This is a genomic window from Sedimentitalea xiamensis, from assembly GCF_030164465.1.
GTDB lineage: Bacteria > Pseudomonadota > Alphaproteobacteria > Rhodobacterales > Rhodobacteraceae > Sedimentitalea > Sedimentitalea xiamensis.
In genome coordinates, this window is sequence record NZ_JASNJE010000018.1 from 1 (window position 1) to 84,125 (window position 84,125).

At 62.2% G+C, this 84,125-nt stretch carries 76 protein-coding genes, 10 pseudogenes and 1 riboswitch; of the genes and pseudogenes, 44 read left to right on the top strand and 42 right to left on the bottom strand.

The genetic code is table 11. The features are described from left to right. From QO034_RS14280 to QO034_RS14295, 4 genes and pseudogenes are all read left to right on the top strand, one after another. Positions 1-183, top strand: a pseudogene (locus QO034_RS14280) (IS630 family transposase); the annotation flags it as partial. Further along, positions 141-1,139 carry a calcium-binding protein gene (locus QO034_RS14285; protein ID WP_284486214.1) on the top strand — a complete coding sequence of 333 codons (999 nt, stop codon included), beginning with the start codon at positions 141-143 and terminating at the stop codon, positions 1,137-1,139. The pseudogene QO034_RS14280 and the gene QO034_RS14285, both read left to right, overlap by 43 nt. Before the next feature lie 86 nt (positions 1,140-1,225). Beyond that, complete coding sequence (locus QO034_RS14290) at positions 1,226-2,623, top strand: amidase (RefSeq protein ID WP_284486215.1); 1,398 nt, start codon at positions 1,226-1,228, stop codon at positions 2,621-2,623. Between the two features lie 24 nt (positions 2,624-2,647). After that, positions 2,648-3,427 carry a DUF2189 domain-containing protein gene (locus tag QO034_RS14295; protein ID WP_284486216.1) on the top strand — a complete coding sequence of 260 codons (780 nt, stop codon included), beginning with the start codon at positions 2,648-2,650 and terminating at the stop codon, positions 3,425-3,427. On the opposite strand, the gene QO034_RS14300 is transcribed toward QO034_RS14295, so the two are convergent. From QO034_RS14300 to QO034_RS14310, 3 genes are all read right to left on the bottom strand, one after another. Further along, positions 3,424-3,642: a hypothetical protein gene (locus tag QO034_RS14300; RefSeq protein ID WP_284486217.1), complete on the bottom strand. Its 219-nt coding sequence runs from the start codon at positions 3,640-3,642 to the stop codon at positions 3,424-3,426. The two genes, QO034_RS14295 and QO034_RS14300, sit on opposite strands and share 4 nt — an antisense overlap. Beyond that, positions 3,639-4,799 (bottom strand): aromatic ring-hydroxylating oxygenase subunit alpha, encoded by a 1,161-nt coding sequence (locus QO034_RS14305; protein ID WP_284486218.1) that lies wholly within the window; start codon positions 4,797-4,799, stop codon positions 3,639-3,641. Before QO034_RS14305 ends, QO034_RS14300 begins: the two co-directional genes overlap by 4 nt. Positions 4,800-4,909: 110 nt before the next feature. After that, entirely contained in the window at positions 4,910-5,668 is a 759-nt protein-coding gene (locus QO034_RS14310; protein WP_284486219.1) for a helix-turn-helix domain-containing protein, read from the bottom strand. 97 nt (positions 5,669-5,765) lie between these two features. On the opposite strand from QO034_RS14310, the gene QO034_RS14315 reads away from it, so the two are divergent. Further along, positions 5,766-6,314, top strand: a complete 549-nt coding sequence (locus QO034_RS14315; protein ID WP_284486220.1) for a hypothetical protein — start codon at positions 5,766-5,768, stop codon at positions 6,312-6,314. A gap of 3 nt (positions 6,315-6,317) precedes the next feature. Here the strand turns inward: QO034_RS14315 and ilvN are convergent, their stop codons facing one another. From ilvN to QO034_RS14340, 5 genes are all read right to left on the bottom strand, one after another. Next, the gene (gene ilvN, locus QO034_RS14320; RefSeq protein ID WP_284486221.1) at positions 6,318-6,878 is read right to left on the bottom strand and encodes an acetolactate synthase small subunit; all 561 of its coding nucleotides are present in this window, start codon (positions 6,876-6,878) and stop codon (positions 6,318-6,320) included. Between the two features lie 71 nt (positions 6,879-6,949). Next, positions 6,950-8,701: an acetolactate synthase 3 large subunit gene (locus tag QO034_RS14325; protein ID WP_284486222.1), complete on the bottom strand. Its 1,752-nt coding sequence runs from the start codon at positions 8,699-8,701 to the stop codon at positions 6,950-6,952. 309 nt (positions 8,702-9,010) lie between these two features. Continuing rightward, positions 9,011-9,832 carry an arginyltransferase gene (locus QO034_RS14330; protein WP_284486223.1) on the bottom strand — a complete coding sequence of 274 codons (822 nt, stop codon included), beginning with the start codon at positions 9,830-9,832 and terminating at the stop codon, positions 9,011-9,013. 63 nt (positions 9,833-9,895) lie between these two features. Beyond that, positions 9,896-10,339, bottom strand: a complete 444-nt coding sequence (locus tag QO034_RS14335; RefSeq protein WP_284486224.1) for an RDD family protein — start codon at positions 10,337-10,339, stop codon at positions 9,896-9,898. Positions 10,340-10,415: 76 nt separating this feature from the next. Then, positions 10,416-10,847, bottom strand: coding sequence for a DUF2852 domain-containing protein (locus QO034_RS14340; RefSeq protein ID WP_284486225.1), 432 nt, complete (start codon positions 10,845-10,847; stop codon positions 10,416-10,418). 41 nt (positions 10,848-10,888) lie between these two features. Between QO034_RS14340 and QO034_RS14345 the strand changes: the two genes are divergently transcribed. Further along, entirely contained in the window at positions 10,889-11,113 is a 225-nt protein-coding gene (locus QO034_RS14345) for a hypothetical protein (RefSeq protein ID WP_284486226.1), read from the top strand. 213 nt (positions 11,114-11,326) lie between these two features. On the opposite strand, the gene QO034_RS14350 is transcribed toward QO034_RS14345, so the two are convergent. The 8 genes from QO034_RS14350 to QO034_RS14385 form a co-directional block, all read right to left on the bottom strand. Then, positions 11,327-11,641, bottom strand: a complete 315-nt coding sequence (locus tag QO034_RS14350) for a hypothetical protein (protein WP_284486227.1) — start codon at positions 11,639-11,641, stop codon at positions 11,327-11,329. 15 nt (positions 11,642-11,656) lie between these two features. Then, positions 11,657-11,920 carry a hypothetical protein gene (locus QO034_RS14355; protein WP_284486228.1) on the bottom strand — a complete coding sequence of 88 codons (264 nt, stop codon included), beginning with the start codon at positions 11,918-11,920 and terminating at the stop codon, positions 11,657-11,659. A 10-nt stretch (positions 11,921-11,930) separates the two neighbouring features. Next, entirely contained in the window at positions 11,931-12,227 is a 297-nt protein-coding gene (locus tag QO034_RS14360; protein ID WP_284486229.1) for a hypothetical protein, read from the bottom strand. Positions 12,228-12,371: 144 nt separating this feature from the next. Beyond that, positions 12,372-12,698, bottom strand: a complete 327-nt coding sequence (locus QO034_RS14365) for a hypothetical protein (RefSeq protein ID WP_284486230.1) — start codon at positions 12,696-12,698, stop codon at positions 12,372-12,374. Positions 12,699-12,791: 93 nt separating this feature from the next. Beyond that, positions 12,792-13,091, bottom strand: coding sequence for a hypothetical protein (locus tag QO034_RS14370; protein WP_284486231.1), 300 nt, complete (start codon positions 13,089-13,091; stop codon positions 12,792-12,794). Positions 13,092-13,138: 47 nt separating this feature from the next. Further along, the gene (locus tag QO034_RS14375; RefSeq protein ID WP_284486232.1) at positions 13,139-13,483 is read right to left on the bottom strand and encodes a hypothetical protein; all 345 of its coding nucleotides are present in this window, start codon (positions 13,481-13,483) and stop codon (positions 13,139-13,141) included. Positions 13,484-13,579: 96 nt separating this feature from the next. Next, positions 13,580-14,515 (bottom strand): Hint domain-containing protein, encoded by a 936-nt coding sequence (locus QO034_RS14380; protein ID WP_284486233.1) that lies wholly within the window; start codon positions 14,513-14,515, stop codon positions 13,580-13,582. Positions 14,516-14,584: 69 nt separating this feature from the next. Continuing rightward, a complete protein-coding gene (locus tag QO034_RS14385) occupies positions 14,585-14,995 on the bottom strand; it encodes a hypothetical protein (protein WP_284486234.1) in 411 nt (136 codons plus the stop codon). Between the two features lie 316 nt (positions 14,996-15,311). Here QO034_RS14385 and QO034_RS14390 point away from each other — a divergent pair, with 316 nt between their 5' ends. From QO034_RS14390 to QO034_RS14425, 8 genes and pseudogenes are all read left to right on the top strand, one after another. Then, the gene (locus tag QO034_RS14390; RefSeq protein ID WP_284486235.1) at positions 15,312-16,307 is read left to right on the top strand and encodes a helix-turn-helix transcriptional regulator; all 996 of its coding nucleotides are present in this window, start codon (positions 15,312-15,314) and stop codon (positions 16,305-16,307) included. Positions 16,308-16,620: 313 nt separating this feature from the next. Then, the gene (locus QO034_RS14395) at positions 16,621-18,111 is read left to right on the top strand and encodes an arylsulfatase (RefSeq protein WP_284486236.1); all 1,491 of its coding nucleotides are present in this window, start codon (positions 16,621-16,623) and stop codon (positions 18,109-18,111) included. Between the two features lie 73 nt (positions 18,112-18,184). Continuing rightward, a pseudogene (locus QO034_RS14400) lies at positions 18,185-18,490 on the top strand (IS6 family transposase); the annotation flags it as partial. A gap of 69 nt (positions 18,491-18,559) precedes the next feature. Continuing rightward, positions 18,560-18,772 (top strand): annotated as a pseudogene (locus tag QO034_RS14405) (transposase); the annotation flags it as partial. Between the two features lie 765 nt (positions 18,773-19,537). Beyond that, entirely contained in the window at positions 19,538-20,479 is a 942-nt protein-coding gene (locus QO034_RS14410; RefSeq protein WP_284486238.1) for a Hint domain-containing protein, read from the top strand. A 29-nt stretch (positions 20,480-20,508) separates the two neighbouring features. After that, entirely contained in the window at positions 20,509-20,811 is a 303-nt protein-coding gene (locus QO034_RS14415; protein ID WP_284486239.1) for a hypothetical protein, read from the top strand. 106 nt (positions 20,812-20,917) lie between these two features. Beyond that, positions 20,918-23,692 (top strand): tetratricopeptide repeat protein, encoded by a 2,775-nt coding sequence (locus QO034_RS14420; RefSeq protein ID WP_284486240.1) that lies wholly within the window; start codon positions 20,918-20,920, stop codon positions 23,690-23,692. Between the two features lie 75 nt (positions 23,693-23,767). Beyond that, a pseudogene (locus QO034_RS14425) lies at positions 23,768-23,860 on the top strand (IS6 family transposase); the annotation flags it as partial. Between the two features lie 54 nt (positions 23,861-23,914). On the opposite strand, the pseudogene QO034_RS23360 reads toward QO034_RS14425, so the two are convergent. Next, positions 23,915-24,040: pseudogene (locus tag QO034_RS23360) on the bottom strand (IS3 family transposase); the annotation flags it as partial. Positions 24,041-24,059: 19 nt separating this feature from the next. Between QO034_RS23360 and QO034_RS14430 the strand changes: the two are divergent. Then, positions 24,060-24,347, top strand: a pseudogene (locus tag QO034_RS14430) (DDE-type integrase/transposase/recombinase); the annotation flags it as partial. 110 nt (positions 24,348-24,457) lie between these two features. Here the strand turns inward: QO034_RS14430 and QO034_RS14435 are convergent. The 4 genes from QO034_RS14435 to QO034_RS14450 are packed head-to-tail and all read right to left on the bottom strand — an operon-like array spanning position 24,458 to position 28,671. Continuing rightward, positions 24,458-25,240 (bottom strand): arginine deiminase family protein, encoded by a 783-nt coding sequence (locus QO034_RS14435; RefSeq protein ID WP_284486241.1) that lies wholly within the window; start codon positions 25,238-25,240, stop codon positions 24,458-24,460. Continuing rightward, the gene (locus QO034_RS14440) at positions 25,221-26,843 is read right to left on the bottom strand and encodes a 5-guanidino-2-oxopentanoate decarboxylase (RefSeq protein ID WP_284486242.1); all 1,623 of its coding nucleotides are present in this window, start codon (positions 26,841-26,843) and stop codon (positions 25,221-25,223) included. Before QO034_RS14440 ends, QO034_RS14435 begins: the two co-directional genes overlap by 20 nt. Next, complete coding sequence (locus QO034_RS14445; protein ID WP_284486243.1) at positions 26,840-28,027, bottom strand: pyridoxal phosphate-dependent aminotransferase; 1,188 nt, start codon at positions 28,025-28,027, stop codon at positions 26,840-26,842. The genes QO034_RS14440 and QO034_RS14445 overlap by 4 nt, the downstream gene beginning before the upstream one ends. Then, the gene (locus QO034_RS14450) at positions 28,024-28,671 is read right to left on the bottom strand and encodes a TetR/AcrR family transcriptional regulator (RefSeq protein WP_284486286.1); all 648 of its coding nucleotides are present in this window, start codon (positions 28,669-28,671) and stop codon (positions 28,024-28,026) included. Before QO034_RS14450 ends, QO034_RS14445 begins: the two co-directional genes overlap by 4 nt. 90 nt (positions 28,672-28,761) lie before the next feature. On the opposite strand from QO034_RS14450, the pseudogene QO034_RS14455 reads away from it, so the two are divergent. The 17 genes and pseudogenes from QO034_RS14455 (at position 28,762) to QO034_RS14530 (ending at position 55,291) form a co-directional block, all read left to right on the top strand. Then, positions 28,762-29,555 (top strand): annotated as a pseudogene (locus tag QO034_RS14455) (ABC transporter ATP-binding protein). 54 nt (positions 29,556-29,609) lie between these two features. Continuing rightward, the gene (locus QO034_RS14460) at positions 29,610-30,362 is read left to right on the top strand and encodes a transporter substrate-binding domain-containing protein (protein WP_407696769.1); all 753 of its coding nucleotides are present in this window, start codon (positions 29,610-29,612) and stop codon (positions 30,360-30,362) included. Between the two features lie 9 nt (positions 30,363-30,371). Continuing rightward, positions 30,372-31,124 (top strand): ABC transporter permease, encoded by a 753-nt coding sequence (locus tag QO034_RS14465; RefSeq protein WP_284486287.1) that lies wholly within the window; start codon positions 30,372-30,374, stop codon positions 31,122-31,124. After that, positions 31,121-31,891 (top strand): ABC transporter permease, encoded by a 771-nt coding sequence (locus QO034_RS14470; RefSeq protein ID WP_284486245.1) that lies wholly within the window; start codon positions 31,121-31,123, stop codon positions 31,889-31,891. Before QO034_RS14465 ends, QO034_RS14470 begins: the two co-directional genes overlap by 4 nt. 58 nt (positions 31,892-31,949) lie before the next feature. Further along, positions 31,950-32,653 (top strand): annotated as a pseudogene (locus QO034_RS14475) (IS6 family transposase); the annotation flags it as partial. Positions 32,654-32,854: 201 nt separating this feature from the next. Further along, a complete protein-coding gene (locus QO034_RS14480) occupies positions 32,855-40,366 on the top strand; it encodes a DUF6603 domain-containing protein (protein WP_284486246.1) in 7,512 nt (2,503 codons plus the stop codon). 10 nt (positions 40,367-40,376) lie between these two features. After that, the gene (locus tag QO034_RS14485) at positions 40,377-44,132 is read left to right on the top strand and encodes a hypothetical protein (protein WP_284486247.1); all 3,756 of its coding nucleotides are present in this window, start codon (positions 40,377-40,379) and stop codon (positions 44,130-44,132) included. 5 nt (positions 44,133-44,137) lie between these two features. Continuing rightward, positions 44,138-47,230, top strand: a complete 3,093-nt coding sequence (locus tag QO034_RS14490) for a phospholipase D-like domain-containing protein (RefSeq protein WP_284486248.1) — start codon at positions 44,138-44,140, stop codon at positions 47,228-47,230. Between the two features lie 367 nt (positions 47,231-47,597). Further along, positions 47,598-47,978 carry a hypothetical protein gene (locus QO034_RS14495; RefSeq protein WP_284486249.1) on the top strand — a complete coding sequence of 127 codons (381 nt, stop codon included), beginning with the start codon at positions 47,598-47,600 and terminating at the stop codon, positions 47,976-47,978. 84 nt (positions 47,979-48,062) lie between these two features. Continuing rightward, positions 48,063-48,287, top strand: coding sequence for a hypothetical protein (locus QO034_RS14500; RefSeq protein WP_284486250.1), 225 nt, complete (start codon positions 48,063-48,065; stop codon positions 48,285-48,287). Next, complete coding sequence (locus tag QO034_RS14505) at positions 48,287-49,747, top strand: TolC family protein (protein ID WP_284486251.1); 1,461 nt, start codon at positions 48,287-48,289, stop codon at positions 49,745-49,747. Before QO034_RS14500 ends, QO034_RS14505 begins: the two co-directional genes overlap by 1 nt. Positions 49,748-49,760: 13 nt before the next feature. After that, the gene (locus tag QO034_RS14510) at positions 49,761-51,119 is read left to right on the top strand and encodes a multicopper oxidase family protein (RefSeq protein ID WP_284486252.1); all 1,359 of its coding nucleotides are present in this window, start codon (positions 49,761-49,763) and stop codon (positions 51,117-51,119) included. A gap of 53 nt (positions 51,120-51,172) precedes the next feature. Beyond that, entirely contained in the window at positions 51,173-51,658 is a 486-nt protein-coding gene (locus QO034_RS23285; protein ID WP_321170012.1) for a cupredoxin domain-containing protein, read from the top strand. Positions 51,659-51,667: 9 nt separating this feature from the next. Then, positions 51,668-51,949 carry a copper-binding protein gene (locus QO034_RS23290; protein WP_321170013.1) on the top strand — a complete coding sequence of 94 codons (282 nt, stop codon included), beginning with the start codon at positions 51,668-51,670 and terminating at the stop codon, positions 51,947-51,949. 68 nt (positions 51,950-52,017) lie between these two features. Continuing rightward, positions 52,018-52,422 carry a c-type cytochrome gene (locus tag QO034_RS14520; protein WP_284486253.1) on the top strand — a complete coding sequence of 135 codons (405 nt, stop codon included), beginning with the start codon at positions 52,018-52,020 and terminating at the stop codon, positions 52,420-52,422. 545 nt (positions 52,423-52,967) lie between these two features. Continuing rightward, positions 52,968-53,477: a FecR family protein gene (locus QO034_RS14525; protein ID WP_284486254.1), complete on the top strand. Its 510-nt coding sequence runs from the start codon at positions 52,968-52,970 to the stop codon at positions 53,475-53,477. Between the two features lie 77 nt (positions 53,478-53,554). Further along, positions 53,555-55,291, top strand: a complete 1,737-nt coding sequence (locus tag QO034_RS14530; protein ID WP_284486255.1) for a CHASE2 domain-containing protein — start codon at positions 53,555-53,557, stop codon at positions 55,289-55,291. 405 nt (positions 55,292-55,696) lie between these two features. Here QO034_RS14530 and QO034_RS14535 read toward each other — a convergent pair whose 3' ends face one another. From QO034_RS14535 to QO034_RS14595, 13 genes are all read right to left on the bottom strand, one after another. Continuing rightward, positions 55,697-56,452, bottom strand: coding sequence for an ABC transporter permease (locus QO034_RS14535; RefSeq protein WP_284486256.1), 756 nt, complete (start codon positions 56,450-56,452; stop codon positions 55,697-55,699). Next, positions 56,452-57,135, bottom strand: coding sequence for an ABC transporter ATP-binding protein (locus QO034_RS14540; protein ID WP_284486257.1), 684 nt, complete (start codon positions 57,133-57,135; stop codon positions 56,452-56,454). The genes QO034_RS14535 and QO034_RS14540 overlap by 1 nt, the downstream gene beginning before the upstream one ends. Positions 57,136-57,185: 50 nt before the next feature. Beyond that, complete coding sequence (locus QO034_RS14545) at positions 57,186-57,869, bottom strand: TenA family protein (RefSeq protein WP_284486258.1); 684 nt, start codon at positions 57,867-57,869, stop codon at positions 57,186-57,188. Beyond that, complete coding sequence (locus QO034_RS14550) at positions 57,866-58,813, bottom strand: ABC transporter substrate-binding protein (RefSeq protein ID WP_284486259.1); 948 nt, start codon at positions 58,811-58,813, stop codon at positions 57,866-57,868. The genes QO034_RS14545 and QO034_RS14550 overlap by 4 nt, the downstream gene beginning before the upstream one ends. A gap of 25 nt (positions 58,814-58,838) precedes the next feature. Continuing rightward, the gene (locus tag QO034_RS14555; RefSeq protein WP_284486260.1) at positions 58,839-59,801 is read right to left on the bottom strand and encodes a HesA/MoeB/ThiF family protein; all 963 of its coding nucleotides are present in this window, start codon (positions 59,799-59,801) and stop codon (positions 58,839-58,841) included. Next, complete coding sequence (locus QO034_RS14560; RefSeq protein WP_284486261.1) at positions 59,798-60,394, bottom strand: thiamine phosphate synthase; 597 nt, start codon at positions 60,392-60,394, stop codon at positions 59,798-59,800. Before QO034_RS14560 ends, QO034_RS14555 begins: the two co-directional genes overlap by 4 nt. Then, on the bottom strand, positions 60,391-61,152 hold the full coding sequence (locus QO034_RS14565; RefSeq protein ID WP_284486262.1) for a thiazole synthase: 762 nt from the start codon (positions 61,150-61,152) through the stop codon (positions 60,391-60,393). Before QO034_RS14565 ends, QO034_RS14560 begins: the two co-directional genes overlap by 4 nt. 3 nt (positions 61,153-61,155) lie before the next feature. Next, on the bottom strand, positions 61,156-61,353 hold the full coding sequence (thiS, locus tag QO034_RS14570) for a sulfur carrier protein ThiS (protein WP_284486263.1): 198 nt from the start codon (positions 61,351-61,353) through the stop codon (positions 61,156-61,158). After that, entirely contained in the window at positions 61,343-62,323 is a 981-nt protein-coding gene (locus QO034_RS14575; RefSeq protein WP_284486264.1) for an FAD-dependent oxidoreductase, read from the bottom strand. Before QO034_RS14575 ends, thiS begins: the two co-directional genes overlap by 11 nt. Beyond that, positions 62,316-63,119 (bottom strand): bifunctional hydroxymethylpyrimidine kinase/phosphomethylpyrimidine kinase, encoded by an 804-nt coding sequence (gene thiD, locus QO034_RS14580; protein ID WP_284486265.1) that lies wholly within the window; start codon positions 63,117-63,119, stop codon positions 62,316-62,318. The genes QO034_RS14575 and thiD overlap by 8 nt, the downstream gene beginning before the upstream one ends. A gap of 65 nt (positions 63,120-63,184) precedes the next feature. Next, positions 63,185-63,282, bottom strand: a riboswitch (TPP riboswitch). Positions 63,283-63,478: 196 nt separating this feature from the next. Next, the gene (locus QO034_RS14585; protein ID WP_284486266.1) at positions 63,479-63,895 is read right to left on the bottom strand and encodes a hypothetical protein; all 417 of its coding nucleotides are present in this window, start codon (positions 63,893-63,895) and stop codon (positions 63,479-63,481) included. A gap of 83 nt (positions 63,896-63,978) precedes the next feature. Then, positions 63,979-64,113 carry a type I restriction-modification system subunit M N-terminal domain-containing protein gene (locus tag QO034_RS14590; protein ID WP_284486267.1) on the bottom strand — a complete coding sequence of 45 codons (135 nt, stop codon included), beginning with the start codon at positions 64,111-64,113 and terminating at the stop codon, positions 63,979-63,981. A gap of 513 nt (positions 64,114-64,626) precedes the next feature. Next, positions 64,627-64,773: a hypothetical protein gene (locus QO034_RS14595; RefSeq protein WP_284486268.1), complete on the bottom strand. Its 147-nt coding sequence runs from the start codon at positions 64,771-64,773 to the stop codon at positions 64,627-64,629. 155 nt (positions 64,774-64,928) lie between these two features. On the opposite strand from QO034_RS14595, the gene QO034_RS14600 reads away from it, so the two are divergent. After that, on the top strand, positions 64,929-66,638 hold the full coding sequence (locus tag QO034_RS14600; RefSeq protein WP_284486269.1) for a thiamine pyrophosphate-binding protein: 1,710 nt from the start codon (positions 64,929-64,931) through the stop codon (positions 66,636-66,638). Positions 66,639-66,665: 27 nt separating this feature from the next. Here QO034_RS14600 and QO034_RS14605 read toward each other — a convergent pair whose 3' ends face one another. From QO034_RS14605 to QO034_RS14615, 3 genes are all read right to left on the bottom strand, one after another. After that, on the bottom strand, positions 66,666-67,406 hold the full coding sequence (locus tag QO034_RS14605; protein WP_284486270.1) for an SDR family NAD(P)-dependent oxidoreductase: 741 nt from the start codon (positions 67,404-67,406) through the stop codon (positions 66,666-66,668). Between the two features lie 48 nt (positions 67,407-67,454). Further along, entirely contained in the window at positions 67,455-68,150 is a 696-nt protein-coding gene (locus tag QO034_RS14610) for a GntR family transcriptional regulator (RefSeq protein WP_284486271.1), read from the bottom strand. Between the two features lie 78 nt (positions 68,151-68,228). Beyond that, a complete protein-coding gene (locus tag QO034_RS14615; protein WP_284486272.1) occupies positions 68,229-69,614 on the bottom strand; it encodes an MmgE/PrpD family protein in 1,386 nt (461 codons plus the stop codon). 103 nt (positions 69,615-69,717) lie between these two features. Here QO034_RS14615 and QO034_RS14620 point away from each other — a divergent pair, with 103 nt between their 5' ends. From QO034_RS14620 to QO034_RS14635, 4 genes are read left to right on the top strand one after another with little or no spacing between them, the layout of a single operon-like run. Next, positions 69,718-70,536 carry an aspartate dehydrogenase domain-containing protein gene (locus QO034_RS14620; protein ID WP_284486273.1) on the top strand — a complete coding sequence of 273 codons (819 nt, stop codon included), beginning with the start codon at positions 69,718-69,720 and terminating at the stop codon, positions 70,534-70,536. A gap of 3 nt (positions 70,537-70,539) precedes the next feature. Next, positions 70,540-71,805, top strand: a complete 1,266-nt coding sequence (locus QO034_RS14625; protein WP_284486274.1) for an aconitase X catalytic domain-containing protein — start codon at positions 70,540-70,542, stop codon at positions 71,803-71,805. Next, positions 71,798-72,217, top strand: a complete 420-nt coding sequence (locus QO034_RS14630) for an aconitase X swivel domain-containing protein (RefSeq protein WP_284486275.1) — start codon at positions 71,798-71,800, stop codon at positions 72,215-72,217. Before QO034_RS14625 ends, QO034_RS14630 begins: the two co-directional genes overlap by 8 nt. Continuing rightward, positions 72,214-73,476, top strand: coding sequence for an NAD(P)/FAD-dependent oxidoreductase (locus QO034_RS14635; RefSeq protein WP_284486276.1), 1,263 nt, complete (start codon positions 72,214-72,216; stop codon positions 73,474-73,476). The genes QO034_RS14630 and QO034_RS14635 overlap by 4 nt, the downstream gene beginning before the upstream one ends. Positions 73,477-73,498: 22 nt before the next feature. Here the strand turns inward: QO034_RS14635 and QO034_RS14640 are convergent, their stop codons facing one another. Beyond that, complete coding sequence (locus QO034_RS14640) at positions 73,499-74,491, bottom strand: VOC family protein (RefSeq protein WP_284486277.1); 993 nt, start codon at positions 74,489-74,491, stop codon at positions 73,499-73,501. Between the two features lie 57 nt (positions 74,492-74,548). Here QO034_RS14640 and QO034_RS14645 point away from each other — a divergent pair, with 57 nt between their 5' ends. The 4 genes and pseudogenes from QO034_RS14645 to QO034_RS14660 form a co-directional block, all read left to right on the top strand. Continuing rightward, a complete protein-coding gene (locus QO034_RS14645) occupies positions 74,549-75,532 on the top strand; it encodes a Bug family tripartite tricarboxylate transporter substrate binding protein (RefSeq protein WP_284486278.1) in 984 nt (327 codons plus the stop codon). 93 nt (positions 75,533-75,625) lie between these two features. Beyond that, positions 75,626-76,093 (top strand): tripartite tricarboxylate transporter TctB family protein, encoded by a 468-nt coding sequence (locus QO034_RS14650; protein WP_284486279.1) that lies wholly within the window; start codon positions 75,626-75,628, stop codon positions 76,091-76,093. After that, positions 76,093-77,580 (top strand): tripartite tricarboxylate transporter permease, encoded by a 1,488-nt coding sequence (locus tag QO034_RS14655; RefSeq protein WP_284486280.1) that lies wholly within the window; start codon positions 76,093-76,095, stop codon positions 77,578-77,580. The genes QO034_RS14650 and QO034_RS14655 overlap by 1 nt, the downstream gene beginning before the upstream one ends. A 58-nt stretch (positions 77,581-77,638) precedes the next feature. Next, positions 77,639-77,875, top strand: a pseudogene (locus tag QO034_RS14660) (IS6 family transposase); the annotation flags it as partial. A 433-nt stretch (positions 77,876-78,308) separates the two neighbouring features. Here QO034_RS14660 and kduD read toward each other — a convergent pair. From kduD to QO034_RS14675, 3 genes are read right to left on the bottom strand one after another with little or no spacing between them, the layout of a single operon-like run. Continuing rightward, a complete protein-coding gene (gene kduD, locus QO034_RS14665) occupies positions 78,309-79,052 on the bottom strand; it encodes a 2-dehydro-3-deoxy-D-gluconate 5-dehydrogenase KduD (protein ID WP_407696770.1) in 744 nt (247 codons plus the stop codon). Then, a complete protein-coding gene (gene kduI, locus QO034_RS14670) occupies positions 79,049-79,873 on the bottom strand; it encodes a 5-dehydro-4-deoxy-D-glucuronate isomerase (protein WP_284486281.1) in 825 nt (274 codons plus the stop codon). The genes kduD and kduI overlap by 4 nt, the downstream gene beginning before the upstream one ends. Positions 79,874-79,889: 16 nt before the next feature. After that, positions 79,890-80,699, bottom strand: a complete 810-nt coding sequence (locus QO034_RS14675; protein WP_284486282.1) for a GntR family transcriptional regulator — start codon at positions 80,697-80,699, stop codon at positions 79,890-79,892. 209 nt (positions 80,700-80,908) lie between these two features. On the opposite strand from QO034_RS14675, the gene QO034_RS14680 reads away from it, so the two are divergent. From QO034_RS14680 to QO034_RS14690, 3 genes are read left to right on the top strand one after another with little or no spacing between them, the layout of a single operon-like run. Beyond that, the gene (locus QO034_RS14680) at positions 80,909-81,883 is read left to right on the top strand and encodes a sialic acid TRAP transporter substrate-binding protein SiaP (protein ID WP_284486283.1); all 975 of its coding nucleotides are present in this window, start codon (positions 80,909-80,911) and stop codon (positions 81,881-81,883) included. Between the two features lie 12 nt (positions 81,884-81,895). Next, entirely contained in the window at positions 81,896-82,501 is a 606-nt protein-coding gene (locus tag QO034_RS14685) for a TRAP transporter small permease (RefSeq protein WP_284486284.1), read from the top strand. Next, positions 82,498-83,775, top strand: a complete 1,278-nt coding sequence (locus tag QO034_RS14690; RefSeq protein ID WP_284486285.1) for a TRAP transporter large permease — start codon at positions 82,498-82,500, stop codon at positions 83,773-83,775. Before QO034_RS14685 ends, QO034_RS14690 begins: the two co-directional genes overlap by 4 nt. Positions 83,776-84,000: 225 nt before the next feature. On the opposite strand, the pseudogene QO034_RS14695 reads toward QO034_RS14690, so the two are convergent. Continuing rightward, positions 84,001-84,125, bottom strand: a pseudogene (locus tag QO034_RS14695) (IS5-like element IS711 family transposase); the annotation flags it as partial.

An 84,125-nucleotide genomic window follows, 5' to 3' on the forward strand; every position in this document is an offset into this window, starting at 1 on the left:
CCGCCATATTCTCCCGATCTGACCCCCATCGAACAGGCCTTCTCCAAGCTCAAGGCGCATCTTCGCAAGGCCGGCGCACGGACGTTTACGGAGTTGTTCAGCGCGCTCGGAAGGATATGCGACCTGTTCACTCCCGACGAATGCATGAACTACTTTCGCGCTGCAGGATATGCGCCAGGTTAATCCCGAAATGCTTTAGTATCAGGTTGACTTCGGAAACGGCGCAAACCCACAAGATTACCGGGTCGGCAGACGGTTACATCGGATCTATCGATACCACGGACAGCGGCGGCAACGCCAATGACGATCAGTCGGCTACGATCAAGTTGGCCTATTTCGCGGGCGCTGTTCGCACCGGCAACGGGAATGACAAGATCACGACCGGAAATGGCCAGACCGGATATGTCGATTTGGTCAGCACCGCGGGGGGCAACGACACAATCATCCTGGGTTCGGGCGGGGCAGGGGCCGTTCATGCCAGCCGCGGGAACGATGTGATCCAGGTCAGGGATCTGTTTTACAATTCCGAAGAGCAAGCCGTCGTCGTACGCGGCGGTGTCGGTACCGACCAGCTGAGCTTCGCGGCCTTCTCCAAAGGCGTCACGTTTTCTCTTGAAGGTACAGGGACCTTACAGGAGGCAGCGAAGGATTCCGGGTATTTCAGCGAGTTCGGGATCGAGAATCTGGTTGGATCCGCCAAGGCTGACAAGCTGACCGGCGATACGGGTGTGAACGTGCTGACCGGCAAGGGCGGCGCCGACAGGATCTGGGGCGGCGACCGGAGCGACACGCTGCGCGGGGATGGTGGCAACGATTTCCTCTATGGTCAGAACGGCGCCGACACTCTGATTGGCGGCAAGGGCGCGGATGTGCTGAACGGCGGCAAGGGCAAGGACGACATGCGAGGCAATCAGGGCGCGGATGTCTTTGTCTTCGGCAAGCAGAGCGGCACCGACACGGTTATGGATTTTCAGGATGGCACGGATACGCTGCGGCTGGTCGGGCACACGGGCGGCTTTGCCGACCTGACCTTTGCCAATCAGAACGGCGATCTGAAGATCACTCATGACAACGGCGTGATCCTGCTGGACGGTCTTGCCGGGACGGTTCTGACGACGGCGGATTTCGATTTCGCCTGAGGCCGGGCGTCGGGAACATTCAAGGGCTTGCATGGAAACGGGCAGGGGTTAGGCTGACCTGACACAGCCCGAGGATCTGACCGCCCATGACATTGACCCGACGCTCCGCAACCGACCTTCTGCGCGACCTGAACAGCGGCGCCCTTGGCGCGGCCGAACTGATGCAGGCGACGCTGGATCGCATCGATGCGGTCAATCCGCACGTCAACGCGATCGTGGCGCTTCGGAACCGGGACGCGCTGCTGGCCGAGGCGCGTGCCTGCGACAGCGGCCCCAGGCGAGGACCGCTGCATGGGCTGCCGATCGCGGTCAAGGATCTGGTCAACGTCGCGGGCGTGGTTTCGGCGCATGGTTCCCCCGCCCTGGCGGGCAACGTTCCGGAAAAGGACGACCTGATAGCCGCGCGGATGCGGGCCGCGGGGGCGATCCTGATCGGCAAGACCAATGTTCCCGAATTCGGTTTGGGCAGCCACACGTTCAACCCGGTCTATGGCGCGACGCGAAACCCGTATGACAACGGACGCACCGCGGGTGGTTCCTCCGGCGGCGCCGCAGTCGTGCTCGCGACGGGAATGACCGCTCTGGCGGACGGATCGGACATGATGGGCAGCCTTCGCAATCCGGCGGCCTGGAACAACGTCTATGGCTTCCGGCCGAGTTGGGGGCGGGTTCCGTCGGAACCGCAGGGCGATACCTTCCTGCATCAGTTGGCGACGCTGGGGCCGATGGCCAGAAGCCCGCAGGACATCGCGCTTCTGCTGGATGCGATCTCTGGTCCGGACCCGCGCCAACCGCATGGCATGGCCGTCGATCAGGTGGCGCCGCTGACAGCCTGTGATCCGAAAGGACTCCGGATCGGCTGGCTGGGCGATTGGGGCGGAGCCTTCCCGATGGAGGACGGCATCATCGACATTTCAGAGGCCGCGCTGAAAGTCCTGGACTCCCTGGGCTGCATCGTCGAACCCGTCGCGCCGCCATTTTCCGCCGCTGCGATCTGGCAAAGCTGGATCGACCTGCGTTCCTGGCAGGTGGCGGGCGGCCTAGCGCCGATGCTGGCCGCGGGCGACCCGTTGAAGGACAGCGCGGTCTGGGAAACCGAACGTGGTCTGGCCCTGTCGGCGATGGATGTCCACGCCGCCAGCGTGATCCGGTCGGACTGGTTCAGGGCCGCGGTCCGGCTGTTTGAAACCTACGATGCGCTGGTGTTGCCGTCGGCGCAGATCTGGCCGTTTGAGGTGGACCTGCCGTATCCGACCGACATCGCGGGTCGTTCGATGGACACCTATCACCGCTGGATGGAAGTGGTCGTTCCCGTCAGCCTGATCGGATTGCCGGCCCTGGCTGTTCCGGCCGGGTTCGGGGCGCAGGGTTTGCCGACGGGGGTTCAGATGTTCGGGCCGCGTGGCAGTGATGCGAAACTGCTGGCGTTGGGCGCGGCCTATCACGCCGCAACCGAATGGCCGCAGAAAAGGCCGGCGGGCTGAACCGGCGTCAGGGGGGAGCGACGGATGGGCAGGGAACTTGAGCATGGTGTGCCGGAACTGGGTCCGGTCACTCCGGATATTTTGCGCACCGCGCTGTCGCGCGGCTGGCAGGATTTTCGCCGGGCACCCGGCTTTGGCCTGATCTTCGCCGGGTTCTACGTCCTTGGCGGCTGGCTGATGGCCTATGTCACGGCACAGACGCAGACGACGTTCTGGCTGGTGCTGGCTGCGATCGGGTTTCCACTGATCGGGCCGTTTGCCGCCGTCGGTCTCTATGAAGTGTCTCGGCGTCTCGAAAACGGCGAACCTCTTGACCGGGAGGCGGTTTTCGGCGTCGTGCTGCACCAGGGACGGCGGCAGTTGCCGTCGATGTGCGCGATCATCATCGTGGTGTTCCTGTGGTGGTTCTTTATCGGTCACATGATCTTTGCCCTGTTTCTGGGCTTGTCGACGATGACCAATATCTCGTCGTCTTTCGAAGTCTTCCTGACGATCAACGGGCTGACCATGCTTGCCGTGGGCACGCTGGTCGGGGCTCTGTTCGCGCTGTTGCTCTACATGATAACCGTGCTCGCCCTGCCGTTGCTTCTGGACCGCGAGATCGATTTCGTGACCGCCATGATCACGAGTTTCAAATACGTGATGGCCTATCCGGTGCAGATGCTTTCCTGGGCTTTCGTCATCGCGATCCTGACGTTTGCCGCGATGGTCCCGTGGTTCCTTGGCCTGCTGCCGGTGCTTCCGCTGCTGGGGCATGCGACCTGGCACATCTATGACCAGATCAAGGTGACACAGGCAGCCTAGTCGTCGCGTTCGCGTCCCGCCGCAACCAGCCGCGTTTTCAGGATGGGGGCGTCGGGATGGCCCTGTTCCAGCGCAAAGACGTAGGCATGGGTCAGGTAGAATCCGGCCGCGTTCTCGGATGGCGCGTGTTCCGCCGCTTCGGCATAGAGCGCGACCAGCGCCGCATGATCGCTTGCGGCATGCGCGGCCAGCAGACGATTGTCGAGCGTCATCATTCGGCGGCCTCGACCCGGGTCCTGTGGTGTTCGATCCGGCCGGCGACCCAATCGTGAAACAGATGCGTCGGCCCGTCCATGGCGGGCGAGAACCGCCCGCCGTCGAACCCCGGCGCGAGACGCCCGCGCTGCATGCCTTCGACGACAAAGATGTCTTCTTCGAACACGGTCTTCCATTGCTGGGCATTGCGGGCGCGCAGGCCTTCGTCCGTTGCCGGTTCGGGATAATAGAGATGGACGTTTTCCGTCGTCCGCCCGGTGCCCTCCGGCAGCAGAATGATGGCGAAGGCATGATCGCGGTGCACGCCGAGCAGCACATTGGGATAGGCCGCGACATATTCCGCGGCGGTATTCCACTTGCGGCCCAGGCCGGGAAAATCGGGAAACACCTCTCCGTTCTCGTTGGTGATCTGGCGATAGACCAGCGTGCCCTGACCGGAATACTCCCCCTTCTTCTCGATATGGTAATGATCTTCCAGGCGGGAATAGCTGTTCAGTCCCGGATGCACCCAGGGCAGATGATAGCTTTCGCAATAGTTTTCGACGGCCAGTTTCCAGTTGCAATTCACCTTCAGCTGGAAACGGCTTTCCGGCCCGCCGTGATAGAGCGGTTTCTCGAACTCGGTCCACCGGGCCAGCAGGCCCGACATCGCATCTTTGAAAGATGGCGCATCTCCGGACAGGTTTATCCAGACAATATCGCGCCAGACGTGGCTTCGGACCTCGATCAGGCCGAGAAGCGCACGGTTGATTCCGACATGGGTGTTCCGGCCGGGGCCACCGACATGAGGGGTGCTGACAAGCCGGCCCTCGGTGGAATAGCACCAGCTGTGATAGGGGCAGCGGATCGCCCCTTCGATCTTTCGTGGTTCTTCGACAAGGATCATCCCCCGGTGGCGGCAGGTGTTCTGGAACACGCGGACCACCCCCTGTTTGTCGCGGATCAGCAGGAGCGGCATCCCGAGGAACGATATCGGAACCGCATCGCCCGGCTCCGGGACATCGGAGGCGACGGCGAGTCCCGCCCACTGGCGCGCGAGCAGCGCCTGTTTCTCTTCCTCGAAGACCGCCGCGTCGGTGTAATGCGCGTTGGGCAGGCCGTGGGCGCATTCGATGGGCTGCCGCACGGCGGACAGTTCTGAGACGATCTTGGACATGAGCCTCTCCTCCGCTGACATGCCGTAATAGTGGCCAGAGCCTGCCGGTCCATCCTGACTGCGACGAAACTTGGCTCACTGCGACACGGCTTGGCCCGGCGACGGCGGCGTCAGCGGAAAGGGTCGTCGATCTGTAGCAACCTGCGATGAAAGGGCGTGAGATCCTCGGCCGTCTTGAACCCCGTGCCCCTGGCCGCATCGAGGATCGTCTTGCAATCGGACTTCAGGTGTTCATAGACCATCCGCGTCGCGCGGGCGGAGTTGGCGTTTTCCCGCACGGTGCGGGCGACGTAGCCGACCCAGAAATTGTTCTCGAAGGATGCCACCCGCGCGAGATAGTTGAAAGAACTGGACATGGCCTTGCGCCGCGAAATCACCAGCGAGACTCCGTCGTCCTGCCGTGAAACATAGCCCCGGAATTCCCGCGACCGCGGGTCCGTCGGCTGGCCTTGTTCGCGCATCGCTTCCCTGGCTTCGAACCCGCGCACGTAGGTGTGCCCGGCCCGACGGAAGACGCGGACGAGTCCGACGACGAAACGGCCGGCATCGGTGAAACTGCGGCGCGAGAAAAGATAGAACCCGTCCGGAAATGTTTCCTGCGGAATGTCGTTGACGCCCGGTCCGCAGAATTCCGACAGGGTCGGGCCGTTCAAGATCGTTCCGGATGTCACGAGACTGTCAACCGGTTCCAGGAGAATCCGGGCATCGACGTTGAAGAACTCGCAAATGCGGTCAAGGACATCCGGCCGTGGAAAACTTTCTCCGGACAGGTATCGGTTGAACTGCGTGCGGTTGATCGACAATTGCCGCGACAGTTCCGAGACCGAGGGATACTGCCTGGCCAATGTTCGCAGATTGGCGCCGAACATGTTTCTCAATTCAGACGGAGATCGAGCCGATCTGGACATGGTTCTTCCGGTAATGTTACGCTCTTGCACATAGGATGGGACGAAGCCGATATCGCACATGAATATCGGGTTTCGTTGTGAACTTCATGATTTGACGCTTTTTAGCATCACGGTTGATGCTCTTGTGAGGCATGAGGGTATCGAATCGGACACAAAATGCAAGTCTGCGACGCTGAGTTTACCATGTCTGATCGGAAAGAATTATCTCAATCTTAAGCCATTGGGACATACGGGAAAAAATATGTTTGGCGTAGTTCTTTGGAGCGATCAGCAAGACCAAAAGGCAGTGATCTGGTGTGAGGATCACGGAGATCTGGCCTTCTACCGAAGGGCCGATCAATCCGGTTTCGTGTCATTCGATGCGGGCGACTGGGTGGAGTTCGATCTGACGATGGAACGGCACCTGCGCTTCGCCCACAACCCGAAACTCGTGGAAGAGTGCATCTTTCCGGATCTGACCGAGGCCATGGAAACATCGATGGCCACCGAAATCCGATCCCCCGTGCACGACAATCCAAGCCCGGAAACGGCCCGGATCATCCCCTTTTCCCTGGGCCAGACAAAGCGCGGGGCCCAGCCGTTTCAGGCCGCCAAGAACAGCGCCTGACGGTCATTCGCCCCGCAACAGGGCCGCGACACCCGTTCTGGCGATTTCCGCCAGCCCCAGCGGTCGCATGAGATCGGCAAAAGCGTCTATTTTCTCCGGCGCGCCGGTGATCTCGAAGACGAAACTGCCCAGGGTGCTGTCGACGACATTGGCCCGGAAGATATCGGCAAGGCGCAGGGCTTCGACCCGCTTGTCGCCGTCCCCCACGACTTTCAGCATTGCAAGTTCGCGTTCCACCGACGGGCCTTCGACCGTCAGGTCATGCACTTCGTGAACCGGTACGATCCTGCCAAGTTGGGCCTTGATCTGTTCGATCACCTGCGGCGTGCCGGTGGTGACGATGGTGATGCGGCTGAGGTGACCGGTGTGATCGACCTCGGCCACCGTCAGGCTTTCGATGTTGTAGCCGCGCCCGGAGAACAGGCCGATGACGCGGGCCAGCACGCCGGGCTCGTTCTCGACCAGCACGGCGATGGTGTGACGTTCCTGCAGGTCCGAGAAGGTCGGGCGCAGGTTGTAGGCGGAGTGCTTGGAAGCACCTTTCTTGATATGTAGGGCTGACATGTTGTCCCTTCCTTTGTTCCTCGCGCCAAGAAAATTGGAATTTTCTTGGCAAAATTCTTGCAAGAATTTTGTTACACCAGGACCGCGCCGCCGGCCTGGATGACCCCCTGGGTTTCCGCGTCGCCCAGCAGCATCTCGTTATGCGCCTTGCCCGAGGGGATCATCGGGAAACAGTTTTCGTGTTTCTCGACCAGGCAATCGAAGATCACCGGCCCGTCGTAATTGACCATCTCCATGATCGCGTCATCGAGATCGGCCGGATCCTTGCAGATGATGCCCTTGGCCCCGAAGGCTTCGGCCAGCTTGACGAAATCGGGCAGGGCTTCGGACCAGCTGTGCGAATAGCGCTCGCCATGCAGCAGTTCCTGCCACTGGCGCACCATGCCGAGGCGTTCGTTGTTCAGGATGAACTGTTTGACCGGCAGGCGGTACTGCACGGCGGTGCCCATCTCCTGCATGTTCATCAGCCAGCTGGCCTCGCCGGCGACGTTGATCACGAGGCTCTCGGGATGCGCCATCTGCACGCCGATCGAGGCGGGGAATCCATAGCCCATGGTGCCCAGGCCGCCCGATGTCATCCAGCGGTTCGGATCCTCGAACGTCAGGTATTGCGCCGCCCACATCTGGTGCTGGCCGACCTCGGTTGTGATGTAGCGGTCGCGGTCCCTGGTCAGGGCCTCGAGCCGGGCCAGCGCCTGCTGCGGCTTGATCGTCTTGTCGCTGGCGGTGAAGGCCAGGCAGTCGACCTTGCGCCATTCGTCGATCTTCATGTGCCACTTGGCGACCGCCTCGGCGTTGGTCTTGCGTCCGCGCGATTTCCAGACCTTGAGCAGGTCTTCGAGAACATGCGCCACATCGCCGACGATCGGGATGTCCGTCTTGATCACTTTATTGATGGAACTGGGGTCGATGTCGATATGCGCCTTGATCGATTTCGGGCTGAACGCATCTATGCGCCCGGTGATGCGGTCATCGAACCGCGCCCCGATGTTGATGAGAAGATCGCAGTCATGCATCGCCAGGTTGGCTTCGTAGAGTCCATGCATCCCCAGCATCCCGAGCCAGTTCTTGCCGGACGCCGGATAGCAGCCCAGACCCATCAGGGTCGAGGTGATCGGGAAGCCGGTGGCCTCCACCAGTTCCCGAAGCAACTGGCTCGCCGCCGGGCCGGAATTGATGACGCCGCCGCCGGTATAGAAGACCGGGCGCTTGGCCTTTTCCATCGCCGCCACGAGTTCGGTGATCTCTTCCAGATCGCCTTTCAGCCGCGGCTGGTAACGCGACGCGGTCGGCGACGGTTTCGTATAAGTGCCGGTGGCGAACTGCACGTCCTTTGGAATGTCGACAAGCACCGGACCGGGGCGGCCGGAGGTTGCGACATGAAAGGCTTCGTGGATGATGCCGGACAGCCTGTCGGTGTCCTTGACCAGCCAGTTGTGTTTGGTGCAGGGGCGGGTGATCCCGATCGTGTCCGCTTCCTGGAACGCGTCAGAACCGATCATGAATGTCGGAACCTGCCCGGTGAAGACGACGATCGGAATGCTGTCCATCAGCGCATCCGTGAGCCCGGTCACGGCGTTCGTCGCCCCCGGACCTGATGTCACAAGAACGACACCCGGTTTTCCGGTGGATCGGGCATATCCCTCGGCAGCATGGACCGCGCCCTGTTCGTGCCGCACAAGAACGTGCCGGATGTCGTTCTGCTGGAACACCTCGTCATAGATTGGCAGCACGGCGCCTCCGGGATATCCGAACACGGTGTCCACTCCCTGATCCTTCAGGGCCTGCACCAACATCTTTGCTCCGGTCATTTCACGTGTCATCTGGTTTGCTCCATCCGCGACGGCATTCTGCGCAAAAAAAAGCCCCCGGTCTTGGCGGGGGCGCATGGGTCGAATTATGGTCTACCGTTACCGGCCCATGCGCATGGTTCCTGCGATTACGACTAGGGTTGTCATACCCAAGGCTCCTTTTTGCTGCGCGGACATTAGGAGCGGGACGCAGGGGCGTCAACCGTCAATATGTCAGAAAAGTGTCCCGGTGGGTGCTGAATTCGACATTATATTTCGCCAGGCAGTGGCGTATCGAAAGAACACTCAATCCCGCGGCTTTCCGCGGCGACTCGTTGCCGATCAGAGCCGTGTCGGGCGGCGATCGGGCAGATTGATGTTGGCAACCTGTTCGGCGATGGGGTCGGTGGACAGTGGATGCGTATCGGCGTCAAAGGACTCCGGGTTCGACATGGGCTTCCATTCGCCGCCGATATAGACTTCAAGGCCCGAAAACTTGGCCTTGTATCCCATCTTCTGGCTGCCCGGCACCCAGTAGCCGAGATAGACATAGGGCAGGTTGGCGTTGCGGGCGATCTTGATGTGATCCAGGATCATGTAGGTTCCGAGGCTCAGCTGCGGGCGATCCGGCATGTAGAAAGAATACACCATGCTCAACCCGTCATCGAGCACGTCCGTCAGGCTGACCGCGACAAGTTCCTTGTCGGACTTGCCGGAATATTCGATGACTCGGCTGCGGATCGGCGTTTCCTCGATCATCGCGGCGAATTCAAACACATCCATATCCGCCATCCCGCCATCTCGGTGGCGTTTGTCCAGATACCGGCGGAACAGGTCGTATTGATCGTCGGTCGCCCAGGGCGAGGTGGCGCGCCTGCCAAGTCCGGCGTTTCGCCGGGCCGTGCGTTTCTGGCTCTTGGAGGGTTGGAATTTCGACACGTCGATCCGGGCGGACAGACAGGCCGAACACTCCGCACAGGACGGGCGATACAGAACATTCTGGGATCGTCTGAAGCCCTGCTGACTCAGGCTGTTGTTCAGGCGGTCCGCGTTCTCGCCCTGCAAGGAAGTGAACAGTTTCCGTTCCATGCGCCCATCAAGATAGGGGCATGGCTGGGGGGCGGTCACATAGAACTGTGGCGCGATGGGAAGGGTATGGCGCATTGACGGTCCGCGATTGATGTCAAAAAATGATAACAAGCGGCGCGGTATCCGCCAAGTGCGGATTCACGCGTTGGATACCGACCTTCGATTGATGGCGACCGTACCGAGAAATGCATCGGTCAGTCCCTGGCCGCGGGCTCCGGTAAGCATCATGACAATGGAAATTACCTGCAAGACCGGTAGCGCGATGCTGATAGTGTAGCCCGTCGTGTGGGCCAGTGCCATCGGCAGATCCAGGCGCGAACCGTCGGCCTGTCGCAGTTCCACGCCGGCAAAGTGCATTCCCCAAGTGGCGGAGCCGTTCGAAATCGTCACCACGCGGTAGGCAAATCCGATGATGAGCACCAGCAGTGGCCAGACGAACGCGCCGACGAAGGCGGTCAGAAGGACCGCCAGGAGGCTGAGCAGAAGAATGACCACCATGTCGACAATCCAGGCCAGCAGGCGCTTGATCGGGACCGAGGCATAGAATTCAGGCTGGCGGTCGGGGTCAGGCAGATGAAACATGGCGGGATGTCCTGATCAGACGTTGGCGGTGACTCGGAAAGCGCCCCCGCCGTTGGGCGGAGGCCATGTCTTTGTATCAGGCGGCGTTGCTGTCGTCACTGGCGTCGCGTTCCGCCTTTTTTGCGCGCTCGTTCATGAACTGGTCGAACTCGGCCTTGTCCTTGGCGTCGCGAAGACGTTCGAGAAAGGCTTCGAAGTTGGTCTGTTCTTCTTCCAGACGGCGCAACGTGTCGGCCTTGTAGGCGTCGAAGGCGCTGTTCCCGGTCGAGGCCGACATCGCCATGCGATGCGATTTCCAGGAAGAACGGCGGCTGCAGGATGTGTTGAACATGCGTTTGCTCCAGATCATGTATCCAAGAAGGGCGAGGCCGATGGGCCAGAAGAAGACGAAGCCAAGGACCATGGCGGCGATCCAGGCGCCTTTGCCCTTGCTGTCAAGCCAGGCTTCGCTGCGGGAAAACCAGCCCGGATGGGACGTGGCGTGGACGGGGTCGGTCATCATGGTCATGGTCATCTCTCTCCAGTTAAGGTGGTCAAGGCGCGATGTGAATGTCTTTCACATCACCAAGATTGGAAGTCCGGCGCCGCTTTGCAAGGGTCCATGTGAATGTTTTTTACATTATCGTTCGTGTGGTGGGCATGGTTTTCTCAAACTTTGGCAGAGGTAATTGCAGCAAAAGGATTTTTGGAGCCGGAGCGGGCAGGGACATGATGACAGGTGACACCCAGGCGATCCGTATCCGGCCAGAAAACGGCGCTGGCGCGATCACCTGAAGATGTCGTGAAGCTCCTTTAGAAGCTCCTTGAATGCTCGAATTGCCCCGCCTCCGGCATCAGGTGCTTTTCCGTCGTCGGAATTTCCCGGACTCCCTGGGCCGTTTCGCAGCGGAGGCTCTGGTTCAGTTTCCGTTCGAGTTCAGCCGGCAACGGATTGTAGTCCAGCCAGGTCCATCTCCTCGAACATCAGACCTTTCAGGTTTGCCGTCGTTACTCTGTCGCGGCGGCCATCAACCTGGCCAGGACTTCGCTGCATTCCGCGGCGCTGCCGACGATCGCTGCGGGGGTCCCGGTGCCGGACATGGCGGCCAGATCGGCTGCTGCCCGGTTCAGAACCTGATCGACCTGCTCCGGGGTCATGATCCCCTCGTCCTGTGCGGCCTGGACGGTCGAGCAGACGCCCGCTCCGAGGCCGGTGGCAATGCCGATCCCGGCGGCGCTGCCGCCGATCAGCGCGCCGCCGAACATGGTTCCGATGAAAAGGCCGACGACAAGGCAGATGAGTGCCAGAACTATTTTACCCATGAGTTTTCCCTTTTTTCAGGATCGTGAGAAATACCGGGCGAGCCGGCCCACGATCACGATGTTCAGCACTGGCGAGAGCGCGGCCAGCCAAGGCAGGGCCGCCGCTGGAGCGGCGTCGATGAACCTGATCCACGGCAGGCCCAGCGTGACAAGAAACACGGCCGAAAGGGGGTCGCGCTCTTGTCCGAACCAGCCGAAGGTGCCCACGGCCCATAGAAAGAGAGCAATCACGTAGAGCCCGATCAGGCCCCAGAAGACGATGTGGAGCAGGCGCGCCATACCGCCGGCCCTAGATGCCCTCGTCGGTCAGGGACATCGGGCGCGAGGTGGTTCCATCGCTATAGGCGATGCATTGCCAGCGCGCGCGCTGCTCGCCGACGCCGACGATGACTTCGGTTCCCGCTTCGGAGAAGGACGATCCCAGAAGCGCATAGTCCGGATTGCCCGTTTCAATTCCGACCGCGCGCAGACAGGCCTGCTCTTCCGGGGTGGGTATTCGCCCGGACGTGCTGCCAGTGTCTTCGACACATCCGGCAAGTGCGGTGAGCGCCACGAGGCCTGTGACGGTTATCTTGGTAAATGCCATATATATTTTCCCTTTCGGCAAGATGTCTTGGTTGCGATCCGGATGTCCCAGCTACGATCCGGATACTTGCAGGGTAATGGACGGCGGGAGAGCCGCCTTCATGGGTTGATTTTTGACGTCAATCACAACGACCACCACGTCATTTCAATCCATGTAGGGACTGTTGCCGCCCCTGGCGAATTCGGGCCATCGCTTTCCATCGGCAAAGAAATCCACCATCGTTGTCCCGGCCGCATCGTAGCAGCATTGGATGTCGTCACCGCGGTTTTCCAGATGGATCGTGCCGTTCATTGCATGCGTGCCATCGGTGCGCTGGCCTTCATACTTCATGTCGGCTTCCGCCTTGAACTCCTGGAAAAAGGACTGGGCGGCAACGGCGCAATCTTCCGCCATCCATTCGGGGCTCTGCGCGAGAGCCGGAAGCACCGAAGACAGGGTCCATGCGGTGATGATGAAATACCGGCATATCATTTGCTGGTGTTCCCGGCTCGAAAACGTTCAAACGTCGGGAGGGCCGAACATCGATGCGACGCCCGGCCCCCCCTCCGAGGGAAAGAATAGCTGTCAACAATCTCCGGCGGGCAGCATGGTGACGTCGGAATAGCGTCCTTCCGAGGTCGTGATGCGGGCACAGGCATCGGTGTCGGCGTTGAACCACCAGGTGGTCAATCCCTGCGTTCTGACCGCCGAATATCCGAGTGCCTGGATGCCCATCTCGGCCTGCCCGGCCCTGGCCCCTTCAAAGGAACTCAGATCCGAAGAACTGCCCACGGCCGGCATTCCTGCCGTGCCCGTGTCCTCGACGCATCCGGCGAGTGCTGTAAGTGTAACGAGACCTGCGACGGTCAGTTTGGGAAATGCCATGTATATTCTCCTTCTTGGCATGAAGTCTCGGTTGCGATCCGGATATCTCAGTCACAATCCGGATACTTGTAACGGTCGGCCTGCGACACATCGGCTGGACAGCCGGTCGGCGCCTGGTGATACCAGCTCACCACCCTGGTGCCCGCCGCGTTGAACGAGCACTGGAAGGGCTGTCCGGACGAGGTTTCGCCGTTCACCGCATGCGTGCCATCGGTGCGCTGGCCCTCATAGCTCAGGCTCGCGATGTCGCTGGTCGATAGGTGCAGATGATGCGCCGCATAGCTGTTGCACATGGTCATCATTTCGGCTTCGTCGGCTGCCAGTGCGCCCGAACCAGTCGCGAGACCCAGGGAAAGCGTTGCGGCCGCGATGATCGTAAGATGCAATTTCATGGTCAGGTTTCTTCTCCAATCTTGGATTTTCGGTCGCGCCAGCAGTCTGGTGGCGCGCCCGTTTGATGCGGACCTCAAATGCGGGCCGTCACCTCATCATGCCGCGTTTTGGCGATCAAGCCGCGCCCGGATCGCCGGGGGCACCAGCCTTGCGGCAGAGACGCGGGGCAGGGACATTTCGGTGATCGCGCGTTCCTCGCCGTAAAGGTCTAGGTACTCCGCGTGGTTGTCGAATACGCGCCGCCCGATGTAGTCGACATAGGTCTCTGCCGCCGCACCATTGGCGAGGATGACGGAATGATCCTCGGTCTCGATATGGTAGTAAGTCACCCGGTCGGGCAGGCTGTCGAGCGGGTCGAACGTGATGGTCGTGCCATTGACCAGCGCGCCTGCATTGATCGCCAACCCGTCGAGGATCAACGCGTGCTCGGCGGTGAGCACGAGATCGGTGTGGGGCAGGCCATCGCGGAGCGCGCCCCTGGCGACCCGGACCGGCGTGAACCGCTCGGCGGGGGTGAAGATCTTGTGCAGGGTCTGTCGCCCGATCCACTTGACCGGGACTGTGTGGCCATCGGCAGTCAGGATCAGGTCGCCGATCTTCAGATCCTCGACCGCACGTTCGCCCTTGGGTGTGGCGATCAGGGTGCCGATGGCGAAACAAGTCGTGAAACCGGTTGCGTTCGAGAGGGGCAAATCGTTGATGCTGTTGGAGTTTCCGGCAAAAGCGCGAAAGCCATCGGCAATCTCGCTTGACGTCGTGCCTGGATTGACTGTCGCATAAAAGATTGTCTTGCCACTGTTCGCCTCGACCCCGACCCAGGTGACGCCAAGCACATCAACCGTGCCGACAAATGTGCCGTCGTCATCTGTCGCCCCAAAGCCGTCCTGGCCCCCCGTAATTGTCTCGGTTGTGTCGAACAAGTCGTTACCAGCGTCGCTGTCGGTCAGGGTTCCCGAAATGACATTGCTGCTGCCATCAATCGTACCGTCGGTTCCGTAGACCAGGTATGCGGTATAGTCCCAATCAGCCATTTGCGCTTTTCCTTATGTCAGATGTTTTGTCGTTGCTTTTGGACGGAGAACTTTCGCCATAGCATATTTTCACTGAATCGACAGATCGACATTGAAACTCGCGATCTTGCCGGTGTCCGCGTCATTGCCCATCTGGTAGACGCGGATGGTGTATTGCCCGTCCTTCGGCAGATCGACGGTGGTGCTGTTGCCGTCCATCGAACTGTTGTAGATCGCCTCGCCCGAGGAGCCCGGCGGCAGGATGTTGAAATAGACCGTGCCGTCGCCATTGGTCTCGGTGACGGTCAGTTCGACGAACATCTCCTGCCCGGCCCTGGCACCCAGGGTGAAGTCGGAATAGTCGTTGCCATCGACGATGCCGTCGACCATCGTGCCGTAATTGCCCGGCTCGAAATGCACCTCCGAACTGCTCTGTGCCAGCGCCGGAAATGTCAGCGCGGAGAGGGCAAGGGCGAGTAGGCGAGTGGTGAAATTTCGCATGGGCGTTTTCCGTTCTTGACAAGTTGACGGTCGGGTAGTGCGGACGCATTTCGGGGCGTTTCTTGTGTCGCCAAGCGACCTTCAGCCCGAATGTGATAGGCTCGGTCCCGGTCCCCACAATCCGATTTGCGCAAGGTTCATCCGATTCCCGCATTCCGGGGAAAGAATTTTCAGAGGGGACCATCTTTCCCGGCGAGATGCCTCAAAAAGGAGGCCGTGCAGACGAACATTCTGCGACACGCAAAGATACATTGAACAGTGACCATCTTGGCTCTAGATTCGTTCCAAGCAATCGCTTGAGAGCCTCACGTATCCCATGATTGACCAGGCATTTTTCAATCCCCAAGGGCTTTATAGTGAGATCGGCCACTACAAGTTGCCGGGGCGTTCGGTGATGCGCGGCTATCTCTTCAGCAGCCGAAATTCATTGCAACTGGCCGAATGCCGCAACGCGGAAGCCAGCGTGGGCCGGTTCGGCCTTGATGGGATGAGCGTGGCCAATGTTCGTTCCACAGGGCACGACGTTGCGGTGTCAGAGGTGATGCATACAACCGTGATCGTGCCGCTCACCGGGAAATTGATCTCATCGACACTCTCTGAAGAAACGCAAGCACATACCGGCGGCATGTTGGTCTTTCCTCCGAACCGGCGTCAGACACGTGTGATCGCTGACAAAAACGGCAGGTTCAATGCCGTCAATATCCTGATACCCTACAATGAAATCCGTGACGCCTTGCTGCGGCTCGAATATTCGCCACGCGCTGTGCGCCGGCTGAACGGGATCGAAGGCTGGCTCGATGGCGGTGCACTGCCGGCGGTGGCGGGGTTTCGCGCTCTGGTTGCGACCCTGCATGGAGAGATTTGTCAGGGCGGCGCTGTCATACGTTGGGACAGCACGCGCAAGGCCTGGCGTCGTCTCATTGTAGACAAGCTCGCCGAGGTGCTCGCCAGTGCGGAGGACATGCTGATCTCTCCCGACCTGGCGCCAGCTGTCCGGAATGCATATGTCGAGAAGGCGCTGGACTACATGCGGGCCAACCATACAACAATTGCTCCCGTTGCCGATGTTGCGAAATCCTGTGGAATTTCGACCAGAACGCTCGAACAGGCCTTTCGCCAGAATCTGGGGATCACGCCCTACCAGGCCATCACTGAAATGAGGCTTGATACCGCCCGGCGCCTTCTTTCCGATCCGGACCGGGTGCAAAGCGTGACCGAAATCGCGTTGGTCTGCGGCATCAGCCATTTGGGTCGATTTGCCAAACAGTATCAATCCCGCTTCGGCGAATTGCCGTCCGAAACGATGCGCTGATTGCCCTCAGGGCTATCAAAGCACCTCGGGCGCAATGGTATGGACCCCGCCACCCGGCGGTGCCGCCGCCCTGCGCCACAACCCCGACCGTGTGGCAGGAGACCCTCTGCGGCGAGATCTCATTCTCAAGCGGCGAAAGCCCATGCCGACGACATCATTGAAGCCGGCGCGCGTGTCGTTCTCCGGCACCTCGATCCGATTGGGAGCGAGTTCTTAACCGCTGAACGCGGCCGTGCTGAAAAAAGATGACGAATCAAGGAGGGAACTCGACGTGCTCGGACTTTTAAAACGCGCTGCAGTTGTGATGTGCCTCATGCCCATGTCGGTGACTGCACAGGAGACAGACCGGCCAAATATCCTGGTGATCTGGGGCGACGACGTGGGTATGTGGAACATTTCCGCCTATCACCGCGGGATGATGTGCTGTGAGACGCCCAACATCGACCGCATCGCGGATGAGGGGTTGTTGTTCATGGCCCACTACGCGCAGGCATCCTGCACCGCCGGGCGGGCGGCGTTCATCACCGGTCAGTATCCGATCCGCACCGGGCTTTCGACGGTGGGCCTGCCGGGCGCGCCGCAGGGGCTTCAGGCCGAGGATCCGACACTTGCGGAGATGCTGAAGCCGTTGGGGTACCGCACCGGGCAGTTCGGCAAGAACCACTTGGGCGACCGGGACGAGCACCTGCCGACGAACCACGGGTTCGACGAGTTCTTCGGCATCCTTTACCACCTGAACGCGGGCGAATATGTCGAACAGGCCGACTACCCGGCGGAGGCGTTCGAAGAAGCCGGTCTCGCACAGCGCGGCATCATCCATTCCTTCGCGGCGACCGACGGCGGCGAACAGCAGATCGAGGATCTCGGCGGTTTCGGACAGGAGCGCCAGCAGGTGCTGGACGAGGAAGTCCTGCAGGAAAGCCTGCGCTTCATCCGCGAGGCCGTGGACGCGGGCGAGCCGTTCTTCGTCTGGCACAACACCACGCGGATGCACTACCGGACCAACCTCAGCGGGGAATACGATGGCATCAGCGGCACCGGCAACGTCTATGCCGACGGCATGTTCGAGCTCGACGACGACGTGGGCGAACTGCTCGACCTGCTCGATGAACTGGGCGTCGCCGACAACACCGTCGTCATGTTCTCCACCGACAACGGCGCAGCGTCGAATTCGTGGCCGGATGGCGGTAATCAGCCGTTCCGGGGCGAGAAGGGCCTTGGCGGCTACGAGGGCGGCTTCAAGGTGCCGGCAATGATCAAGTGGCCCGGCGTCACACAGCCCGGGACCACGACCGGCGAACTCGTGAGCATGGAGGACTGGGTTCCGACGATCATGGCGCAACTCGGCCAGCTGAATCTCAAGGAGGTCTTGCTCGATGGTGCCGAGATCGGCGGCACTGAATACCGGGTTCATATTGATGGCTACGATCAGACGCCGGTGCTGACCGGTGAGGGACCGTCAAACCGGATGTTCTTTCCGTTCTTCTCTGAAACCACTTTTCACGGCCTGCGGTTCGGCGAATGGAAGTTCCTGTTCACTCAGCAGGACAAGTGGTTCAACGGGGTTCAGGACCAGTTGACCACCCCGCTCATCACGCGGCTGGATCTTGACCCGTTCGAGCGCTTTCACGAAGGCCGGGGCTTTGACGAATGGCAGGAAAACCGCTCCTGGGCGCTGGGTCCGGCTGTTGCGGTCACCGGGCGCTTCTTCGAAACTTTCGAAGAGTATCCGCCGCGCCAGGCGAGCTTCGACATCGACACTGAGACCATCATGCAGCAGCTGATGGACCCGAACGCGCGCTGACCCGAACGGAAACGGTGGCCCTGTCGGAGGGAATCCGGTCAAGGCGGGCGGGGTGGTTTCGTAGCGTCTCGCCATGACGAAAGACAACCCGTTCAAATATTTCCGGACCAGCCGGGAAATCATTCGCCTGGCGGTGATGTTCTACGTGCGCTTCCCGCTGTTGCTCCGAAATGTCGAAGACCTGCTGCATGAGCGCGGCATCGACATCAGCCATGAATCCGTCCGGTTTTGGTGGAACCGGTTCGGCCCGATGTTCGCATCTGAGATCCGCAAGAAACGCGTTGAACGGATGCGCTCCTGGCCTCAGTGGCGCTGGCATCTCGGCGAGATGTTCGTAAAGATCAACGGCAAGCGCCGCTATCGCTGGCGGGCCGTTGATCGCTAGTGTCAGGACCTATTGATTTCCGCCTGACGGCGTGATTCGCGGTTCGAAAACCGAGCGGTGGGCATGTCTGATCTTTTCTGGCTGACAGATGCGCAGATGGCGCGTCTTGAACCCTTCTTCCTCAGGTCTCACGGCAAACCCCGCGTTGATGACCGACGTGTGTTGAGCGGGATTATCTTCATCAATCGCAATGGCTTAAGGTGGCGTGACGTCCCCGCCGCCTATGGTCCGCCCAAGACGCTGTACAGGCTTGCGGATCGACGCGGTTCATGCGGGAAGTCCCGGCCGTTCGGGATCAGCAAACGCGGCGACCGATAGCCGCGCACCCTGATGATCCGTGATGCGAGGGCCGTTCTTGGCAAAGCCCAGGGAAAGGATGATCCCAGAAGCCAAGGGATCGGCAAGATGCGAGAGAGGCGACATCCGAACATCGTCGCCGTCGCTCTTGCCAACAAGAATGCCAGGATCGAGTGGTCGATCTTGTCACGAGGCGAGTGCTATCGCCCGGATGAGACCGTTCCGACAACCTGACGCATTCCGACAACCTGACGCATCAAGCGAACCAACCGGAAAAAGGAGGGCTTTACCCAGAATATTGCAGCAACCCAGCAGGAGATGGTGAAGGGATACGACACATCGCTTCTTGAACCTGATGTGTGGACCGGCAAGGCCGATGCCTGTGCCGTGGAGCCATTGAGGGAGAGGCGCGCGGAAACCCATCCTTTGCCCGTCGGGGCATTGCGAAGCAATGTCCCGAGAGCGGGGTTCGTGGCGACGATGTATCGGGCCGCTCGAAGAAGCCGGATATACGTCAGCAATCGTGATCACCAAACCAGAACCAACCAGACTGTTGCAATCAGGCGGGGTCCATATACGTCCACACATGACAGCTCCATGATAGCCCTTCGAACAGGCGCCATACCAGCGGACATCGGCTGCAACTAGGGCGAAGAACAATGCCCGGTTGAAAACAAGCAAACAAAGATACATCGTCTAGTCAATATTCTGCAAAGGGATTCTAACAAAGGGGACGAAACCAGCATGGCTACCTTCGATTATTCTTCGATCATCGAGTTCTCTCGCAATGGGAACAGTCTTGAGTTTCATAATGGCGGTTCGGCAGATTTCAGCGGCACTCTTGATGACGGTGAGGCGGACAATACGTTTGAGACCGATGATACCTTTACATTCACCACGCCCGGGGCGGGCCTCACGAACTTTCCGTCGGGCACCGAGATCACCCTGAATTTCGAAGGCGCATACACGACCGGAGGCGCAAGCTACGTCGTTCTGGTTTGGCCGGACAATACGGATTACGGATTTCTATTCAGCCCGACCGATGCTGCCAGCACCGATTCCAACCTTGCAAACACAATCAGCACCACTGATCTGGCATTCGGCAACGGAGACTTCACGACCTGCTTTGCCGCCGGGACGCTGATCGCCACGCCCGAAGGCGAATGCGCCGTGGAAACGCTGGCAATCGGAGACCTCGTGACCACCGCCGAAGGCGGCATCGTTCCGGTCAAATGGATCGGCCGCCAGACCGTGCACAAGCTGTTCACCTCCGCCGAACGCTTTGCTCCGGTCCGCGTCAGCGCCGGTGCACTCGGCAATGGCCTGCCCCACACCGACCTCGTCCTCACCGCCGAGCACGCGTTGATCCTCGACGGGCTGGCGATAAACGCGGGCGCGCTGGTGAACGGCACGACCATCGCCTACGACCCCATCGACAGCCTGCCCGAGCGCGTCACCTATTATCACATCGAGACCGAGAAGCACGATGTGATCCTTGCCAATGGCGCACCCGCCGAGACCTATGTGGACTACATCGGGCGACGGGTATTCGACAACTTCGCCGAATATGAATCGCTTTACGGCGAAGAGCAGGCGATCACCGAAATGCCTCTGCCCCGCGTCTCCGCCGCCCGGTTGGTGCCGCCGGCGATCCGGGCGCGGCTGGCCACCTCTGACGCCGCCTGAACCCCAAGGAATAACTTGGCGGAGAATCTATGCGTATCCAGATTTCACTTGTCCTGACCATCGGAGCGGCCGCCACTCTTTCGGCCTGCGTAGAGGATACGGGCAGTGTTGGCGCGTCCGGTGCGCCGACCGCCGCGGAAAAGGCATGTCTTCGGGATGTGACGGGTGTCACGAACAATCCCGACGTGATGCTTATTGGATCGGAATTCTCCGAGGCCGGGACGTTTGTACGTGTGGGTGTAGGCGAGAACCGGGCTCCCTGGCAATGTATCGCCTACAGCGATGGGACCACCGCCAGTATCCAGTCGCTTGTAGATGAAGGAGCGGCATGAGCGGGACAATACAGCGTTTTCTGCGCGGTTTGTTCTGGGGGCTGACCGTTTTCAAGGAAATAAGGGCATCAGAACTCTGAGATCCCGTCCAAGACATCAGGCCTCCATGGTAGAGGACAAGCCTGCCTCGGTACTGCCCCGTATGCTGCAGCGCCTGGTCGCGGCGCGTGACATTATGCTGTCTAACGATCCGGACTTCAGCACTCCTATCCGCGCCCGTATGTCCCTGGCCTCTGCGCTCAGCGCACTCGGGGCGGATGCCGAGGCGATTCCGCTTTATGACTCGGTGCTGGCGGAGCATCCCTCGTATCCGGCCGCCGAAAAGGCCCGGGCCAAGGCGGTCCTAGCAGCGGGGCTTGCCGATGTTCCCGATTTCACAAGCCGGCTTGAACAGGCCCGGTCTTGCCTGAAGCAAGGTAGACTCTCGGATGCGCAGGACGCGTTTGACCGCATTCTCGTGGATGATCCAGAGAACCAACCAGCGCAGATCGGCTGCATCGATGTTGCCCTGAGGAAAGGTGATCTTTCCCGGGCAATCGCACTTGCCCGCCAGGGGCTGGAGCGACTCCCGGACAACATCCCCTTCGGTCTGCGGCTTGCCCAGGGCCTGCAGCGGAAGGGGCATATCGTCGAGGCCATCGACCTGTTCGAGGACATGCGGCGTCGTGCGCCCGATCATCCCCGCACCGGGATCAGCCTTGCCCGCGCCTATCTGGACACGGGACGTCTGTCCGAGGCACAGAAAATCGTCGGACGGATTCTCTCCGAAACCCCGGGCGACAGGGAAGCGCTGTTACTGCAGATAGATATGGCCAAGGCAGTCAACGATCTGGACGAGACGCTGCACAATTGTGACGTCGCGCTGGAGCACCATCCCGACGACAGGACATTTCTGGATAGGAAGGCACATGTCCTGATGCGATGCGCCCGGCCACTCGAGGCTTTGGCCATTCTGAAACGTCTTTGCGCGAATGCTCCGGATGACGGTCCTCTTCAGGCCCGTACGGCTCGGGCCTGTCTGGCTGCAGGCCGGGTAGACGATGCGCAACGAATACTTCGGCAGGCCCCGGCGAGTATCCCCGTCACGCTGCTACTGGCGGAAATGGAGGAACAGGCCGGGGATATTGACGTCGCCCTGCAACGGCTTGCGCCACATGTCGATTCAGACGCGAGCGCGACGCCCGATGCCACTTCGGCCCTTGTCGTGAAATTCTGTACCCTTTGCCTACGGAATGGGCAGGTGGACCGGGCACGATGTGCCTTGGCGTCGGCAGATATCGAAGTCGAGAATCTGCAACCGATCCATCTGCTGCAACTGATGCAGGTCGCGGCCAAGATGGATGCGAACGAGATCATGACGGTCGCGCTGGACAGCGCCTTGTCACGAGATGCGATCCCGCACCCGCTTGCGATGCACATTCTCAGGCTGGTGCAATCCGCCGGACGTCCCGACCTGACGGACCGCGCGCGGGACATGCTGGAGCAACGGGTTTCCGTAGTCCAGCGCGCCGCCTTCCGGATCGAAAGCGATGCCCTGACCCTTGGCCCCGATGCTGCCATCGCCCGCGCCCGGGCAAGCGGCCCGGTGCGCCGGAACCCGGACTCGGCCCGTGCCCTGGCCTCCGCTCTGCTCCAAACCGGGAATTGCGATCTGCTGCTGCGGTACCTGTCCTTATGCCGGCACCGCTGGCCCTCTGATCCGGATTTCGCGATTCACCAGGCCAATGCGCTTGGCGAGCTCGGTCAACCAGAGGAAGCCTTGGCGGTGCTGGATGAACTCGCCTCTGTCGATGCTCCCCTGAACATCATGCGCCGACGACTGCGCATCCTCTATGAAAGTGGCCGGCTGGCCGAAGCAGAAAAACTGCTGGAGACTGCCGGGAATCCTCCTGCGATGCTGCTGTCCCCGATCATCAGGTTGTTGCTCAACATCGCACGCGACAGGATCGATGCCGCGTTGGCGCTGGCTTCCGATGTCGCCACTCAGATCGCAGGGGATCATTCCACGGCGGCTCGGTTCAGCGTCACCCATATCGGTGCCTTGCTGAACGAGGCAAGGATATACAAACTTGCGCGTGGCACCGGACCTTCAGCCGCGCAAGTGGATCCGAAATCGTTGCAGCGATCGTTTTTCCTGCCCGCGAAGCAGGCGATCGACAGGAACCGGCCAGAGGCTGTCGATGCCATCCCCACTGCCGATCACAGCGACATCCCAAGGCAGGTGTTCCAGTACTGGAATACCGATCCTGCCCCCGATGAGGTCACCAGGATCATGTCCACCTGGCAGTCGGCACCGGGCTATCGCCATTGTCTCATGAACCGGAACGACGCCCGTGCCTTCCTGCGCGACGCGTTCGATGCAGAGCATGAACGGGCATTCAGAATGGCCAACCATGTCGCCGAGGAATGCGATTTTCTGCGGCTTTGCGTCTTGCTTGCCAGAGGTGGCATCTATGCTGACGCCGACGATCGGTTGATCGGCGATCCCGAGGTGCTGCGCCGCGCGGGGCGCGGGATGGTGCTGTTGCGAGAGCCGGTCGGTGCCATCGCCAACAATCTCCTGTTGGCACGCCCCGGCCATCCGCTCCTGCAGATCGCTGTCGACATGGCGCGCGACTCGCTGCTGGCCCGAGAGAATGACAACACGTGGTCCAAGACCGGTCCCGGACTGCTCACCCGCGCCACCGCTGCCTATCTCTCGGACACCTCGCCTGACGAGGTGTCACGCGACTTGACGCTGTTGCCCCGCTATCTCGGCCAGCGGGTTGTGCAGTTCCACGTCAGGTTGCCCTACAAAACCACACAAGTTCACTGGAATATGACGGCTGGAGCGCTGCCGCTAGACATCGTGCGCATGATCGAACGGGACCTGGCAGATTGAACTGATTATCGGCTTGATGGCATTGTCAGAGCGAATCCGGTTGAGGCGGGCAGGGCAGCCTCATAGCGTCGGACCATGACCAAACGTGACCTTTTCAAGGGTTTTCGGAGCATCCCCGAGGTCATCCGTCTCGCGGTCATGATGTACGTGCGCTTCCCGCTGTCGCTTTGAACCGCATCGGGTTTGCCGGAGGCTGATTTCAGTTAGTTGCGCGGCTCGTTCCTCAGTTCCCATGGCCGCATAGAAATTGGCCTCTGCTTCTGCCGGCGGAATACTCCCGATAGGCTCGAGCAGACGGCGGTTGTTGAACCAGTCCACCCATTCGAGTGTTGTGTGTTCTATGGCTTCGAAATGGGACGATGACAACGACAAGCTCGCCTCCTACCGCGCCGCTCTGAGGGAAATCGGCGCGACAGACCTGCGGGAAACGGGCCGCTGGCTGAACAATCGCGCGGAGAATTCACACCTGCCGTTTCGACGACGGGAGCGGGCAATGCAGCGTTTCCGGGGCATGCGGAGTTTGCAGATGTTCGCCGCCGTCCACTCATGCGTATCGAACCATTTCAATCAGGAACGCCATCTCTACACACGACAGAATTTCAAGAAGAACCGTGCCGCCGCCCTCGCCGCGTGGCGCCAGCTTTGTTCAGCATAAGTTCTGGTAGTTCGACGAAATCTGAGACTGGTTCGAATCGGTCCGACAGTACCTTCGGTGTATGTGCCAGGCAATCCGGTGAAGGGCGCGGTTTCCCTGCGTGGCCTTCGTCAGAATCTGAGTGAGAGGCAAGACATGCCGCCGTCCAGTTTGGCGCATTCGGTATTGTCGATTTCCACCACGTCGAAGCCTTCCCGGGCAAGCATGTCCGCCGTTCGCGGGAATCCTGCGGCAAACAGCACCAGGTTGTTGAAGCGGATGGCATTGGCCGCCGCCTCCTCGCCTTCGGCGGTGTGGAGCACGCGGTAGCCTTCGAAACAGCCGGAAGCATCGAGGCGCCGGGTGGAAAGGATGGTTTCGGCATCCATCAACGAGCAGTCGGTCTTGAAGTGCAACACGCCTGCCGGGGTGAAGACCTCGCGCAGTTTGTGGCCCCATTCACCCGCAATTTCGGCCAGTTCCGCCACGCCGGCCGCGTCTGTCCGGGCCGACCGGCCCACGAGGATTTCTCGCCCGGTGACCAGAATGTCGCCGCCCTCTACGAATCCGTGCCCCTTGATTTCGCGCACCTCATCGTAGCAATCGCGCAGGGCAGGGGCCATTTCAGCAACCTCGCCCAGGCGCGAGGGTGCGCCGGGCCGCATCAGGATCGCGCCCTCGGGAAGGCAAAGCGCTGTGTCCTCGACAAAAACCGCATCGGGAAATGCCGAAAGCGGAGGCAGCTCGATCACTTCGGCCCCGGTGCTTTTCAACGCGGCAACATATGCAGCGTGCGCGTCCAGCATGTTTTCAAGGTCCGGTGTTCCGGTGTCTTCGGCGCGCAGGCCGTTGACGATGCTGGCCGCCGGGCGGCGGGTGATGGCGCGTGTGAATTCAAAGCTCGGATTTTTCATGGCGGGTGTCCTTGGCTGGCACAAATCTGGGAGCGACGATTTCGATCATGCTCGGTCCGGGGTGGCGGGCGGCGGAGGTCATGGCTGCGGCGACATCTCCGGGAACGGCCGCACAATGGGCATGCGGGATGCCAAAGGATTTCGCGGTGGCCGCGAAATCGGGGGGCGTTGGGTCGCAACCGACGACCTCGACGCCCGCGTCCTGCATCGCGGAGGCGATTTCACGGTAACCGTGGTTGTTCCATATTACGAAGGTCACCGGCAGGTCTTCATCGACGGCGGCCATCACCTCGGGCAAAGAGAATTGTGCGCCACCGTCGCCGGACAGGCAGATCACGCGCGCCTGCGGGTCCGCCACCGAGGCCCCGATGGCCGCCGGGATGCCGTAACCCAAGGCGCCGTATCCGGTGGCCGCATTGAACCAGCCGCCCGCCCGGTCGTGATCGTAGTAGAGGTTGCCGGCGTAAATGGGCTGGGCGGAATCACCGACCATGAGGGAACCCGGCACCGCAGTACGTAACGCTTCCAGAATTTGCACATGGGCGCGGTAGTCTGGACCGATCTCGGCCAGGGCGGCGATGCGCGCGCGCTCGGCACGGGCCGCGCCGCCGGTATGCTTGATGCCGGGCGGCAATGCTCCAAGAAGCGCCGGAACAATGGTGTTCACGTCGCCTTGAATGGCGATTTCGGCTGCATGGCGCGCAAGCTGTTCGGCGCAGCGGTCGACACGCACGAGGTCCGTCATTTTGGCCATGGCGCCGGTTGCATACATGTCATAATCGGTCGGCCCCAGCTCGGTTCCCAAGGCCAGCACCAGATCGGCCTCTTCGATGAGGGTGCGGATCGCTTTGAGGCTGGGGCTCGCCGGCACGCCAAGGGGATGGCCGAACAGCACGCCGCGCGCATTCACCGTCTGCACGACCGGGGCGTCGATCCGTTCGGCGAGGTTCTTGAGGGCGCCGCCCGCCCGCTTTGCGCCGCCACCGGCCAGGATCAGCGGCTTTTCGGCGGCGGCGAGCCGCATTGCGGCCTCGGCTATCACCTTGTCATCGGGCAGTGCAGCCTCGGGTGCTTTGACTTCCGCTTTTCCGGTATAGGGCAGCGCAGCAACGTCCAGAGGTATCTGGATATGGGTCGGCCCCGGCCTGCCTGATCCGAAGGGCCGGAACACCTTGTTTAGGGCAGGGCCCAATTCCTCGGGGGTGGCCACGTGTTCCGACACCAGCGCGACGCTGGACGCCAGTGCGTATTGATCCGGCAGCTCATGCAGATGGCCCATGCCCTTGCCAAGAGTCGCCGTGCCGTTCACGCCGGAAACCACGAGAATCGGGATCGAATCCGCGCGTGCCTGCGCCATCGGTGTCAGGGTGTTGGTCAGCCCCGGCCCGGTGATGACAAAGGCCACCCCCGGCTTGCCCGATGCCCGGGCATAGCCATCCGCCATGAACCCCGCTCCCTGTTCGTGACGGGGGGTGATGTGTCGGATGCCCGAGGCCGCGAGGCCGCGATAAAGCTCGACGGTATGCACGCCGGGAATACCGAACACCGTGTCGACGCCAAGCGCCCGCAGCTCGTTTATGAGCGCCTCGCCAATGCTGGTCATGCGGCCGCTCTTTTCAGCTTCCTGCTGTGTTCGATGATCCGGTCCATCGCCTTTTCGAGGTCGTGGTCGTGGATGGTCAGGGCAACCCGGACCCATTTGTCGAGTGTGTCGCCGAAGGAGGCGCCGGGCATCACCGCGACTCCGCTATTTTCCAGCAGGTCGCTTGCATATGTCGCCCCGTCGAGACCCGTTGCCGAGATGTCGATCATCGCGAACATCCCGGCTTGGGGCTTATGCACCGTCAAGTCGGTTTGCGAACCGAGCCGTTCGGCCAGCAAATCGGCGCGAGTGGCAAAGCGTTGTCGCATACCCTCTGCCACCGACGAACCTTTGCGTATGGCCAGTTCTGTCATGTCGGCGATGAATGGCTGATTGCCGAACAGCATGGTTTCCGAAACCGGGAGAAGCGCATCGCAAAAGGGCTTCGGCGCGACGCACCAGCCGCTGCGGAAGCCGGGGGCGGCATGGGATTTCGAGATCGAAGACACAGCGATCACCCGGTCGGCGATCCGGCGCAGAGACAGCGGCGAGACGAACCGGGAGCCGTCGAACACGAGGTGTTCATAAACCTCGTCGGAAATGATCCAAAGATCATGTTTCAGCGCCAGCGCGCCGATGGCTTCCAGATCGTCGGCGGTCAGGACCGCGCCAGTCGGATTGTGCGGGGTGTTCAGGAGAATGGCGCGCGTCCGCGGCGTGATCCGCTCGGCCAGGTCTTGCCCGCGCATCCGGAAGCCGGCCTCGGGGCGCAGCGGGACCGGCACCATTCTGGCACCGGAGGCCCGGATGACACCTTCATATGTTGCGTACATGGGATCGCCGACGAGCACTTCATCGCCGGTCTCGGCCGCGCCCAAAAGCGCGGCGAAAAGAGCGGTCTGGGTGCCGGGGAAACAGAGGATGTTGTCGGGCTCGAAGCTCCGCCCGCGGCTTTGGCTATAGTGCTCTGCCAAAGCGCGGCGCAGGTTGATTTCCCCACGGCCGTCGGAATATCCCGTGCGGCCATCTCGCATGGCCTTTTCCGCGGCTTCCATCAGCTCTGGCGGCGTCGGCACGTCGGGTTCGCCAATTGTCATCTCGACGATGTCTTTTCCCGCAGCGGCCATTGCGCGCGCCTTGAGGTGAATGTCCCATTTGGCGCCGCCGAGACCGGCCAGACGTTCCATGATCGCTGTCGTTTTCATGCTGGTTCTTCTCTTTTCTGCAAGGCCAATCCGGTAATTGCGCCGACGGACTCCAGCCCGATGCGGGGCAGTTCGTCCGGCGCGAAGGCATCCGGCAGGGCGCCGCCTTCCAGCCATAGCCCGTCGATCACCGCGTTACAGGCGACAGCAAGGTGATGCAGCCGCTGCGCCGGGGCAGGGCGCCCGGCCTCTTCAAGCGCGGCGCCGATCAGTTCTTCCAGCCTCTTTCGGAAGTTGTCATAGGTTCGCGCGTGCGTCGCCTTCATCTGCTGGTCGCTCTGGACCTTGTTCAGGAAGCTCGCCCACAGCGCGATCGAGCGCGGGTCCACCACCGGCGGGGTCAGCGAGGCTTTGACGAACGTGATCAGACGCTCTTGCGCCGTTCCTTTGATTGTTCCCACCGGGGCAAAGGTCAGGTCGGTCATGGTATCCATGTGATGTTCATAGGCCGCGGTGATCAGGTCTTCCTTTGAGGTGAAATAGTGCCGGATAAGACCCTGGGTCACGTTTGCGCGCTCGGCGATTGCTCGCACTGTGGCGCCGCGCACGCCATTCTCGGCAACAAGCGAAAGTGCCGCCTCGACCAGGTCGAGCTTGCGCTGTTCCGAGCCTTCGCGCTTGAATTTGCGGCGCTCCTGGCTCACGGGCCTCTCCTCGTGCCGTGATAAAATTATACACTTGCATAAATACCGCTGTTCAGCATTACTACAAGCCGAAAAATGAGGAAGCAGGTAATGCAGCAAGCAGCCGCAGAACGCCCCGCAGATCAGGACGTGAGAGACGAGGCGATCCGGGTTGACGACCTGCACAAGTGCTTTGGGCGGCTCGAGGTGCTGAAGGGGTCTCGCTCTCGGCAAACAAGGGCGATGTTGTCGCCATCATCGGTGGCAGCGGCTCGGGCAAATCGACCATGCTGCGATGCATCAACTTCCTGGAAACGCCGACATCGGGAAAGATCGTCATCGGCGGCGAAGAGGTCGAGATGCGCGCGGATGGCACCCCGGCGAACCGGCGCCAGATCGAGCGTATCCGGACACGGCTGGCGATGGTGTTTCAACAATTCAACCTCTGGACCCACCGGACCCTGCTGGAGAACGTGATCGAGGTGCCGGTGCATGTTCTGAAAGTTCCGCGCGCCGAAGCAATCGGGCGGGCGCATGAGCTGCTGGCGCGGGTTGGGCTGGGGGACAAGGCTGATACCTTTCCGGCTTTCCTCTCCGGCGGCCAGCAGCAGCGCGCCGCGATCGCGCGGGCGCTGGCGGTGGACCCGAGCGTCATGCTGTTCGATGAGCCGACTTCGGCGCTTGATCCCGAACTGGTGGGCGAGGTTCTGACGGTCATCCGCGACCTGGCGGCCGAAGGCCGGACCATGTTGCTGGTCACGCATGAAATGAAGTTCGCCCGCGAGGTCGCCGATCACGTGGTCTATCTCTACCAGGGTCGGATCGAAGAGGAGGGGCCGCCGGAAGAGGTGTTTGGACATCCGAAATCGGAACGGCTGAAACAGTTTCTCAAGTCCGTCCACTGACGGAACAATCAACCAAGGCAAAGCAAAGACAGGGAGAACATCATGAAAAAGACGATGCTTGCCGCAGCGACAATCGCTGCATTTGTTGCCGGGGCTGCAGCCGCAGATCCGGTCAAGATCGGCATAGCGGCCGAACCTTACCCACCCTTCGCCTCGCCGGATTCCGCGGGCAATTGGGTTGGCTGGGAGATCGAGGTGATCAACGCGGTATGCGCTGCCGCCGAACTCGATTGTGTGCTCACGCCGGTCGCCTGGGATGGCATCATCCCGTCGCTGACCGGTCAGCAGATCGATGCCATCATGGCGTCGATGTCGATCACCGAAGAGCGGTTGAAGACCATTGACTTCTCGGATCCCTATTACAATACGCCCGCCGTGATCGTGGCCGACAAGGCGATGGACATCGAGCCGACACCGGAATCGCTGGCAGGCAAGATTGTCGGCATCCAAGCCTCGACCATTCACCAGGCCTATGCACAGGAATACTTCAAGGATTCCGAATTGCGCATCTATCAGACCCAGGACGAAGCCAACCAGGATCTCGTGGCTGGCCGCATCGACGCCACCCAGGCCGACAGCATTGCCATGGCTGATTTCGTCGCCACCGAGGCGGGTGGCTGCTGCGAGATCAAGGGGCCGGTGGCCAATGACGAATCCATTCTGGGCCGTGGTGTCGGCGCCGGTGTGCGCAAGGGCGACGATGCGCTGCGCGAAGCCCTGAACAAGGGGATCGCCGCTATCCTGGCCGACGGCACGCATGAAAAGATCACGGCGGGCTATTTCACCACCAGCATCTACAGCAAATAAGGTTTGCCCTTGGAGCCGATCCTGGAAACGCTCGGTCTGGCCGAGGCAGCGCAACTTCTGTCGCTGTCTCCGCCCGGCTGGGGGGCAAACCTCCTGCGCGGCCTTGCCAATTCCTTGCAGATCGCATTCGGGGCTTTTGGCCTCGGCTTGGTGATCGGGCTTTTCGGGGCTTATGGAAAACTTAATGGCGGGCCGATCCTGCGTGACCTGCTCGCCATCTATACGACCGTGATCCGCGCCGTTCCCGAATTGGTGCTGATCCTCATCCTTTATTATGTCGGAAGCGACCTGATCAATAAGGTCGCCTCGATGATGGGCTATGGCCGGATCGAGATCAGCGGCGTGGTTGCCGGCATCTGGGTTCTGGGGGTGGTGCAGGGCGCTTATTCCACGGAAGTCTTGCGCGGCGCAATCAAGGCTGTGCCGCCGGGTCAAATCGAGGCGGCGCGGGCCTTCGGCATGCCTGCGTTCATGACCATGCGCCGGGTCACGATCCCCGCGATGATGGCATTTGCCACGCCGGGGCTTGCCAATCTCTGGCTGATTGCAACCAAGGATACGGCCCTGCTGGCCATTGTCGGCTTTTCGGAGCTGACGCTGGAAACCAGGCAGGCCGCCAGCAGCACTCGGGCCTATTTCACGTTCTTCGTTGCCGCCGGTGCACTTTACCTGATGGTCACCCTGTTTTCGGGAGCCGTTTTCGGCCGGATCGAAAAATGGGCCCGCCGCGGCCAGCCATCGCTGAAGGGGGGGCATAAATGACCGCGCTCCGCGCCTTGATGCAGCCACATCGCATCGTCATGATGGCCTTGTTCGCGCTCCTGATCCTGTGGTGCGCCATTTCGCTCAGGTGGGACTGGATTCCCCGATACATGCCGCTGGCGCTCGAGGGGATGTGGCGCACCATCTGGATTCTCGTCGTGACTTCGGTTCTTGGATTCTTGCTGGCCGTCCCACTGGGTTTGGCGCAGGCCGTAGGGCCGTGGTATCTTGCCATGCCTGCCCGCACCTTCTGCACCATCATCCGGGGCACGCCTCTGCTGTTGCAGATCTGGTTGCTCTATTACGGCCTTGGCTCTCTCTTCCCGCAATACCCCTGGATCCGTTCGAGCGAACTTTGGCCCTACCTGCGGCAGGCCTGGCCCTATGCCGTGCTGGCCCTGACGCTGTCTTACGCGGGATATGAGGGCGAGGTGATGCGCGGTGCATTCGCCGGAGTGAACAAGGGGCAACTTGAGGCCGCCAGATCCTTTGGAATGCCGCGCTTGACCATGTTCCGCCGGATCTGGTTGCCTCTGGCGGTCCGGAATGTCCTGCCGACGCTTGGAGGGGAGACGATCCTTCAACTCAAGGCCACGCCGCTGGTCGCCACGATCACGGTGATAGACATCTATGCCGTATCGTCCCGCGTACGCTCGGATACCTTTATCGTCTATGAGCCGCTTTTGTTGCTTGCGGCGATCTACATGATCATTGCCGGACTGATCACATTGGCGTTCCGGCGTTTCGAGAACCGTGTGCCCGGATGAGGGCCTTGTCAGAAGGATTTGGCTTGAGGCGGGCAGGGCGGTTTCGTAGCTTTCACTCATGGCAAAACCTGACCCGTCCAAGTACTTTCAAAGCAGCCCGGAGATCATTCGCCTGGCGGTTATGTTGTAAGTCCGGTTCCCACTTTCGCTCAGGAATGTCGAGGATCTGCTTCACGAGCTCGGGATCGAGATCAGCCACGAAACTGTGCAGTACTGGTGGAATAGATTTGGCCCGATGTTTGCCGCTGAAATCCGCCGGAAACGTGTCGAACGTCTTCGCTCCTGGCCGCATTGGCGTTGGTACCTGGACGAGATGTTCGTGAAGATCAACGGCGAACGGCGCTACTTCTGACGGGCCGTGGATCATGAGGGCTGGGTCTTGGGAAGCTTCGTGACGAAGACGCAGGACAAGAAAACCGCATTGAAATTCCTGAAGAAATCAATGAGGCGCCATGGCCGTCCGCATATTTCCGTCACGGACAAACTCGCCTCCTACCGCGCCGCGCTGAAGGAAATCGGTGCCGCGGGCCGGCAGGAAACCGGCCGCTGGACAAATAACAGAGCCGGGAATTCGCACCTGCCGCTTCGGCGACGGGAACGGGCAATGCAACGGTTTCGCAGGATGCGAAGTTTGCAGAGTTCGCTGCCGTTAACGCCTCGGTCCAGAACCACTTCAATTCGGACCGCAGTCTCTACACCAGACTAAATTGCAAGCGAAACCGCGCCGCAGCTCTGGCCGGGTGGCGCGGTCTCTGCGCGGCATCGGGGACAGTCATTTTGCCCTTGCGGAGACGAGTTCGACTTGGTCTGACAGCACCTTCATGAGCATGCCCTTTGCGCGAGAGACCGCCTAGAACACTCGTGATAGTTGCGAATCGAAGGGCCTATGGCGTAATATTATGTCAGTAGGTTGCATCACTTCTTTACTTTTATGATTCAAATTCCTGCCGTGGGATTCCCCCCATGCCGTTTGACCTCGCGCTCGTTGATCTGTTCCGACCCTACCTTTTGAGGGGCGAAGCGACCGAATGGCACGCGGTTCTGTCCGTCATTTATGTCGAGAGCTACGAGACAGCGATCAGCCCGGACGGGGTGACAATCCGCGGTGTCGCGCGCTTCTCCGGTGAGATTGATCCGCCGGCCTTTGATCCGACCACGGGAACCCTGTCGGCCGGCGCGGCGAATGTCGAAGGACACCCGCGAAACCAGCCCGACAGGTCCGAGCCATGGCTCGACATCACGGACACCAAAGTCGAGTTTGCAATGACCGTGCCGCGCGCGGCGGGCGCGATCATTTCCGTCGGCGTTTCGGGGATCCCGGGAAGCGATGCGACGTTCCAGCCCGTGCGCGACGTCCTCGATGCGCTGGATTCAATCCCCAACGACGCACCGCCCTCGGACTATCCCAACACCGGGTTTGTGCTCGACCTCGTCCTTTCCGGGATCGAGTTCCGCCCGCCGTTCCTTCAACCGGCGGAGATGCGTCCCGACGGGCTGCTCGTCCCGCATACGTCCCGGAGTGACGTCGTCTTTCACCTGCCCAAGGTGAAGCTCCGCGTTTCCCAGGGCTCGGATGCCGCTGCGGTGGTCGATGTCTCGCTCGTGTCTCTGGGCGTGACCGGGCTTGACGATCCGGGCGACATGTCGGCGGCGGAACTCATCACCATGGATCCGCCCTACGCGTTCATCGGAGGCGGCCGTGTGGTGGGGTTCGCGTTCCGCTCTGCCTTCCTTGACCTCGCCGATGGTTACACGCCACCCGAAGTGCTCGACCAGTTCGGTTTCGACGAGAGTTGGACCGGTCTCTACCTGCCAGAGATCCGCGTTTTCTTCGCGCCGAATGGTGCCGAGGATTTCGCTGTCAACGTCGGCGTCGAGAACTTCCTGATCGGGCTTGGCAACTCCAGCGGCATTACCGGCGATTTCGATGTCGCCGTGATCAATCAGGGGGCGGGCGATCTCTCGATTGGCGCCCGCTTTTTTGACCGCGAGGGGCGTGCGATCGGGATCACCCGCCAGACGGACACCACGGCGACGGCGCAGGTGCCCGAGACCTCGCGGATTGTCATCGACGTGGTCGGTGGCCGCGCGCCTTATGCCGTGACCGTCGATCAGGGTGGCGGTGCGGCGGCAGGGCGTGTCCACGATGTCGATCTGTCGGCCACCACGACCCGCACCATCACCGTGGCCGTCACGGATGCCAGCGCGCCGCCGAAGAACAGATCCCTGACAATAACGGCAAGCCGCCGGCAAGCGCCGCAGATTGCGCCACCTCCCGGGACCGCCGCGCCGCTCGCCGCGACCATCGAAACGACCTCGATCATTCTCGACGGCCAGCCGCAATCCGCGCCACGGTTGCGGATCGTCTCGGACGACCGCGAGTCAATTGTGGTCGGGCTTGAGTTGCCCACCACGCCCGGAGCGACGGACTGGGAGGTCGACAGCGCCCCGGAACCTTCCGGCCCCACGGTCACGATCGCGCTGGCGGGTGGGGATACGAAAACCGTCGAAGCAGAGTTGCCGGGCGAGAACTACACTGAGATCGACGCCTACTTCAGGTTCGACACGCCCCCGAAAGACGATCACATCACCTATTCCCTCGTCGCCGGAAACATCCGGGCGGATCAGGCGATCACGCCGTCCACGACCTCGGGCTGGAAACCCCCGGCGCGGCATTTCCTCCCGGCATGGCGCGAAGTCCTCCGGCGGATCGCGCCAGGCACGGCGACCATCGAAGGCACCGCGAGCCACGACGGCGACGACAACAAGGCGACCTACAACTACGAACTCAGCCAGCGGCGCACCGAGGGACTCGCCGCTCTGATCGGCTCGGACGGCGCGATCCCTGCCTTCGGGGGCGCGCGGCGTCCGCCGCCGCCCGACCTCGCCGGGTGGATCCCGACGTGGCAGGGCCAGACCTCGCCGCGCGAGCAATTCTGGCGGGCGAGGATCAGCGATTTTTCGGTCAACATTCCCGGTGCGATGATCACCGGTACGGTGGCGCGGGAGGCGACCCCGCCGCCGCCGCCGGTGACCCCGCCGACCCGAGACGACCCGCCCGACGAGCCATCGCCCCCGGACTGGTTCCGCTCGGCGCGGCTGAAGGTGCGTATCGTGCGCGACCAGTTCGTGGCGCTGGAACTGTCGGGTTCGATTGATTTCCAGACCGGGATGGAAAACGCCTTGTCGGCAAACGGCGCCAGCGAGACGCCCACGCTGCAGGGGCTCGGCAACAACCCGTCCGACGGGATAACGGACTACCTGTTTCTCTACCAGACAGACCCGGCCAGCCAGACCGATGAGGTGAAACTCTATATCGGCGCCGATCCTGCCGACAAGGACGGTCTGCTGATGACCGGGCAGCTGCCGGGACAGGCGTTGCAGGACCCGAACGAGGGCCGCACCATGCTGGGCATGGTTACGGTGCTCACGCCGCTTCTGGCGGAAATCGCGCCCTCGGATCCTGCAGAAGGCGCGATTGTGACTCTTGCCGTGGGCGGAATCGCCGCGGGCGTCGGTGCGGTGCTGCAAAACCTCGGCGACCCGCCACTTCTGAACGTGGAACGCGTGATCCTTTTCGGGGGTGAGGCCGCGTTCCGTCGCCAGGGCGACCTGTGGGAAACGTCGTTCCTTTTCGACGTGGAGACCGCGATCTCGCTCAACCTCGCCATCGGCGGGAGCGACCCGCTGATCCGTATCCCGCGCGACAAGCCCCTGGCCGTCCGCTACAAGGCGATCGGTCTCAAGTTCGGCTTCCCGCCCGGTTCCGGCGGCGCCTTCGAATTCCGCCCGGTGTTCGATCAGTCCAAGGGCTACACGATCGACGTTTCCGGCCCCGGTGCGGTCGAGGTGATCGACCCCTTGGGCCAGATCCTCCAGGTTCTCGGGGCAAGGATTGCCCGCACGAACCCGCTGACCATCGAGATCGACCTTGGCTTCGCGGTCGATCTCGGCGTGGTCTCGGTCGACCGCGCCCGCGTTCGCCTGCCGATCCAGCCCGATTTCGGCCCGCCGCAGCTCACCGCCTTCGGTGCCGGTCTCAAGGTGCCCGGCGTCCTTGAGGGCAAGGGCTACATGGAAATGAACGACACCGGCGGGATCATGGAGATCAAAGGCGGGATCGACGTCCGCCTGATCCCCGTGAAGCTCCGCATCGCGGCCCAGATCGCCGTCGCCGAGATCCCGCCCGCGCAGGGCGGCCCGGCCACCGGCGTCGCGGTCGCCCTGGAAGTCGAACTGCCCGTCGCCATTCCGCTCGCGCAATCGGGGTTTGGCATCTATGGGTTCCTTGGTCTCTTCGCGATGCACTACACGCGCGACGAGGACGGGATCACCTCGCTCACCCCGGCACTCGAATGGCTCAAGAACCGCGCCAACGGCAATCCGACGAACCTGCAGGCCTGGAAGCCCGAGGTCGACCGCTGGGCTTTCGGCGTCGGCATGACACTCGGCACCATGGGCAGCCCGATCATCTTCAACGTGAAAGGCATGTTCCTGCTGGAATTGCCCGGACCACGGGTCCTGCTGGTGGTCAAGGCCAACCTTCTCGCGGTGCTGCCTGAACTGAAGGACAAGAACGCCGAAGGCACCTTCCTCTGCGTGATCGACCTCGACTTCGGCCGCGGCACGCTCACCATCGGGATCTCCATCGACTTCACCATCGACCCGCTTGTCGAGATCCAGATCCCGATCGAGGCGTTCTTCCACCTCAAGAAGAAGAACCTCTGGCACGTCTATCTCGGGTCCTTCCCCGGCAACGACCTGCAGGGCAACCCGCTCCCTGGGCCGATCCGTGCGAGCATCCTCGGCGTGTTCGACGGGTCGGGCTACGTGATGATCTCGGGCCACGGCATCCCGTCCTACCAGCCGCCCGGGAACGGATTGCCGGCGCTGTCGTCGGTCGAAGGCGTGGGTCTTGCGGTCGGCCTCGAAGTGTCGATCATCTGGGGCAACACCGCTATCAACCTCTATCTGAAGGTTACTGCGGGCTTCAACGCGGTGCTCGGCTTCGAACCCTTCTATGTCGGCGGGCTGCTGTATCTTCGCGGTGAACTCAAGCTTTTCATCATTTCGCTCTCAGCGTCCGCATCGCTGACGGTGCAGGTCGGGGAGCGTTCGGACGGCACCGAGGTCAGCCGGATCGACGGCGAAGTTTGCGGCGAGCTCGATCTCTTTTTCTTCACCATCAAGGGCTGCGTGGATTTCCATATCGGTGAAGACTCCAAGATCCTCCCACCGCCACCACCTCTCTTCAACGGGACGTCACTCGTGAGCCGATCGCCCGCGCTCGCCATGGGTTCCGGTGTTGACCGGGGGATCGATAGCAAGATCGGCGACGCGATCATCGCCGACAGCGAGCCGGCGGCGGACGATTTGCCCGTGGTCCCGATTGACGCGATACCAGTCATGGCGATGGCGATGACGCCGCTGGACGACGGGCTGACGATCTTCGGGGAAGACCCCAACGGATCTTCCGGCGCACCATCCGGCGGATGGATCCGGCGAGGAGACTTCAGCTACCGCTACACCGTCACCGAAGTCTCGCTGGAGCGCATCGGCGGCGGCGATGCCGTCATGCCCGGCAACACGCCTTCGACATGGTGGACGCTCAACGATCCGTCCGACGAGAACCTGACCGCGCACCTGTCGCTTTTGAACTGGACACCATTTCCGACACCGAAAGCGCTTGAACGGACCGAATTCCTGGAGCAGATCGTCATCGACCGCTGGGGTACGGTCTGCGACGATGCCGCCCCGGCGGCGCCGGTGCTCTGGACCTTCCACGAAGAAAAGCTCGGGCCGTCCGAAGACGGCTGGCAACTCGATGGCGCGGCATGGCCGGATCCACCGGGCACCAAGCGTTCGGTGGAACCCGACACCGGCCTTCATGTCCACGAGACTTGGCGGACCGGTGATCCAGAACTGGACCGTAGGCGCGGTATTGTCCCGGCGATCATCGAAGGCGGCCTCGTCAACTGCGCACCGGATCCGAAGGATGGTCAGACACCAACGTCACCGGGCGACGGGTTGACGGGCAGCCTCGTCGTCGACCGGGATCGCCTGTCGATCAATCCGCGGCTCATTGACGACCTGTTCGTGCCCCTGCGTCCCCAGGCCGAAATCGCGATCCGGCCGGAAACGTCAACGCTTGCGGTCAACACCAGGCTTGCAGCGGAACGGGTGCAAACCAACCGTGATGTGACGATGGCAAAGACCGCCGCCTTCGGGGACACGAAGGTGATGCCGGGCGCCGGAGACTTGAACACCGCAGTCGCAGGCAAGGCAATCAGGCCGAAGCTCAGCAAAGCCCAGAAAGCGCTGCGGCGGCGCCGGAAACTGAAGCGCAAGATGCGTCTTGAAACCAAGATGGAAAAGCGCAAACTCCGCCAACTGAACAAGAGCCCGAGCGCGCGCGCCATGCGCGAGCAGGAGTTGCAACTCGTCGACGCGGCGATCAGCGGCTCGTTCGGCACGTCCGGGCGCGAAACACTTGGCACCGAGCAGTTCTCTGTGACGGACGCCATCAAGCGGCTGGACACCGGACTGACCGTGGACCGGAGTGCGATTTTCCAGGGGTTCAGCGCCCTTGAAGGCGCCTTCGTCGGCGCGACGGCGACCGTGCCGCAGCCCAATCCGGATGGGCCAGAATGCGAAGGCCGGGTGCTCGCCTCTCCGCTTTGGGATGTCGGCCGTCCGGTGGTCTTCGGCGATCTGACGCAGGCCGATGCAATCCAGGAAGAGCTGAATCTTCTCGGGCACAAGCACGGCCCGCTCTCGGATGTGATCCAGGTGGAGAGCGGACGCATCGTCGCCGGCCATCTGTTGATGTGGGCGCACAGGTCGCTGCTGAACGACGACAGCGGAAAAGGTCGGCTGCTGATGATCCACTGGCTGGACGGATCCGGCAATGTCATCGGTGAACAGCCCATCCGGTTCAGCGATCTGGCCGCCGTGGCGGGGATACCGCCGAACTGGGTCGATATGGCAGGTCCGTGGTTCGAGGATGTTTACCACGCGGTGCTCTACGGTCAGATGCGCGCGCAACCGCGGCAGCCGCTTTCGGTAAAGCTGCAGCCGCCCGAGGATGCGGAGGCCTTCAATATCGGCGTGCTGTTTGAAAGCGACAAGGACGCCATCAAGTTCGAAAACCTCGGGCGGCCCTACTACGTGGGCGCGATCGAACTGACCCGTGCCGGCGAAGTGGAGCGCAGCGACTACGACCAAACCCAGATCCAGGAGAACCGCGACGTGCTCGAGGAGTTCCTTGGTCCCGACAGCGGCGACATCGCGCTGATGTTCCCCGGCGAAACCTACCGTGTCACCGCCCGGGCGCAGGTGCGCGTCCGCGACGACGAGGGAACCGAACAGGACGCCCCCGAGCAGGTTCGTCATTTCTGGTTCCGGACCGACGATGCCGCGCCCCGGCGTCTCGATCCGTGGACCTTCTGCACGCTGCCTGCCGAAGACGAGGCCCACGTTTTCGGGCATGAGGACATCAAGATCGTCTTCTCCACCAACAACGTCGATCAGCTATACGCCGCTTATGGCAAGGAACTGCGGGCGCGGCTGAAGGCAGCCTCCTTCCGCCAGGTCGACGAACCTGGCGTGGTGCATCCCGCTCCCATAGGACCGGGGACGCTTGACAATATCGAAGCGCATGCGCTCTCACCCTTTGAGGCGGTGATCACCGACCTCCTTCCCGAGATCGGCCCCTGCATTGCGGTCGACGAAGAACGGGTTCGTCACACCATGCTGACCTTGCCGATCCCGATGGACCCCTACACCGACTACATTCTCGACATCGAGGCGGTGGACATCGGTGCACCGCTCGAAACGGTGGGCGATATGGTTTTGCGACGGTCCTTCTCTACCGGCGCCTTCCCGACGCTTGGGGAATTCGTCCGCGATTTTCAGGCGACGCTGGAGGAACATCGCGCGGTGGCACCCGGCGTCATGCAGGCGATCGGCGCGGATCCGCGCTGGACCAGCCGGGATCCGGAAGGGCCGGAGTTCGACGAGGCGCTGATCGGCGCCGGTCTCGACCCGATGGAGGCGCCGCGGCTTGCCCGTATCGTCGTCTTCTGGGAGCAGGCCAACCATGCCGCCACGCCGCAGCCGGCGGCGGTTCTCATCGACGCCCCGGAGCCGATGAAACGGTCCCGCCCGTTGCCGGAAGAAGTGACGCTGGCCGATCCGGACGGCGTGGATGTCACCCGCTGGGCGATTACCGATCAGGACTGGCTCGTTCTCAGCGAAGCGTCCTCGGGCGATAATGTGGTCGACAAGATCGTCTACGCGCCGGGCAGGCAGCGCGCGCTTCTGACGCTGAAGCCGGGTTCGCGCGGCAAGACTCTCCACGCGGAGCTGACACGGATCGCCTTTACCGAGCCATATCTTGACGGCGACACGGCCACCGACGACAGCTTCCGGGTCGTGTCGCTGACGCTTGGCCGCGCGCCATGGGAAGAGACGTGAGGATGGGGGCATGACACGGATCTTCAATACCAACAGGTTCATGGCGCGGGGCGCTCTCATCACGCTCGGGGCGCTCATCAAGAACCATGTGGGCGCGCCGGGTTTTCCCGACCTTGATTTGAAAGACTTTGGTCACCTGAACGTTGCGATCTATTTGCGATGGTCGGTGAATCCGCGGATCGGCATGCCGTCGGAACCCTTCAAGGTCTGGAGACGGCCCGCAATGCCGCTGACGCAGGAACCGCCCGAGATCCCCGTCACGGCGTATTCCATGCCGCCCCTTGGTACCGTCTACCAGCTTTCGGAACCCTGCGCGGTCATCCACGTCATTCTTGGCAGTTCCGGTGCACCGGCCAACTCGGTGGTGATCCCGCTTGCAGACGGGATCGGCTTTGAGAACATGCTCGGCAGCGAAGCCGTGGCCATCCCCGGCGGCGGTCAACAACTGGTGTCCTTCCGGGCACCCTACATCACCAGCGTCCTGGTGATGGGCAATCAGTCTTCGGTCCAGATCCGCGGTCTTCCCGTCAGCGCCATGTCGAAGATCGACGATTGGCAGCTTCTGGAAACCGTCGGCCTGCCCGTTGACGAAGGTGACTGGAGCGATCTTGTCGGTCAGTCTCACGGTGTTCCGCAGGGCATGGTCGGCGCTGAAACCGATGCCAAGCTCGCTGCCCAGCACCGATACGCCCGTGGGGTTAATCCCTACGGCTGGGGCCTTCAGTTCCCCGGCGGCCAACTGGCGCCGCAATGGCAGCTGCCGTCGGCCGCCGATCTTATCGCCGACGCGGAAGCCGACGTTCTTCCGATGCTGCACGAGGCGATGCACAACGCACCGTCGGATCAGGTTGAATTTCTGACCGAGTTGATCATCCGGCCGCCCGAGAACCCGAACGGGCAAAGCTTGCCGGCCGAAGACGGCACAGCGCAGGTCTCGCCGATCAAGCTCCTGCAAATGGCGGCGGCAACAGACCCGCTGCAGGCCGTGACGCTTGGGTTCGGAACAGGATACCTGTTCCAGGACCCGAACCTGATGCTGGACCTGCCACCGCTCCATTTCGGAGCGACATCGTTCTTCGACGACCCTACGGTCAGCGACTGGGATTTCATGGTGACGGGCCGATGGGCAAACGGACTCGACGGGACGTCGAAAGAGGTCGAATACGCCGCCTTGATTCCGCGCCCGGCCCGCGTTCTGCACCCGCCCGCGCCCGCCGACATGAAAGTCCACTTCCTTGCGCACCAGCGCCCGGCCAACCGCGACGGATCGTGGAAATCCTCGGCGCGCATGAGTTGGGAACGCCTGCCATTCTCGAACATCAGCCCGGTCGCGAGTTTTGCCGTCGGACGGGCGGAAGCCGGCAGCGGAACTTTCGCGACACCGCTCATGGAAGAGCGCCCGAAGGCCGCAGGCCACATGGTCATCGGCAACAACGAAAACCGGAAGGATCCCGAATACCCGCGCCAAAGCGCATCCGACGGCGACTTTCCGATTCCCAACAATCCCGGCACGGTCAGCGCCCAGTACGGCGTCGCCACCCAGAACATCTTTGGAATCTGGAGCCCCTGGGTCTCAAAACCGTTCTCTACCGCGCAACCGCTTCCGGATCCGGTCCGCCTCATCGACGTCCAACTCCGCCCTGTGGACACCGGGGCGGGCACGATATGCCCCGCCGACCTCCTCGTCGAACTGGTGGTGGACTGGCGGGTGCGTTCGGTGGCGCGGATCGATTTCCGGGCCCGACTTTTCGCGGCGGCCACCCGCCACGAGGAACCGCCCGCCGGCCTGCCCGGTGGGGTGCAGAAATCCCTCGGAGGGCCGGCGCCCGCGGTGGAGGTCACCTTCACCGGCAGTACACCGCAGATCGCGTTTGGCAACGTGATCTGTCTCGACCCGCAGGGGTCACAGGAAGTCGCCCCCGGCCAGGCGACACAGGGCCATGCCCGCCGGTATCGGGTCACGATCCCTGGCTTTTCACTCAACTACGCGGGCACCCCTCATGTGGGGATCGCGCTCAAGGCGCGGCTGCGGGAGCGGATCGCACCGGGCCGGGTCGGTGCATGGCCCGCCGATCCAAAGGTCGCTTATGCCTCCGATCCCCGCGCCCGTCCGACACAGGTCGTGGATATCGTGCGCCTTGCAAGCCTGCCTGACGCCCGCGGTCAGTGTCATGCCATCGTCGAATGGCAACCCGTCAGCGGAGCTGAAGGCTACATCCTCTACACCAGCACCGAAACGAAGATGCTGGCGAGCCGCGATCTTCCCGGACCGGGTCCGGGCGATACCCTGTCCCAACGCCTGACCACGCTCAAGGCGGCCTTTGCATCGACCCCGCGTCGAACCGATTTCACCCGCGTCCGGGACGAGCTTCTGACGGGCGACAGCCTGGACGTGGCGCTGCCACGGGGGTCTCAGGACATCCATCTCTTCGTGGTAATCCCGCAGAGCGCCGGGGGCGTCGAGGGGCCGTGGCCGTCAGGGCCCGATGCGGACGAGCAGCTGATCCCCTTCGCCGCTCCGAAGATCGCGGCACCCGCGCCGCCCACCATCGAGGCGCAAAGGGTCGAAGGGCCGGGCGGCTTTGCGGCGCGGCTGCGGATCGGCACGCGGGGGGGATCGGGCGCGCGTCCAAAACGGATCGACATCTATCGCACACGAATGCCGGATGCGGCGCGGATGCTCGACAGCATGGGTCTTCCCATCGCGGAACTCACGGCCACTTCCGCGCCCTGGACGGTCACCGAAGGCACGGACGGCAGCGCCACATGGATCGACACCGTTTCGGGCGAGGACAACGCCGCGGGAAGCTGGCGCTACCTGTGGTATCGGGCCGTGGCGTGGTCCGAGGACGATCCCCTGCGCGGTGTCCTGAAGGGCCGTGGACGGCCTTCGCCCGCGGTGCCGGTCTTGGTGCCGCCGCCCGATCCGCCGCCCCTGTCGTTGCTCACCCCGTCGTGGCCGGGAGGCGATGCCGGCGATGTTCTGCTCGATTTCAACGCGCCGGTGCCATTGCCGCCGACGCCGGTCGGAGCCCATCGCATGAGCGTCGAGATCCGCCGGCGTGGCGACCCGTCGCCGCTGTTCATCACCGGGAAGCCCGTGGCGCTGGCCGAGATGAGCGAGACGCCCGTTGCCAACGCCAACGGCGTCTGGCGCGTCGCGGACGGGCTCGAGCGCAACTACCGGATTTTCGTGAACCGAAACGACCCGAGCGATCAGATCAGCGTCACCGTCCGTCTGATCGACCCCATCGGTCGCGTGACCGAACGCCTTCATACCATCGAAAGCGGTTCGATCCTGCCGCTTCCGGACCTCACGCCGATCGACGTCTTCACCATTTCCGGGCGGGGCACGATCTATTCCGTGACAACCGACGCACCTCTCGGCACCTTCGCCGGGTTGTCCTACCGGGTGCGCGTGACGCTCACGCCCGAGCGCGATCTGATCACGGCATTGAGGTCTTCGCCGATCAGCCTGCTGGGGGCGCGTTTCCGGCCGACGCCGGGTCCGGTCCGCGATCTGGGTGTCGCGCGGCCCCGGTCGCAATTCCAGCCGGTACGCGACCGCTTCGTCTTTGAGGACGATATTGCCGACGTGCCGGTGCGACGGCTCGGTGACTTTCCCGAAGGCAGCTATTCGATCGTAAGGCAAGGCAGCCCCGGGGTGACCACGTTGGCCGTGCTTGCGCAGGACGATCTCTCGGCGGTCCAATTCGACATCATTACGCCTGACGGTCGCACCGTCACGCAAAAGACGCGGGGTTAGCGCGCATGGTCGGAGTTTTCACGCTTACCCCACAGGCTGCTGCGCAGGCGCTTCAAGACAACGGTCTTGATGCGTTGGGCATCACCGGACTCAAGCTCTCAAACACATGGGGCGGTGCCAACCCGGCCTTCGACCCCTCGACCCTGCGGCTGACGCCGTCCGGCAATGCGGCGGCGCCCTATCGCGGGATCCTGGAATATCTCGACGACGGTGCGGTTTTCCGCGATGTCAACGGAGCGCCCATCGCCGGGCCGGTTGCGGCTTTCCGGCTTCATCCCCAGGCCGTTGCGCGGCTGGACACGCTGATGGCGCGCTTTGCCGCGCCCGGTCAGCCGCACCACCGCCTGGTGCCGGAGGCCCTGGTTTTCACCGGCGCGGTGCCGGCGCCCGACCGTTCGCCGCAAACCTACGAACCGGGTGAGGCGCTGCCGCGCACCGAACCCATGAGCTTTCATGACAACCGCGGCCTGATCATCGATCCAATTGCCGTGGCGGCGATCTTCGCCGATCTCGTCGCCGCCTTTCCGGCGCTCGATCACTCCGGCGGCGCGGGCACGGGCGGCGCGGGCGGCGTCGCATCGATCGCGGGGCTCGCTTCCGGTGTCGTGGCGCAGGTGACGGACCTTCACGGCCGCGTCTTCGCGCCGGTCACGGGCGGGCCGAGTGTCGAGAAACGCGACTCCGGCGACAATCCGGCGGGACCGCCGGACGCGCAGGGTCTCGTTAGCCTTGGTGCGAACGAGACTCTCGCAGGCTCGGGCAGCGGGGCCGCCGACAGGCTCCGGATCGGCTGGGCAACCGGCGGGACGATGGATGCCGGGCCCCTCAGCCAGCCGGCGTCGCCCGTCACGCTCGGGCGCGAGTTCTTTCGCGCCTACGCGGTCGATCTGGACTGGCACTTGCTCGGAAACCGCACCGAAGCGGCCGAACGCGGCGTGCCCGCCGAGGACGGCGATATGCCGAACGACCTGAAACCGCAGGTCAGAGACGGCGTAACCATCGACTATCCTCTGTCGGGGCCGGATCTTTTTGCCCATTGCGACCAGGTGCTCGCCCGCCTGAACGGAGCGCCGGGCGCGCCCCTCGTTTTCGCCGTCGCGCCCCGGATCGAGGACGGTGTGCGAACGCCCGCAGCACCCGGTGCCGCAGCCCGTTGGCCCGCGTTTCCGGCTCCGAACACCGCCGCCGGGTTTGCCGGAGGGACCGCCGGCGCCGTGCTGACCGGAGCGACGGCCGCATGGACCTCCGGCGAGGATGTGGTTGTGACCCTCGCCGCCAACGCCGTACCGGACGGCGCGGCCGTCCGCATCTACCCGCAGATGTTCCAGTTGATCGAGTCGATTGGCGAAGCGCCGTCATTCATTCGCGGCGACGGGGGGGCATCCGTTGCGGCGAGTGGTGTTCCCACTACCGTCCTCGTTCAGAACCCGCTCGGTCTCGCGCCCGGCGATCCGAAACCGACACCCGCAAACCTGGTCTTCGACCTTGTGGTCACACCAAGGACCGGACCCCGGCGCCTCTTTGGCGCCAGGACCGTTGATATCGCGGCAGGACCCGCGGCCGTTCCTCCGGACATTTTCGCCCCGGTGCTCGACCGCATGGCGGCGATCCCGGATCAGATGAAGGGCATATCTCTCGCGCCGCTTTTCGGTCTCGAAAGGTCAACCGCTCCCGGCGGCGGGCCGAGCACCGCACTTGATCTGGTCCGCGCCCTTGCCTCGGAAAGCGAGCCACGCGAAGGACCGCGTATGCCCACGATGGGGCGCCTTGAATCGGTCATCGTCACGGGGATCGGCAATGCCGCCAATCTGTCGGACGGGCTTGACTGGAACGCGGTCCTGTCGGGCGTCCGGTGGGATCGTGGCTCGGTTTCGGCGCGCCACCGCGACGGCAACCCCGGAAACCCCGCCGGCCCGGACACCCATGCGACTGGCGTTCGCGTGGACGGTGCGCTCGGCTACGATCTTGCGCGCCATGCCGTCCGCCGCGCGCAACCCATCCTGCCGCTGCCGGGCGGCGCACCGCCTGGTACGTCGCCCGGCTGGATTGTCATGTCCGGTGGAAACAACATGAACCCACCCGCACCAAGCGGTACGCCGGCGCCGCCGGGGACTTCTTCGGGCGCTCTGCTGCAGACCGTGGCAGCGGTGTGCGAGACCCCGGAACTGTCGCTCCTGCCAAATACGACCCCCTTGGCCTCCAATGCCCCCATCACGTTCGACGACCTACTCGACGCGATCGCGGCAGGTCTGGGCATCCCGTCGCCAGCAGGCTCGATCACTGTCGCCAACGAGGACCGGCTCATCAACGAGGTGCGCCGCGAGTATTTCCTGTCGACCCATGGCAGTCGCGATGCGCTATGGTCGCTCGCCCGTGCGTTCAGCGAGGCGGAGGAACTCGTCTACATCGAAACCGCTGGTCTCGCGAGGACCTCGCGAGGCGGCGGCGCGGCGCACAACATCGATCTGATCGATCTGCTTGCGACGCGGCTTGGCGCGCAGCCCAATCTGAAGGTTGTCATTGCAACGCCGCGCGAGACGGATTTCGTCCCGGCGCCCTTCGTCCGTCAGGCGATCGCCCAGCGGGAAGAGGCGGTGAACATGCTCGCCACGGCTGCACCGGGACGCGTTGCCGCGTTCCATCCGCGCGGATTTCCGGGCCGACATGCCGTGCTTCCGACAACAAACGTGATCGTTGATGACATCTGGTCGATGACCGGCGCCACGCATCTGCGGCGCCGCGGGATGACCTTCGATGGCAGCGCCGCGGTTGCCTCGCTCGACCGGACCATGGCCCAGGGCTACAGCGCCAAGATCCAGACGCAGCGGCAGGGCCTGATGGCCGCCAAGCTCGGTGTCACCCGGACGGACGCCGCAGGTCTTCCGACGCCGGAGTTTCTGCGGCTGGCGCGGCCGGCATCCGCTTTCGATCTGATCTCGGACCTCTTGCAGCAAAACGGGCTTGGCATGATCTCGCCCCTCTGGCTCGGACCGGACGATTCGTCGGTCTTGCCGCAGAGCGACGATGTCGCCGACCCCGACGGCACCGATGGCGGTTCTCTGGCCTTGCTACTCGGAGCGTTTCTCAGCGAGGCGTGATCCGCCGTTGATCAGGTAACTTATCCCGGGATGTATCGGCCATTTCCTTTCGCGCGCTCGATATCGGCTCTGGTGCTGTGACCGTCCCTTTGACCTGAGGCGCGTTTCCTCCTCCAATTTGAGGTAGAGTCCGTCCCGGCGAAGGAGGCGCATCCGGCTATAAAGCTCCACAATATACATCTCCTTGCCTTCAGCTCGTTGCCTCAGGCACAAGATGCGGAATTTTACCCCGCGACGGTCAGAGCATCCGGCCGATCCCGCTGTCCATTTTGTCTCCGGGGTTCACTGATTCCAGATCGCAAGGAAGCTATCTGCCCAGAGGAGGAAGGCGCTTGACCGTTGGTGTTTCGACGGGCACAAAGCAGCTGTGCGCAAACCTGTGTCCATAACTCGACTTTTGCAGATCGCCTTGTTGGCGGTGGCACTTTGCGCGCTGGTTTTTTCCACCACTTCTGCGGTGCATGCCGCGATGGGCCATCATGGCGGCAACCTTGCTGTTGAACCTGCGGATGGACATGCGGTGATGGAACACGCGAAGACCAAGCCGGCTGATTGTACGTCATCGAAACAGAACGACGTTTCGACAGATGATGGCTTGAACTGTTGTTCGGCCATGTGTTCGGCGGCATATCTGGTTGAAGCTGTTGCCACCGCGACATCTGATCGGCAGGATGCTCATTTCGGACTGCCTTTGCAGACGTTGACCTCGCGCGAAGCGCACGGGCTTCTGCGTCCCCCAAGTATCTGAGACATAGGGCCACGCGGCCCTGATGCTGAACCAGGTCGACGTTTATACGTTGACGATCCTCGTATAGTTCTCAGGTAAATATCCATGAAAATTCCAGGTTTGCTCGGGGCTTCGGCCCTGGCGCTTGCTGCGTGCTCGTCCGAGCCGACGCCGTTGCCGGACAGTGCGGCGCAACTGGCAACGACGTTGCCATCCTCTTCTTCGTCCGCTGTCGGCTATCAGAAGCCGTTTGCCGGCTATCAGGGCTATGTCCCGTCTGGTCCCGCCTCGTGGCGGGCTGCGAATGACAAGCAGTCGGAGGCGAATTGATGGCGGGAATCAAATGGCCGGCACTGTTGATCACGCCGCTTGTGCTGGCGGCCTGTGCGCCGCACGTGCCGACGAAATACACCGATACCAAGGCCGGGTTCCTGGATGTTTCCACCCAGACGAGTGGCGCGATAGGCAAGCGAACGGCTTTCGCACAGACACGGGCCGAAAATGACGCGCTGACCGGAGAGGTGCGCGGCATGGTGCAAGGCAAGACCATCTCAGCGGACACTGCTGTGCAGGCGGCTCTGTTGAACAACAAGGGGTTGCAGGCGTCCTACGCGAATGTCGGGTTGTCGGCAGCCGAGGTCTGGCAGCAGTCAACGCCGCAGAACCCGGTCGTTTCGCTTGGGCTCTTTGGCGTCGGTGCGCCCGAGTTGGGGTTGTACCAGACCCTTGAGACGATGATCGCGTTCAACTTGCTGGATGTCAAAACCCGCAAACAACGGATCGCGGTCGCTGACGCCCGGTTCCAACAGGCGCAGTTGAACGCCGTCAATGACACCTTGTTACTGGCAAACCAGACACGACAGGCGTGGATCAATGCCGTGGCGGCATTCGAAACCCTGAGCTTCTTGCGCAAGGCTGGTGAAGCGGCAGGGGCCGGGGCGGAACTGGCCGAGCAACTGGGCAGGACCGGGGCGCTGAACAAGGCTGGGCAGGCGCGCGAGTTTGCGTTCAATGCTGAACTTGCGGGACAGGTCGCCAGGGCGCGGCTGGATGCGACACTTGCAAAAGAGGAGTTGACCCGCCTGATGGGGCTATGGGGCAGCGACGTCGACTATTTTGTCCCTGACGCTCTGCCAAGCCTGCCGGAATCTCTGGCGCGGGTGTCTTCGATCGAAGCGGCGGCACTGTCCAACCGGGTGGATCTGAAAGTCGCCAAGGCCGGATTGGAGGCGCAGGCGCGTGCGTTTGGGCTGACCGATCAGACCCGGCTGGTGACCGATCTGGAGTTGATCGCAGGGTTTGAATCCGAGCGTGAGCGGGAGGGCGGCAACACCGACACCAGCACCCGGCCACAGATCGAGTTGGAGTTTGCAATTCCGATTTTCGACACCGGTCAGGCCCGGATGCGCAAGGCCGAACTGGCCTATATGCAGGCCGCGAATTCACTGGCGGAAAAGGCGGTGAATGTGCGCTCTGAGGCCCGCAGCGCCGAGGTGTCTTATCATTCATCCTACAAGATTGCCCGCCATTACCGCGATGTGGTCGTGCCTCTGCGCACCACAATCGAGGAAGAGGGGCTGCTGAGCTACAACGGCATGATCACCAACACGTTCGAGTTGCTGACGGATGTCCGCGAAAAGCTGGCCAGTTCGCTGGAGGCGGCAAATGCCAAACGTGATTTCTGGATGGCGCAGGCCAATCTGACGGCTGCGATCTATGGCGGCGGGTCCGGTGCTGCGGGCGATGGCGGCGGCATGACAATCGCGGCCGGTGGCGGCGCAGGACATTGAAAGGGCTGATACAATGATGAACAGACGTCAACTGCTGGGTGCCGGAGCCGCGGGAGCGGCGCTGGTATCTTCAAAGACCTGGGGCCAGACCGCCAACATGGGGCTGCCCGAGGCGGCGTTCATGGACAGTGCCGCAACCCAGTCGCCAACGCGCCCGACAACAGGGCCGGACTACAACCCGGTGGTCACGCTGAACGGCTGGACCCTGCCGCACCGGATGAACAACGGGGTCAAGGAATTCCACCTTGTTGCCGAACCGGTCGAGCGTGAACTGGCTGAGGGGATGATCGCGCATCTGTGGGGCTATAACGGGCAATCGACCGGCCCCACCATAGAAGCGGTGGAAGGCGACAGGGTCCGCATTTTCGTGACCAACAGGCTGCCGGAACACACCACGGTGCATTGGCACGGCATGATCCTGCCCTCGGGAATGGACGGGGTCGGCGGTCTGAGCCATCCGGGCATCCCGCCCGGCAAGACCTATGTCTATGAATTCGACCTGATCAAATCCGGTACCTTCATGTACCACCCGCATGCCGATGAAATGGTGCAGATGGCGATGGGGATGATGGGCATGTTCGTCGTGCATCCCAGGGACCCGTCCTTCATGCCGGTGGATCGCGATTTCCTGATCATGCTCAACGCCTTTGACATCGAGCCGGGCACCTATGTGCCGCGCGTCATGACGATGACCGATTTCAATCTCTGGACCTGGAACAGCCGGATTTTCCCGGACATCGACCCGCTGGTGGTCAATCGGGGCGACAGGGTGAGGGTGCGGGTCGGCAACCTGACAATGACCAACCACCCGATCCACATGCATGGCTATGACTTCAAGGTGACCTGTACCGATGGCGGTTGGGTGCGACCCGAGGCGCAATGGCCGGAAGTGTCCATCGACATCCCTGTGGGTGCGATGCGGGCCTATGAATTCGTTGCGGACCATCTCGGCGACTGGGCAATCCACTGCCACAAGTCGCATCACACGATGAATGCGATGGGTCATGACGTGCCGACCTTCATTGGTGTCGACAAGCGCAAACTGACCAGGCAGATCCGCGAATTGCAGCCGGAATACATGCCGATGGGCACCGCCGGGATGGCCGATATGGGTGTGATGGAGATGCCGCTGCCCGACAACACGGTGCCGATGATGACCGGTTGGGGACCATACGGCCCAATTGAGATGGGCGGTATGTTTTCGGTCGTGAAGGTCCGTGATGGAATCGGAGCCGACGATTATTCGGATCCCGGCTGGTATGAAAATCCGCCCGGAACCCAAGCCTATGAATGGACCGGGGAGCTGCCCGATTTCGCGCAGGTTCACGATGCCAAAACCCGGATCACGCCCAAAACCACTTCAAGGGGCTGACCGGGCCTCTTGTCTCATCAACCCAAACGCAACCAAACAAGCAGGATCAGATCATGAAGAAACGACTTCTCACGACCGCCATCGCGCTGGCGCTGGCCGCGCCCGCATTTGCCGGTGGAACCCATGGTAGCGGACATGGAAATGAAATGGAAATCGGCCGACCTGGCGATGACCACCACGCGACCCGCACGGTCGAAATCTCGATGGTGGAAACCGACGACGGCGAAATGCTGTTCGAACCGGGAACGCTGGATTTTGAAAAGGGTGAGACGGTCAAGCTGATCATCACCAACAACGGCGAGCTCGAACATGAGTTCGTGATGGATACCTATGAGAAGAATGAAGAACACAAGGCGATGATGGCCAAGTTCGACATGGAACATGACGACCCCAATTCCGCCCGTCTGGAGCCGGGTCAAACCGCCGAAATCGTCTGGACCTTCTCAAATGAGGGGCGGTTCCAGTTCGCCTGCCTGATCCCGGGGCACTACGAATCCGGCATGCACGGTGCGCTCGATGTTGGCAAACAAGGCTCCTGAGGATCGGACATGAAACTTCTGAAAATCAGCGCCGCAACCGTGGCAATCCTGGCGGCCGCGCTGTCGATGGCGATGGCCGGAACCTTCACCAGGGGCACCGTCAAGAAGGTCGATGAAAAGGCCGGCAAGGTCACCATCATCCACGAAGAACTCGTTGATCTGGATATGCCCGCGATGACGATGGTCTTCCGTGCCGACGAGGAGATGATCTCAAGGATGTCCGAAGGTCAGGACATCGAGTTCGTTGCTGACCGGGTGAACGGCAAGCTGACTGTCATTGAATTGAAATAGCCTTTGATACCCGCGCGGGCCTTGATGCTCTCTTGGCCCGCGCGACAACATCTGAAACGGAACCCACCATGAACAAATACATTGCCGCGTTTGCCGCAATTGCAATCGTTGCGGCGTTTGCGATCTGGATGCGCCCTCAGCCGTCCCAACCTGTTCCTGCCGGAGCGGAGATCAATATTCCGCCTCTGAGTGAGGCGGAAACTCTGGGCAAAATCGCGTTTGACGCAAAATGTGCGGCTTGCCACGGAGAAAACGGTTTGGGGAAGGACGGCGCAGGCCCGCCATTAATTCACAGGATCTACGAACCCAGCCATCATGCGGATTATGCATTTCAGATGGCTGTGGCGAATGGCGTTCAGAGCCACCACTGGCCGTTCGGCAACATGCCACCTGTCGAGGGGCTGACACAGGGCGATGTCAAGGGCATCATCAGCTATGTCAGGGCATTGCAGCGCGCCAACGGCATCCAATAGCAATCGCAGCTGGGGCCATGGGCAAAGGGGTTCTTCAGGTCACAGTATCCAGTTTTCCTCCACTTTGGATTGCAATTCACATGAGGCGAAACTGGAAAGCTGATGACTGGTATTTTCAAGGACGATAGCATCACCTTGCCAGGTGCTGTTGCCATGGGCGCAGCGGCTTCTGACAACGCCGCACATCAAAGGTCTGACAGAAGTGCGCACTCGATTGCGAATCCGGCAGGAATTGCCCTTGCGCTCAGGGTGGCAACCACAGAAGAACGTCCGACTCTGGTCCCGTCCGCTCCGTTCAGGGTGCAAGCGGCGGTCCCGATGTTCCGGGCTGGGGTTTCGCTTTGATCTCCCGGAAGGTTTCGTTCTGCCGCATGTCGCCGGCCTCGACGGTGTTTCAGAGGGGCATGCCGAAAACGCGCGGAACCGGGTTTGACCGCCCAAGCACCCTGGCTGTCGTCGGATCCGTTCTGTGAAGCCCGCTGGTATGTGCTATCCTGTGCGCAATTGACCAAATTTTCTGCTCTTCAAATGACAGGTTGTTTGCCATGATTTTTGCACGAACGATCATTGTCTTGCTGCTGCTGGCGTTCCAGGTGGCGCAGGCTGGTGCGCAGATGCCGGACAACTGCGCTCTGACCGCCGTTTCCGATCCCGACCGCTATGTGCTCAGCTGTGCCGGAAATCTCGTGATCGAGATGGACGCCGCGACAAAGATGGGCATCGTCACCAATCGTGACGGTCATGCGGAACGCGTGACGCTGACCCAGGGCACGATTCTGATCGACGTGGAGCCGGGTGGAGCTGCCCCGCAAATCCGGACGCCGCACGCGATCGCGGCGGTGCGTGGAACCGTCTATGCGCTGGATATCCAATCGGAATCGACGGCGGTTTTCGTCCTGCGCGGCGTGGTCAATGTGCGCCATCTGCGCGGGTCGGGCGGATCGGTGGACCTGGGCGCGGGGCAGGGCGTTGACGTTGCTCCGGGGCAGGCTCTGGAGGTCAAGACCTGGGGCGACTCGCGGGTTCGCGAACTGCTGTCACGTTTCGGGCGGTGAGGCAGCCAAACAGACGGCGGCTGATCCTGGGTGCGGTTGCCGCGATTTGTGCCGCAGTCTGGGCTGCGACGATCGCAATGCCACACCGCGCGGGCCTATCCAGCCTTCTCGACCCGCTGGAAACAGCGCTGGTCAATCTGCGGTTTTCAACCTTCGGGGCAATCGAACGTCCGGACAACGTGGTCATCGTTGCCATAGATGATGCCACGCTAGCGGTCGCGAACCCGTTGGGACAGGGCCGTCAGACTCTGGCGGAAATCATCGATGCAATTGCGGCGGCAGGTGCGTCGGTGGTTGGGGTGGACATCCTGCTGACCGACACGGGAAGTTCTTCGGGGGATCGGGCGCTCGCCGCCGCGCTGGGAAACCGGCCAACAGTCATCGCCGCGGCTGGCAGCTTTGCCCCCGATCCGGCAGGGCAGGGGATTCCGGTCGTTCAGGATTTGCTTTGGCCACAACCCATGTTCACGGATCTCTCCGATGTGGGTATCGTCAATATTTCGACCGATCATTCTGGCACGCCGCGGCATGTGCCGATGGCTTTCATGACGTCCCGAGGCCTCCAACCCTCGTTCGTCGTCCAAACCGCAGCCTTGTTCACAGGCGATACGCCGAGTTTGTCGACCACGGCGCTGACGCTGGGTGAGCGGGTCATTCCGCTGGATATCGGGTTGCAGATGCCGTTGCGGCTGGCCGGCCCTACAGGAACCGTCACCACCATCCCGGCAATGGATATTCTCGCTGAATCCGCTTCAATGGACCTTTCCGGAAAGGTGGTCATTCTCGGTGTGACAGCGACCGGGCTTGGGGATCGGTTCCCGACACCGTTCGATCCCGACCTGCCGGGGGTCGAAGTCATGGCGACCGCGGTCTCTCAGCTCGTCGGCGGCGACTTGCTGCGTCGTGACGATATGGTCCGGCGCCTTGACGTGGTGTCTGCCATCCTGCTGGCAATGATCTGTGTCGTCCCGGCGCTGCTGCTGCCACTGTCAATCGGCGTTCCTCTGGCCGCGGGCGTTCTGGCGCTGTGGGTAGCGGTCGTTTGGCTGGTTTTTGGCCTTGGCATCTGGTTGAGCGCAGCGCTGCCTCTGGCAAGCGCCGGTCTCCCTTCGGCGCTGGCAGGGATGCTCCGCTACACATATGAAAAACGTCGGGCGGCACGCTCGGACAGGGCGGTTTCGGCGCTGAAGAAATTTCAATCTCCGGCATTGGGCGACCGTATCACCCAAGACCCGGACTTCTTGCTGGTGCCGGAGACCCGCAATTTGGTGGTGTCATTTGTCGATCTGACGGGATTTACCCAGATCTCGCAGGATTTGGGGCCGGAAGACTCCGAAGCCTTTCTGAAGAAGTTCCACATATTTCTGGAACAAACAGTTGAATCGCGGGATGGCATTGTTCTGAACTTCATGGGAGACGGTGCGCTTCTGGTGTTTGGCATGTTCGAGCCATCCGGCAACCCTGCGGACAAGGCGTTGCAAGCGGCCATAGCTATGGCGCGGCAAATCCATGCGCTCGGGACGGCCGAAGGGTTCGCGCGCCCTTTGAGCTGCCGGATAGGATTGCATTGGGGGGCGGTCGTCCTGTCACGTTTGGGCGGCGACCTTCAGCAGCAGCTCACGATCACCGGCGACAGCGTAAATCTCTGTAGCCGCCTTCTCGAAGTTGCCAAGTCCGAATCCGCGACAATCGCGGCGACAAGTGACTTCATCGCCTGTCTCAGCGAACCGTTGCCGTTGCCCGTGAATCACTCCGCCACTCATTCGGTCCGAGGGCGCCATGGAGACGTGCGCTTGTCTTTCTGGCTGCTCTGACGGGCCGGAACAACCGTGTGCAGTCTCATTTGCAATCTGGCAGAGACTCAGAACTCTTCATGTACAAGGTTCAAAACGACCGTTTCTCCAAAGATGGTCCCGCGGTTCGCAAAAACCGACCGCGAAAGGGGAGAGGTCTACAGGGCCGCACCGGCGGCCCGATCTGAATACCGGCGTTACCGTTGGGCGGCGCCGGACACTGCAAGGGCAGATGTCAATGATGATGATCGAAGGGAACCGCTGCCAGGACACCCCTAAAATTACACCACCTTGACGGACGTGACCCGAATGACAGTGCCGTCAGAAGAATCCAACCGGACGGCGAGAGCCAGTTTCCGGACCCGTCCACCTATATGAAGGTCGGGAACCACCGCAGTCGCCAAGCGATGACATCGACAGATCCTATCAGGCCGACGAAAGCCGCCTCACCGACCATCGGGAAAGCGCCTCGACGATGACCCAGAGCGCGAGAGACAGTGTGGCAAGCACGAACAGCGCGGCAAACATCAGGGCGGTCTGGCCCCGGCCATTGGCCATCAACATCAGGTGGCCAAGCCCTTGCGACGAACCGACCCATTCGCCGATCAGAACGGCCAGCGGGCCATAGACCACCGCCAGCCGCAAGCCCGTGATCAGCCCCGGCACAGCATGGGGCAGGCGCAACAGGAGCGTTTCGCGCCAGCGTTCGGCCCCTGCAAGGTGGGACAGGTCGGCAAGGCCTGTGGGCAGCGCCATCAGGCGGTCGAACAAGGCAGAGGCTACCGGGAAATAAGTTACGAGGGCGATGGTCACGATCTTGGACGGCATGCCGTATCCCATCCAGAGCGTGATCACCGGCGCCAGCGCAAACACGGGAACCGCTTGCGCCACCACCAGCATGGGGCGCAACAGCCACCGCGCCCGTCGCGACAGCGTCAGCAGCAGGGCCGTCTCCACCCCCAACACGATGCCGATGACAAGCCCAAGCCCGAGATTGCCCGCCGACCACAGAGCATTCTCCCAGATCAGTGCGCCATTGTCCCAGAGCGCCTGCGCGACAAGACCCGGCCCCGGCAGGATAAAGCGCGGCACGCCGGTCAGACCGACCACGGCCTGCCAAAGGGCGATTGCGACCAGAAAAGCTGTCGTGCCACGCCAGAACCTGCGTCCCACGCTTCGCATCAGGCGGCCCTGGGGGCGCAAAACCGGCGCATCCGCTGCAACAGCGCGGCTTGTGCGGCGAGGGTCGCCGCAGCTTCGGGTGCGCGGGGCGGGATATCGTCGGGCAAGCCGCATGGCGCGATGCCCTTGCGCGAGACGATCCATGCCCGGTCGGCCAGCCGGATCGCCTCGGCGGGGTCGTGGGTGATCAGAACCACCGTGCGCCCATGCAGCAGCCGCGCCGCCATGTCCTGCATCCTGTGGCGCGTCAGAACATCCAGCGCCGAGAAGGGTTCGTCCAGCAGAACGACGGCGCGATCTTCGTAAAGCGTGCGTGCGAGCGCTACGCGCTGACGCTGGCCCGCCGAAAGTTGCGCGGGTTTGCGGGCTGCTCGGTCTCCCAGGCCGACATCGACAAGCAATCCGCGCGCCAGGTCGCGCTGCGGGCGGTCCCCGCGCAGGCGCGCGCCGATCATGACGTTATCCAGCGCGCTGGCCCAGGGCAAAAGCTGATCGTCCTGTGCCATCATCGCCACGCGGGGGGCGAGAGGGGCGCCGTCGCTTGCGGCGATCCGCCCGTCCAGCCGGGCCGCGCAGGGCAGCCCGGCGATCAAGCGCAGCAGCGATGTCTTGCCGACCCCGGACGGGCCCAGAAGCACGCTCCAGCGTTCGGCGGGCAAGGTGAGATCGAAGGTGTCGATCATCTCTGCGCCTCCGGCCCATAATGCGCCTGACAGGTGAATCGCAGGGGCGGTCATCGCGGTGCGGGCGCGCTTGCCATGTCCCAGAACCCGATCTCAAGGCGCGTCGCAGTGGCGAACCTGGCCTGAAGCGTTTCGGCGCGCGGCAGATCCATCCAGCCCGGCCCCAGACGACGCAGGAGCGCCCCGTCGATCAGCGTGCCGACCTCGTGGCACAGCGCCTGATAGTCCGCTCCTGCATATGTCGCGCACCAATCCGCATAGGGTCCGGTGCTGCCTTCCAGCCGCCGTCCGATCTCGCCATAGCCCAGAACGCAGGGGGCGAGCGCGGCAAGCAGATCGAGGAAATCGCCGGAATAGCCCGCCTCCAGCACATAGCGGGTATAGGCGAGGTTGCCCGGCGCCTCGGGCGTGGCCTCCAGCGCGGCGCGGTCGATGCCGTGCTTTGAACAGGTCTGCACATGCAGCGGCATTTCCACATGCACCAGCGCGTGGACCGTGGCGCTGGCTGCGGCCATTTCATCCAGGGTCTCGGCCTTGGCCGCCGCCAGCGCCCAAGCGCGGGCGAAATGGATCAGGAAAACATAGTCCTGGCGGAGGTAGTGCAGGTAGCTTTGCTGCGGCAGGCTCCCGTCGCGCAGGCCTTCGACGAAGGCGTGATGGGTATAGTCGACCCAAGCCTGTCCCGTGCCCGCGCGCCACAGGCCGAAGGCGCGCCCATAGTCGGGGCCGGTCATTGCGCCGCCTGCGCGGTGACATCGACCACCAGATCGGCTGCGGGAATGGCGGTATTCACGGCGCCCTGCGCCACCAGAAACGCCTCGAACCGGTCATAGCGCCCGTGATCCACCGCGGCCGGGCGGGTGGCGAAACGCGGCCAGGTATCGCCCCAGGCGCGGGTGTTCAATTCGTTGCGCAGCTCGGCGCTGGAGGCGAAGAATCTCTCGCCCGCCGCCTCGGGATCGTTCAGTATATCGGCCGTCGCGCGTTCGGTGGCCAGCAGGAAGCGCGCAATCGTGTCGCGGTCCAGCCCGTCGGCGCGGGCCACGTAGATCAGTTCGTCATAGGAGGGCACACCCTCGGACTCGGGATAGAAACAACGCCCTTCATGGCCCTCGATCTCCATCTGGTTCAGCTCGAAGTTGCGGAACGCGCCAATCACGCCATCGACCTGTCCGGACATCAGCGCGGGCGAAATCGACCAGCCGATGTTGATCTGTTCCACGTCACCGACAGACAGGCCGTTGTGGTCCAGCATGGCCGCCAGCAGCATTTCCTGCACACCGGCCACGGCAAAGCCCACCTTGCGCCCGGCCAGATCCGCAAGCGATTGCACGGGCCCGTCGGCACGCACGACAAGGCAGGTCAGCGGCGTTTCGATCAGGGTGCCGACCCGCACCAGATCCAGACCTTCGCGGCGGTTCAGATGCAGTTCGGGTTGATAGCTCACCGCCAGATCGACACGCCCCGCCGCCGCCATGCGCGGCGGATCGTTGGGATCGGCGGGGGTGACGATCTCGACCTCCAGGCCGGCATCGGCGAAATAACCCATCTCCTCGGCCAGGATGATCGGCCCGTGATCGGGATTGACGAACCAATCCAGCATCACTGTCAGCCGGTCCTGGGACAGGACCGGGGTGGCGATGAGGCCAAGGGCGAGGGCGGCGAGAATGTGTTTCATGGAAAACCTCCAGGTCTGATCGGGTTCAACAGTCGGGGAGCGCGACAAGCGCGATGTCTCCGTCCCAGCGATGGCGCAGGGCGGTGGCGGCGTGATAGGCGCGCAGACCGGTCCGGCAGGCCAGCACGACGCGCGCGCCGTCGTCGGGCAGCGCCAGCTCGGAAAGCGCATCGGACGACAGATGCAGCGCGGCGTCCCGAAACGGGGCCGGGGCCTCGGAGCGCAGGTCGATCACGAGATCGGAGGGCGTGATCTGACCGGTGGCGATAAAGCGGGCGGGGGAGGCCGGTTCGGGTGCCGCGTCGAAGCGAAAGCCGGACATGCGCCAGTTTGTGGCATCCCAGACCATCATCTGCCCCAGGGGCGAGGGAGCTAATTCCAGCAGGATTGCCAGCGCCATCTGCGCCTGCATGGCCCCCATTGCCGCCACCACCGGGCCGAGCACACCGGCGGTGGCGCAGGTCGTGGCGGTTTGCGGCAGATCGGGAAACACCGCCCGCAGGGATGGCGCCGTGGCGCAGAAGCCGCCGACATAGCCCGACAGCCCCAGTGCAGAGGCGGACACCAGCGGTTTTCCTGCAGCAAGAGCCATATCGGACAGGGTGAAACTGGCTGCGAAGGTATCGGCGCAATCCAGCACGACATCCGCGTGCTCCACCAGGGCAGGTGCATTGGCGGGCGTCAGCCACGCGCATTCGGCAGTCACCGACACCTCGGGGTTCAGCGCGGCCAGGGCCTCTGCGGCGGCCTCTACCTTGGGGCGTCCGATATCCTTCATTTTGTAAAGCGGCTGGCGGTGGAGATTGCTTTCGGCCACCGTGTCGCCGTCGATCAGGGTGATCGCGCCCACGCCTGCGCCCGCAAGGTATTGCAGCACCGGCACGCCCAGGGCCCCGGCACCCACCACCAGAACATGCGCCGCGCGAAGCCGTGCCTGCCCGGCATCGCCGACCTGGCGCAGGGCGATCTGGCGAGCATAGCGGCTCATGCGGTCACCTTCAGCCAATCGCCGAGGCGGGCCTCGGGATCGGCGTTCAGGGTGATGTCGGTGACGGCCGCCACCGTATCGGCCCCCGCCGCAAAAGCCCCCGGCGCCCGTGCGACGGTCATGCCGCCGATCGCGCACAGCGGGATATCCCCGATCACGCCCTTCCATTCCGTCAGCCGGTCAATCCCCTGCTCGGTCCATTTCATCTTTTTCAGGATGGTCGGATAGATCGGTCCAAGCGCGATGTAGTCCGGGGCCAGCGTCAATGCGCGGTCCAGCTCGGCGCGATCATGGGTTGAAACACCCAGCTTCAGCCCCGCGCGCCGGATCGCGGGAATATCGGCAACATCCAGATCCTCCTGGCCCAGATGCAGCCAGTCCGCACCCAGGTCGATTGCCAGTTGCCAATGATCGTTGACGACGAGCGCGGCGCCGTGACTGCGGCAGAGCTCCAGCGCCGCGGATATTTCGGCGCGCAGGCTCTGCTCCGGCCGGTCCTTGATCCGCAATTGCACGAGCCGCACGCCAAGGGGCACTGCGCGCGCCACCCAATCCGCGCTGTCGAAAATCGGATAGAAACGTGGCAGCGTCATAGCCATGCCTTCCCGATCAGGGGTGTCGAGGGGGCGGCCATGTCGCGCACCCCCATCGGGCCGGATGCGGCCGCCAAGGCCCCTGCCTGCGCCCCCAGCGCAAAGGCGCGCGCCATGGCGGCGGGGTCGTCCGCCTCGGCCACGGCGGTGTTCAGCAAGACGGCATCGAACCCCATCTCCATCGCCCGGGCGGCGTGGCTGGGCAGGCCAAGGCCCGCGTCGATGACCATGGCCACATCGGGAAAGGCCGCGCGCAGGGTGCGCAAGCCATGGATGTTGTTCAGCCCCATGCCCGACCCGATCGGGGCGCCCCAGGGCATGAGCACGCGGCAGCCGGCCTCGACCAGCCGCGCGGCCAGCACCTGGTCCTCGGTCGTGTAGGGGAACACCTTGAACCCGTCGGCGCACAGCGCCTCCGCCGCCTCCAGCAGGCCGAAGGGATCGGGTTGCAGTGTGTCGGCATGGCCGATCACCTCCAGCTTGATCCAATCGGTCCGGAAATATTCGCGCGCCATCTGCGCGGTCGTGATTGCTTCGCGTGCGGAATGGCAGCCGGCGGTATTGGGCAGCAGATGCACGCCAAGCCCGCGCACCATGTCCCAGAAAGCCTGGCCCGCGCCCTGTTCGCGGCGCAGGGACACCGTGGCAACCGATGCGCCGCTGCTGCGAAAGGCGGCCTCCATCGTTGCGGGCGAGGGGTAACGCGCCGTGCCCAGCATCATCGGTGTCTGCAACGTCACGCCATAGAAATCGCGCATCGCTCAGCCCCCCTGCATCGCGGTCAGAACCTCGAGCCTGTCGCCGGGCGCTAGGGGCGTGTCGCACCGCGCCGCCGCAGGCACAAAAGTGCCGTTCAGCGCAGTGGCCACGCGGAGGTCGCTCCAGCCCAGTTCGGTCAAGGCTTTGGCCAGATCCGTGGCGGCGATGTCGCGCGGCTCGCCATTCACTTCAATCTTCATGGAAAAGATCCCCCGTTTTGCCTGTGGAAAGAAATTCGGCGGCCTGTTCGGCCAGCGCCGGAGCCATTAGAAAACCGTGCCGAAATAACCCGTTGAGATGCAGGATGCGCCCGCGCCGGACCACCCGCGGTACATTGTCGGCAAAGGCGGGGCGCAGGTCCGCGCCCATTTCGAGAATTTCGGCCTCGGCGAAACGGGGGTCGAGCGCATAGGCCGCCGAAAGCAATTCCAGCGCCGAGCGTGCGGTCACGCCGCCGCGTGCCCCGGTTTCGATCTGGGTCGCGCCCAGCATGAACCGACCGCCCGCGCGCGGCACGACATAAAGCGGATGGCGCGGATGCAGCAACCGGATGGGGCGCGTCAGCGTGATTTCATCCGTGCGCAGCACGATCATTTCGCCGCGCACTCCGCGCAACCCCGCCAGATCGCGCCGCGCGGCCAGCCCGCGACAGTCGATCACCGGGCCATCCAGCCCGCTCGGCTCGGCCATGCCGGTTTCAACCGTGACGCCCGATGTGGCGAGCGCCTCCACCAGATCGGCCAAAGCCTGCCGCGGATCGAGATGGGCTTCATCGGTAAAGAAAAGCCCGCGCCGATGTCGTCCGCCCAGATCGGGTTCAAGCGCCGTGATGGCATCCGGGTCGCAGGTCACATGCCCCTCGGTGCGCGCGGCAAACCGGTCCAGTTCGGCCCGGTCGCGCTCGGGCGCCAGAACAAGCGTGCCCTGTTCATGAAGTTCCGTCACCTGCCTCCAGAGCGCCGCCGCCTTGCGCCCATGCGCCACGATCAATGGCTCGGCCAGGGCGCCTTCGCATTCGGGCGCCAACATGCCCCCCGCCCACCACGAACAGCCATGCGGGCCGGGCGCGCCTGTCCGGTCGATCAGCCGGGGGCGCAGGCCGCGCGCAAGGCAGGATCGCGCCGCCCAGAGTCCCGCGACACCCGCGCCGATGATCGTGACATCAGACATTGCGCCAGACCGCATGGAAGTGATGGACCGGTCCATGCCCGGCACCGATGTTCAGGCGGTCAGCGGCGGCAATTGCCGCTTGCAGATAGCTGTGGGCGGCGCGCACGGCTTCCGGCAGGGCGAGGCCCAGTGCCAGTCCCGCCGCGATGGCCGCAGACAGGGTGCATCCCGTGCCATGGGTGTTTGTTGTAGCAATGCGGCGCGCCGACAGTCTGAGAACGTCATCCGGCGTGACCAGAAGATCAACGCAGTCTGCGCCCGAACCATGCCCGCCCTTCATCAACACTGCCCGCGGCCCCAGCGCCAACAACGCGCGGCCCTGCTCCAGCATCGTAGCCTCGTCCCCGGCCTCGGGCGCGTCCAACAGGCGCGCGGCTTCGGGCAGGTTGGGGGTCAGGACATCCGCCAATGGCAGCATCTTCGCGCGCAACACCGCCACGGCGTCATCGGCCAGCAATGTATCGCCTGACTTCGCAATCATGACTGGATCAAGCACCACCGGCGCCATGCAGCGCGCCAGACCCTGGGCCACGGCGTTGATACTGTCGGGCCCGCCCAACATGCCGATCTTCACCGCCCCGATTTCAAGATCATCGAACACGGCCGCCATCTGTGCCCGGATCATCGCCGGGGTGACCGGCTCCACGGCCGTGACCGCGCGGGTGTTTTGTGCCGTGATCGCGGTGAGCACGCTTGCCCCGTAAACATTCAGGGCGCTGAAGGTCTTGAGGTCGGCCTGAATCCCGGCCCCGCCACCGCTGTCGGAGCCCGCTATGGTCAATGCTTGAAACGCCATGCGCGCCCCCATTCAAAAAAGGGCCAATGGCGTGGGGGGGTACGGAAAAGCTTAAGTGGCGCGTGCCAAGCCTGTCTTCCGTTCCCTACGCCGGTATGACCCGGATCAGGTTCGATGGGTCGGCTTTCGCCTCTCAGCCATGACGGCACCCCAACGGATTGGGTCATGGCTATTTGCTAGCGAACCACGAGTCAACCAGATTGCCTGCGAGAGCATATCGAGTGACGGAGAAGGTGATGTCACAGGAACTTGGCTTGAGGCGGGCAGCACGGCCCTTGACCATGATACTGATGGGCTTCGTCGTCGTCGCTATCACCGGCCTGCCGCCTTTCCCGGCTTCTGGGCAAAATGGGAGCTGATCATGCAGTTGGCCGGCCGCCGCGCGGGGCTGTCCGGCCGGAGGCGGCAGCAACGGCCTGACTTCTGATATTGGACGTTAGTGCGGCCAAGGCCTTCGCGACCGGGGTCTGCGGCGTCGACAAATCCTCATCGTCTTCGCCGTCGCCTTCCTCAGGGTCCTCTTCTGGAGCGAGCGTATCGAGAAAGCGTGCGAAGTCGGTCGGCAGCCCGCGATCATGGTTGAGCCGGAAATTGATGTGACGGCGGATGCGTTCGTCTGACTCGGTCCGCAAGGTCGACAGTGGTCCTTGGACAGATCCAATGAAGCGGACAAGTTCGAGGAGGGCACTGGCAATGGTAAGCCGCTGTAGACGGCCGAGTAGGGCTTCAGCTTCATTGCCGATACGAGCAACATCCGCGCGCTTGGATTTTTTCAATGTCTCGGCGGCGGCGGTGAGGTCGGACCAGAACTCCGCAAGCTGCCATTCGTCGAAGTCAAGGAACCAATCGGTCTGCGCGGTTATTTGTCGGAGACATATTTGATGAATAGCATGAATAGGACATAGTCTTTGTATTGGCTGGCATCCATGCCTCCGCGCAATTCATCACAAGATGCCCAAAGTGATGAATAGAGGTCTGATTTCTCAACTGCCATTGTGTGTTTTCGGCCCGATATTGTCGAAGGTTGCCAAGGTGGCCCTTCGGTATGATTTGATTTTCCGGACCAGAGTAGCGATCTGAAGGGACGTCTGCCAGAGCCAACTGCCAATAGGTTCCAGGCGCTTATGTTGCTAGAGCGCAGCAGCGGCTAGAAGTGCGTGCCGCCGCCCCCAAAAACAGCGTCTTGTCGGTTCCACTCAATCGGGAACGGCTCCAGCACCCGAGCCAGCGTTGCCTCTGCAGGATGCCTACCGTCCAGGATATGCCACGCGCGGCTCCACCGGCGCGGTGTACTTCAACAGCGAATTCACCGTGACCGAGGGGCAATATGCCCGGCGCAAGATCTTCACGTTGATCGGGATTCACAGCCCCAAAGGTCCGGATTGGGCCAACATGGGTCGCAGCCTGGTACGCGGCATGCTGAACTCGGCGCGCGGGATTTCCGACAAGAACATGTCGCCCGAGGCGCAGGCAGCAAGGGGTGCGAGTGTGTTACGTGAGGGACGTATCATTGTTCGATCTCGGGAACGAGGCGATTATTGGAAGCTTGTTCGAAGGCGTATGCATAGCCGAGCCAAGCGGCATCCTCGCCCTGCTTGCCGATCAGGGTGACGCCGACCGGCATTCCGCCGCTTTCGCGGCCAAGCGCCGCCATTAGCCCACCAGCGGAGCGCGCGCCCATCCACGGCAGACGGGCAGCCCAAGGGGCGAGTAAATCGCTTTATTGTATTTCATATTGTGCATCATGCTGTATACAAATGTAACTCAAACCTGAAAACGACCAAGTGGAGCATGCTGGTGGAACAAGAGATGACGGGTGCCCGGGCAATTCTTAAGATGCTGGAGTTGCACGGCGTGAAGCATGTCTTCGGGCTGCCCGGAGAGACAACCATCGGATGGTACAAGGAGTGGCAGGAGGCGTCAGATATCGAGTACGTGCTGACCCGCGATGAACGGACGGCGTCCTTTGCGGCGGAATCCTACGCCAAGGTCACCGGTCGGCCCTGCGTGCTCGAAGCGCCCAGCCCCGGGGTGACCCACTGCACGCCTGGGATCACGGAGGCCTATCTCAGTTCGGTTCCGGTGATCTTTTTCAGCTCGGACATTCCGGTCAACCAGGACAAGAAGCACGGGCTGACCGGCGTGGATCAGACCGCGCTCTATGCCAGCATCTGCAAGGAGAGTTTCCACCTAAGCAAGGTGCAGGACATTCCCTTTATGATGCGCCGTGCGTTCCGCGTGGCTACCTCTGGGCGTCCGGCGCCGGTTCATATCCGCGTACCGATCAATGTCTTCCATGAAAAGGCGGTGCTGTCCGATCTCTACGCCGAGCCGGAATATCAACATTATCCCGCGCATCGTCCGGTCGCGAACCATGGCAAGGTGCGGGAAGCGATCGACGTTCTGCTGGCCGCCAAGAAGCCGGTGATCGTTTGCGGGCAGGGCGCTTTGATCTCAAAAGCCACCGACGCCGTTCTAAAACTTGCCGAGACGCTTCAAATTCCGGTGGGAACGACGACGCCGGGAAAGGGGACGATCCCGGAGACCCATCCGCTGGCGCTTCGCGTCATTGGTGCGCGGGGGGGAATGGAGTATTCCAACGGCTATGTCCATGACGCGGATACGGTCTTTTTCATCGGGACGAATACCGACTCGAGCGGAACGGACCATTGGAAGCTCTATGGCGATCCGAAGAGCAAGACTTTCCTGCATCTCGACATCGCGGAAGCCCATATCGGCAACAACTTCCCGGTGAAGGTGGGGCTGGTCGGGGATGCGCGCGCGACACTGGATTACATGAACGAGATCCTGGAGGCCGATCACGGGGAAGTGGCCCGCGATCTGGTCGATCTGACCGAAATGAAGCGCACCGCACTTAACGCGGTGTTCAATTCCAACATCCCGATGCCTGCCGGAACGGTGTCGCCTGTGAAGCTGTCGCAAGCGCTGGACACGATCCTGCCCACCAACGCGATTGTCACGTCAGAGCCGGGCGTCAGCGCCATTTACCCCTCGGCTCTCCTCTCGGTGCGGGAGGCCGGACGGCGTTATATCACCAACTATTCGATGGGGGCGCTTGGCTATTCGGTCCCGGCCGGGATCGGTGCCGCCTACGCGTCGGATGGTCCGATTATTTCCTTCACCGGCGACGGTTCGCTGGCCTTTGTGTTGGGTGATTTCGAGACCATCAAGCGCAGCGGAAAGAACGTCACCGTGATCCTGACCCGGAACGATACGTACGGCTGGATCAGAGGAGAGGCGATCTTGCTGGACGATGTGGATGCGCCATGGATGACCGATTTCGGTGCCGTCGATTACCTGAAAGTCGCGGAAGGATTCGGGTTTCAGACGGCGCGCATCACCAGCGAGGATCAGATCGAGGCGGTTCTACGCGACGCCATCGAAAACCCCGGCGCCAGCTTCATCGAGATGATGGTTCCGTCGCAGGATCAGATCGTTCCGTTCGTGCCGCCCTGGGTGCGTGCAGCCAAAGAGAAAAAGCTGCCGTACTTCTATTGAGGCGGCGGTGCGACAGCCGCCGCTCGCTCAGAGCGTCAGCCCGCCATTCACATGCAGGGACTGGCCGGTCACGTAGCCTGCCGATTCGGAAAGCAGGAAGGCGGCGACTGCGGCGACCTCGGCAGCGAGGCCCAGCCTTGCCATCGGGATCGTGTCAGTAACCTTCGCCCATTGCTCGGGCGTCAGGGACGACGGCGTTCCGGTTTCCTTGGTGATGAACCCGGGTACGACCGCGTTCACTGTGATGCCGCGTGGTGCCAGATTGGCGGCGAAGGTGCGCACCTGCGCTTCGAGCGCGGCCTTGGCAGGGGCGGTGGGGGCGTAGCTGTGGGTCTTGGACCGGTGCGCACCGAAGGCGCTGACGCAGAGGATCCGGCCCCGCCGATCCGCCAGCTTCGGCGCGACACAACTGCACAGACGCTGGAAGGCGACCGGCATGGCGTCGAGCGCGGTTCGAAGTGTGGCGGGGTCGGTCGAGCCGACTGTTCCCAGTTTCGCGTAGCCCGCGGCGAAGGCAAAACCACTCAGAGCGCCGTCGGGCAAGGGGTCCAGCCAGGCGGCGACCTTCTCGACAAGTGCTTCGTCCTGAGTGAGGCCCAAACACGTAGAGACGGTCGCTCCTTTCCGTTCGCAGGCATCCACAACGCGTGCCAGCCGGTCGGCATTCGAGCCTGTGTGCAACAGAAGTTCGGTGTCGGGCCCGGACAGTTGCTGGGCAAGGGCCGATCCGATGCCCGATCCCGAACCGATGACGATGAAACGGTTCATGAGTTCAATTCGATCCAGATTTCATCAGCCATCGGAAGCAGCTGCCGATCACGCCGAGGCTCGGGTATAGACATGCCCGTAGGCGGCTTTGACGGCGGCCAGAATGTCTTCCTTGCGATGCAGGATGTGCTTGCGCATCGCCGCCATCGAGGCTTCGGTATCTCGGGCGCGTATCAGTTCGAGTATCGCGAGATGCTCGCTCTGCGTGCGGTCGCGCCGGCCCTCCATGGCGATCCAGCGGATCAGGTGGATGCGGTCGTTCAGGTTGGATAGCATCTGCCTGAGAACCTTGTTGCGCGACAAAAGCGCGATCGTATCATGGAAGCGGATGTCCAGTTCGATCAGATGATCTACGGATGCATCTGGAGATTCCGCCATGCTGCCTTCGAGAAAGTCCGCCAGGTCCTGCAACTCGGCGTCCTCTGCCCTCTCGCAGGCCAGGCGGACGGAGGCGCATTCGATCTCCACTCGCGCTTCGAAAAGGTCGAAGACCGCTTCCGGTTCCAGACCCGGGACCGAGAAGCCGCGCTCGCGGTCGATCAGCATTCCTTCCGCGACCAGGCGGTTCAGGGCTTCCCGCAACGGGGTGCGGCTGATCTGAAGTTCCTTGGCAACCAGAACCTCGTTGATTTTCTGACCCGGAAGGAAATGCGACCTAAGGAGTTGTTCCCGCAACTGGGCGTAGGCTCTGTGGGACGATGATCCTTGATGGGCGCCGTCGGCGTTCTTCTCGTCAGTGCTCATGGACCGGCGCCTCGCGTCAAATAATGTATTCCAAACTGTATGCATCGCGTCCGGGGCCCGTCAATGGTCGCGCCCAGATCAAGCATCCGGGGCCTGCGCGAGTATGGCCGAGAGATCACGGACATCGGGTGCTTCGTGCAACGCATCACAGGCGCGGGCGAGGGCCTCGCGGCGGGCCAGCGAACAGACCGTCGAGGTGACGTCCTCGAACTTCCGCTCGAGTTCTTCGCGGGAGAGGGGCTCTTCGGGGTAGCCGCGTGCCACTTTCGACGTCGCAGAGAGAGTTTGGCCATCCTTCAGGGTCAGGGTGACTTCTCCCATGTAGAAATCCGGGAAGGCCTCGTTGAACTCGCCGGTATCGCGGATCACTTCGGCGTTTGCGGCAAGGCGGGCGACCTCCGGTTCGGTCTCTCGTCGATCCACGAAGAGATCGAGATATGAAAGCCGTCCCATCGCAACGCGTACCGGCAAGATGTATTGCGCGGAATGCCCCTTGAGCGGGTTGTCATCTACGCAATGGGCTCCGGCCTCGGCAAAGCGCAGGGTTATCTTTTCAATCTGGTCAGCGGTCAGCGCATTGTCATCCAGCAGCCCGACAAGGGCGTCGAGCGCCGGGTGCAGGAAGGAAACGGAAGCGTAGGGTTTGATCGCCAGTTCCATGACTCCGTCCCATACGGTGCCCAGCCCGTCCGTCAGGGGCGCGGGATCGGCGACGCCGCTATAGGCGTTCAGCACATTGTGCCCGCCATCGAAGATGCGGTCGGGCGCGCCGAAGCCGCGTTTGGCCAGCATCGCCGACATGACGCCGTTTCGTGCCGCCAGACCCATCTGGAAGGGACGGGCATCTTCGCGGGGGTCGTCCTGCCAGGCAAGAAGGCCGGAGGTCTGCAATGCGGCGAGACCGAGCGCGCGGACGGTTTGTTCTTCGTTCAGCCCGAGCAGATAGGAGGAGGCAGCGCAGGCACCGAAACTGCCCGCGACGGCGGAGGGATGGAAACCGCGGTCATAGAGTTCACGCGGGTTCATCGCCATGGAAACCCGATAGGTCATCTCGCATCCGACCGCGACGGCTGCCAGCATTTCCGCCCCGGTTCTTTTTTCTGCTTCCGCCAGCGCCAGAGCCGTTGGGATCATTACTGCGATGGGGTGCAGGATCGCCTCGGGGTGGTGCGGTTCGAAATCGGCGGCATAGCCCAGCGTGCCGTTGGCAAGTGCCGCGCTGACCGGATCGACCTTGCGGTCTCGTCCGATCAGTGTACAGGGGCCATTGCCTGCGATCTCTTCGGCAAAGCCTCCGATCCCCTGCGCGGCGGTGACGCTTTCGTGCGTCGCGGCGCAGAGCACGCCGATCCCGTCCCTGGCCAGTGTCCTGGTGTAGGTCATCACCTCATCTGGGACCTTGGAGGTCGCGAATTCCGCGATGAAAGCGGCGAGTCTTCGGGTGACGGGGGCATAATCGCTCATGGCAGGACCTTAAAGGGGACAGGCGGATTTCTATTTGCATATTTCTTTGTATACATGACAGAGTACATTTGGCAGTCAAGGTGTTGATGGAGGCAACCTGCGGATGGCGGGCGAGACGCGGATCGTGTTGGGCGGGTTCGGGAATGTGGGGCAGCAAATCGCCTCACGGCTGGCCGCGGACCCGTCGGGCGCCATACGCATCGTCGCGATCGCCGCCCGTAACAAGGACAAGGCCGCTGAAAGCGCAGCCAGGTTTGGTCTGAACGTGCCGATCATTTCGGCCGCGGAAGCGCCGGAATACGATGCCACACTTGTCGAATGTGCGACCTATGACAGTTTCCGCGACGTGGTGGAGCCGACTTTACGCACTGGTGGTCGTGTGCTGGCGGTGAGTGTCGGTGCGCTTGCGGTGAACTTCGATCTGATCGACATCGCCGAAGAGACCGGAGCCAGGTTGCAGATTGCGGGCGGCACATTGCCGGGGCTCGATATTATCCGCGCCGCGTCGGAAGGCGAAATCACCTCCGTAACCCTGACATCGCATATCAACCCGGCTTCCTTTGCCCATGAGCCTTTCATCCATGAACGAGGCATCGATCTAGTACCGGCAGAGACCGGTCCGGTCGACATCTTCGAGGGCAGCGCGCGTGAGGCGGCAGGACATTTTCCGCGTCATTTCAACGTGGCGGTGACGCTGGCGCTGGCGGGGATCGGGCTGGACAGGACACAGGTGCACATACGTGCCGACGGTTCGCTGCCGGGAGCGCGCCATACTCTGACCGTCGAGGCCAATTCGGTCTCGCTGGAAATGACCTCGCAAAACTATCCCTCTCCACAGAACAACCGCACCAGCATGGTCGTGGCACTCAGCATCCTCGCCGCGCTCCGTCGCGAGACGGCGACCGTACAGATCGGCAGTTGATCCATGCAGCTGTCGGACCATGATCTTGGATTGCTGGATGGCGTCGGCGGCGATGCCGCCCGGCAGGCGATGGAGGCGCTGGTCCAGTTGGGCGAAGCCTATGATGCGCCCGATATGGTCGAGATCGGATACGCGCATATCCATGCTGGTATGGCGCTCTACAAGGGCGACGTCGAACTGATCGAAGCCACGGCGCAGGGCGGGGCGAAGATGGTGGTGCCGACCTCCACTAACATCACCAATGCAGACATGGGGGATTGGCAGGGCACAGGTGCGCCGGACACGCTTGGACTGTTGCAGAAGCGCGCCGAGGCCGCGCACCGCGCCATGGGCAGCGGCACGTCCTTTACCTGCACGCCCTATTGGGCCGGGCACTGGCCGACATGGAACATGCATATCGCCTCGATAGAGAGCGGTGTGACGGTCTTCGCCAATTCCGTCCTCGGCGCGCGATCGAACCGCGACGGGTTCTTTGCTGTCTACGCGGGAATGACCGGCCGCTATCCGCGCTTCGGCCTGCATCTGGACCGCAACCGCCAGCCCACGCATCGGGTGACTGTCACGGCGCATCCGATGGGCACGGCGGAGTTCACGGCACTTGGCTATGCCATCGGGCTGACCGTCGGCTCGGGCGTGCCTCTGGTAACGGGACTTCAAACGCGACCTTCGCTGGATGAACTGGACGCGATGGGCGTGGGCATGGCGACCTCCGGCGGCGTGGCCATGTTCATCGTCCCGGGCGTGACCCCACCGTTCAATGAGGACGCCGATGTGCCGGGTCTGACAGAGGTCGAGGTGGGCGAGGCGGATCTTGCGCAGATCTTCGATGGTTTCTGCACCGGCGACGAGACCGGCTTCGATCTCGTGCATCTCGGCTGTCCCCACGCCTCATTCGAGGAGATGAAGCAATACGCCGCCCTGCTGTCGGGGCGTCGGATCGCGGAAGGCGTCGAGCTTTGGGTCACGACGAGCCGGGCGGTGCGCCAGATGGCGCGAGAGGCCGGTCTGCTGGCCCCGATCATGGCATCGGGCGCGCGGGTGGTGACGGATACCTGTCCCATCTCCTGCCATTTTGCCTGCACCTGTTCTCCCGATCCCGCGTTGGGGGTGAAGCCGCCGAGCCTGCGGACAATCCTCGTCGATAGCGCGAAGCAGGCACACTACGTCCGCGACATGATCCAGTGCCCGACGCTTTTCACAACCAGCGAACTGGCGGTGGAGTCGGCAGTTGCCGGGCGCTTCCTGCCACGGAACCGGCGCAATGCCTGAGGGCGTCTGGCAGGCCCGCGGCGTGGTCGGTGGGCAGGCGGAAGGCGCGGCACTAGTTTCGCGGACGGCGCTTTCCTTTCTTGGGGATTTGGACATCTGTTCCGGAGTCGTTGTCGGACGATCCAGCGATCTGCTGGGAGCGTGCGTCACCGGGCGTGTGCTGGTTTTGCCGGCCAGTCGGGGATCGGCAGGGGCGTGGCGGTTCCTTTTTCAGTTGAAGGTGCATGACAGTCACCCGGCGGCTCTCGTGCTAAAGGAACTCCCCGATCCATCGGTGACGCAGGGGGCAATCCTGTCAGGGGTGCCGATGGTGGTCGAACCGGAAGCGGAATTCTGGGAGGACCTGCGCGACGGGGATCTGTTGCAGGTCGACGGGACCATTGGGCGCATCGCGCGGAGGAACGCGGAATGAAAGCGGACGTGACCGTCATCGGGGCGGGAATCATAGGGGCTCAGACCGCCGTGCAGCTTGCCGAGCGCGGGCTGAAGGTACTGCTTGTCGATCCTGGTCCTCCCGGGGGAGAGCAGGCGGCGAGCTTTGGGAATGCGGCTTGGTTGTCCTCCCATTCGGTGACGCCGCCATCAGCCCCGGGGATATGGAAACAGGTGCCGCGCTGGCTGAGCGATCCTCTGGGTCCGCTAAGCATCCGGCCAGCATACCTGCCAAAAGTTCTGCCATGGCTCCTGAGATATCTCGCGTCGGGTTCGACCGAAGAGAAACTGCGCAAGACCGCGTCTGAACTTCGCAGCCTTCTGAAAGATGCACCGCGGGTGCATGCCGAAGTGGCGGCGCGCGCCGGGGTGCCGGAACTGATCAATGCCGAAAGCGGTTTGATGCATGTCTACCGCGACAAGTCCGGTTACGAGGCAGACGCGCTTGGCTGGCGGATACGGCGCGAGTTGGGGATTGTCTGCGAGGAAATCGAGGCCGACGAGCTCGCGCGGCTTCAGCCCGATCTGTCGGGGGATTACCGGTTTGCGGTGAACGTTCCGGAGGCGGGCCAGTGTATGAACCCCGCCGCCTATTGCGCGGCACTGGTCGATTATTCGCAGACCAGGGGTGCGTCTCATGTGGCGGCCCGGGCTGTTGGCTTTCGCTCCGAAGGCGGCAAGCTGATGGCCGTCAGGACAACGCAAGGCGAAATCGCCTGCGACGCGGCCGTCATTTCCTGCGGTGCGCGTTCTGCGGGCCTTGCGGCCGAGGCCGGCGACCGGGTGCCGCTGGAAAGTGAGCGCGGGTACCATGTGACCGTTGAGGGAGGATCGGATCTGACGGGTCCAACGACCTCGGTCATGGTGAGCGACCGCAAGGTGGTGATCAGTCGACTTGCATCGGGTGTCCGCTGTGCCGGGCAGGTGGAAATTGCAAGCCCGGATGCCAGCCCCGACTGGCGGCGGGCGGAGATCATTCGCACGCATTTGGGGGCAGTGTTTCCGGGGCTGGATGTCAGCGAGGCACGAGTCTGGATGGGGCTGAGGCCGAGTCTGCCCGACGGCAAGCCGGTGATAGCGGCGGCGCGTGGAATCTCGAGCGTAGTGCATTGCTTCGGCCACGGCCATGTCGGACTTGTTTCCTCGGCCCGCAGCGGATTGCTGGCGGCACAGCTTGTCACCGGAGAGACACCGGAGATCGACCTGACCCCGTTTGCGGCGGCGCGTTTTCGGAGGTGAGATGCCGAGAACCGGCGCGGTTTCAAACGGGATCGAAAAGCCAGACGCCTGCGCCAAGCGCGGGATCGAAGGGAAGCGCGAGCGATCCGTCGATCCATCGGGCACCGGAAAGGCCGGCGAGGGTGGCTGTATCCGCCATACCGATGCGCAGGCCGACAAAGCAGGATCGGCCAAGCTCGACATGAGTGCCCACGATGGCGGCGGCGGTTTCCTCGGGAAGAATCTCCAGCGCGCCACGGTCCAGCGTGATGCGTAGAGCCGCGCCATGACGCTGTGCGGGCCGGTCGAACAACCGGGCGTACCGGGAGGCCGCTTCTTCCGGGTCCGGGGCGGAGAGCACCATCGCCCGAAGCGACTGAGCGCCGTTGTCATGGGTCGTCCAGCGCGTCTGCCAGAGCGCGGATGGGTTGTGATGGGTCAGGAACTGCACCCGGCCTTCCGGCATCACCCCCGCTGCAAGCCGCGCGACCGTGAAGGCGGCGGTCTCGCGCGCGGCCTCGGTCTCGATGTCGCGGGAAAAATGGACGAGGGGGCGCATGTCGAAACCGGCTTTGGCCAGTCGCGCGTGCAGGCTTTCGGTGTCCGCAACCCCAAACGCCGCAAGGTGCAGCCCGGCGCGACGTTCCAGTGCGGCCTTGAACTCGAGCCCGATCGTCGTGTCAGCGGTGTGGATCAGGAACTCCAGGTAACCCTCCGGCAACATGATGCAAATGTTGCCCGTCCCGGTCAGTCGCGCTTCTCCCGTTTCCGGGTCTGGTTGAACTTGCTTCGACAGCGGCGTTACAGTGAATCCCATATTGGCCAACGCTGCCTGCGCCGCCTCGGCATTCGCAACGAAGTGGCCGGAATGGTCGAGGAAGACTTCCTCGGCATCTGGCAGGTTGGCATTTTTCATAAACGAATTCCTGACTTTGGTCGCCTTCCACAATGGGGCGCGGGAAAAGCCGTTGCAATGCACTCTTGTCTGTATATTGTGCTGTATACAATTATCGCGCTGCTCCTGCAGCGCACTCACGACAAAGCGGACCGGCAACCCCGGAAACCCGCGACACAACAACCGAGAGGTTCAGACATGACAATCACCAAAGGTTTTCGCAGAGCCATGGCCGGTGCGGCCATCCTCGTTGCTGGCATGACGGCAGCGAGCGCTCAGGACTTTCCGACCAAGGACATCACGCATATCATGCCTTGGAGCGCGGGCGGTGGCACGGACACGGTCATGCGTACTTTCCTGCAATATGCCGAGGAGCCTCTGGGCGTCGGCATCCGCACCCAGAATGTCACCGGTGCGCAGTCGGGTGTCGGCACCCTGCGCCTAATGAAGTCGCGGCCCGATGGGTACACCATCGGTTCACTGACCTGGGACAGCATGATCACCGTGCCTTACAAGGATCTGGTGCCGGGCTACGATACATCGACGCTCTCCTACCTCGCCAACGTGACGCTCTATCCCACCGTTCTGGCTGTGAACGCCGATACCGGCTGGGAAACGCTCGATGACTTCATCGCCGCCGCCAAGGCAGCGCCGGGCGAGGTCACGGTTTCCGATTCCGGCATTGGCGGTATCTGGCATCTCCATGCGCTCGATATGGCTGAACAACTGGGTGTGGAACTCAACCACGTTCCGTTCCCCAACGGTTCGGCAGAGCAGCGCGAAGCCCTGATCTCGGGCGAAAACGATGCCGCCAGCCTCAGCTACGCCACCGTTTCGTCGGCGGCCGAAGCCGGGCAGGTCAAGGTGCTGGCCGTGATGGGGTCCGAGCGCGACCCCAGCCTTCCGGACGTCCCGACTTTCAAGGAACTGGGCTATGACGTGATCTGGGGCGGTATGCGCGTTCTCGCGGTCCCCGCCGAGACGCCGGACGACGTCAAGGAGACCCTGATTGCGGGCTTCAAAGCCGCCTTCGACAATCCAGAATTCCAGCAGAAGGCCGAGGAAACCGGCATGAACGCCTACTGGATGGACGGTGCAGAGACCGAAGCCTTCGTCGAGCGCACCCAGACCCGCGCGCTGAAACTTCTGGACAAGTTGAAGGAACAAGGCGTGCTGGAGTAACCTGCTCCTGACGGCTCGAACAATGGAGCGACCCGATCGTGTCAGACGGCCGGGTCGCTTCTCGGTAGACCCATACGACAAAAGGCTTGTCCCTTGACGATAAACCGCCAGGCGCTCTTTGCGCTCTTTATCCTTGCAATCGACATGGCCTATCTGAAGCAGGCGCTGAATCTGCCGCTGCCGTTTTCCAGCGGTGAACCGGGGCCGTCCTTGATGCCGCTGGTCCTTGTCCTGACCCTTGGGATCGGCGCGCTCGGCGTGTTGGTGCAGGAGTTGCGCGGCACGGCGGACCACGAGGATGACGAGGACGCGAGGTTCAGTCTGAGAACCGTCGCGCTGATCGTCCTGACGTGCGGCTTCATCTGGGCCTTCGAGCCTCTGGGCTACTGGTACGACACGCTGCTTTATACCTTCTGCGTGGCGTGGCTCTTCGAACAGGAGCGGCTGGGACCGGTTAAGGCGGTATTGACCTCGGCTCTGATCGGCGGCGGGATCACGGGCGTCGGCTGGCTGTTCTTCGTCACTCTCTTCGACCTTTTCCTGCCCCAGGGATACTTCTGATGTTCGCCGACGTGATGGGAGGCTTCGCGGCCCTCGCAAATCCGGAGACCTTTCTCTATCTGATCGGCGGCTTCCTGATGGGTCTCGTTTTCGGAGCCATTCCGGGACTGACCGCGACGTTGGCAATCGCGCTGCTCCTGCCGTTCACCTTCGCGATGGAACTGACCAATGCGCTGGTGATGGTCATGGCGATCTTCATGTCGGGGATCTATGCCGGTTCAGTGACCGGGATCACCGTCAACATCCCCGGAGCGGCTTCGGGCGCGATCACGACGATGGAGGGCTATGCGCTGATGAAACGCGGGCAGGGGGCCAGTGCCCTCAGCCTCGACGCGCTCGCGTCGTCGATCGGCGGCGTCCTCGGCGCCGCAGTTCTGATGTTCGTCGCCATCCCGATGAGCGAGTTCGCCCTGCTGTTCCGCACACCGGACAAGTTCGCACTGGTCTTCATGGCCGTCGTCACGGTGGTGATCGTGGCGAAAGGCTCGATCTGGAAGAGCCTTGTCACGGTCTCACTCGGGCTGATGATCTCCACGGTCGGCTTCGACAACATGGTCGCCCAGGGACGGTTCGATTTCGGCAGCGCCAACCTGATCGAGGGTGTCCAGCTTCTGCCAGCGGTGATCGGCCTCTTCGCAATTTGCGAGTTGCTGTTGCAGGGTGGCTCGAAAGCCCGGACCTCCATCGCTGCAAACACCTTCAACGCGCGGCACAAGGACTTCTGGCCCGACTGGAAACAGGTGCGGGAGATCGGTTTCTGGACCTACTTCAAAAGCTCGGTCATCGGAGTGCTGATCGGGATGCTGCCGGGCGGGGGAGCGTCGATGGCCTCCTTCGTGGCTTATGCCGAAGCCAAGCGGGTCAGCAAGAAGCCGGACGAATACGGCAACGGCTCGCACGAAGGCCTGGCGGCGGCGGAGTCGGCCAACAACGCGATGTGCGGGGGCGCGGTCGTGCCGCTTCTCACGCTGGGCATCCCCGGCGACTCGGTGACGGCGATCATCTTCGGCGTCCTGCTCATCCACGGCCTCGTCCCCGGACCGGGGCTTCTGACCAACGAGATGGTGACCATCGCGCCGATGTTCGCGGCTCTGATGGTCTCGGCGGTTTTTGTCTTCCTCTCGGTTCTGGTGTTCGGACCCTACTACATCTGGCTGGCCCGGATGAACCGGGGCGTACTCTACGCCTTCATCGCGATGGTGGCGATGGTCGGCACCTATGCCTCGACTTATTCGGTGTTCCAGATGTGGATGGCGTTAGGGATCGGTGTATTCGCCTGGTCGCTCAGGCTGATGTCCTATCCGCTGGTGCCGATGCTGATGGGCATTATCCTCGGGCCATATCTGGAGCTTTACATGCGCAGGGCGCTGATCACCTCGAATGGCGACGTGATGACCTTTTTCGGCAGCCCGATCAGCATCGGTCTCTACTGCATGACGGCCGTTTTTATCTATTTCCTGCGTATCAAGAAGCCAAAGCACGCCTGAGGGCCTTGTCAGAACAAATTGGCTCGAAGCGGGCAGGGCGGTTTCGTAGCCTTTTCTCATGACGAAAACAGATCCCTTCAAGTACTTTCACAGCAGCCCCGAAATCATCCGCCTGGCGGTGATGTTGTACGTTCGATTTCCGCTGTCGCTTCGCAGCGTCGAGGATCTGCTGCACGAGCGCGGCGTCGAAATCAGCCACGAGACCGTCCGGTTCTGGTGGCGCCGTTTCGGCCCGATGTTCGCCTCGGAGATCCGGAAACGTCGGATCGAAAGGCAGCAATCCAGTCGATGGAGACCCAATGGCGCCGCACAGGAGATGCAAGGGCAAATGTGAATGATGATTGAAACGGACCGCTGTTGGGACACTCCGGGGCGGTGTCTGGGCTTCAAAGCTCGTCAGTCTGATAGGAATCCGGCATGCGGACTTTATCAAGGCCAGCGGTCATTCATGCCGCGCAAACAGGCCGGACAAATGACCGCAACCTGCTTCGATCACATCAATCCATGAAATCCCTTACAAAATCGGGGCCGTCCTCAAATGACACCACCCCCTGAAAAATCCGCTTGGACAACGTGTTCATATAGGGCCAATCTCAGCGAAAATCTTGCTGGCTGGCGCAGGGTTCCCAGCGAGAATTGACAGGCGAAGAGCAGTTTGTGATCTCTGTTTCTCCCTCGCAGAGTTGGACTTCCGAACCCATAGCCCGGGGTAGAAAACTTTCGGCAGATTACCGGGCCAACCAGCCGCCATCGACAGGCAGCACCACGCCATTCACATATTCCGCTGCGTCCGAGGCCAGAAAAACCACTGCACCGGCGATCTGCTCGGGACGCCCCCAGTCACCCGCAGGAATCCTGTCCCGAATGGCCCGGTTTCGTACGGGATCTTGACGGAGCGCCACTGTGTTGTTCGTTGCGATATAGCCCGGCGCGACGGCATTCACGTTCACGCCCTGTCCGGCCCATTCGCAGGCCAGAAGCCGCGTTAGCCCGGCAACCCCGCTTTTGGACGCGGTGTAGGACGGGACGCGGATACCGCCCTGAAACGACAGGAGCGAGGCAATGTTGACGATCTTGCCGCGGCCCCGTGGCAGCATATGCCGCGCCACCGCCTGACTGAGGAAGAAGAGGTTCTTCAGGTTGATGTCCATGACGGCATCCCAGTCCTCTTCGGTGAAATCGATCGCGTCGGCGCGACGGATGATGCCCGCGTTGTTGACAAGGATGTCAATCTGACCGGCCCAGTCCAGCACTGATGAGACGATGCAGGGGATGGCGTCCATCGATGAGAGATCCGCCGTCACTTCAAGGCTGTCGCCATCCAGCATCCCCCGCGTCTCGTTCATCGGCGACCGGCCAACCAGTGCAACCCGGGCACCCGCGTCGGAAAGACCGACGGCGATGGCCTGACCGATTCCGGTATTCGCCCCGGTGATGATCGCCACCCGGTCTGTCAGGTCGAACATCGTCACCGCAGGTCTTCCATCTCGACGAAGTCCATGTCGGTAAAATCCTGGTTGTCGCCCGCCATCGACCAGATGAAGGAATAGGGTCCGGTGCCGGAACCGCAATGGATCGACCAGCCCGGCGACAGAACCGCCTGTCGGTCGGCGACGACGATGTGACGCGTCTCGGACGGCTCGCCCATGAAGTGAAAGACCCGCGTCGCTTTGGCCAGGTTGAAATAGAAATAAACTTCTGACCGCCGGTCATGGACGTGGCAGGGCATCGTGTTCCAGGTGCTGCCCGAGGCGATGGTCGTCATGCCCATGACCAACTGGCAACTGCCGGTGACGTCTGGGTGAATATATTGCCGCAACGTTCGAATATTGGCTTCCGCCACTTCGCCCAGGTCATGCCGAATCGCCTCGTCGCGCCTGATTTTCCGCATCGGATAGCTGCGATGTGCAGGCGTGGAAACGAAGTAGAACTGAGCGTCGCCACCTTCGAACACAACCGATCCGGTGCCCTTCGGAACGTAAAGGCAATCGCCGGCCGCCAGTCCGATCCGCTCTCCGTCAAGCGCCAGGGAACCAGAGCCCGCGATACAAAACACCCCGATCTCGCGACGGTCGCAGAAGTTCGGGCAGCCGACCGGCTTGGGTGTCGGCAGTTCAAGCGGCGCGCCATCGGGTACCGCGCCGCCAACAATCGTACGATCGAGATGAGAGTAGGTCATGCGCACCTGACCCGGGCTGAACAACTCTTCGATCAGGAACTGCTCGCGCAAGCGGGCGGTGTCGTAGGTGCGTGTCTCCTCCGGGCCGATAGCCTGCCTAACATGGATTGTCATCTCGTTCTCCCCTCGGTCACTGGCCTTCGATTTCCCGGTCGTGAATGAAATAGTCCGGCCAGGTCTGGCCAAAGACTTCGATGTCGAGTTGCAGCTTGTCGAGATGTACTTCCATTGACTTGACCGCGCGATCCGCATCGCCGGATTCCAGTGCGTCGACAATCTCTTTGTGTTCGCGGATGACCATATCCAGACGACCCTCCTGCGGCAGGGTAAGTTGGCGATAGCGGTCCACCTGAATCTTGACGGTGCGGATGATCTCCCAGATACCCGGATAGCCTGCGACCGAAGCGAAGGCGGCGTGGAACGCTTCGTCCTCGGCGTGGAACGTCTTGAGGTCGTTTTTCCGTGCAATTTCGCGTTGACGTTCCAGTCGGGCGCGAAATTCGAGCACTTGGCTCGGGGTCGCCCGTTCGACCGCCTTGCGCACGATGACAACCTCCAGCGCACGCCGGGCGACTATGGCTTCGATCACCGCCGAGACAGGGATGCGCCCGACGAAGGTGCCGGATTTGGGCACGATCTCGACCAGTTTTTCCTTGTCGAGGCGTTGCAGCGCCTCGCGAACGGGCGTGCGGCTCACACCGAATTCTTCGGCCAGGCTGATCTCGGACACCGGTGTGCCCGGCCTCAGCTTCATCGAAGCAATGTCGGAGTGAAGTTTCTCGTACACGATATCGGCACTGGTGCGAATCCCCGAACTTGAAAATCTGGCCGGGCCTCGCGGGGCCTGGCTGGGCGCACGTCTGTGTGGAGCACCGCCAGAGGCCAGTCGCGGGCCGGCTGCAACCCTTTTGTCATGTTGCGTGTTTTTCCCCGAGACCATTCGGTTTTCCCATTCTTCTCAAGCCTGATCGCTCGCCGCAAAAATGCCCGTGCTGATTCTGGCCTGCACCCCAAGAGCCACAAGTTCACTTCTTTCTTGTATACAAGATATATCTAGTATACAAGTAAATCGTGCCCGATATCATGAACCGGGTGACAAAGGGTTGTCTGCCATGTGGAGACGGCCGGAAAATTCTAGGGAGGATGCACATGTATCTCGGGAGAATCGGCGCATTCGTCACCGCCGTCGGCTTCACAATTGTCGGTGCAACGTCTGCGCTAGCGCAAGAAACACTGAAATGGGCCCACGTTTACGAAGAGGGCTCGGATTATCATCAGGTCGCACTTTGGGCGGCGGAAGAGGTCAAGGCCCGCACCGACGGGCGGATCGAGATTCAGGTCTTCCCCGCGTCGTCTCTGGGCAAGGAAGTCGAGATCAACGAGGGCCTGGGCATCGGCGCGGTGGACATCATCTATACCGGTCCCAGCTTCGTCGAGCGGTACTATGGCCCGATCGCGATTTCGGATTATCCGTTTATCATGCGAGGCTACGACCATTGGAAAAGCTACCGCGACAGCGATCTCTTCGCCGAGCTTTCCGAAGGTTACAAGGATGCCACCGGTCACACGGTGATGGGACTGGTCTATTACGGACAGCGCCACGTCACTTCGAACTATCCGATCCTCAAGCCGGCCGACATGGAAGGTCTGAAAATCCGCGTGCCGAACTCACCGGTGATGCTGATGTTCCCCAATGCGGTAGGCGCAAATCCGACGCCGATGGCTTTCTCCGAGGTGTACCTGGCGTTGCAACAAGGCGTTGTGGACGCACAGGAAAACCCCTTGCCGACGATCCAGTTCAAGAAATTCTACGAGGTCCAATCCAACATCAATCTGACCGGACACATCCTGAACTCACTTTTGATCATCACTTCGGATAGCGCGATGGCGCGTGTCGGCGATGATGCGGCTGTCCTGGAAGAGGTGCTGAAAGAAGCGGCCGAGAAGGTTTCGCAAAGTATCTACGACAGCGAGCAAAGCCTGGTGGCCTGGTTCCGCGAACAAGGTATTGCTGTGAATGAGGTTGACAAAGCGCCGTTCCAAGACGCGGTCAAACCCATGCTCACAGACATGTCCAAAGTGCCTTACCAGATGGAACACTTTGAGCGGTTGCAGGCCCTCTGATACCATCAAATCATGAGCGATCCTGATATGAACGGGGGGGACGGGGGGCGTGGCCGCGATGCGGCCCGCCTTTTCGTCGAGGATGACAGTAATGCGCCACTCGATATCAGGCTTGTCGATCTGCCGGGCCTGATAGCGCTTTGGGGCCTTGCGATCATCGTCTTTCTTCAGTTTTTCACGCGTTATGTGCTGAACGACAGCCTCGCCTGGACCGAAGAGTTCGCTCGATACGTTCTGATCGTCGTCGCCTTCCTCGGCGCGGTCACCGTCAGCCGGAAAGGCACGCACATTTTCCTGGAGTTCTTCTATCGCTATCTGTCGCCCCGGACGGGCAAATGGCTGAACGTTCTGATGGAGGCCCTGACGACACTTTTTTGGGGCTACCTGGCTTGGTTGGCCGTCAAGCTTGCCCTCAAGACCAAGACCAAGATGGCCTCGGCCGAGATCCCGAAAAGCCTTCTTTACTGGGCGGTAGCCGTGGGGCTGGCGGCGATGGCGGTCTATTCCCTGATCTGGCTCATCCGCAAAATTCGACAACGCCCGGAAGACGTTATGCAAGAGATCGAGAGCCATGCGCTGGCGGAAATTTCGACTGACACGAGAGATGACACTGTATGATCCTGACCCTGATGTTCGTGATCCTGTTCGTTCTTCTGGTCACGGGCGCGCCCGTCGCAGTGGCGCTCGGTCTTTCTTCGCTGTTCTTTATCTCGCTCTCCGGGATGCCGAATGTTGTCGTACTCCACAACATGGTGAATGGCATCAACTCTTTCCCACTGATCGCGGTGCCGTTTTTTATCCTTGCCGGGCACCTGATGAATACCTCAGGTATCACCAACAAGATTTTCGCCTTCGCCCGGGCAACCGTGGGATGGATGCACGGAGGACTCGGCCATGTGAATGTCGGAGCAAGCGTGGTCTTTGCCGGAATGTCCGGCGCGGCCGTGGCTGATGCGGGCGGGCTCGGCAATATCGAGATCCGTGCGATGCGTGACGCGGGCTATGATACCGACTTCTCGGTCGGAATCACCGCCGCGTCGTCGACCATCGGCCCGATCATCCCGCCATCGCTTCCTCTGGTGGTATACGGCGTGATCGCCAACGCCTCTATCGGTCAACTCTTCGCTGCAGGACTGGTTCCGGGTTTCATCATGGCGGCGTCGCTAATGATCATGGTCGCAATCATTTCGCGAATGCGTGGCTACCCGCGGGACGATCGCTTCATGTTTGGCGTGTTCCTGCGCAGCTTCGGCGATGCGATCCTGCCGCTTTTCACACCGATCATCATCGTCGGAGGTATCCTTTCGGGTGCCTTCACGCCGACCGAGGCTGCCATCGCGGCGGTTGTCTACTCCATGTTTCTCGGAGTTTTCGTGTACCGTACGCTGGACACCCGTCGCATTCTGCGCGTGTCGATGGAGACCGTAGAGACCACCGCCTCGATCATGGTCATCGTCGCCGCCTCGGCGATATTCGGGTGGATTCTGACCGCCAATCAAGTGGCACAGAAATTCGCCGGAACTCTTCTGACGCTGACGGACAATCCATCCGCAATTCTGTTGATTATCATGCTTATTGTGCTGATCGTCGGCTGTTTCATGGAAACCATTGCCGCGATCACCATTCTGACGCCAGTCTTGCTTCCAGTGGCGGTAAGTGTCGGCATCGACCCGGTACATTTCGGGATCATTCTGATTCTCAACCTGATGATTGGATTGCTGACCCCTCCCGTCGGCTTGGTGTTATACGTCTTGTCTAGGGTCGCGGAAGTTCCGTTCGAGCGCTGCGTGATCGCCACGGCGCCGTTTCTTGTTCCCTTGCTCGCGGTCCTGCTGTTGTTGACCTTCGTTCCTGCCCTGTCGATGTGGCTGCCGACCGCACTCTATCGGTAAGGCATAACCGCCTTGGTTGCTCGACGAGGATAGTTGGCGGCTCCGTGCGAGTATCCGATCCAATATGCCATGCCTCAAAATGTTGGTATCCGTCCGACTACGCACTTGAGGCCTATTGCGGCGTCCAGTTCCATGGAAGCAGTTCGTCGAGCCGGTTGATCTTGTGATCGGCGATACGCTCGAGAAGGCGCACAACCCCTTCGACGGTCTAGGCGGCGTCTGCATTTAACCGATCCATGCCATTGCGAAGCAAGATCAACGAACGCTTTGAATGAGCTGACGGTCTTTTCGCAGCGCAGTGCGATACGGCGGAATCGTTTGATCCGATTGAAGAAACACTCGACCAGATG

Bases quoted from the DNA above. Each gene is read 5' to 3' on its own strand.
- QO034_RS14285 (WP_284486214.1), top strand. From the start codon at position 141: ATGCATGAACTACTTTCGCGCTGCAGGATATGCGCCAGGTTAATCCCG.
- QO034_RS14290 (WP_284486215.1), top strand. From the start codon at position 1,226: ATGACATTGACCCGACGCTCCGCAACCGACCTTCTGCGCGACCTGAAC.
- QO034_RS14295 (WP_284486216.1), top strand. From the start codon at position 2,648: ATGGGCAGGGAACTTGAGCATGGTGTGCCGGAACTGGGTCCGGTCACT.
- QO034_RS14300 (WP_284486217.1), bottom strand. From the start codon at position 3,642: ATGATGACGCTCGACAATCGTCTGCTGGCCGCGCATGCCGCAAGCGAT.
- QO034_RS14305 (WP_284486218.1), bottom strand. From the start codon at position 4,799: ATGTCCAAGATCGTCTCAGAACTGTCCGCCGTGCGGCAGCCCATCGAA.
- QO034_RS14310 (WP_284486219.1), bottom strand. From the start codon at position 5,668: ATGTTCGGCGCCAATCTGCGAACATTGGCCAGGCAGTATCCCTCGGTC.
- QO034_RS14315 (WP_284486220.1), top strand. From the start codon at position 5,766: ATGAATATCGGGTTTCGTTGTGAACTTCATGATTTGACGCTTTTTAGC.
- ilvN (WP_284486221.1), bottom strand. From the start codon at position 6,878: ATGTCAGCCCTACATATCAAGAAAGGTGCTTCCAAGCACTCCGCCTAC.
- QO034_RS14325 (WP_284486222.1), bottom strand. From the start codon at position 8,701: ATGACACGTGAAATGACCGGAGCAAAGATGTTGGTGCAGGCCCTGAAG.
- QO034_RS14330 (WP_284486223.1), bottom strand. From the start codon at position 9,832: ATGCGCCATACCCTTCCCATCGCGCCACAGTTCTATGTGACCGCCCCC.
- QO034_RS14335 (WP_284486224.1), bottom strand. From the start codon at position 10,339: ATGTTTCATCTGCCTGACCCCGACCGCCAGCCTGAATTCTATGCCTCG.
- QO034_RS14340 (WP_284486225.1), bottom strand. From the start codon at position 10,847: ATGACCATGATGACCGACCCCGTCCACGCCACGTCCCATCCGGGCTGG.
- QO034_RS14345 (WP_284486226.1), top strand. From the start codon at position 10,889: ATGTCTTTCACATCACCAAGATTGGAAGTCCGGCGCCGCTTTGCAAGG.
- QO034_RS14350 (WP_284486227.1), bottom strand. From the start codon at position 11,641: ATGGGTAAAATAGTTCTGGCACTCATCTGCCTTGTCGTCGGCCTTTTC.
- QO034_RS14355 (WP_284486228.1), bottom strand. From the start codon at position 11,920: ATGGCGCGCCTGCTCCACATCGTCTTCTGGGGCCTGATCGGGCTCTAC.
- QO034_RS14360 (WP_284486229.1), bottom strand. From the start codon at position 12,227: ATGGCATTTACCAAGATAACCGTCACAGGCCTCGTGGCGCTCACCGCA.
- QO034_RS14365 (WP_284486230.1), bottom strand. From the start codon at position 12,698: ATGATATGCCGGTATTTCATCATCACCGCATGGACCCTGTCTTCGGTG.
- QO034_RS14370 (WP_284486231.1), bottom strand. From the start codon at position 13,091: ATGGCATTTCCCAAACTGACCGTCGCAGGTCTCGTTACACTTACAGCA.
- QO034_RS14375 (WP_284486232.1), bottom strand. From the start codon at position 13,483: ATGAAATTGCATCTTACGATCATCGCGGCCGCAACGCTTTCCCTGGGT.
- QO034_RS14380 (WP_284486233.1), bottom strand. From the start codon at position 14,515: ATGGCTGATTGGGACTATACCGCATACCTGGTCTACGGAACCGACGGT.
- QO034_RS14385 (WP_284486234.1), bottom strand. From the start codon at position 14,995: ATGCGAAATTTCACCACTCGCCTACTCGCCCTTGCCCTCTCCGCGCTG.
- QO034_RS14390 (WP_284486235.1), top strand. From the start codon at position 15,312: ATGATTGACCAGGCATTTTTCAATCCCCAAGGGCTTTATAGTGAGATC.
- QO034_RS14395 (WP_284486236.1), top strand. From the start codon at position 16,621: ATGCCCATGTCGGTGACTGCACAGGAGACAGACCGGCCAAATATCCTG.
- QO034_RS14410 (WP_284486238.1), top strand. From the start codon at position 19,538: ATGGCTACCTTCGATTATTCTTCGATCATCGAGTTCTCTCGCAATGGG.
- QO034_RS14415 (WP_284486239.1), top strand. From the start codon at position 20,509: ATGCGTATCCAGATTTCACTTGTCCTGACCATCGGAGCGGCCGCCACT.
- QO034_RS14420 (WP_284486240.1), top strand. From the start codon at position 20,918: ATGGTAGAGGACAAGCCTGCCTCGGTACTGCCCCGTATGCTGCAGCGC.
- QO034_RS14435 (WP_284486241.1), bottom strand. From the start codon at position 25,240: ATGAAAAATCCGAGCTTTGAATTCACACGCGCCATCACCCGCCGCCCG.
- QO034_RS14440 (WP_284486242.1), bottom strand. From the start codon at position 26,843: ATGACCAGCATTGGCGAGGCGCTCATAAACGAGCTGCGGGCGCTTGGC.
- QO034_RS14445 (WP_284486243.1), bottom strand. From the start codon at position 28,027: ATGAAAACGACAGCGATCATGGAACGTCTGGCCGGTCTCGGCGGCGCC.
- QO034_RS14460 (WP_407696769.1), top strand. From the start codon at position 29,610: ATGCTTGCCGCAGCGACAATCGCTGCATTTGTTGCCGGGGCTGCAGCC.
- QO034_RS14470 (WP_284486245.1), top strand. From the start codon at position 31,121: ATGACCGCGCTCCGCGCCTTGATGCAGCCACATCGCATCGTCATGATG.
- QO034_RS14480 (WP_284486246.1), top strand. From the start codon at position 32,855: ATGCCGTTTGACCTCGCGCTCGTTGATCTGTTCCGACCCTACCTTTTG.
- QO034_RS14485 (WP_284486247.1), top strand. From the start codon at position 40,377: ATGACACGGATCTTCAATACCAACAGGTTCATGGCGCGGGGCGCTCTC.
- QO034_RS14490 (WP_284486248.1), top strand. From the start codon at position 44,138: ATGGTCGGAGTTTTCACGCTTACCCCACAGGCTGCTGCGCAGGCGCTT.
- QO034_RS14500 (WP_284486250.1), top strand. From the start codon at position 48,063: ATGAAAATTCCAGGTTTGCTCGGGGCTTCGGCCCTGGCGCTTGCTGCG.
- QO034_RS14505 (WP_284486251.1), top strand. From the start codon at position 48,287: ATGGCGGGAATCAAATGGCCGGCACTGTTGATCACGCCGCTTGTGCTG.
- QO034_RS14510 (WP_284486252.1), top strand. From the start codon at position 49,761: ATGATGAACAGACGTCAACTGCTGGGTGCCGGAGCCGCGGGAGCGGCG.
- QO034_RS23285 (WP_321170012.1), top strand. From the start codon at position 51,173: ATGAAGAAACGACTTCTCACGACCGCCATCGCGCTGGCGCTGGCCGCG.
- QO034_RS23290 (WP_321170013.1), top strand. From the start codon at position 51,668: ATGAAACTTCTGAAAATCAGCGCCGCAACCGTGGCAATCCTGGCGGCC.
- QO034_RS14520 (WP_284486253.1), top strand. From the start codon at position 52,018: ATGAACAAATACATTGCCGCGTTTGCCGCAATTGCAATCGTTGCGGCG.
- QO034_RS14525 (WP_284486254.1), top strand. From the start codon at position 52,968: ATGATTTTTGCACGAACGATCATTGTCTTGCTGCTGCTGGCGTTCCAG.
- QO034_RS14530 (WP_284486255.1), top strand. From the start codon at position 53,555: ATGCCACACCGCGCGGGCCTATCCAGCCTTCTCGACCCGCTGGAAACA.
- QO034_RS14535 (WP_284486256.1), bottom strand. From the start codon at position 56,452: ATGCGAAGCGTGGGACGCAGGTTCTGGCGTGGCACGACAGCTTTTCTG.
- QO034_RS14540 (WP_284486257.1), bottom strand. From the start codon at position 57,135: ATGATCGACACCTTCGATCTCACCTTGCCCGCCGAACGCTGGAGCGTG.
- QO034_RS14545 (WP_284486258.1), bottom strand. From the start codon at position 57,869: ATGACCGGCCCCGACTATGGGCGCGCCTTCGGCCTGTGGCGCGCGGGC.
- QO034_RS14550 (WP_284486259.1), bottom strand. From the start codon at position 58,813: ATGAAACACATTCTCGCCGCCCTCGCCCTTGGCCTCATCGCCACCCCG.
- QO034_RS14555 (WP_284486260.1), bottom strand. From the start codon at position 59,801: ATGAGCCGCTATGCTCGCCAGATCGCCCTGCGCCAGGTCGGCGATGCC.
- QO034_RS14560 (WP_284486261.1), bottom strand. From the start codon at position 60,394: ATGACGCTGCCACGTTTCTATCCGATTTTCGACAGCGCGGATTGGGTG.
- QO034_RS14565 (WP_284486262.1), bottom strand. From the start codon at position 61,152: ATGCGCGATTTCTATGGCGTGACGTTGCAGACACCGATGATGCTGGGC.
- thiS (WP_284486263.1), bottom strand. From the start codon at position 61,353: ATGAAGATTGAAGTGAATGGCGAGCCGCGCGACATCGCCGCCACGGAT.
- QO034_RS14575 (WP_284486264.1), bottom strand. From the start codon at position 62,323: ATGTCTGATGTCACGATCATCGGCGCGGGTGTCGCGGGACTCTGGGCG.
- thiD (WP_284486265.1), bottom strand. From the start codon at position 63,119: ATGGCGTTTCAAGCATTGACCATAGCGGGCTCCGACAGCGGTGGCGGG.
- QO034_RS14590 (WP_284486267.1), bottom strand. From the start codon at position 64,113: ATGGCAGTTGAGAAATCAGACCTCTATTCATCACTTTGGGCATCTTGT.
- QO034_RS14595 (WP_284486268.1), bottom strand. From the start codon at position 64,773: ATGGCGGCGCTTGGCCGCGAAAGCGGCGGAATGCCGGTCGGCGTCACC.
- QO034_RS14600 (WP_284486269.1), top strand. From the start codon at position 64,929: ATGACGGGTGCCCGGGCAATTCTTAAGATGCTGGAGTTGCACGGCGTG.
- QO034_RS14605 (WP_284486270.1), bottom strand. From the start codon at position 67,406: ATGAACCGTTTCATCGTCATCGGTTCGGGATCGGGCATCGGATCGGCC.
- QO034_RS14610 (WP_284486271.1), bottom strand. From the start codon at position 68,150: ATGAGCACTGACGAGAAGAACGCCGACGGCGCCCATCAAGGATCATCG.
- QO034_RS14615 (WP_284486272.1), bottom strand. From the start codon at position 69,614: ATGAGCGATTATGCCCCCGTCACCCGAAGACTCGCCGCTTTCATCGCG.
- QO034_RS14620 (WP_284486273.1), top strand. From the start codon at position 69,718: ATGGCGGGCGAGACGCGGATCGTGTTGGGCGGGTTCGGGAATGTGGGG.
- QO034_RS14625 (WP_284486274.1), top strand. From the start codon at position 70,540: ATGCAGCTGTCGGACCATGATCTTGGATTGCTGGATGGCGTCGGCGGC.
- QO034_RS14630 (WP_284486275.1), top strand. From the start codon at position 71,798: ATGCCTGAGGGCGTCTGGCAGGCCCGCGGCGTGGTCGGTGGGCAGGCG.
- QO034_RS14635 (WP_284486276.1), top strand. From the start codon at position 72,214: ATGAAAGCGGACGTGACCGTCATCGGGGCGGGAATCATAGGGGCTCAG.
- QO034_RS14645 (WP_284486278.1), top strand. From the start codon at position 74,549: ATGACAATCACCAAAGGTTTTCGCAGAGCCATGGCCGGTGCGGCCATC.
- QO034_RS14655 (WP_284486280.1), top strand. From the start codon at position 76,093: ATGTTCGCCGACGTGATGGGAGGCTTCGCGGCCCTCGCAAATCCGGAG.
- kduI (WP_284486281.1), bottom strand. From the start codon at position 79,873: ATGACAATCCATGTTAGGCAGGCTATCGGCCCGGAGGAGACACGCACC.
- QO034_RS14675 (WP_284486282.1), bottom strand. From the start codon at position 80,699: ATGGTCTCGGGGAAAAACACGCAACATGACAAAAGGGTTGCAGCCGGC.
- QO034_RS14680 (WP_284486283.1), top strand. From the start codon at position 80,909: ATGTATCTCGGGAGAATCGGCGCATTCGTCACCGCCGTCGGCTTCACA.
- QO034_RS14685 (WP_284486284.1), top strand. From the start codon at position 81,896: ATGAGCGATCCTGATATGAACGGGGGGGACGGGGGGCGTGGCCGCGAT.
- QO034_RS14690 (WP_284486285.1), top strand. From the start codon at position 82,498: ATGATCCTGACCCTGATGTTCGTGATCCTGTTCGTTCTTCTGGTCACG.